Genomic DNA, 115,343 nt, shown 5'->3' on the forward strand with positions numbered 1-115,343 from the left:
CTGTTCAAAAGGCTTTAGAAGACGGAACACCTGTAGAAGCGAGCTTCCCAATTACTAACGTGAATCGTGTAGCTGGTACGATTGTTGGAAGTGAAATCTCGAAACGTTATGGTGAAGTGGGTCTTCCAGAGGATACGATTACCTTAAAGTTTAACGGATCAGCGGGTCAAAGCTTTGGTGCGTTTGTACCAAAGGGAATGACGCTTGAACTTACAGGTGACGCGAATGATTATGTTGGAAAAGGTCTTTCTGGTGGGAAAATCATCGTGAAAGCCGATGAACATACAAAAATCGCTTCAGGCGAAAATGTTATCGCAGGAAATGTTGCCTTTATTGGTTCAACAAGTGGGGAAGCGTATATTAACGGACGTGCGGGAGAACGTTTTGCCGTTCGTAATAGTGGTGTGAATGTCGTGGTGGAAGGTATTGGTGACCATGGCTGTGAATACATGACAGGTGGACGCGTCGTGATTTTAGGAGATGTAGGGAAAAACTTCGGAGCAGGAATGTCCGGTGGAATTGCTTATGTTTATACGAAGGACGAAGAAGCATTTAAAGAGTTATGTAACCAGGAATTGATTGAATTTGAATCGGTAACGTCTCCTGCTGAACAGGATGAACTAAAAGCATTAATACAAAACCATTACCGCTACACAGACAGTGTGAAGGCGAGTTGTATTCTAGAAGACTGGGCAAAACATGTCAGAAAATTTACCAAAGTCATTCCAAAAGACTACAAGCGAATGATCACTTTGATCGAGGAGCAAAAGTTAGAAGGTTTATCGGAAGAAGAAGCCGTCATGAGCGCCTTTTTAGCGAATTCCGGAGCAACATCAAAACCATCAAAACAGCAGGAAGCTGCCATCCGCTAAGAAAGGGGAGTTAAAACATGGGAAAAGCAACAGGATTTATGGAATATGCTCGTGAAAAAGCCGCAGAAAGAGATCCTTTACAAAGATTAAACGATTGGAAAGAACATAAACTTCCTATCTCAGATGAGAAATTAAGTACACAGGGGGCGCGGTGTATGGACTGCGCAACTCCCTTCTGTCATATCGGTATGGATATCCAGGGGGCAACGTCCGGGTGTCCAATTCATAACTTGATTCCAGAGTGGAATGATCTTGTGTATAAAGGCCGTTGGAAAGAAGCGCTAGATCGCCTGTTAAAGACGAATAATTTCCCTGAATTTACAGGAAGAGTGTGTCCGGCTCCATGTGAAGGGTCTTGTACCGTAGCCCTTTACGACCCAGCAGTCACGATCAAAAACATTGAACAAGCGATTATCGACAAAGGCTTTGAAAACGGATGGATCACACCAAGAATTCCTGCTTCTCGCTCTGGGAAGAAAGTAGCAATTATCGGTTCTGGCCCTGCTGGCTTAGCGGCAGCGGACCAGCTGAATCAAGCTGGCCACTCGGTTACTGTATTTGAGCGCGCGGACCGTCCGGGAGGCTTGCTCATGTATGGTATTCCTAACATGAAGCTTGAAAAAGAAGTGGTAGAACGCCGTATTCGATTATTAACGCAAGAAGGAATCGACTTCGTAACGAATACAGAAGTGGGCAAGGATATCCAAGCGACTGAGCTTCAAGCGCAATTCGATGCGGTCATCCTATGTACAGGTGCTCAAAGACAACGTGATTTAGTGATTGAAGGCCGTGAATCAAAGGGCATTCACTTTGCGATGGATTACTTAACTTTAGCAACAAAGAGTCTATTAGATTCAAATTTCGAAGATGGTAACTTTATAGACGTGGAAGGCAAAGATGTAATTGTCATCGGTGGTGGTGACACTGGTGCAGACTGTGTCGCGACAGCTCTTCGTCAAAAATGTCGCAGTGTTGTTCAGTTTGGAAAGCATCCACAATTGCCAGCTGAACGTACCTCTGACAACTTATGGCCCGCATATCCAAATGTGTATACAATGGATTATGCGTATAAGGAAGCAGAAGCAAAATTTGGAGAAGATCCACGTCAATATTCAATTCAAACAACAAAAATTGTTTCTGATGAAAACGGAAATCTGAAAGAGCTTCACACAATCCAAATGGAAAAACTAAAAGATGAGAACGGACGTTTCTACTTTAAAGAAATTCCAGGCACGGAAAAAGTATGGCCAGCTCAGTTTGTATTTATCGCGATTGGCTTTGAAGGGACAGAGATGCCTCTATTAAACCAATTCGGAGTAGAATCGGTTAATCAAAAGATTAAAGCTGCTAAAGGTAATTACAAGACAAACGTAGAAGGCGTGTTTGCTGCTGGTGATGCTAGAAGAGGACAGAGTCTGATCGTTTGGGCAATCAACGAAGGCCGAGAAGTGGCAAGCGAAGTTCACAAATACTTGATGGTGTAACATTGGAACAACGAAAATAGGCTGCATTGGCAGCCTATTTCTTTCTCCGGAACAGGAATCAAGAATTTACTAATAGAGGTACATCGTATGAATAAAACAGATATAATTTACACGCTAGCCAAGACATGTGCGTTTTCCAAAAAAGAATCTAGAAAAGTAGTAGATGTTATCATCGATATTATTTCAACCTCATTAGCAGACGGGGAAAAGGTACAAGTATCCGGCTTTGGAAACTTTGAAACTCGCGAACGAGCAGAGAGACAAGGTAGAAACCCGCAAACGGGGGATGAAATCCATGTTCCAGCAGCCAGATACGCTGTATTTACTCCTTGCAAAGAGTTGAAGGATGCAGTAAATCAGCGAGAGAAATTGAATTTACTAGAAATGAAATAGCTTTCCTATTTATAATCGCTTCGTTTGAGGCGATTATTTTGTTTTTTAAATGGAAACCTCCTAAAAAATATAGGTATATACCTAACAATATAAGCTCAGATTTATTAATTATCAAAAGAAAACCAACCAGTTCTTATTGAATATACTGAGGAAGTTCTGTATATGTACTTTTAAAGAAATCATTAGAAGTCCAATAGGTCATTTTCTCTTAGCCATGAATATACACAATCAATAAATATCTTCGTGGCAGGGGATAGATTAGGTTTTTTGGCGATTCCAATAAATCGATAAGACTCCTCTTCCAAATTTAGAATTCGAATGTTTGCAGGAAGATTCGTAAGAGTCATTTCAGGTCTGATGCTAATACCAAGATTATTTCCTACCATGGAAATAATGGCTTGGTCATCTGAGACCTCAAATTTAATGTTTGGGATGATTTTGTGTTTCTTAAAAATGTTCTTTATCTCATTGTCCCAGCCTTCTTTGGGCATAATTAATGGTTCACACTGGATTTGATGAAAAGATATACTCTCTTGATTGTGGATTGGATGCCTTTCTGAAACAATGCAGAGCATTCGATCCATTTTTAAAGGAAGAAAATCAGGTGCCTGTGGTGTAGGTAAGCTGAGGAAACCACAGTCTATACTTCCATCAGAAATCCATTGGTCAATGGTGTTGTAATCGCCCTCATACAATTTAACAACAATTCCTGGGTGAAGGTCCTCAAATATCTTTATAATATGAGGTAACCATTGGGTAATCACACTAGTAAACGTACCGATTTTTACTTCACCTACCTCTAATCCGTTGATCGCCGCAGCTTCCTGCTTTAACTGATTGTTCAAGGCTAAGATCTCACGAATGTAGACAAGGATACGCTCACCATTATCTGTTAAAGTAATGCCAGAACGACTTCTGGTCAGGATAGAAAAACCAAACTCACTTTCGAGACTAGATATCGCGTGACTAATTCCCGATTGTGTAATCTTCAGTTTTTCCCCTGCTCTTGTAAGGCTCCCTGAATCTGCTACCGTGTGAAAGATTTCGTACCGATTAAGTGTCATTCTTGATCTCCTTTTCATTAGTAACCCTCATGGATTCCATTATAAATATTCATTTTACTCATGTATAGACCTGAAGTATACTAAGCATAGAAACTGTGAATTTACTTAATTTTTCCATAAGTATTGTGAAATAATGAAGTGGAATCACGATAATATTCAGCAAGGGAAAATAACTATTTTAATATATAAAATTAAAAGCGCTTACATTTAAAAAGTCTATCTTATAATGGGTTTTACTCTTGTTTCTAAGTGTATATTGGTGAATAAAATTATATTGTAAGAATATGTAACAGGCTCGTTGATTGTCTATATATGTTTAGAAGTATAATAAACTTACAGCTAGTAGATAAGTCTAGAATTAATTTTCGGAATTATTTGTATATAGACTAAATTTCAAATCATCTTAAGAGAGTGATTTCTTAAAACCTGAACAGGGGGAGTGTCAATGAACTTTTACGTGAATTTATCGGTGCAGGAAATTTTACAAAATAAATTTTTTAACGAGGCAAAGGTAGTAGCGGGGAATAAGGGTCTACTTAGACCCGTTCGATGGGTACATGTTCTTGAAGTCACAGCGATTGAAAATCTTCTAAGCGGGAATGAGCTGATTCTTTCTACAGGAGTCGGCTGGAAAAGTGATCAAGAGGTATTTAGGTCATTGGTTCAACAATCGATCCAGTCTAATGCAGCCGGACTTTGTATAGAATTGGGCACGTACATTTCCTCGATCCCCCAAGAGATCAAGGATTTAGCTGATGCCCATGATTTTCCTATCATCGTATTTTCTAAAGAAGTAAGATTCATAGACATCACACAAGAAGTTCACAGCCTCTTACTTAAAAAACATTACAAAATCCTTTCTAACCTTGAAGAATATTCGAATCGGTTAAATCAATTGCTTCTTTCGCCTAATCCCCAACAGAGAATTTTGCAACTATTACATGATTATTTAAAAGTGAATGTATGTTATATTTCCAATCAAGGGAAAGTTCAAATTATCTCTAAAAAAGAGAAGGATGAACAAAATAAAATTTATCATCTCATTAAAGAGAATCGAATACCAGAGGAAATGGATGTTGCCCACCAATCGGTTCAGGCGTTAAGTCAGACCTATGCCGATCTCTTCATTATATCGGAATTTGAACCCATTACAGATTTTGGCACCCTTATTTTAGAACGTAGTGCGACAGCATTAGCACAATGTGTATTACGGGAATTATATGTGGAAGAACATCGAATGGCAAAGGAGTCCGAGTGGGTCGGGTGTTGGATTGATGGCGAATATAAAAATAGTCAAATTAGTCGATACCTTTCTGAGCTAGAACCTAATCTTAATCCAAATGTTTGCTCGGTGATGATTTGTAAGGCTGACCATTTAGAAAAGCTCATTAGTGAATTCACCTACTTAAAAGTCTATATTCGGTCGATTTTTGAACAGAGAGGTATCTATGTACTCTTTCATATTCAAAAAAATCAAATTGTCTTTATTCTTCTTAACAACTTAAAAGCAGAAGATTTTAAGAGAAGAATACAAGAGAGCATTGATTGTTTAGCAAAGTCTGATTTTATAAAGAAAAAGAAATTTTCACAGCTGAATTTTAGTGTTGGGAAATTTGTACATGATTTAGGTCAGATAAAAAGCAGCTATCTCTCAGCAAAAGAAACACTAAGTATTCGAGAAAAAATGCCAAGTGAACTAAATACTTATTTTTATGAGGATCTGTATATCTTCCGGTTAGTATTAGCTGCTCATGAACAAGGGGTACTCAGTGAATTCATAACCGATTATATTGGACCAATCATTCAGCATGACCAAAAGAATAATGGTGAGCTGCTGCGGACGTTAAAAATCTTTTTAGAATGTAAAGGGGCGAAGAAGGAGACAGCAGAACACCTTCATATCGTTCGACAAACGCTTTATCATCGACTGGATAAAATCTATGAATTAATCGGTAGAGATTTCATGGAATCATATAAACGTCAAGCAATTGAAGTGGCCATTACTGCTTATACATACACTTCTGCAGCCATATCGTCCTTTGGATTAGCGTCTGTTAAGTCATCTTAAGATAAAAATACCCTTGCAAACTCTTAACGAGATTTGTGAGGGTTTTTTGTAGCCATTTTATCAGACAGTGTGTATAACTTTTCGTCTTGTACATCTTCAAATGTAGAAAAAAATGACTAAATATTTTACACAGTGTCCAATGAAGGAGAAATTCCTACCAAATATAATTAGCACAAGAGTTGAAATAGAAGGAAAAAGTAGGAGGTTTTAAAAATGGAAGTCACACAAACGGTACAAACATTAAAGAACTTTATTAATGGACAATGGGTAGATTCCACTAGTAGTCAGATGGAGGAAGTACCAAACCCAGCAACAGGTGAAGTGATCGCACGTGTACCAATTTCGACGAGGGAAGATTTGGATTTTGCTGTTTCAGTAGCAGAAGAAGCCTTTAAAAAGTGGAAGAAAGTCGCTGTTCCGAAACGAGCCCGAATTTTATTCCGCTATCAGCAGCTTTTGGTGGATCATTGGGATGAATTAGCAAAGCTCATCACATTAGAAAATGGAAAAAGCTATAACGAAGCGTACGGGGAAGTTCAGCGCGGGATCGAATGTGTGGAATTTGCTGCAGGAGCACCAACATTAATGATGGGCGACCATCTTCCAGATATTGCAACAGGTGTTGAATCGGGAATGTACCGTTATCCTATCGGAGTTATCGGAGGAATCACTCCTTTTAATTTCCCAATGATGGTTCCTTGTTGGATGTTTCCGCTTGCCATTGCCTGTGGGAATACATTTGTCTTAAAGCCATCAGAAAGAACTCCTTTATTGGCTAACCGTATAGCCGAGTTATTTAAAGAAGCTGGTCTGCCAGATGGGGTATTAAATATTGTGCATGGTGCTCATGATGTCGTGAATGGCATCTTAGAAAATAAGGATGTAAAGGCAGTATCATTCGTTGGTTCACAACCTGTTGCAGAGTATGTGTATAAAACGGCAGCAGCGAACGGAAAACGCGTTCAGGCGCTTGCAGGTGCAAAAAATCATTCCATCGTTATGCCAGATGCTGATTTAGATAATGCCGTAACAAATATAATTGGAGCTGCTTTTGGTTCGGCAGGTGAACGCTGTATGGCTGCTTCTGTCGTAGTTGCTGTTGGTAGTGTGGCGGAAGAGTTAATCTCACGTTTAAAAATAGCAGCTGATGACATTACCATCGGAAACGGAATGGATGAGGGTGTTTTCTTAGGACCAGTTATCCGTGAGTCTCATAAAGATCGTACGATTAAATACATTGAAATTGGTGAAAAAGAAGGAGCAAATCTGATTCGTGATGGTAGAAGTGATAGCAAAAATGAACAAGGGTACTTTGTGGGACCAACGATATTTGACGGTGTTTCTCCTGAGATGACGATTTGGAAGGATGAAATCTTTGCTCCTGTGTTGTCCATTGTTCGAGTGGAGAAATTAGAGGAAGCCATTGAGCTGACTAACCAGTCTGAATTTGCCAACGGTGCGTGTTTGTATACCGATAGTGCGAGCGCGATTCGTGAATTCCGTGAAGATATTGATGCGGGGATGCTTGGTGTGAACCTTGGAGTTCCAGCGCCGATGGCCTTCTTCCCATTCTCTGGTTACAAGAAATCGTTTTATGGAGATCTTCATGCAAATGGGAAAGATGGAGTAGAATTCTATACTCGTAAGAAAATGCTTACTGCCCGTTACTAAAAGAAAAAAATAATAGATGGGGTTGATGAAGGTGCAAGCAGTAGGACAAACACAGGATTTAAAGAAAACAGATGAGAAGTATCTCTGGCATGCGATGAAAGGTTCGTCTCCAAACCCTTCGAATTTAATTATCACCAAAGCTGAGGGAGCATGGGTGACGGATATCGATGGAAATCGTTATTTAGATGGGATGTCAGGTCTTTGGTGTGTCAATGTGGGTTATGGCAGAAAAGAGCTAGCAAAAGCAGCATACAAACAACTGGAGGAAATGCCATATTTTCCTTTAGCGCATAGTCATGTACCTGCTATTAAACTAGCTGAAAAACTGAATGAATGGCTCGGAGACGATTATGTCATTTTCTTCTCTAATAGTGGTTCTGAGGCAAACGAAACCGCCTTTAAAATTGCGCGACAATATCATCAGCAAAAAGGGGATACGAACCGCTTTAAGTTTATTTCACGCTACCGTGCATACCATGGCAATTCGATGGGTGCTCTTGCCGCAACCGGTCAAGCACAGCGGAAATATAAATACGAACCACTAGGACAAGGATTTTTACATGTAGCACCTCCGGATACGTATCGGAACCCAGAAGATGTTCATACGTTGGACTCTGCAAATGAAATCGACCGTGTCATGACGTGGGAGTTAAGTGAGACCATTGCTGGTGTCATCATGGAACCGATTATTACAGGAGGCGGTATTTTAATGCCTCCAGATGGATATATGGCAAAAGTAAAAGAAATTTGTGAAAAGCATGGAGCTCTACTGATTGTTGATGAAGTAATTTGTGGATTTGGGCGAACAGGTAAACCATTCGGATTTATGAACTATGGCGTGAAGCCGGACATTATTACGATGGCTAAGGGGATTACCAGTGCCTATCTCCCTTTGTCAGCCACGGCTGTAAAAAGGGAAATCTATGAAGCTTATACTGGAAGCGAAGACTATGATCGCTTCCGTCATGTGAATACGTTCGGTGGAAATCCGGCTGCTTGTGCCCTGGCATTAAAGAATCTAGAAATCATGGAAAATGAGAAGCTAGTGGAACGCTCGAAGGAATTAGGGGAACGTCTATTAGACGAACTAGAAGAGATTAAGGATCATCCAAATGTCGGAGATGTACGTGGAAAAGGGCTTCTTCTAGGAATCGAATTAGTAGAAAACAAACAAACCAAGGAACCAGCAAGTCTGGATAAACTCAATAAAGTGATCGGTCTCTGTAAAGAGAAAGGGTTGATCATTGGAAAGAATGGAGACACCGTTGCAGGCTACAACAATGTGTTGCAATTATCTCCACCATTGAACATTACAGAAGACGACTATGCTTTTATTATAAAAACCATAAAGGAAAGCATCTATCAATTATAGGGACATGAACGATGGGGAGTTTCCCCATCGTTTTATTATCCATACCTAGATTCGAGCAGTGTTAAATGGTAACGACGATAAGTTTTACACAGTGTCCAATGAAGTACATAAAATCCTGTTGTATCTTTGAAATAGCTACTAGTTATTAGTATTTCATTTTACAACTTGTATATTTTTGAGGAAGAGGTGACTTTAGTGATTTTAGAAAAAGCACATATTGAATCTGTATTAGTAGGTAATGATACTGTTCAAAAAATGTATATCAATGGTGAGTGGGTAGAAAGTGAATCAAAGTATACGAGAGAAATTATTAATCCAGCTAATGGAGAGGTAATTGGGGTCGTTACGGAAGGTTCTGTAGAAGATGCGAAAAAGGCTATTGCCGCAGCGAAACAAGCCTTTTATAAAAATGGATGGATGAATAGCAAAGCAAGAGACCGAGCAGAGCTTCTACTGAAAATCTCCAATAAATTAGAAGAAAGAAAAGAAGAATTTGCCTATTTAGATACATTAAACAATGGAAAGACAGTAAGAGAATCCATTGCTGATGTGGAGGATGCTGTTAATCAACTACGTTACTACGCTGGGATGGCAACCAAACCACATGGTCAAACGTATGATGTTCCTGATGATATCCAGGCAATGGTCGTTCGTGAAGCAATTGGGGTTGTGGGAATCATCGTTCCTTGGAATTACCCGTTAGTGATGGCCAATCAAAAAATCGCTGCTGCTCTTGCTGCCGGTTGTACCGTACTCGTAAAACCCGCACAACAGACACCACTTTCAGTGATTCGATTGTTTGAAATCATTGATGAAGTAGGCTTCCCACCAGGAGTTGTGAACTTGGTACTAGGATCTGGAAGTAAGGTTGGAGCAGAAATTGTAGCTAATCCGGATGTGGATAAAGTCTCTTTTACAGGTGGAACTGATACGGGAATTAAGTTAATGAAATCGGCTGCAGATACAGTGAAAAAAATCAGTCTAGAATTAGGTGGCAAATCTCCTAATATCGTATTTGCAGATGCTGATTTTGAAAGTGCCGTAGATTACGCTTTATTCGCTATTTTTGCCAATCAAGGACAAGTATGTTCGGCCGGGTCACGTTTAGTACTAGAAGAAAACTTATATGAAACATTTGTACCTGAACTAGTAAAACGCGCCAAATTGATCAAGGTTGGTCCAGGATGGGAAAAAGGCGTTGAAATGGGACCGCTTGTATCCGAAGACCATATGAATAACGTGCTGAATTATATTGAAATTGGGAAAAAAGAAGGAGCTACCCTGCTTTGCGGTGGGAATCGAATCGTTGAAGGGGATTTAGAAAAGGGGTACTATGTGGAGCCAACGATTTTTGGAGATACCACGCCTAATATGAGAATTGTTCAGGAAGAAATATTCGGGCCGGTATTAGTGATTCAAACCTTCAAAACAGAGGAAGAAGCCATTGAATTAGCAAATGGAACGGCTTTTGGTTTGGCTGGAGCGGTATTCACACAGGACGGAGCCAAAGCACAGCGAGTGATTCGCCAATTACGTGCAGGAATTACGTGGATCAATACGTATCATCCTACATTTAACGAAGCGCCATGGGGCGGATATAAGCAAAGTGGAATTGGTAGGGACTTGGGAACCTACGGATTTGAAGAGTATCTCGAAATTAAACAAATTAATATTAATCTGAAAGTGGAGCCTTCCGGATTCTTTGAAGGGAAATAGGGAAGAGAAAAGATCCTTAGAGGAGAATACAAATGAGAAGTTTTGACGTGATTGTCATTGGAGCAGGTGTCATCGGGTCGAGCGTAGCCTACCATTTGGTGAAAAAAGGCCTGGAGGTTGCCCTCATTGAAAGTGGGGGAGTGGCATCAGGTACTTCTAGTCGATGTGATGCGGTAGCTCTAATCTGTGATAAAAAGCCTGGGATTGATACCGAGATAGGCTATGCAAGTATTCAGCTTTTCAAGCAATTGGCTAAAGAATTTTCAGTTGATTTCGAATTTTCCTCACGTGGAAGCTTGTATGTTTGTGAAACCGACAAAGAACTGGAAATTGCCCAAGAGTATGTTACCCAGCAAGCTCGAGATGGCTATGATATGCGCATGGTAGATCGTCATCAATTGCAGGCAATAGAACCTTACCTAGCAGATGATTTAGCTGGAGGAATTTGGACGGAAGTAGATTCTTCTATGAACCCTTATAAACTGTGCTATGCGTTTGTAGAAGAAGGAAAAAAGTTCGGATTACAGGTGTATGACTACCATTCAGTACAAGATATTAGCTTAGATGAAAAAGGCAAGGTCGAAAGTGTAGTAACGGATCGGGGCACCTTTAAGACGAAAAGGGTTGTCAATTGTGCTGGCGTTTGGTCACCAAAAATAGCCCAAATGGTCGGAGTTCATATCCCGATTAAGCCACGAAAAGGAATGGTGTTAATTTCCGAGAAGACGCCATTAAAGGTTGCGGGCCAAAAGGTTCATGAATTTGGCTACATGTTATCGAAATTCGAAGACATTACGTTTAAAAGAAATGTTAGTGAATTAGTTGAAAAACATAATGTTGCTTTTACCATTGAACCGACCGATGCAAGGAACTATTTAGTAGGAGGACACCGCGCCTTTAATGGATACGATATTCGCTCGGAAATGGAAGTGATGCGTGCTATTGCGGAACGTGCGATACGTTTCCTACCAGTTTTAAAAGACATTAATTGTATTAGAGCTTACGCAGGAGTGAGACCATGGGTGGAAGATCATCTTCCTATTGTGTCAGAGGTTGAAGAGGTTCCTGGCTTTTACATTGCTAGTGGTCACGAAGGAGATGGCATTAGCATGTCTCCAATCACAGGAAGAATGGTGGCTCAACTGATTACAGGAGAACCAACGGATTTCAACATTGATAAGCTGAATTTTTCTAGATATAAGCAAAAACAACAAGCGGTGATCTAAAAATAATAGGTTAATAGGAGGAAATAATAATGAGTATTGCCCCAAAAGGAATTTTTGTCCCTTTAATTACCCCTTTCCATGAGGATGAAAGCATTGATTTTTCGTCTTATAAGAAAGTAATCGACTTTCAAGTAGAAAATGGAGTCCATGGTCTTCTCGTTGGAGGTACGACAGGAGAATATCATGTGATGTCATTAGAAGAACGTAAAAGCTTGATCAAGGCTGGCTGTGAATATGCCGCTGGTAGAGTACCAGTTATGGCAGGCGTTGGATGTTCTACAGCAAAAGAAACGATTGAACTTGCTAATTATGCAGCCGATTGTGGCGCTACATGGGGACTAGTACTACCTCCTTATTATCATAAGACAAGTGAAGAAGGCATTCGTGATTTCTTTAAAGAAGTAGCCGCAAATTCCAATGTCGGAATCGTCATCTACAATTATCCTGGTGCAACGAGCGTGACCATCTCTCCAGAAATGATTTATGAATTAAGTCAGGAAGACAACATCGTTAGTGTGAAAGAATCGGCAGACTTTGGTCACCTATGTCAGGTATTGACTCTAACGAAGGATGTGGAAAACTTTACGGTGTTTACTGGTGAAGAACATTTCATCCTTCCTACTTTCTCTATCGGAGGACAAGGTGCGTTTGGAATTCTTGTGAATTTGCTTCCTAAGGAACTAGTAGAGCTATATGAGCTAGTAGTTGAGAAGCGTGATCTAGTTGCTGCTCGTGAATTAAATCAAAAATTGTCTGGTATTTATAGTCTAATGGAGGCGGAAGGTAACCCATATCCAGGACCGGTAAAAGCGGGTATGGATTTGATCGGAATCAAAGGTGGAAAAGTGAGAAAGCCTTTAACGCAACCTACCGAAGAATTGATTGCACAGATTAAAGGGGAACTAATCAAGCTAGGATATGAAGTGAAATCACAGGAACAATCGATTGTTTCGGGTGTGTAAATAATAAAGTGATTCATAGATTCAGAGAATACGTTATGTATTCTCTGAATTTATAAGGAGGAGCCGAAATTGATTAGTAAAACCTTACGTGATGACCGGGAATATGGGTATTTGGGAAGAGACCAAGAGAGTTCGATTATTACCATGAAAAAAGGCCAATATGTGGCGGGTTACTCAGTTGGAATCCTTTATTTAGATGAGTGCTGGTACCCGGTATTACCAGGAAACGTAGCCAATCTCTCTACCTATGACTTTCCTGTTCAACTAAAAGTGGTACCAAATTGTAACCAAGACAGAATTCATGTAGGAGATCCTACCTTACTTGACGATATTATCAAAGCTGCACAGCAATTTGAAAAAGAGGGAGCACGTGCGATTTGTGCAGCATGTGGATTTTTTGGGAATTTCCAAGATAAAGTGGCTGCTGCGGTAGATATTCCCGTGTATCTTTCCAGTGTTGTTCAAGTGCCTTGGATTAAAACGGGGTTAAAGCCCTCACAAAAAATTGGGATGTTGACTGCAGACGCCCATGGAATTACACCTAATTTATTCAAAAGCTGTGGCATCGATGATCCGTCTATTTGTGTCGTAAGAGATTTGGGGAGATTACCTGAATTCTCTGCAATCATTGAGAGCCGAGGATCATTTGATAATGAAAAGGTAAGGCAAGAAGTAGTAGCTGCCGCAGTTGATATGGTTAGGGAAAATCCGGATATCGGGGCGATTTTATTAGAATGCAGCGATCTACCGCCGTATGCAGCGGATATTCAAAGAGTAGTGAAACTTCCCGTATTTGATTTTATTACGATGATTAGATGGGCTCATTTTGCTACGAGTCAAAGACCTTATTATGGATTTATTTAAATACATTTTAAAATTGGCATAGAGTAAGTGACAGATAGCGTAAAACACATAGGCACCACGTATTCCTTCAATTTTATGATGTGCTGCTTTACGTGAGAGGCATCAACGTTATCATCTGCGTAAAAATAGTTGGTTGCACATCTATTTTTTCCAGCCGAATGTTGATGTTTTTTTATTAGGAAAATCTGTATGTTATGGGGGAGAATTGGTATGAGTGGGGATCAAACCGTTATATGTAGATGTGAAGAGATCACTTTAAAAGAAATAAAAGAAACGGTCGAGCGTTTTCAATGTTCCTCTCGTGAAGTAAAGCTGCGAACCCGTGCAGGGATGGGTCCTTGCGGGGGAAGAACGTGTCGCTGTATGATCGATCGATTAGTCGAGCAATTGGGTGGGCCAAAAATTTCTAATGATGTATCTCTGAGTTATCGACCTCCTGTCCGTCCCGTTTCATTTGGAATATTAGGAGGGGAACCAAAATGAATTCTATGAGAGTCACTGATCATCCGATATTAGGTACTCTGGAAAATAAAAAGCAAGTGACGATTACTTTCGATGATGTACCATACCCAGCCTTTGAAGGAGATACAATTGCTTCAGCTCTGCTTGCATCCGGAGTTCGAACACTTCGTCACCAGGAGGACAAAGGGACTCCTAGAGGAATTTATTGTAATATTGGTCATTGCTTTGAGTGTCGTGTAAGAGTAAATGGGAAAAATACCGTTCGTGCGTGTTTAACTCCAGTAGAAGGCGATATGCGCATTGAGTCAGGAGGGGAATTATGATTGACCTTGTGATTGTTGGTGCAGGTCCAGCTGGATTAGGTGCTGCGATTTCTGCTGCTGAATATGGATTAGAAGTGTGTGTATTAGATGAGTTTGTCAAGCCAGGGGGCCGTTTATTAGGGCAGCTGCATGAAGAGCCAGATGGGAAATGGGTAAATGGAATTGCAGAAGCACAGAAACTGTATTACCGTGCCCTTCAACTGGGCGTAAAGATCAAGTGCGGGGTATCTGTATATGATATAGCAAAATTGGAAAGTGGTTGGTGTGTCTATACGACCGACCAAATCTATGAAACCGAGTGCTTGTTGCTTGCAACAGGTGCATCGGAAACACCTATTCCTGTTCCAGGATGGACCCTTCCAGGTGTGATGAGCATTGGAGCCGCACAGGTCATGGGGAACGTCCATCGTGTGAAGCCGGGAGAGAAAGGAATTATTATTGGGGTGAATGTCCTTTCTGTAGCGATTGCGAGAGAATTACAGCTATGTGGAGTCCATATTGAAAGCATCTTACTTCCGCAGTCAAGTTTTGTCTCGGGAGATAGTGCCCATCCAGAAAAAATGATGGAATCCCTTCTACGATTAACTCACCTAGCACCTTCCCCTCTTATTAGATTCGGCGGAAAATGGGTCAATCCAAAGATCGGTGCAAGATTGTACCCGAGAAATGGATTTAAAATGTGGGGAATTCCTATTCAACTACGCAAAACAGCTCTTGAAATCCTTGGGGAATATCAAGTTGAAGGGGTGCGTATTGCTGACATTTCAGCAACAGGAGAGGTAGTACCTGGAACGGAAAAAGTATTGTCTGCTGATTTTGTCTGTATTGCTGGTGGACTTACTCCAATGTCTGAACTTGCTTCTGTTGCGGGCTGTTCATTCCGTTACATTCCTGAATTGGGTGGTCATATCCCTATTCACAATGAATGTATGCAGACAAACCTCAAAGGTTTATATGTGGCAGGGAATATTACAGGTGTGGAAAGTGCGAAAGTAGCTAGGGCACAGGGCACAGTGGCGGGTCTGTCGGTTGCACGTGAGCTACATGCGATTAAACAACGGGCCGACGAGATTATTGATATTGCTAAGAAAGAGGTAATCGACACAAGACGTAACGCACTTATTCAATTTCAAGCAGGAATTGAAAGAGAACGTGAAGAACTTTATGATAAAGGGAATAATGTTTTTGAAGAAAAAATTTCAGTCTAAATCCTACCTCCCGTATTAGATAAGCGACTAATACGGGTATTACAATTCTTACGTAATATGGAGGTTTTACAAATGAAGGTGTTAGTAATCGTAGCTCATCCAACGATTGAAAAATCTGTAGTGAACCGAGCATGGCTAGAAGAAATAAGAAAGCATCCAGACATCACGGTTAACGAATTATATAAGGAATATCCAAATGAACAGATTGATATTACAAGAGAACAGAGGCTATGTGAGGAGCATGATCGAATCGTCTGGCAATTTCCGTTTTATTGGTATAGCTCTCCTCCATTGCTAAAAAAATGGCAGGATGAAGTACTTACTCATGGATGGGCATACGGAACAAACGGGAATAAATTACATAAAAAAGAACTGATCTTAGCCGTAACAACGGGTAGTGCAAAAGAAAGATATCAAGCTGGTGGTCGTAACCAATACTCCATGAGTGAACTGTTAAAACCATTCCAAGCAACTAGCAATTTAATTGGAACCAAATTTTTACCTGCTTATCTTTTTAATGGAACCTATACAGCATTGGACGAAGAGATAAAAGAAAGCGCCAAGGAATATGTAAATTACATTCTAGCTAGAGATATCTTTGAATGAGACTAGTATGATTAAAAAAAACGGATGTTTCCTTCCTTCAAAGGGAAATATCCGTTTTCTATGTCTAAAAATGGAGAGACCAAATATATACATCCTAGTCGTGTAAGATGAAAGGTGAACAATTTTTGACACTGTGTCCAGTTAAAAATTTCTGAATATTTATTATATTAAATGAAATGGTACACACTCCTCTTATAAATACGCTAGCAACAATAGTGTATAGGATTTTAAGAGAGAACCATTAGGGAGAATAAAGAACTTCATAGACTTGTAAGCGTTAACATCATGGTTGGATCTAAAGTTAATTCAAAATAAAGAAGGGAGGAGAGGATTCAAAATTCCAAAAAAATAATTTGAACAGGGGGATTCTATTGAATATGAATGAAATGGTAAATTGGTTAAATGGGTATGTCTGGAGTCCGGTATTGGTGTATATGTTCCTAGGTTTAGGATTACTATATACGATTTTGACCCGTTTCGTACAAGTAAGGTTTTTAAAAGATATGATCAAGTTGACCTTTGAAGGACAAGGCTCTAAAGCTGGGGTATCTTCTTTTCAAGCGTTAACCATGTCATTAGGCAGTAGAGTAGGTACCGGTAATATAGCGGGGGTAGCAACCGCTATCGCGTTAGGAGGACCGGGTGCTGTTTTCTGGATGTGGGTAGCCGCATTCCTAGGAAGTGCCACTTCATTCATTGAAATCACCCTCACTCAAGTATATAAAAGCAAAATTAATGGCGAGTACAGAGGGGGGACACCTTATTTTATTGAAAAAGGGTTAAATTTAAAGTGGTTTGCTGTCGTATCTGCTATCATCACCTTACTGGTAATGGGCTGTTTATGGCCGGGAGTACAAGCCAATACCATTGCATTATCAGTGAATAATGCATTTGGAATCTCACCAATTATAACAGGGAGCGTTGTAGTCATCCTGCTTGGCGCTATTATTTTTGGTGGGATCAAGCGTATTGCTAAGACCGCTCAAATCATCGTACCGTTTATGGCCATTGGGTATTTAGCCGTTTGTCTAATCCTTCTTCTTATGAATATATCTCAAATTCCTGCTGTTTTATCTCTTATTTTTTCTAGTGCTTTTAGTTTGAATTCGACGTTTGGGGGATTAATTGGATCCGCCATCGCGTGGGGTGTTCAAAGAGGTGTCTATTCTAACGGTGCAGGTATTGGTAGTGAAACCTTTGAATCTGGGGCAACAGAAGTATCCCACCCAGCGAAACAAGGTTTGGTTCAAGCCTTCTCTGTTTATATTGATACCCTTCTTATTTGTTCCGCGACTGCGTTTATGATTCTGATCACAGGCATGTATGACGTGAAGCCAGATGGTATGGATCCTGTTACGAATAATTTAGGGAACGTTGAACCCTCTCTTTATACACAGCTAGCAGTTGAATCTGTACTTCCTAATTTTGGTGCAGCCTTCCTTGCATTCGCTCTATGTTTCTTCTGTTTTACGACATTAGTTTCCTATTATTATAAAGCAGAAACGAATCTGGCTTTTCTCAAATTAAATCATAGTTGGGTATTTCACGCATTAAGAGTTCTTTTAATGGCGACTGTCTTTTATGGTAGCGTAAAAACGGCAGGTACGATATGGGCTATGGGGGACTTAGGGATGGGTGCAATGGCTTGGGTCAACCTGACAGCAATCTTCTTCCTCACCAAAACAGCCGTAAAAGTATTAAAGGATTATGAAACGCAGAAAAAGGCTGGGCTTGATCCGGTATTTAATCCTACAAAGCTCGGAATCAAAGGTGCGGACTTTTGGGAAAATGAGTATGAAGAAACGAACCCACCTATCCAACAAAAAAATAACACGATATCGCTATAGTCTTAAGCTGGTTAAAGAACAGATGATTTCATAACATCTGTTTTTTTTTATCTTCAAGAATTTTAAAAATGTAAAAAATAAATAGTTTTATATATTACACACTGTCCAATGATGGTGATGACCAATCGATGTATCTTTAAATCAGATCATATACTTACAAATTGGAGGAAGATCAAATGATTATTGGAGTGCCTAAAGAAATTAAAAACAACGAAAACCGTGTAGCTCTTACACCAGCTGGCTTGATTTCTCTTCTTAACGCTGGACATCAGGTGATTATTGAGAAGGATGCCGGGCTTGAAAGTGGTTTTACAAATGAAGAATACGCAAATATGGGTGCAGAGATTATGGAAAATGCTAGTGATGTATGGGCGGCAGCTGAAATGATTATGAAAGTAAAAGAGCCTCTTCCTAGTGAATATAATTATTTTCGCGAAGGGTTAATCCTATTTACTTACTTACACTTAGCAGCAGAGCCATCATTAGCTCAAGCACTAAAGGATAAGGGAGTGATTGCCATCGCTTATGAAACAGTTGAAGCAAACCGTACGCTTCCTCTACTAACTCCAATGAGTGAGGTAGCAGGACGTATGGCCTCCCAAATTGGCGCTCAATTCCTCCAAAAATCTAATGGTGGCAAAGGAATTCTACTATCAGGTGTGCCTGGGGTAAGTCGCGGAAAGGTTACCATCATCGGTGGCGGCGTAGTGGGGACAAACGCGGCGAAAATGGCAATTGGATTAGGCGCAAATGTCACGATTATTGATTTGAGCGCTGATCGGTTACGCCAATTAGACGATATCTTTGGTAAAGAAATTCAAACCTTAATGTCCAACCCATTAAATATTGCCAAAGCAGTTGCAGAAGCTGACCTCCTTATCGGAGCAGTATTAATTCCAGGTGCAAAAGCTCCTAAACTGGTGACGGAAGAAATGGTAAAAGCCATGAAACCTGGTTCTGTGATTGTAGATGTAGCGATCGATCAAGGTGGGATTGTAGAAACCGTTGATCATATTACTACACATGACAACCCAACCTATGAAAAACATGGTGTCGTTCATTATGCAGTGGCAAATATGCCTGGTGCGGTTCCAAGAACATCCACCATCGCCTTAACTAATGTTACCGTACCTTACGCCTTACAGATTGCTAACAAAGGTGTGGTTCAAGCTCTATTTGAAAATCAATCCTTAAAGGCCGGATTGAACGTGGCAAAAGGCGAAATCACCTACGAAGCAGTAGCAAAAGATCTTGGATATCAATTTATTTCACCTGACAAGGTATTTGAAAAGGAAGTTGTGGGTGTTTAATCAGGTTTCTACCTAAAGTGGGGCAGAGGGATTTCCTCTGCTTCTCTATTTTGTAGTAAGAATTAACCATCCAGTAGTACAAACTATTACCATGAAGTAAAATAACTAGTATCGATAGGAGTGAAAAAGATGGAACTAATGCTGCAGCAAATACTTGATAAGCTCCAAGCGGTTGAAAATAATCAATTAGATATGAGAAAAGATATACAGGATATCAAAATAGAGCAAACCGAAATGAAAGTAGAGCAGAGAGAGATGAGAAAAGAGGTAGCTTTTTATTATGGGACAATGATGAAAAAGCTTGACGAAGTAAAGATAGAATTAAGTAGTGAAATCAAACATATATCTTCGGTTCCAAAACAACATTAACATGTACTTGAGATTATTAACGAGCAATAACCCTTTGCCAATAGCCACTTTTTTTAAAACCTCATAGTGATTAAATTCCAACCTTAATAAAGAACCCTCTGAAACTCTGCTGACATTCAAAGGGTTCTATTTTATGCATTCTTATGATGGCTTTTCCTTATTTTCTGGTTAAATCCCGTATCTCTTTTAATACAGGCATTTCCTCTAATTCCTCCTCCGTCACAAGCTCCCACTGAATCCCACTTGGCTTTTTATAAGGGGAATTGGTCTTGATTAATTCCGTCTCAGTAGCGATCCAATCGACGGTTAAGTCAAATGCATCTCTCGGGATCTCATGCTCCGTTAATTGACAACTATGAATGGTTCCAATAATTGGAACATCTGGGTTTCCGAGCTCTCTAATAATAGCATATTCACGGTCCGAGTATCCTTCGCCTTTTCCCACTCTTCTTCCATCCCTATGAAGGGCCACCGAGCCAGTAAAGAACAAATCTATTCTTGGCATCTCAGAAAGTGAGATTTCCTTGCCGTAGGAATTGATATGTGAAAGACTGGCGGCCTTTCGCTCTTCACCGTTCGGTACCCATTCAGGCTTTACCATGATAAATCCAGCTTTGAGTCTAGGGGTAGGGACTAGTAAGGTTTTACCATCCTTTAATATTTGTGTTCGGATAGGCAGTTGCGGAGAGTCTGGATTCACTTTAATGACTTTTGCTTGTTGATACTCAGGCATCGTCGTAACAAAGTGCGCAGCCTTTTCTGCTCCTTTAAAATTAGGAATCCGATTTTGTAACGGGAAGGGAAATCTCCCTAATTTATGTTCCGTTAAATAGCTCCACTTTTCTTCACGAATTTCTTGTTTGGTCTTCATTTCTTACACCTACAATATTTTTCTTTAAGTTTAACAAATTCTAGATAGTATTATAAACTCTAGGTAAGAAACAATCCCAATGGAATGTATTTAGGAGGAGGGTTTATATGGATAAAATGAACGAATACTTCGATACCGCTCTTGAAGCTTGGTCCATGATGCAAAAGACAGAAGGCGATGAAGGAGCAGAGTGGGCTGAGAGATTTGAACGATACTTTTATGAATTTATTGATGAATTAAAGGCATGGTGGAACCGTCTGGAGGAGAAGCCTGAAACGGTGGAAGAGGCAGAGGAATTACCTGTGATTAAAAGCTTCGCAGAACGAATTCCTGGACCTGTATATATTACCTTTTTAACAGAATTAGAAGATATAATGGATGGTTTTGAGACGACTAGGTTTGATTGAAAAATGGGGGATATTATTTGAAATTGAAAAGAGTTTTAAAAAGAGTATTATTTTTCATCCTATTTTTAATCGTATTTATTTTTGTTAATAATAGTTCTTTCACTATGGAGGAGCGTAATGGAGGACCATTTCTTTTAGCTCATCGCGGACTTGCCCAGACATTTGATATGGAGGGTATTACTGCCGAGACTTGTACAGCAGAGCGAATTTACGAACCAGAACATCTATATATAGAAAATACCATTCCTTCAATGAAAGCAGCGTTCGACGCAGGGGCTGATATGGTGGAAATTGATGTCCAACTAACGAAAGATGGAGAGTTTGCGATTTTCCATGATTGGATACTCGATTGTAGAACAAATGGCATAGGAACGACCAGGGATTTTACAATGGAAGAACTGAAGCAACTAGATATAGGGTATGGATATACTGCTGATAACGGTGAATCGTATCCTTTTCGTGGAAAAGGGATCAGGCTAATGCCAACACTAAATGAAGTTCTGTCGTCTTTCCCTGAGAAGTCTTTTCTCATACATATCAAAAGTAACGGTGGGAATGAGGGGGTACAACTAGCAGAATACCTTTCTAAGTACCTTGATAATAGACTATCAAATCTAGCTGTTTATGGAGGGGACGAACCGATTGCCGCTTTAAAAGAAGAAATTCCTAATATGCGTGTAATGTCAAAAAAGACGATGAAAAGTTGTCTATTACCGTATATAATAATTGGTTGGACAGGATATGTCCCGTCTTCTTGTACAAATACGCAATTTCATATTCCAGAAGCATATGCTAACTATTTATGGGGCTTTCCTGGAAAGTTCCTTAATAGAATGGAAGATGTAAATTCAAGGGTTATTCTTGTTGCTGGAAATGGTGGTTGGTCAGAAGGTTTTGATACAGTACAAGATTTGGAGCGTATTCCTAAAAATTATAGTGGAGGGATATGGACGAATCGTATAGATATCATTTCGTCTCTCATAGAAGAAAATGCCGAGAAGATGAAATAAAAGGAGTACGTAAGTTATATGGATAGGGACCTTACTTGGAAATAGTTGAGAAGAAACCATTGTTCTTATATTTATCTTGTTGCTCCATTCTACCGTATAGAGATATGCAAAACAATTTAGAGAATTGATTTCAAATCATCTAAAAACAATGACTCGTACTAAAAACAATCGATAAAAAGAATAAATTCGTCTACTTGTTACAATAATAAAGGAGTACCCTTATTTTCCGAGAATTCTTAATAGATTCGATTTTAATATAAAATTTTTCAATAAATAGGAGGAAATCATGGGGAGACCAATTCATTTCGAGATTCACGTAGAAAACATGGAACGGGCTATAAAGTTTTATGGAGAAGTATTTGGATGGACCTTTCAAGACTGGAGTGAGTATGCAGGAGTTGCTTATTTCGGTGCTGTCACTGGTGAGGAAAAGGAACTTGGAATTAACGGAGCTTTGATGCAACGTCAAGGTCCCCCTCCTGAACCCAATCAAGCTTTAAATGGCTATACTTGTACAATGGGAGTAGAAGATTACGATTCTATTGAAGCAAAAATTCTTACACATGGAGGCAAGGTTGCATTACCGAAGCACGCTCTTCCTGGTATGGCATGGCAGGGATATTATCTAGATACGGAAGGAAATGTGTTCGGTATTCATCAACCAGATGAGAATGCAAAATAAACAGAAAGATAGTTTCTATGTTATATGCGTGAAAATGAAGACTTTATGCGTAAGTTTAAAGATTTATGCGTAACTTTCATTATTATTTGCGTAACAATACATACCTGGGAATACTTTTCATACGTTCGTATAATTTATAGATAAAATAATTTTTTTATGTAACTAATTTTAAACAATAAGGATACGCATTTAAAACTCTTCTATTCTAGGAAGAGTTTTTTTTGACTGTAATGCATTATGTTATTTTAATGGACAAACCACATTTCCAGATAATTTATAGTTGAGAACTTCTCTGTTCAAAATCATAAAAACAAACTTAATTGACATATTTATACTATTGTCCTAGTATAAAGAGGTTGTTATAGGACTAGAGTACTAGTGATGGTTTACTATATTTTATTGGGTCGTATGTCTTGTTCCGTATTTTCTTCTACAAAGAGGCTACATACGAGCTTTTTTTCCAGATCTTCTACAACATTATAGGGCAAACTTTCTTAAAAGAAAGGACGCAAAACTAAAGGGGCTAACGTCTTAAGGGTAGACTATGCCAGCCAGTTGCACCAATTCATGTGCAACACCTGTAGAATTCTACAGGTGTTTTATACGTCTTTACGGGAGACGCAGATTTAAATAAAAAGGGGAAATTCAATCATGAATCTAACAATCAAACAGAAATTAATAGGGAGTTTTCTAATTATCTCCCTAATTTTCGGAGTAGCTTCCTGCATTTCATATTTTAATATGAAGAACTCAAACGAGTCCTATGAATATGTAATAGAGACGGTTACAGAACTTAGAGCCATCACCCAGTCGATTCAAACAGATCAGGCGTTACAAACAGGCTATTATCGTGCATATATGCTGTATGAAGATAATGAAAAATATAAAGAATTAATGAATGATGCCAATACTAGAATAAACCAGTCAATAAAAGTAGCAGAAAAACTATCCACCCTACAGGAAACCCGAGATAGACTAGCATCAATTCAACAGCTTAACACTGAATTTAGTGATACTGTCAACCAAATCATCGATGATAGTGTGACGGATAAAGAAAAGGCACTTGATGACGGGCTAAGGTTAATTGTTCCTATTAGCAATAGTCTTAATGAAGAAACCCTTTCGATGCACGATTGGTTAAAAAATGACATATTAGATGTTAGATATGAAGAAACACAAAAGAATTCAGAACAAGCGATGTTTACTCTTTTATTACTCAGTATTATTGCGACCATGATTTCCATTGGTAGTGGAGTGTTTATCTCACTCTTGATTTCAAGGCCAATCGTCAAATTAGGTACTGTAGCCAAACAAGTTTCCTCAGGGAATTTGCAAGTCGAGCCTCTTACCATTAAGAGTAAGGATGAGATTTACGACTTAAACAAATCATTTGAACAGATGACCATCAACTTACGGGATATGATTCGTTCCATTGCGGAAAATTCCGACCAAGTAGCAGCTTCTGCAGAACAATTAAATGCAAGTGCTGAACAATCTAGCAAAGCAACAGAAACCGTTGCATCCGCTATCCAGGAAATCGCTAGCGGGGCAGAGGAAACAACAACAAAACTATCCAATAACGCTGATTCATTAAAAGAAATTTCACAAGGTGTCTTCCATATTTCAGAAAGCTCGTCTGGCGTATCCGAATTATCAAGAAAAACATCACAAGAAGCGGAAGAAGGCAGTCAGTTTGTTGAAAAGAACTTGAATCAAATGAGATTTATCCATCAATCCATTGATCGTTCGAATCAAGTGATCTCTTCTTTATCTATTCGTTCAAAAGAAATTGGTAGCATTTTAGATGTTATTAGTGGAATTGCCGATCAAACGAATCTTTTAGCCTTAAATGCAACCATTGAGGCAGCAAGAGCTGGTGAACATGGAAAGGGCTTTGCGGTAGTTGCTGAAGAAGTTCGTAAGTTAGCTGAGCAATCGCAAGTATCTGCGAAAAATATTGCAGAATTAATCGCCTTTATTCAAAAAGACACAGAAGAATCTGTTCAAATCATGGATGAAGTCGTAAAGAATGCAGAAGAGGGAGTAAAGGTCTCCGAACAAACAGCAAATAAGTTTTCTCAAATTTTGGATAGCACTAGACATATGACTCCTCAAATTGAGCAAGTAACAGCAACCGTTCAACAAATATCAGCAAGTATTGATGAAGTAACAAATTCAGCTATAGAAATCTCTAAATTAGCAGAAACCAATGCGGCAGTTTCTGAGGAAGTTGCTGCATCAACAGAAGAACAGCTTGCTTCTATTGAGGAAATTGATGCATCCGCTCGGTCTCTGGCACAGATGGCTGAGGATTTAAAAGTAGTGGTAGGTAAGTTTAAAATTTAAGGTATAATTGTTTTATTCTTCTTTGTTAGCCTATAGGGGAGAATTAATACGCTTTAAAAAGATAACCTTTAGGAAGAGTCTATAAAAATTTTATAGGCTCTTTTTACCGTCCAATCTCATAAAAAATATATTTTATATTTGTCAGAATATTTATAATAATATATAATATATTTTATAGTAACATTTCTACTATCTGTATAGTGATTAATCGATAATGAAAATATTCAAGAAGGAGGCTATCACATGATTAGAAATGTCCTTAAAAAATCAATGACAGATCAGATCTACCAATCCTTACGGGAAAGCATTATTACTCTTCAGTTCCCTAAGGACGAAAAGATAAATATTAATTCATTAAAAGAACAGTTTGGTACCAGTCAGACACCCATTCGAGAAGCACTTAATCGATTGCACCAAGAGGGTTTGGTAGAATTTATTTCAAATGTTGGTGTAAAGGTGGTGGAGTTTTCCAAAAAAGATGTACTAGAGATCATTGATTTATGTCACTATCTCGATTTATTCGCTTTAAGAGGTGCAATGGAACATGGAAAGATCAATGAATTGGTGGCAGATCTTGAACATGAACTAGAACAACATAAAAAGTCTTATGAGTCAGGAGATGAAGGTACCTACAGATATCATGTAAGTGAATTTCATCAAATGATTCGGAAACACTCTGATAATAGAAAGCTTCTAGAGCTCTTTTCTCCACTTCAAGCACAGTTAGATATTGTCGTTACGACGTACTACCAAATCGGGGATTTGGTTAATGAAAATGTGAGGGAAAAATCATATCAAGAACATAAGGCAATTACAGAAGCGATTAAGGGGGATAATGCAACTTTAGCTATTGCTTTAATGGATGAACATTATCTGACAACGAAAAATATGATCCTGACCAATTTTGAAAAGTTAAATTTATAAATGAAAGAATGGGGGAAACTAGATGTCTTCTAAACTAGAAAAATTAGGGTCAACGTTTCAGTTAAAATCAAAAACATTGAAAAATCGAATTGTTGTGACTGCCCATGCGCTTGGCTGGGACCAAGATGGAGTGATTACCGATAAGTATGCTGATCATTTTATTCGAAGAGCAAAAGGCGGAGCTGGATTGATTATGTGTTTTGGTGCAGCAAACGTACATAAAGCTGCGGGTACGATACATGGTTCCGTCAGCTTGTGGGATGAACGAAATGAGCCCGTCTTAAAAAGAATGGCAAAAGAGGTCCATGAACATGGAGCCTATATCATTTCACAAGCAAGTCATTTAGGAAGAAGAGGAGACTCTCGAAACTCATTTAGACCACTTATGGCCCCTTCTGATATACCAGAACCTTCACACCGAGAAATTCCACATGTATTAGAAACAGATGAAATCAAGTCCATCATTACCTCATTTGCTGAAGCAGCAAAAAGATTAGAACGATGCGGCTGGGATGGAATTGAAATTACCTCTTTTGGCGATCACCTTATTGAACAATTTTGGAATCCGAAAATTAATAACCGAAAAGATGATTATGGCGGAAGCTGTGAAAATCGGATGCGGTTTTCACTAGAAGTAGTTGAAGCAGTATCTCAAGCAGTCTCTGAGGGTTTTATCATTAGCTTCCGTTTGACCTCCGATCAAAATAGTGCGACCACAGGGCTTAGCCGTGAGGACTTACTTCAAATAGCCAAACGATTAGAGGAAACAGGAAAGATTGACATGTTTAATATTAGTGGCGGTACGGGGATCACGATTGAAACTCAAGCGGGTACTGTACCAGGTGACACTTATGCTAGGGGAACCTATCTACCGTCTATTAAAAAATATAAAGAGGAACTATCCACTCCTATATTAGGTGCTTGCCGAATATTAGACGTTGAGTTGGCAGAGGAAACCCTTAATGCTGGCACATGTGACTTAGTTGCTATGACAAGGGCCACTATAGCAGACCCTGATCTTCCTATTAAAGCCTTTCAAGGCAGAGCCGAAGAAATTCGACCTTGTATCGCTTGTAATGAAGGTTGTATCGGCCGTATGTATCAGGGAACGAAAGCCTTATGTACCGTTAATGCTGAGGTAATGCATCCTGAATTAGTAAAGAGAACGAAGAGTCCGAATCAGCGAAAAATAGTGATTGTTGGGGGAGGCCCAACAGGACTTGAAGCGGCTCGAGTAGCAGCAGAGCGAGGCCTTGAAGTCATTCTTTATGAAGAGAAAACCCAATTAGGTGGGCAAGTATCATTAGCGACCAAGTTACCAGCAAGACCACATATTGGGTTACATATTAACTGGTTACAACGTGAGCTTATCAGACTAGGGGTTACTTTTCATTTAGGAAAAAGAGTGATCGTCGAGACGATAGTCAATGAACAACCGGATGAAGTGGTGATCGCAACGGGTTCAACAAGTGCGATTCCATTCCAGGTTCCCCATTCTTCAGCCATCTTCGCCACAGACCTAGATGTGTTACAGGGAAACGTCACAATAAAAGAAGGATCCAACGTACTTGTGTATGATATTGAAGGACATCATCGTGGAGGCGGGATTGCGAACTATCTAGTGGAAACGACTCAATCCAAAGTAGAGTTGGTCACTCCATTTTTACAGGTAGCAGACACGCTTGATCCTACCCAGCTCCCAGCGATGATGAGAAGGTTGTCAAATAACCAAGTTATATGTACTCCTAACGAAGAAATGGAAATCGATGAGAAGGCAAACCTCTTCTTAAGAGGGGTATGGTCGGATCAAACCAGGAAAGTAGAAGGGTTTGATTATGTATTATTTGTAGGTTTTAGAAAAGCTAACACAGAGTTATATGAAGAATTAAAACAAACGCCATTAAAAGATAATCTGCATGTAGCAGGAGATGCATTAGCACCAAGAAGATACTTTGATGCCGTGACAGAAGGGGTAAGAATTGGAAGCCAGGTAGGGAACAACGTAGCTGTGGTAGTAAGTGAATAATAAATAATAAAAAATGGGGGAATTCAAGTGAAAAAAACGAAAACTTTAGTTTTGAGTATCATATTCATTTTGTCTATTATTCTCGCAGGCTGTGGATCCAACCAAGCATCAAATGAAAACTCTGACTCAGGAGAAAAGACGTATAAGCTGAAAATGGCAGGACATGTTCCTGACAGTCATCCATCCTCACTAGCTATGAAAAAGTTGGTTGACCGAATCAAGGAAGAATCGGATGGTCGTATTGAGATTCAAATGTTTCCGAATAATCAATTAGGGGACTACTCAACCGTTTATGAAGAAGTTAGTAGAGGAACGATTGATATGGCTTTGATTAGTGTTCCAACCCAGCTTGATAAGCTGTTGGGTATTACGTATCTTCCTTATCTAGTATCTAATTATGAGGAAGCGAAAAAAGTATATTCCCCAGATAACTATATTTATAGCTTATTAACAGATGTACACGCAAAACAAAGTGTTAAGTTACTTGGATTCCATATGGAAGGTTTCGGCGGAATCGGAAGCAAAAAAGAGATTCAGAATATTTTTGATTCTAATGCAAACAAAGACATTACCCTACGTGTGCCACAAATGCTCCTCTTTAACCAACCAATGGAGGACCTTGGTTTCCGTACAACGGGCATTCCTTACGCCGACTTATATACGGCTTTACAAACGGGTGTAGCAGATGGATGGACAGGGGGAAGTTCTTCTAGTAACTACGAAGGTTTTAGAGATGCAATCAAGTATTATTACCAAACGAATGACTTTATGGATGCAAGTTCCATCCTAATTAGTGATAGCCTTTGGAAGGAATTAAGTGAAGAGGATCAAAAGCTGATTCAATCCGTTGCAACGGATACGATGAACGAAAGCTTTGAGATTGCTGCTAAGAATGAACAGTCCTATCGTGACAAAATGGCAGAAGAGGGAATCGATGTAACAGAGTTCAGTGCTGAAGAGCTTACAAAATTAGCTGAGCTTGCCCGAACAAACACTTGGCCTAAATTAGAAGAGGAATATGGAAAAGATGTGATTCAAAAAATTAAAGAATCAATCGAACAATAATTTACGGAATTTTCGAACAGGTGGGAATTTTAGGGCATTTTTAAGAAAGTATTGATTATGCCCTACTTTCTACAATCACTACGATCTAATGGAAAGAGGTGTTAATGTGACTATTCTTTCAAGCATTTGGGGTTGGTTAAGCAAAATCCAGAAATTATTAATGATCCTTTCGAGTATCGGGATTGTGCTGCTTTTAGCGGTAATTGTAATATTACGATATGTAATCAAAGAGGATATTCAAGGAATCGAGGAGCTTCTACTTCTTCCAGCCTTTTATCTCTATTTTATGGGGGCTTCGTATGCAAGCTATGAAAATAGTCATATTTCCGCTGATATGTCTAATGATTTTATAAAAAACCAACGAGTGCGTTTTATCGTAAATCTATTAGCCTTAACTATTACTTTTGTTTCCTCTGTATTCTTTTTCGTTTGGAGCTTTAATCAATTCTATTGGAGTTATACCGCAAAAGGTGCAACAGCCATTTGGGGAATCCCTTTGTTTGTTGTTTATTCCTCAGTGTTGGTTTCCTTCGTTTTAATCGTTCTTTATAATCTTATCCATCTTGTTAATCGAGTAAGAGATTGGAAGAAAGAGTGGGTGAAGTAAATGGAGATCGTCATAGCCTTACTACTTTTAGTGCTTTTGTTGATGATCGGGGTTGCGGTACCATTTGCCTTTTTTACCACCATCATCTACCTGATTTTTTCACTTGGATATGATTCAAGTTTCTTGGTTCCTTATGGGTTTAGCCAGATTGGAAATGTCGTGCTGCTCGCGATCCCGCTCTTTATTATGGCCGGAGGCTTAATGGACCGTGGGGGAATTGGGGACAAAATCGTTGATCTTGCCGATGTCCTGGTAGGAAAGACAAAAGGAGGATTAGGTATTGTTGCCATCGTATCCTGTGGGATCTTTGGTGCTATTTCAGGTAGCGGTTCTGCAGCCTTAACCAGTATAGGCTCCATTATTATGCCGCGTTTAGAGAAAAATGGCTATCCACGAGGATTTACTACTTCCTTGATAACAAGTGCTTCCGTATTGGGACTTCTCATTCCTCCGAGCGGATTAATGATTTTATATGCTTGGGCATCGAATCAATCCGTTTTGGCTAGTTTCTTAGCCACCGTAATCCCTGGGATTATCCTCGCCATCTTTTTAAGTATCGTTAATATTGTGTATTTTAGAATAGCAAAAATCACTCCAAAAGGTGACTATACAGATGAGAAATTCACCATCCGTCTAAGAAAGAGTACCATTTCTGCCGTTCCGGGACTAATGCTTCCGGTCATTATATTAGGGGGGATTTATGGTGGTTTCGTAACTCCGACGGAAGCGGCGGGGATTGCCGTTGTTTATACCATTCCTGTTGGTTTTTGGATATATAAAAGATTGAACAGAAAAAACTTCTTCGAGGAGCTGACGAAAACAGCGACAACAACAGGAACGATTATGATCATGCTTTTTTCGATCATGATGTTAAGTCGAATCTTTGTGATGGAAGGCGTACCGGCCAGACTAACGGACTTGTTACTATCAATTACAGAAAATAAGGTTCTATTATTGTTAATCATTAATTTAATTCTTTTAATCATAGGGATGCTGATGGACGATGCAAGTGCCGTATTGCTAGCTACCCCTGTTCTTCTACCAATTGCCATGAATATAGAAGTCGATCCGATTCATTTTGCAGCCATCGTAGGGGTCAACCTTGGTTTAGGCTGTATTACTCCACCAACCGCTCCATTACTATATTTAGGGTCAAGAATTGGAAAAACACCTGTAAAAGAGATGCTTGGGCCTACATTTTTATTAATCATTTTCGCCTGGGTTCCAACCCTAGTCATCACTACTTTTTTCCCTGAAGTAGCTCTATATTTACCTACCCTTCTGTTAAACAGATAGGATACTTGAAAATAGAAAATAGGAGTGGATGAACGATGAAAGAGACTGTGGGTGTGATTGGTGTAGGTACAATGGGGAGCATGCTTATGTGGCAACTAGCGAAAGCGGGAATTTCGGTTATTGGTTTTGAACAATTCGGAATCGGTCACGATCGCTCAGCAGCAGGCGGGGAATCAAGGGTGTTTCGTACGGCTTATTTCGAGGGACCGGAATATGTACCACTATTACTAGAGTCATATAAGCTTTGGAGAGAGCTTGAACAAGAAACAAACACCAATCTACTCATGTTAAATGGTGGCTTGATGATTGGGGAAGAGACGGTTCTTGGGAATGTTTTAAAAAGTGTGGAAGAGTATAAGCTCGATCACGAAATATTAACCAGTCAAGAGGTCATGCGAAGATATCCTCAGCACAAGCTATCCAAAACCGAAATGGCTGTATTAGATAAACAAGCCGGCTTTATTAGACCGGAACTAGCTGTTGTGGCTGCAGCAGAAGCAGCTAAGGAAAAGGGGGCTGAGATCCTTTCATATACAAAAGTAGAAGATATCTATCATTCTGGGGAAGGGGTCATTGTAAAAGCAAATAGTAGAGAATACAAATTTGATAAAGTGTATATTACCGCAGGGCCATGGACCAAACAATTTATGCCACAGGTAGAGCCACACTTTTCTGTCAAACGGATTGTTATGACCTGGTATCCTTCAAAAGATATCAGCCAATACACGAAGGAACGCTTTCCAGTTTTTGCTCGATTAGGAAAAGACCATGACTACTTTGGGATTCCTGTACTGGATGGAAGTATGGTGAAAATTTCACGTGTTGGTTATTATGATGAAGTGTCTAACCCAGATAAGGTAAATAGGGAGGTGACACCCGAGGAACTTCAACAAATCAATTCCTTTGTGAAAGTTCATATGAACGGAATTCTCCCAGCTCCTACTAGAATAGGAGTGTATATGGACGGATATATGTCTGATGAGCACGCCATTATTGGTCAAGTCCCTCATCTGAAACATGTGTATATGTTGGGAGGCTATTCCGGTCACGGGTTCAAAATGGCACCTGTCATGGGGAAAATTGCCTTAGATCTACATAGTAAAGGGGAAACGGAACTCCCTATTGAACATTTAAACCTCTCCAGATTTGCTTTTACGTGAACCAGGTTTTGTGCTGAAAAGATGTAAAGGTGCTCAATGAATACATTGAGCACCCTTCATCGTTAATAGATTATTCATTATAAACCTATTTCCTTATTCTCACTTATTCTAAATGTTCGTTCTCTTCTAATCCCATATAATAAAAGACACGTTCCACCTACTACAAACAATGGCTCCAACCAATTGGCTTCTGGCCCACTGGTAATTCGGTGAAGCTGAAAGATCCAATGAAATACAACAATATCAAAACTTAGGAACAGACCGGTTGCCACGATAAATCCATGGAAAAAGGATTTCGAAAAGAATCGGTAAAACAATGTCATAAGTATAAGAAGGATGAGTATCCCAAATCCAACCGCTCCAATTCGTTCTGGTGCTGTGTTGGCTTTCATCCCAAATGCTAACGCATCTATGATGTGAAAAAGAAAATCCACTGTAAAAAAACCTGCAATTGCTCCTAAAATTCTCATATGAAAACTCCATTTCTATTCAAAAGTCTTATCCATTATACCTTGTAACATATCAAACTGTTAAACGGTTAGAACACGGTAAAAGATAATATACGGAATGTTCCTTGTTAGAAAATATTACTAGCTTATAGATGAAACAAGAGTCATATTTTTATAATAAAGCATAAACCTAGTCCTTTAACATTATGTTAAAAACAACCCTATAAAAATTTAACAATGTGACTAGGGTTAATCACAGCTCCACAGGATATAATTACATCAAGAAATGTCAGATTAATCAAAATATTAACACAAGGTGGGAAGTCTATGAAAATAGCTTTAGTACAAATGAAGCCTGTACTCCATGATAAACCGAAAAACCTCGAAATGATGCATTACCATATCCAGAAAGCATCCCTGCAGAAATGCCAGCTTATCTTGTTTCCTGAACTTGTGTTAACAGGTTATTTTACCCGTGAAAAAACAAAAGAACTAGCGGAAGACATCAATGGAGAGAGCATCCTTCAACTAAAAGACTGGGCCCGTGAATACAACCTAATGATTATTGCAGGTTTTCCAGAGAAAGTAGAGGAGGAGGTGTTTAATTCGGCCGTTATCATTGATCAGAAGGGGGAGATAGTCGGTACATATCAAAAAGTCCATTTATGGGATGAGGAAGAGAAGTATTTTTCTGCAGGACAGAACTTTCCGGTATGGCAAACAGTTTTCGGTACGATTGGGGTCATGATTTGCTATGACACCGAGTTTCCGGAGACTGCTCGAATTCTAGCAGAAAAAGGAGCTAGTATCATATTGGCTCCAACCGCGAATATGACACCACTGGAGCATTTACAAAAGACTTATATACAAAGCCGTGCAGCTGAAAATCAAGTATTTGTCGCTACGACGAACCGGATTGGAGTGGAGGAGACAACCCACTTTTTTGGACAAAGTGCAGCTGCCAATCCATTTGGAGAGTTATTAGTTCTAGGTGGTGGAGAGGAGAATCAATATTATGTCGAAGTAGATTTTTCTGAGATAAAGGCTGCTAGAGATAAGTTCTGTTATCTAGCTGATCGGAGACCAAGTGTGTACCAATCGGCCATAAATCGAAAGGGGGAAACGATCGTATGAACAGTCCAATGATGGGATATTCCGTTATTATTCTATTTGCCATTATCATGACGGTCATTACCCTTTTTATTAATAAAAAGGATGGCAATCAAAATGTGGATGATTTGCTAACGGCGGGACGAAGAGTTCCGTTCGGCCTCGTTGCAGCCAGTGTTTGTGTGGCCTGGATCTGGACGGGCACGATCATGGCTTCAGCAGAAGCGGGGGTATGGTTTGGAATTAACGGCGGCTTTAACTATGCCTGGGGGGCAGTCGTTCCCTTTATGATTTTCATCCCCATCGCGTTACGTTTAAGAAAGATTATGCCAAAGACCACTACATTTATTGAATTTATACGCGAACGATTCGGTACGAAGTTAGCTAATGTGTATTTATTTTTTGGAATTGCCTTGGTTTTATATGTTTGTGTCATGCAGGCAGTAGGAATTGCGTATGCCTTCGAATATACCTTTCAATTAAATTTTAAGATCGTTGCTTTCCTATCAGCGATCCTCTTCTCAAGCTTCATTGCCATGTCTGGGCTAAAAGGCTCCATCTATAATTCGGTCTTCCAATTTTTCATTATTATGATAGTTATTTTCGTGACGATTCCACTTATTATTAAGAGCGTTGGATTAGAAAATATGTACGAAGGTATGCTACGGGCTGCGACGGATACAGGTCATCCACAGCACAATCCGGATGCGTTGAACTTCTTTGGCTCTGCCGGGTGGATGTATGGTTTATCTGCTGTGGTCATTGCCATGGGTCAGGTTGTTCTAAGTCAGGGGTATTATTCAACAGCCGCCGCTGCTTCCAGTTCAAAGGGATTGTTTTGGGCCTATCTAATCGGAACCATCCTTGCTTGGTTACCGATACCAATGATATTTGGTAATGTGATTGGCGGAAGTGTCTATCATTTAGGTGTGTCTTCAGAAGAGCTTGGGGTATCTACGGGAGCAGCGCCGTATATATTTAATTATTTTCTTGGGAGCGGTGGCGCAATCATCTTTGTCATTATGATCTTTATGGCAGGATTAACAACGGGTGGAAATGGTCTTGCAGGACTTCAAGCGATGCTGACAATTGATTTTTATAAAAGGTACGTGAACAAACAAGCGACTGAAAAACAACAACTTGCGTTCGGTCGAGGGATCATTTTTATACTAGGTATCACTATTGGGATTTGTGCTCTATTTTTAGATGGTGTGTCCTTATTAACCATTGATATATTTAGTGGTATCTTATTTGCTGCTCCAACTGCGTCGTTAATTATTGGCTTATGGTCTGGTCGCTTAAACCCTAAAGTTTCGTTGTTGTCGATTGTTGTTGGATTAGGATCGGGATTAGCAGCCTACTTTATGATAGCCAATGATGATTTGAATTGGTTTGTAGGGAATATGCTATCACTCTTTTTACCATTTATTATTATCCTGTTTAGCCTACCATTTACAAATAAGAAATATGACTTTAGAAAGCTGAAAGAATATCAACCGGAACACAAAATTAACATATAAAAAGGAGGCTAACAGATGTCATTTGGTGCCTATCAGTTTTTTAATTGGCTCATTTTTATCTGGTGCGGACTGGGAATGTTGTTTATCGCTATTGCGTCTATTCGGGAAGTATTTTTTCAGTTGAAAAAGTCAGTGAAACCGAAGGATCGGAATTCGGGAACCGATATAAAGATTTAAGGGGCAGAGGGAACACCTCTGCTTTTTTGATGTATATTTACTTATTCTTTTTCAAAAAACACATGCTCCGCATGAAGTCCGTTGTTCACGGAAATGATACCGAACGAAGGTTTCGGCTGTCTTCTTTTGTCCGTACAAGATCCTGGATTGAATAAGAGAACACCATTCACTACTTTTAGAACCGGAATATGAGAATGTCCAAAGATAATACAGTCAACAGGTGTTTCCGAAAAGGCTTCCACCGCACGCCTCTCTGTTGTCCAGCGTTTGCCATGACCATGAACGACTCCAATTTTGAATCCTTCTACTTCTATTATTAGCTTTTCGGGAAGAAGGGAGCTCACCTCATCTGAGTCCACGTTTCCAAACACGCCTTTTACTTCTCCGTATTGTAATAACTTATGATAAACCTCTACGGTCTGCCAATCTCCTGCATGAATGATCAGATCACTTTTCTGTAATTCCGTAACGACCTGGTGAGGAAGTGCTTTTGCTTTCTTTGGCATATGTGTATCAGAAATAACGACTATTTTCATATTGGACCTCCTATCTTCATTATTATGCAGTATACACTTACCGTTTTTATATAGTTATTTTTTAAAAACAAATCCCCCTAAATATATAGAGTATTGCTAAATGTTTTGTAGAAAACTAAAAATAGCAAATACTTATGTTTCTGGAAGGAGAGTGTAGGCATTGAACCAAAAAGACCCTTTTGAATGTCAGGAAGATATGGACCAAGTGCATCACCAGCTTATCGAACAAATTGCCCGTATCAGTGTTGATGAAGAGGAAGAACGGATGAAAGCAGAATTGGAGCTTCAAAATCAGGAAAAAGCTGACTGAGCAGTCAGCTTTTTTCGTACCTATGTTATTCAAAAATCATCCTTGGGACAGATTTTCTATTAGATGAGGAGCTGAAAAAGTAAACCGGTAAAGGTTTTACCGCTACTGTCTTAATGACTTCTAAAGGCTTGTTATCGATAGGCAAAAAAGCAATACCTTGCCCATGAGCAACCAATTCCTTGATAAGAGAATATGAATCAACTTGCTGAAGTTGGTTCTTAGATAATTTTTGTTCCTCCAAAAATTCAATGGTTCGATTTCGATAAGGACACATCGTATCATGATTTACAAAAAAGACCTCTTTTGAAAAATCGATGGTTGTTTTCCCTTTCGTTTTTAAAAGCCCCATGGAGATGGTCGAGCTGAATACGTTATGTAGTTCAGGATCTTGATGATTTAGATAGGTGATGATCATATCCACCTTTTGTGATTGTAAGAGTGGGAGCAATCGGCTACTATTTTCCATATATAGTTGAAAGTCCGTGACATTCTCATTTATTCGTGTGTGCAAATAATTTAAAAGGATGGCTTGGCTCGTCCCGATACGATAGGGTTTGTTCTCCAATTGAATTTCATTTCTAGCCTCTTCTAATAACTTCAAGATCTTATTTGTATAACCTAATAAAATTTCACCAGAAGGCAGTAATGTGACCCCTTTATTTGTTCGATGGAGTAAGGGTGTTTCTAGCTCTTCTTCTAGTCTTTTGATTCTTTCTGTAACATTTGGTTGTACATAACCTAATTCCTTTGCTGCTTTACTAATTGATCCTTCTGTAACTACTGTCTTAAAAATAATTAGATCATTTAATTCCAATGAAATCATCCCCTTATAGGCATAATTGTAAATGATACCATCATAAAAGATAACTATTTTACCAGTACTTATTTCTGCCCTATCATATTTATAGTAAAGGATGAGGATGTGAGAAGATGATAGGAATGCAGTATAAGATCATTTTGCCAAAGGATTATGATATGGGTATTATTAGAGATAGGGTAGAGCAAAATGGCTCAAAGATGGACGGGTTCCGCGGGCTTATTTTCAAAGCCTATCTAATTACGGAAAAGGGCAGACAAGACAACCTATCCAATTCCTATGCACCTCTATATCTTTGGGAGGACCCGGATGGAATGAACCGGTTTTTATTCGAAGGATATTATGACAATATATTAGAATCGTTTGGATGGCAACATATCTCAATTGGTGTTCCTAACTCCATGGTCTTCAATGAAGGGTTCGAGAAAAGCCGATATGTAGTGGAGTATCAAGGGACGATTCAGGAAGCTGGAACTTTAATGAATACGAACTTTTATACATGTGATACGTTTATTCAAAATGTTGAAATAAGTGTGGGGAGTTTACTGATATATAACCCTGATAAATGGAGATATAGTCACTTTCGCTTTTTTCATGAAGAGCCTATAATCGAACCTTCCCCCTCAATCACCCTATATGAAGTACTTCATATTTCACAGTAAGCTCTCAATAAACCAAGATAACCATAAACCCAGATTGGTTCGTAAATCTGGGTTTTTGCTGTTTTCATTTTTATTTTTGGAACCACTAGAAAAATGTCGAATATTGTCGAAATATAGAATAGAAGCTTTATTCATGAGGGGGAGAATACGATGGAAGCCACACTAGGAAAATTAAGAATTATGAATTTATTAACAGGGATTTTTGTTTTACTGCTTATTGGCGTTCATGTCACGCACAGATATTTTGATTTTTTTGATCTCTTACAAGCATCACATACACATGCTGTTCCTAATGGATTTATATTAAATATATTTTTGTTAGTACCAACTCTGCTCTATATTATTTCTTTACTTTTGTATCATAAATGGGTTACTTATCATACATTCCTTCCACTAGTGCATACGGTTACACTAACCTTTATCAGTATATCCATGATTGCCGGAGGAGGTATGGTGGAATATCACTTCTCTATTTTTATGGTTATTGCCGTATTGGCCTATTACGAGTCAATTAAATTAATCGTTATTAGTACTGTCATCTTCGCAGTTCACCATTTATTAGGGTTTTTATTTTCTCCAGAACTACTTAGTGGTACTAGTGTTTTCCCATTCACTATATTCTTGTTACACGCTTTGTTTTTAGTACTAACGAGTGGAGCGACTATTTTACAAATCGTCAATAAACTTCGTTTTGAAGAAGTGACTAACAAGGAACGTGAAGAGAATCGTGTGAAATTTTCGCAAATTTATGTCCAGCTCGAAACAACAGTAAGGACAACATTACAAACGATCAATGATCTAGTGAATAGTATAAACATTACAAAAACATCAGCAGAAGAAATCTCTTCTACTTCCATGGAAATAGCCAATAGGTCCGAAAGACAAGATTCAGCGTCTAAGGAAAATGAACTTGCAATGAGGGAGATGTTGAGAGATGTAAAGAAAGTCTCTGAGAGCTCTTCGGTGGTGTGGAGTAGCTCGCGTGAGACTGTTAAAGAAGCAAAAATGGGAGAACAAGCAATCAATCAAACGATTTCTCAAATGGATTATATTCATGATTCAGTTACAGGGTTAGCAGAGACCATTGGGCAGCTTGATCAAAGGTCTCAAGAGATTGGAAGTATATTGAAAGTAATGACAGATATTACAGAACAAACCAATCTATTAGCACTAAATGCTGCGATTGAAGCTGCACGCGCGGGTGAACATGGGAAAGGATTTGCTGTTGTTGCATCGGAAGTAAGAAAGTTGGCCGAACACTCTAAAAGCTCTGCCTTCCAGATTGAGGGTATCATTGCAGAAATCCAAATGAGGACAATCCAAGCGAAGGAAGCGATGCAAAAAGGGATTAAAGAGGTAGACAGTGGGATTATGTACGTTCGCCAAACGGGTACTTCATTGGTTGGAATCTTAAATTATGCCGAAGAAGTATCCAAACAAATTGACGAAACGAATTCGATAGTGGAAAAAATGACAGAACGGTTTGAAGTATTATCTGCTATCATTCATGACATAGCGGAAATGTCCAAGTTAAATAATATACAAACCTCACATGTCAATACGTATACCAATGAGCAATTCTCTTCTATTCTTCAAATAGAGGGTGTTGCTGAAGGACTACAAAAAATGTCTAGTGAACTTGAAGAGCTAGTTAAGAAAGTGAAAACGGACTAGTTAATAAACAATGAGAGATCTTGGTTAATAGGATCTCTCATTTTATTTCCTAAAAAAGTGAAATATTACATGTAGTCTGGTAAAATGGAAATGCTTTTTATAGAAGGGATTGTTGCTATGCACGATATAATTGATATTTTTATCTCCAATATGGCTTTGATTATTTCTTTTATGTACATAACTCTAAAATTAAAAGAAGTGTATATTTCTAAATACAAAAATGTAAAAATCGTTCTTTGGATTTTACCACTTTTCATTAGCTTATTGAGCGTTTGGGTGATGCATCATCCACTACTAATTGATGGAATGAGAATAGATTTAAGGGGAGTGCCCCTTTTCTTCATCTCCACTCTTATGGGATGGAAGTGGGGAATTCTATCAATTCTTTTACCTATATGGTACAGATATGATTTAGGAGGACCAACCGTTATCCAAGGGATTACTCAGGCAATTATTGCTCCTTATGTAATTGGGGCATTGTTTCATAGAAAAAAACACTTTAATCCCCCTTATACGGTTCTGACCTTCAAGAATATGTTTACAGGTTTTATTTTTTACGAGCTGATCAAATCCTTTCTAATGTTTTGGACAACACCTGCGAACCTAACCAACATTATTCTTATGATTACTTTTGAAGCCATTGCATTATCAGTAATCACATTAATCAATAATGATGTGAATGCAAACTTACTCACTCGTAAAGAGTTGGAATTCCATTCAACGCACGATAATATGACGAGTTTATACAATCTTCGTTATTTTAAAAATAAGGTAAATGCCTATCTTAAAAAAGAGCATCCATTTGTCATTGCAATGTTTGATGTGGACTATTTTAAGGTATACAACGACAATCATGGGCATCCTGCTGGAGATATTGTCCTTCGAACGATTGGACAACTCCTAAAGGATAGTATGCGAAGAGACGATGTGTTTGCGAGGTATGGGGGAGAGGAATTTATTATTTGTTTCTCTAATGTATCCGATAGGAAAACGGCCTTTACGATTGCGGACCGATTTAGAAATTTGGTAGAGACGTACCCTTTTCCGGGTGAAGAACAACAGCCTAACGGAGTATTAACGATTTCGATGGGGCTTAGCACGGTTTCAACTAAGAAAGATCTTGATACACTTATTGAAGAAGCGGACAAGGCATTATATAAAGCAAAGAATGATGGTAGAAACAATGTCCAATCATACGAGCACTAGTAAGAGAAACGTTCCAGTTACCTAAATCACATATTTCTTCTTAAAAGTATCCTTTCTTCATTTGCGTAAATAATAACGGTACATCATGAAGAAAATGGGTGAAATTAGAATGAAGAAAGAAAGAAAAGGGTTGTCTGCCTGGCAGCTGACAATGATGGCGTTAGGAAGTGTCATCGGAGGTTCCTTTTTCCTCGGTTCAGCAGTTGCTATCAATGCGGCGGGACCAGCGATATTAGTATCGTTTATTTTAGGGGGAGCACTTGTTTATTTTATTCTGTATGCCTTGTCAGAGATGACGGTAGGAAGTCCAACGGTTGGTTCCTTTAGTACGTTCGCAGCTCGAGAGCTTGGACAGGGACCGGGTTTTGTTGTGGGCTGGCTTTACTGGACGGGTACGATTCTCTCCATGTCCAGTGAAGCGACGGCCATCTCCATGTTAATCACTAATTGGTACCCCAATGTGTCAATTGCTTTGCTGGGTGGATCGATTATTGTAGGGATTACGCTAATCAATTTACTTGGAGTAGACAAAATAGGAAAACTTACAAGTGGCTTATCAGCAATTAAGGTGTTCGCGATCATCTTTTTTATCTTAACCGCATTAGGGTTAATTTTAGGAGTGTTTCCTGGTACATCGGCGATCGGGTTAGGTGAAGTCACACGACAACCTTTAATGCCAGGAGGAGTTAGTGGAATTGCAGGGAGCATGCTGTTGGTCATCTTTACATATGCAGGCTTTGAAATTATAGCCCTTGCTGCAACCGAGGCCGACAATCCTACAGACACCATTCCAAGAGCTATTCGAAATACGGTGTTGTGTTTGGTAGGTTTGTATCTTTTGTATGTGCTTGTTCTACTACCACTAATTCCGACAGCTCTTCTAAGTGAAAACGTAAGTCCAATGGTTGCCTCACTTACTCGCTGGGGAATCGGTTGGGCAGGAACCGCATTGAACCTTGTATTAATCTCAGCCATACTTTCAGCTATGCTGTCTGCCGTATTTGGGTTAGGAAGAATGATTCGATCACTCGTAATTGAAGGTCATGCACCGCAGAAGTTAAAGGATAAAACTGACGTTCCTTATCGTGGAATATTATTTTCAGGATTAGCTATGCTCGCCGGCTTATTATTCGGCCTTTTGTTTCCAAGAGCTTATCTGGTCTTGATTACATCAAGTGGGTTTGCTTTGATTTTCACCTACGCTGTTATCATGGCCAGTCATATTCGCTATCGCAAAAGGCATGGGTGTCCCCCAGGAGGTATTTGTCAGATGCCTGGATTTCCTTATACTTCGTGGATTGCATTGGTCAGCTTAATTATCGTGCTACTCAGCATGCCGTTAATTCCTGGTCAGACCGCTGGGTTGATTACTGGAGTTAGTATGGTAGTACTGTTCTCGTTGACCTATTTTATCGTGAGTCGAAGAGGCGGAATCGAAGGACAGGAAGATCGAGTTCGAGGAACGCTGCAATCCAATTTTGCTACGGAGTTTTCTCAAGAAATATATGGGGATGACAATAAGGATAAAAAGTAAAAAGAAACTCTTCTTGATCATTCAAGAGGAGTTTCTTTTTTGTATAATGGAAATAATCATCTTCAAAAAGGAGGGCGACTATGACCGAGATAATTTCGTTAGACACACCTTCATTGCTTCTTGATTATCACAAACTCTTATCGAACCTTAACGAAATGACATCCTTCGCAAAAGAACAGGGAATTTCTTATCGACCACATATTAAAACACATAAATCGATAAAAATTGCCCAACTTCAATTACAAGCAGGTGCTGTTGGGATTACGACGGCGAAAATTAGTGAGGCAGAAGTCATGGCAGCTGGCGGAATCAAAGATATTCTAATCGCTTATCCTATTTCTAGTCCAGATAAAATCAAACGATTAGTCAAACTTCTCGAACTAGGCATACAACTAAAAGTGTCGGTTGATAACACCGAATCTTTATCATTTTTACAAAAAGAGTTGGAGCATACTCCGTTTATCCTTGAAGTTTGGATCAAAGTAAATTCAGGATTAAATCGCTGTGGGGTAGATCCGGGGAAGGAAGCTGTCATCTTAGCGAAGGCGGTTATGACTCATTCTAGGTTAAAACTCGGTGGAATCTTTACACACGCAGGTCATTCCTATGCCGCAAAAACAAAGGAAGAAATTGAGACAATCGGACTTCACGAGGGCCATGCGGTTGTAGAAAGTGCAATTGAGTGTGAAAAAGAAGGAATAAGCATTCCTGTTCGTAGTGTCGGTTCCACACCCACCTATAAGACCGCTGGGAGGATTAATGGGGTAACAGAAATTCGACCTGGAAATGCTGTGTTTTTTGATGCTATTCAGGCTGGATTGGGTGTGACTTCTATTGATCGTTGTGCGTTATCACTGCTTGCTTCAGTAGTGGGAGTCTATAAGGACAGAGTCATTTTTGATTCAGGAAGTAAATCACTTTGCTTAGACAAAGGAGCTCATGGAAATCAAACCGTTACTGGTTTCGGGCAGGTGATAGGACATCCGGAAATCGTCATAGAACGTTTGTCGGAGGAACATGGGGTTGGAGTTTTGTTAGAGGCGACAACGTTAAAACTGAATGATAAAGTACAAATCATTCCCAACCATGCATGTACGGTGGTTAACCAGTTTGAAGAATATGTGGTTCATGACAATGGCCGTGTAATGGATGTTTGGAAAGTGGATGCTCGGGGGATGGTTACGTAAATGTAAGGTTGATTCAGACAAAATTGATACCGTTATAACAACAGGAGTCCGAATCAGGACCTCATTCAGATAAGAACGACAGGGATAATCCAATCCAAGTCTGAATAAAGGGTTAAATAAGACAGGAAGCAACTTATAAATTCACACAAACGTCTTCATCAACAGGCATTACATGGCTAAAAGCTATAAGTAACTAAGACAATGAAATACTAAGTTAAAATAAGTTTATGATTAATAATGAGGTGAACCCATTGTCCATAGAAACCATCGTCCAACAACAAATCGATTTTTACAACGCCGGTGATCTTGATGGCTTTGCAAGTACATATTCCGATGATATCACCGTCTATACCTTTCCAGACAATACGGTAACATTACACGGGAAGCAGGCACTAATAGATAGATATACGGAAACCTTCAAAAAGAACATGCACGCAGAAATCAAAAATCGCTCCCTTGTTGGAAACAAGGTAATTGATTGGGAGTTTGCCACGAATGGTGTAACTGGTGAAACGGTCAGTTTAATGGCGATTTACGAGGCGAAAGACAATCTCATTTCCAAGGTGTGGTTCATAAGAGAGTAAGCGCTTTCTAAATAAACTATATTTTCACACAAATAAAAATTTTTCAAAAATACGATTGACTTATCCCATAACTCGTAATAGAATTAAGAAAATTTAAAAAGTTGAAACACAGTGAATGGGAATATTAAGGTTCATTTATTGTATAGAGAGCTGTCGGTTGGTGAAAGACAGTCAATAAATCCCCCAACTCGCCCAGAAGTGGTAAGGCTGAAGTGGTAGTAGGCCTTAACGGATGACAACCGTAATCAAGTCATAAAGTGGGTTTGTTGCATCTAGCATCGAACCAAAAAGAGTGGTACCACGTAGGCAAAGCCTGTCGTCTCTTATGAGATGATGGGCTTTTTATATTTTCTGAAGAAAGGTCGTTGTGACAATGGAAAAATTCGAGAAGTACTCTAGAAGTTATTTTATGCCTCCTGTCAAAAGCATGAAGTGGATGGAGAAGGAATACATTACAGAAGCGCCTTTATGGTGTAGTGTGGATTTAAGGGATGGGAACCAAGCATTGGTGGTTCCATTAACACTTGAAGAAAAGCTAGAGTACTTCCAATTGCTCGTAAAAATTGGGTTCAAAGAAATTGAAGTTGGCTTTCCAGCAGCCTCTGAAACCGAGTACACATTCTTACGGACATTAATTGAACAAAATTTAATTCCAGACGATGTAACGATCCAAGTGTTAACACAATCAAGGGATCATATCATTAAGAAAACGTTCGAATCATTACAAGGGGTAAAGAAAGCGGTTGTACACTTATATAATTCAACGTCTGTTGCTCAAAGAGAACAGGTGTTTAGAAAATCAAAAGAGGAAATCATTGATATTGCGGTAACAGGTGCGAAGCTCCTACAGAAGTATGCGGCGGAAACTGAAGGGGAGTTTGTTTTCCAATATTCGCCTGAAAGCTTTACAGGAACGGAAATGGAATTTGCTCTAGATATTTGTAATCGAGTCCTTGACGTCTGGCAGCCAACAGCTCAGAACAAGGCGATTATCAATCTACCGGCGACGGTCTCTCACTCGATGCCACACGTGTATGCGAGTCAAATCGAGTACGTGAGTGATCATCTAAGCTACCGAGACCATGTCATCCTATCGATACACCCACATAATGACCGAGGTAGCGGCATTGCTGATGCGGAATTGGCGGTGTTAGCAGGCGGACAACGTATTGAGGGAACATTATTTGGTAACGGTGAAAGAACAGGGAATGTCGATATCGTGACACTAGCTCTGAACTTGTATTCTCACGGCGTTGACCCACAGCTACACTTTGAAAATGTCATTGAAATAATGGAAACGTACGAACGTTTAACAAAAATGAAGGTTCATGAAAGACATCCGTACGCTGGCAAGCTAGTATTCACGGCTTTCTCAGGATCACACCAGGATGCAATTACAAAGGGCTTTAAGTGGCGTGAAGAAAAGGACAATACCACTTGGAATGTTCCTTACCTAGTCATTGATCCAAAGGATATCGGAAGAGAATACGAAGGAGATATTATTCGTATCAATAGCCAGTCTGGTAAAGGCGGAATTGGTTATCTATTAGAACAGCAATACGGTTTTGATCTTCCACCGAAAATGCGTGAACACTTTGGTTATGCCGTCAAAAATGTCTCTGACCATGAAAATAAAGAGCTTATGCCTAGTGAAATCTACGACATCTTTATCAATGGTTATGTGAATATTGTTGATCCAATTCAGTTTATTCAATCGAAAACAGCTAAGAATGAAAACTACGATACCATCGTAACGGTTCAATTTGAAGGAAACGAACTTGAGCTTCCGGGTGTTGGAAATGGACGACTGGATGCCGTGAGCAATGCGCTACAAACGAGGTTCGGCATTGAGTTTAGCGATTTAGAGTACAAACAGCATGCGCAAGAAATGGGATCAAAATCAAATGCCGTCTCCTACATTGGTATAAAAGATCAAAATGGAACCGTCCATTGGGGCTGTGGAATCGATACAGATATCATGACTTCCTCTATCCGTGCACTGTTTAGTGCCGTGAACCACTTGGTGAAAAGCAATCAGAAAGCAGAAGTGATTGTTCATAATTAAAAAAAGAACCTAAATCATCTACTGATTTAGGTTTTTTTCTTTTCTGCATATAGGTTTTTGTACTTGACATCTTTTACTGTAATGAATATTATTACAGTAAGCTTTGAAAACAATTCGTAGGAGGCAACCCATTGAATAGTGATTTTACACTTGCGATTCACAGTTTAACTCTTCTGGCGTTGCAGCCGGACCGAATGTCAACTAGTGAGTATATTGCGGAGAGTGCAGGAGTACATCCCGTTCGTATTCGAAAAGTGCTAAGCTTATTAAAGAAAAATGGCTTTATTACATCCAAAGAAGGCACAGGTGGCGGATTTATTTTTGCCTTAGAGTTGGATCAGGTCAATCTTTGGGATATTTATCAAATCACTTCTGAAGGTGCTCTTCAGCCCAAATGTACAGAGTCTAACGGTCAGTGCATTGTTGGAGCGAATATGAAAAGTGTCCTGTTCACTATCTTTATGGGGGCGGAAGAACATTTAGGTCTATATTTAAAAGATTACACAATAAAAGAAGTAGTTGAATTAGTGAAACAAAAAGAAGCATAAATCCCACTTTGCTTTTTCGAATAAATGTAATAAAAATTATTACAGATAAAAAGGAGATCTACCCATGAAAGTAAAAATCAATCGTAACGCAGCAAAGATGTTAAAAAAGATGTTGGAAAGCGAAGAGGCACAAGGCAAGATGATTCGTGTATACGTGACAGAAAACCATGTGAATCACGCGCATTTTGATTTGAAGTTAGACACGCCTACGGAACATGATGAAGTGGTCAAAACAGACAAAGACATTGATATTCTTCTAGATACTCGTGAGGAATTTTTAGATGGTGTATGGATTCAGTACTTCTTTTTACCAAAGGAGGAATTTTTGATTACAAATCCATCAACAGGATTTCATCAACATTAAAGCTTATTTGAAATGTAACATAATAAATTACAGTTAAGGTGGTGCGAAGGGATGAAACCTTTCCAAACAGGAGAATGGGTTAGAGGAAAAACAAACTACGGTGAGTTGTTTCATGGCTATATTCATAGTGATGAACCATTTTCTCAAAACATGAAAGTTAGGGTCGTTAAAAGTGACAACGAAGAAATGGAGGGAAGGGTCATCTCCGCGAACCCTATTAAAATGAGTCCGCTAGAAACATCCGTCACTTATTCAAAGAAAGCAATTCAAGATCTTATTGATGTCGCGCTTATGATAAAAGATAAAGAGTGGTTTATGGAGCTCACCTCGTTACTTCCTAAAGAAACAAAAGAAGCTCAAACTATTAATAAATCAGCCTATAATCGCATAGAAAAAAGACAGAACATCTAAGAAAGAGGGATAATGATGAGCATAATCAATATTACAGATTCAACGTTTAAAAATGAAACAAAGGACGGTTTAGTTCTTGTTGACTTTTGGGCACCTTGGTGTGGACCATGTAAAATGATTGCTCCCGTTCTTGAAGAAATAGATGAAGAAATGGGAGATCAGGTGAAAATTGTGAAATTAAATGTAGATGATAATCAAGTAACCACAGCTGACTTTGGGGTCATGAGCATTCCCACACTCCTACTATTTAAAGACGGTGAAGTAGTGGATAAAGTAATTGGCTTTCAACCAAAGGAAAATTTGGTGGAGATGATTTCTAAGAATCAATAAACTAATAAAGGCTTACAGATTAAAATCTGTGAGCTTTTTTGTGTTGATTCCTTGTTCGAGAAAAATCGCTGGATCAAAAATAAATAGGCAAACAACCATTTCGTAAAAAAATAGGAAATTACCCACTCAAATCGGGTCCTACCGCAATAGTTTGTTATTAATCCTATCAAAAGAAAGGAGAATGAAACATGGGATTTGGTTATGGTAATTATGGATATTGCGGTGCTGGATTTGGTGGTTATGGCTACGGAGCTGGAGTAGGTGGCTTCGGTGGAGGCGGAACATTTGCCTTAATCGTAGTGCTGTTCATTTTATTAATTATTGTTGGGGCGGCTCTTTGTTAATGGTTAGCCCGTAATATAGAAGGCTGCACTTCTTCTAAGAAGTGTGGCCTTTTTATTTCTCCCATTGTTCTCAATCAGCTTTGCTGGAATCCTCCAATTGTAATTCCATAATCGTAGAAATTTTTTTAAACCCAAGCGCTTGATACAAATTCTTAGCCGGGTTTCCGGAGAATACATTCAACTGGATTGTATTTATACCTTCCTTTTGAAGATTTTGGATGGCTGCTTTCATTAGTCTTTTCCCTATACCAAATTTTCTAAAAGAAGGAAACACATATAATTGGACAAGATGTCCGATCTGCTGACCAGTCATCGGATTCCAATCGTTCGTCAATAAAATCCAGCCTTTAATCATCCTACTTTCCTCTTCAATTAAATAATAGCCACCATTTTGAATGACCGGTAGAAACATAGCATACGAATATTCGATATTGTTAGTGGCATATCCCATTGTGCTTTCATTTATTACCAATCCAGAAACCTTAAGAATATAGTCAGTTTCTACTGCATTAGCTCTTCTTATCGCCATACAAGCACCTCCAGATATTACATATCCATACCTTTCGTAATAATATATATACGATTTAGATTGAGGTGCTTGGTTTAATTTTTTAAATTGATAAATATAGAAGTATTCCTAATGAACCATACTAGGTAGAGAATGAAACTGAAATAGATTAGAGAGGGTTTGCTTATGAAAAAAACACCAATAGCAGCATTACTTATTCTTATCCACATTCTTCCATCACCAATATTTGCCCAACAAAAAGTACCTATCTTAATTTATCATTCCATCGATAAATATAATGGTCTCGGTTCTAAGGAATTATATGTCACTCCACAAAATTTCGAGGAACAAATGAGGTATTTGCGAGATCATGGGTTCACATTATTCACATTTGAACGTTGGCAGGACATGAATAAAGTTAATAAGCCGATTTTCATTACCTTCGACGATGGGTACAAAAACAACTGGAATGTGATAGAAATATTTCAAAAGCTTCGAAATGAACGTTTCCAACCGACGGCGACTTTTTTCGTTATTTCTGATTTTATCGGTCGTTCCAACCGATTATCACAATCGGATTTAAAAAGGATAGCTGTAGAAGGGATGATCTCGATCCAATCACATACCGCTACCCATCCAGATTTGACGAAAGTAGAAAATTATCCATATGAACTGAAAGTATCGAAAGATAAAATAGAACAAATAACAAACAAACCAGTGGTTGCACTTGCCTATCCATTTGGGGCTGTGAATAAAAAGGTTATTGAAGAAACAAAGAAATACTATTCATTTGGTGTGACGACCATTCCAGAAAAATTTCAAAAGACAGGCGGGAAAGATGAGCTTTATCTATTGCCACGAATATATATTAAGTATTCGACGAGTCTTGAGGAGTTCGCAAAAATCGTTGAGGTAGAGTAGAAGGGAGTAGATAGTAAAAAAAAATGCATTCTAATGAAAGAATGCATTTTTCCATCCATATTTATTTTGACTGAGCTGCCATCCATTCCATGATCGTGGTTGATTTGCCATTGATTGTAGTGACTGGGTCGTTGTTGTAAACATAAATCCAAGACCAATGTCCAGGGTATTGGTGGGGCGTACCGTCTGCATTTTTATATAATCCGGATGTATCATGAACATCGTCAAATAATGATAAGTGGACATTTGTGGCTCCTGCTGCAAGTAAACGGTTATAGGTTGGTACGGTGTTTTGATCAGGTAGAAGCGTTGTGTCATTCTTAGCGTGTACAAACCAAATCGGTGTTTCTTTCAAGGCTTGGATATCAGCATCCGAAATTAACCAATCTCTTAATCCTTCACAGACAGGGAAGGCAGCTGCAAAGTATTGTGGGTAATCACGAATCATTAACATGGTCATATAGCCACCATTAGAAGCTCCACCAATGTATATGCGATTTGGATCAACATCTTTATGATTGGCAACATAGTCCTCAATTAAAGCTATAAGGGCCTCTTGATAGATCGAAGTGCCATCTGCGTTACCTGTAAAACCTTCCATCCACCTAGTTGGAGTTTGAGGTACTAACACATGAGCACCATCAAAGTATGCTTGAATCTCATCTGACGCAAAAGCAGTGGCTTTATTTGCGGCGAGTGGAATCGTCGCATCTGTTCCACCTTCGCCACCACCGTGTAACCAGATGACTAACGGATTCTTTTCTACCCCTTTCGTCTTTTGAGGTTCATAGTTTGCATAAGTTAGTGTCGTGTCCTCATGTGTAAAGCTTCCTGTTGAAAAATCTTCTATCAACTCACGAATTTCTCCATTCGATTTGCTAATGGTTAAACCGGAAATGGTTCCTGATTCGTACACGATGTCTTTCGTTTGGGTGATCGTATAGTCTGTTTCAATCCACAAATTTCTACCATAATAATTTAGGGGGGAACCAAGTGAAACACTCGGACCAATCTCCATTTCTAATACCACGTATTTCCCTCTTACGGCTGGTTTTCCTTTAGCATCAGAAACATAAGCATCTGTTACTTTACGATACCCCTCCTCTAAAAAGGGATTGGCCAATCTGTTGTCACTTCTTTTTACATGTACTTGAAACGTTTCCTCTAATACAGAACTCTGGGGAATAGGTGTATTGATGTCGACGATCACCTTTGTAACGGCGGCACCCCAATCTTCAATTTCAGTGACGGTTTGAAATGAGGCGGTGGTTGCGCCTAATGGTTTTGCCGATGAATGTCCGCTGAATGAAAATGTCATAGCAGCTGTAATAGAAACTAACATAGCGGATTTTGCATGCTTTTTCAATGTGTTTAGCACGTTCTTTTTCCTCCTTAAATAAGTAGTTCCATTAGGAAAAAAATGATCCCTCCTCTACCATTCTATGTAAGCCCTTACATAACTAAGGTATCACGAATAGGAAATATAATATGGGCTGATAAATAGCACTTTTTTGAGATTAACTGTATTTTTTTATTAACTTTCTGAAAATTTAATAAATTGTTATAAATACAAGAGTCACATTACCTAAAATAGGGGGACTTTAGTTCTGAAAAAAAACGGTGGAGAATCACCGTTTTTTTAAACCTACTTTTTCAAAACTCCTAAGTATTCCTCCCAAGGTCCAACATCTAACCGGTAGCGTTTAGCCATTACACGAACAATTTGTGTAATATGAGTAAGATCATGTACGACCCAGGTGGAAATTAATTCTCTAGCCTTTACCACACCAAAAGCTGCATGGATACCCGTTTGCTCAAGCTTGTTTTCTGAATCCATTAGTACCTTAAGCTTTGTGATATTATCCTCACGTAATCTTTTAAACTCTTTAATCTTTTCAACCAGAGTCTGTTCGGGCTTTTGTTGCAAATGGGCAAAACGGTCAAAAGGAGGAAATGATTTGCTTTCTCCATCCTCGAGAATCATCTGTAACCGAGGAATCCAATTCGTCGTTTCTCCATCTATCAGATGATCGATGATTTGCATAGTATTCCAAGTGCCTTCACCTTCATTGCCATGTAACCAACCTTCTGAGAGACCTAGAAGGAAGGATTCTAATGTTCGAGGAGTTTTTTCTAATACCTCTATAGCTTCGCTTAAGTTGAAATTCATATGAAATCTCCTTTCTTAAATAAATCTGGATTAATTAGGCAATTTTCAGTATACTTCAAGTAATTTATTTCTAATAGGGAGAGAACGACTGTGAGACAAGTTACATTTAAAGATATACATAAAGTAGGTCATATTGTACATGAAACGCAACAGCTTAAGCATATCCATTATCCCGAAATGCTTTCAAGATATAATAGTAATTTTATAGAGTATAAAACATGGGTAGCTGTAGAAGAGTTCCAACAAGATTTACAATACTTACGTGAGTTCCATATGAAAAATGACCAAAAGCATGTGAAATTTTACTTTCCAGCGGACGAAGAAATCCCTGATCAAATAAAGGATGTTTTAACAAAATACCAATTTGAAATAGAAAAATTAGAATTATATACGTTAGAGCCAAACCGGTTTCCACCCGTTGAAGATCACCCAGATATCAGCGTTCACCAGGTCACTGAGGAAAACCTAGAGGACTTTTTATCACTACAGTACCAGCAGGATATTCCATTTGGAACAAATTTTGCTGAGCAAAAAATTGCCTTGTACAAGAGTTTTTTTGAAGATCCAATAATTGTTCAGTTACTTGCGTATTACAAAGGAATACCAGCTGGATCTGTTCACTTAATTCTTTCTGATGCCACTGTTGAAATCGATGATTTCTCGGTAAAGGCAGATTATCAGCGCAAAGGGATTGGAACAAGACTTCAAAAATACGTCATGGAACATTTCTCAGATAAAACGATCATTTTAGTAGCAGAAGGCAGCGATACACCAAGAGAAATGTACCAAAAGCAAAATTATCAATGTGTCGGATTCCGATATGAAGCGACGAAAGTCTATAAATCAGTAAAAACTCCAGCTTTGACATTATTCTGAAATATTTGTAAAAAAATGAACGAATCTCAAGGCCTGTCAACCCCAGACTATAGTATATATGTTGGTAGCCCTTCAAATATTTAGTAGACTTTGGGGAGATGAGAAAAATACTAGAATTTCCTAGTAAGGTAAGTGAAATGAAGCTAAAACGGTAAAACGATGCATGGGGCTATAAAAAGTTGTTAATTCCTTCCTGAAATATGACAAAAAACCTATGATACGATGAATTTGTCATGAACGACCAATTGATTTTAGGAGGAAGAAAACATGATAAAGAAAAAAGTCATTCTTACAGTGGCAGCTGCTGCAGCGTTAGCCGTAGCAAATCCAATGGGAGAAAAAGCTAGTGCTGCTGAAAGTACAACTACTGTTCAACAGAAAGTTTTTGTATATCAAGGCTCTAACGTAAATGAATTAAATAGTTATCTTCAAAAGTATTTTGCTAATCTAGGAATCAAGTTCAATACGAATACAACAGCAAAGCCACAATCACAACAGCCAACTCAACCAACCAATGAAACAACTACAACACAAACACCTGTTCAACAGCCAGCATCATCAACGGAACCGACAGAACCGGCTCAAACAACAATTAGCTCATTAAGTGCCTATGAGCAAAAAGTGGTCGAACTTACTAACCAAGAACGATCAAAATATGGTTTAGCAGCTTTAAAAGCAGATACAGCTTTAAGCAAAGTGGCTCGTGAAAAATCACTTGATATGTCAAATAATGGATATTTCAGCCATGCAAGCCCAACGTACGGTTCACCTTTTGATATGATGAAGCAGTTTGGCATTTCGTATCAATATGCTGGTGAAAACATTGCCATGGGACAACGCTCACCTGAAGAAGTGGTACAAGCATGGATGAATAGTGAAGGCCACCGTAAAAACATCCTAAATGGGAACTTCAACTACATTGGTGTGGGTTATGTAGAATCAGGAAACTACTGGACACAAATGTTTATTGGTAAATAAAAGGGAGCTTATCCAATTGGATACGCCCTTTTTATATTTTTCTAGAAACCCTTCAGTGACATAACATAGATTGTCCCAAACATACAATGAAAGCATTAGAAGCCTATTCAGACGAGTCGTCATTATTAGGAGGGTGATTACATGTTAAAGCATGTATGGAAGAGCTATCGAATAATTCAAGAGTTACTCAAAGAATTTCCGGTAAGTAATACCCCTGTTGAACAACAGATGGCCCCTCTGCTTAATGGAGCAAATACCTTGCTATTTACGACTCTATCGACCTTACAACAATCAACCTTGGCGAAAAAGCAATTAAAATACTCGTTGTCGGCCATTTATCAAAATGCTGAGGAAATGGAGCGCCTAACGCGCACTTGGGTACGAGTATCAACCTGGATGGACAGCGCAGACAGTGATGAAATAGAGCACCGTAAGCAACTACTGTATCAATTACATGACCAATTAAAACAAATCGTCCCCTATATAGAAAATCTCTATGGAATGGAGGAAACCCTCACAATCGTTCCTGCGTTATACCGGACGAAGAAGGGAATGGTATCTAGTTAGGGATGTGGTATAGGTGAAGAACGTTACGAAGCTTCAAAAGCTCCAAAATGATGTTCATGAGCCGGATGAAGGACGTTACGCAGGTTCAAAAGCTTCGAAATGACGTTCATGAGGTGGATGAAGGACGTTACGCAGGTTCAAAAGCTCCAAAATGATGTTCATGAGCCGGATGAAGGACGTTACACAGTTTCAAAAGCTCCGAAATGATGTTCATAACCAAAATAAAGACTTCTAACCTAAATCAGCCACCGTAGATATGGTCTTCATTCCTCCGATGAAGACCTTTTTCTGTAAACAGAACTCTGGTAATGGTCTTCATTCCATTAATGAAGAACGTTTGAAATCATAAAACAAACTAATAGTCTTGATCGCCCGAATGAAGATATCCACTCAGTTACTCGTTAAAACTTCTGGTCGTCAGGAATCCCTATCCCAACAACAACACGATGATTCCTATATAATGATAGGGAATACTGTTTCAATACCAAAAGGAAGTGATCCAATCTATGAATCCCATTCTATACGGATGCCTTGTGATCATCACCACCTTTCTTATGGGCTCCTCTTTTACGGTGGGGAAAATTGGGCTTGACTATGTATCTCCACTCTTGTTAGTAGGTCTCCGGTTTACGATTGCAGGCATCATCATGGCATTAATCGTGATAAAGAAACCACTTCCTCGCAAAGCTCTCGACTGGGGCCGAATGATTCTAGTCGGTCTTTTTCAGACAGCTGGGGTTATGGGGTGTATTTTCCTAAGCTTGCGAACAATCACAGCTGGAGAATCATCCATCCTAACCTTTAGCAATCCGCTAATGGTAGTCCTTTTAAGCACTCTTTTCTTAGGTGCAAGATACCGACTCTTACAGTGGATTGGGGTGATTTTAGGGTTCACCGGTGTGTTCCTTACACTTGGCTTTCATCTTCAACTACAAGAGGGAACCATACTGGGGCTTGGTGCGGCCATTTCGTGGTCAATAGCTACCGTCCTAATCAAAGCCTGGAGGCAACGTTTTAATGTCTGGGTGCTAACTGCCTATCAAATGCTGTTTGGAGGAATTCTCCTTTTAATCATGGGAGTAACAATGGAAACCCCTAAACTAATCCTCCATCCAACATCCGTATTTATCATCCTCTGGTTAGCAATCATGGCATCGATCGTCCAATTTGCAGTCTGGTTTTACCTGTTAAATGAGAGCGATCCAGGCAAGACGAGTGCGTTTCTATTTTTAGCTCCGTTTTTTGGAGTGCTGTCAGGCTGGGTGTTGTTGGACGAAGTGGTGGAATGGTACGTGTACATCGGAGGCTGTTTTATTTTATTAGGAATTTTCTTTGTGAATTGGACCTTTCAGCCGAAGGAATACCCCAGTTCTCAAAATAATTACCAAGGGACTTGACCAATAAAAGGTTAGGTCTTTCTTTTTTACATGTAGAAAGATGCCTCGCATATATATGAAACTGTGAGACTTAGAACGGAACACAGGAGGCGATGGATTTGGGATAATTTCAGTTATGAATTATAAGGGTGGAGTGGGGAAAACAACCGTTACGTCAAATGTTGCAGCGGAATTAGCGAACCAGGGCAAGAAAGTGCTCCTCATTGATTTAGATCCTCAAGCCAATCTTACTCTTTCCTTTGTAAGCTTTGAAGAATGGCGAAATCTAGATCAACAGAAACGAACAATCAAGGACTGGTACGATGAATTTTTAGATCATAACACAAATGCACCCCTAAAAAATTCTATTATTACTCCTTATCAAGTGAATAACCGGCTTCATTCATTATTTAATCCCGATGGAAAAATTGATCTGATTTGTTCTCATTTAGAGTTGATTCATGTGGATATGGAGCTTTCTAGCAGGCTAGGGGGTCCGACAGACCGAGCGATTCGGGGGAATTATTTACGTGTGTTATCTCTTTTAAAAAGAAATTTGGATTCTCTTAGAGAGGAGTATGATGTGATTCTTATCGATTGTCCACCGAATTTTAATATCGTTACTCAAAACGCTATGGTGGCGAGCGATTATTACATAGTCCCTGCCAAGGCAGACTATCTATCCACTCTTGGGATTCATACTCTTATTCGACATATCCATATTTTAAAAGATAAATATAATCATCATCTTCGTCAAGGTGACGCTAACCGGTTGACTGAGATTTCTCCTGAGATGCTCGGGGTGGTTTTTACGATGATATCTACGAATGGGAAAAAGCCAATTACCATTCAACAAGAATACATGAGACAAGTGAGAAATGATTTTCATATTTTCTCCTCCTATCTACGCGAAAATAAAACACTATATGCGGATGCTCCTGAGTCAGGAATTCCAGTAGTTTTAAAAAAGGTAACAAAGCAACAAGAAGAGATTATTAAAGAGATTCAACATCTTGCAGAAGAAATACTGCAGCTGGCACATTTATAGGAGGGGGAACATGTCAAAAAAGAGAGCTGAGGCCATTATACAGGTGATGTTGGATACCTTTAAACATTTGTCAGAAGAACAGGTAGATAAATTACTTACGGGTAGCGCTAGCCTTCAATATAAGGATATATCCCCACAAAGCCATCCGTATGAAGACATTAAAGAAGACATAAATAAGACCAAGGATGTAAAAGGGGTCGAGAAGGTTTTAAAATCACACACAAAAAAATCCCTATTATCACTATGTAACTATTTTCAAATTGAGACGAAATCTAGTGATACAAAAAACATTCTATATGAAAAAATAGCCTGTCATTTTGGGAAAGAAGTCCAAACAGAGACAAATGAATTCGAACAAATTCAACATCAGCTTGAGAAAATGGAAGACGTCCAGATTGGAAAATCATTTATTACAAACCATGAGACACTCAAAACAAAGGTGAACTTAATCAAATTAGCCAGGACTTTAAATGTTTATGTAAACCCAAAACAAAAAAAAGAAGAGATCCAGTCAAGAATTGTAGAATCCATTGTTGGTGCCAGGCTAAGAGGGAAGGGAATCAGAGAAAGATAACATAAAAAGAGCTGGATCATTTAGCTGTCCAGCTCCATACTTGTTTTCATTTGTTCATGAACGACTTCATAATAAAAACGATCCCTACTAACATAAGAATGGTGAGAACTTCACCCCAAAAGACGACACCAATTAAAGCCGTTAAAGCGGTCCCAACACCGGACCAAATCGCATAGGCCAAGCTGAGTGGAATCGTTTTTAAAGACAAGGATAAAAAGTAGAATGCTAGACCGTATCCAACAGCGACGCCAAGGGAAGGGAGTAAGACGGTCATCCCATCTGACAACTTCAACAAGGAGGTAGCTACTAACTCAGAAATAATGGATATGGTTAAAAACAGATAGCCTTTCATGAATGACCACCTCCTATATTTAATAAAATAACCCCACCAATTATGAGCACCAATCCCCATAATTTTTTCATATTAAAATGTTCCTTGTAAATAAAGACTCCAACTAGTGCGGTAAGTGCGGTGCCTAATCCGGCCCAAATGGCGTAAGCAACTCCCAGAGATAAGGTCTGAAGAGAAAGGGATAAGCAATAAAACGCTAATCCATACCCAATGACTAACCCCATCGTTGGGAGGAGTTTTTTAAATCCATTGGTTGCTTTTAGCATAGAGCTACCAAACACTTCACAGACAATGGAGAAGATCAAAAGAACATAAGCATTCATAGAGGTTACTCCTTCTTTTCCGTCATCGCAAATAATTGCTGAAACACTTCATCTTGTCGCTCTTTTTCTAAGGGGGCAATGTTTAACATTTTCGAGTAGTAAAGGCCATCTAATGCCAAGCGCACAATGGTTGCTGTCACCGGATGGATGCCGTCTTTTTCTAATTTCGTAAGAATGGATTGATAACCTTTTGAAATGTCCTTAGATAAATCGGGATCTAGGTAAGAGGCAGCAAAGATCCCGACATTCAACTCTGCATTTTGCTCTAAATCCGTTTTCGATGCTTCGATTAACGCGCGAGTCCATTTCCCAGATTCCTGTGTGTCTTTTTCAGCAATTTGATCAAAATTTACATAAAGCTCCTCGAATATAAATTGGGCCAAACCTTTTATCAAACTATCTTTATTCGGGAAGTGGTATAACAATCCGCCCTTACTAATGCCTGCTTGTTTTGCCACGGCGTCTAACGTTAATGCATGAAAATCATTCTCTAGTATGATTTGTATAGCTGTTTGCAAGATCAATCGGCGTTTCTGACTCGCTTTTGATTCCATGGTTCAATCTCCTTGCTTACATTTGAATATATTTATTGTACCGTCTGGACGGTTTTATTGTCAAAGGGATATTTTTTAGACGGGAAAAACCACCAAACATTTTTGTTTGGTGGTTAATTCAAAATTTTTTCTAATATTTCTATTTTCTTCAGATCTTTATTATTGTTTTTCGTTCTCCGGTAACTGTCCTTGACAGATTGCTTATATACCAGTAAGTACTCTTCCTCTGATAATAATTTATAGCTCACATTCTGGTCTGTGATTATTTCTAATTTATTATAATGAATACGGGCGAAGGGGAGAAGATGCTCTTCAAAGGCGAAGCCAATCTCAATGTCTGACTTTTTGAATTTATGTTCATGTAAATCGATTTGCGTATAACCCAGTTTCTCCATTGTCTCCATTAAAAGAGGCCAATTTTCATCAAGAAACCTCTTAGGAACCAAAATATCTATATCTTGTGGAGAAAAGTCAATCCCAGTTACGATTTCAAGACCTAATGATCCGTACAATACAGGTACGATATTCAAGCCTTTGTTTAATTTTTTACTGACTAGAAGAAACTCTTCGTATTTCCTATTCAATCTAATTTTCCCCCATTAAATAAGAGATAAATGCGGGAACACGTTTTTTAAACGTTGTGTAGTTATGAATAGCACCGTCTAAGGTTTGGAAGATTGTCTGATTATTTTTCTCCTTTAGAATTTCATAGATTTCTAGATTTGATTGTAAAAATTGCTTGCTTAACACCTCATTATTCACAGCTTCATTTGTTCCACAATCTAAATATATTTTTTCCAGTCTAGCAAGATCGGATGCTTGTACAAGCTTTCTTAGTTCTTCTTGATTTCGATAGAAAGCAGAAGACAATCCAGCAACTCTCGTAAAGATGTGGGGATACGCGCAAGCTGTATAGACAGTAATCAAGGCTCCAAGCGAAATCCCAGCCATATAGGTTTGATTGTCTATGGTTCGGAAATTGGTATCAATGTAAGGCTTCAGAGTTTCAACGATAAAGTCTACATACTGTTTCCCTTTGCCACCAGATGGACTTTTTACACCCAATAACTTTTCACTAAAGTCACCATTGGTCCAAGGGCAATATTCATTTATTCGCTCGTCTCCAGTGGTATTTTGATCAATAGCTACAACAATCAGTTCCATTTTTTCTTGTTCCAAATAGGTATGTAAATCAAGGGAAACGCCACCTATCGCCTCGTCATTTCCAAAGACATTCTGGCCATCGTGCATATAAAGAACGGGATATCTCTTCGTTGTCTCAGCATAATTAGAAGGTAAGTACAAACGTATTTTTCTTTCCTGGCCAAATAAGGGGAGTGTAACTATTTTTATCATGAACCACATAATCCTTTTCTGATTTTCTTATATTTTACTAAAAGAAAGATAAAAAGACACCAAAACCTTTTGATCAGGTTTGGTGTCTCTGTGATTACTTCCAAGTAGTAACGGTCTCCACTGGCAAACGATAAGAAGGGCGACCTTCCACGGCTGCTTTTCCGATTGAAATAAGCATTACTGGAACATAGCGCTCTTTATCTAAACCGAATGCTTCCGCAATCAATTCTCTATCGAATCCACCGATTGGGTTTGTATCGTATCCGTGTGCACGGGCAACGAGCATAATTTGCATGGACACAAGGCTCGCATCAATCAAAACCAATTCTTTCATGGACTGGTCTGGCATGTTTTTGTAAAGAGGAGCGTACATAGACAAAAGCTTCTCTTTGACATCTTCCGGCATAAATCCATGTTCCACTTGTTTTCCGTAAATTTCTTCTGCATACTCAATACTATTCATATCCCCGAATACGGCGATTACTGCAGCAGAAGTTGTTACTTGTGAGGAATTAAACTGTGCAAGCTTCAACATTTGTTCTTTTCCCTCAGGAGTATCAACTACCACAAATCTCCATGGTTGCATATTGATTGAAGATGGTGCTGTAGTTGCTGCTGTTAAAATTTCTGTCATTTCTTCACGGCTTATCTTTACGTTAGGGTCATAGGTTTTCACAGAACGGCGGCCGTGTAAAATTTCCTTAAAATCCGTATGTTTCATGATGTGATCACTTTCCTTTTTTGTTTAGTATTCCAAAAACTCCGACGAGTATCATTTTCGTTAGAATTTAACTAGTAATTAATATAATACAAATATAGTTTGAACTCAAGATATATGCTTAAAGAGAGGATTCCATCATTTCATGTGGAAATAAGTATTATCTATAATGTGTAATGACAAATTAGAGGAGTTGAAAAGATGACATATGAGGAAATTATGGGTCAGCTGAGTAAATTAGGCTCGGAACAAACAAAGAAAATCTATATGAATCATGGAGTAAAAGAGCCGTATTTTGGGGTGAAAATCGGCGATTTAAAAAAGCTTGTGAAATACGTGAAAAAAGATCAGGAGTTGGCCCTACAGTTATATGATTCCGGAAACCATGACGCGATGTATTTAGCCGGGCTTTCCATCAATCCCAAGCTGCTCTCAAAGGAAACCTTACAAGAGTGGGTAAAAAAGGCGTACTGGTATTTGATTGCAGAATATACGGTTGCAGGTGTAACAGCCGAAAGCAATTTCGCACTTGAGCTAGCAAGAGAATGGATGCATTCTGAGGATGAAATGGTCGCAGTCTGTGGATGGAGTACGTATTCGAATTATCTATCCATTACGCCAGATGATATTCTAGATATTACTGAGATTAAAGAACTATTACTTCAAGTGAAAATGACGATTCATTCCGAGAAAAATCGAGTTCGTTATGTTATGAATGGATTTGTTATTTCTGTAGGTACGTATGTTCCTGAATTAACAGAGGAAGCGAAAAATGTCGCCAGATACATTGGGAAAGTGCATGTTAATGTTGGAAATACAGCATGCAAGGTACCTGTAGCTCTCGATTATATAGAAAAAGTCGAGTCGAAGAATAGGGTTGGAATGAAGCGGAAGACGTGTATTTGCTAAGGAGGGAATGTATGAAAAAGAACATTTTTGTGGTATCTGCTTTTACGAAAAATGGAACCGGGGGCAATCTGGCTGGAGTTGGGTTGGACTCTTGTAATCTGTCGGAAAGTGATAGGTTATTTATTGCGAGGGAGTTGGGTTTTTCAGAAACAGCGTTTATTATCCCTTCCCATAACGTTCATTATGAAGTAAGGTATTATACTCCTGAATCAGAAGTGGATCTATGTGGACATGCAACCATTGCAACATTCTCTTGTCTTGCTCAAAAAATCTCACTTGAACCAGGAACTTATTCCATTAAAACCAGAGCTGGAATTTTACAGGTATTGATTGAAGAAGACAAGAAGGTATATTTACAACAAACAGAACCAAGATACTTAGACATAGTGGATTCAGAGGAAATCATTGATTCCTTGATGATTAGTAAAGACTCTCTGATGTCTGAACTACCCATTCAAATCGTTTCCACTGGTCTAAAGGATATTATGATTCCCATAAGAAATTACAAGGACTTACAATCTATTCAACCAGATTTTGAAAAAATAAAACAGGTTAGTAGAAAATACGATACAGTCGGTTATCACTTATTTACATTGGAACCGGTCCACCAGGAAGCAATTGCTCACTGCAGAAACTTTGCTCCACTCTATGGGATTAAAGAGGAAAGTGCTACAGGAACCTCTAATGCCGCCTTGGCAGCGTATCTATTTCAGTACAAAAAGATAAAACCAAATGAGAGAAACCTAAAGTTTGAGCAGGGATATGGAATGGGTGAACCTTCAGAGATTTTAGTAAGACTAGATACTAACAAAGACTCCATCACAAACATAATGGTTGGCGGATATGCAAGCATTATCGAGGAAAGGGAGGTAGACCTACATAAGAGCTAATGAAGGATTATCGTTACCAGTGCCGTTGGCTACTGGTTTTTTTGTTATAAAAATGTAAAGATGTCCTTCTATCTTGACAATGATAATCATTTTCAATTATCATATGTATAATCAATGGTAATGATAATCATTTTCATTTATAACTTTATCCTATAACCGGGAGGGAACAGTGCATTATGACAATCCTCACGTGTAAATGGTGCGGTTTTACAGAAAACCTAGTAGAAACAAGTGACCACATGGAGCCTTGTCCATGTTGTGGTTTATTTGAAGAGGAGTTAGAAACCTAAAAAGGAGGACTTCTTTATGACCAAACGCCTTTTAGAGTCGTTTATTCAAAGTCCATACCATGTAAATGATTCAAATGCTAAGCCCTGTTGGAAGCATGAGATTCAACTTATGATTAATCAGGTCGTTCGGCATTATTTTCAACTGCCTAGAAAAATACAAAATTCTATTAGCATTATGAAACTGATTGATACATATCGAAAGGACTTACATATAGAAGTGTTTGATTCTGTCACTCATTACTGTGTGGTTATGGCAAAGATTACCGACCATTTACTCTCATTCCTGACAAATGAGTCTACACAAGTGCCACAGCTCTATTTTTACCATTGCCAAGAAAGGGTATTAGAGGTTAAGGAGTATTCAATTTCCATAAATATAGAGTTGACAGAATATTCGATTAAATCATATAGTATGAAGAAATATTTATTAATGGCAGATGAGCATCTCATTAAACATTTTCAATTATTGATAACCGTTTATTCGGTAGATGCTTTTGGAAAATTGCCTGACAAGGTACTCATAATCACTTTGCTCGATGCCAAGGTGTATGAATACTCACCGACGATAGAGGATGTTATTCTTGGTCAACAGTATATGAAGGATTTGAGGAAAACAAAAATAAAACATAAAAGCTGGGAGAGAAGATCATGAAACCAACACCTAATATTGCAGTGAAAACATTTGACCATCAAGTGGATTGCTTCTGCCCAGATGCAGAGCATAGTGAGGTAGTCACTATCCATAAAGGCGACATTATCGAAATTAGTCCAGAACGGAAATACACGGTGATCAACGGGTGGTATGCGCTTGTAGTCATCAATCAACGCTGTTCGTTTTACATGGCTGTAGAGGATCTAGAGTGGTACTTTTTAAAAGAACAGATTGCCTCCATGTTAGATGTTGACCTACAGATGAACTATTATCATTTCAAAATTAACCAAGCCCTTGATGAAGGTGACGAAGTATCCTTCATGAACTTTACAGAGAAAATGAACGAATCAAATGAACTAAAGGAAAAGCTGGATATGTATTTGCGAAATGTAGCTGTTTAAAAGGTAGGTTTCAAAGTCCTTCATTCAATGGGTGGAGGGCTTTGCTATTAATTGAGTGATAATGACTATTTTTAGTCTGTATGGCTATTAAAAAAGGACGTATGTTTAATGGAAACCACTTTCATCGATATATTCCCAGCTAACGGTCTTCATATGGGTTATGAAGACCATTTCTCAAAGAAAATGCCTAGCTAACGACTTTCATACAGGCATTGAAGGTCATTTCAACAAAGATATTCTAAGCTAATGACGTTCATCACGGCGATGAAGTTCATTTCACCTAGAATATACTAAGCTAATGACGTTCATCAAATAGAAAAATCATCCCCCAAAAAAATCCTATTAACGAAACTCCAACCATCCACCCAAACCTTCACGCTCTAGTAAAAATTTCGTCATATTTTGTTCATAAGTTCACGATATTCTATTTGTATCACTGATAAATTGGGATAAGATTTCCTTTTAATGAAAGGAGTATTTACAAGCTGTTATGAGGGAGAAGAGGAAAAATAAGATACTCTTTGCTCGGATGAATATTCTCTTTTTTATTGTCTTCTTACTGTTTTCGACTTTGATTATTCGACTGGGAAACATACAAATAGTCCAGGGAGAGGAATACGCGAAGGAAAGTGAAAAGACGACGACCACCGTATATTCCTGGACAACTCCTCGCGGGAAAATTTATGACCGAGACGGAAATGTTTTGGTGGAAAATGAAGCTATTTTTACTTTAACGTACATCAATCCTTCGAACGAACACAGCCAGCAAGAACGGCTTGAGTTGGCACGAAAGATTGCAGAGTTAATTGAGGTAAGCATCGAAAATGTAAAAGAACGAGACAAAAAGGATTATTGGATATTTACTAGAAAAGAAGAAGCGTACGCAAAGGTGACTGCAGAAGAACAAGCAAACCTGGATGACACGCAAGAATATCAACTGATTTTAGAGAGAATTACAGAGGAAGAGTTAGCAACCATTACCGAAGAGGAAATGGAAGTCCTTGCAATCAAAAGAGAAATGGACGTTAATAGTTCTTCATTCAAACGTATTAAGATGGGGTTAACGACAGAAGAAATGGCGATAATTAATGAGCGTCTAGAAGAACTTCCTGGTTTCGAGGTAAAAGTGGACTCCACCCGAAAATATGTGTTAGGAAATACACTTCGTCAGCTTTTCGGTAATGTGGGTCAAATTCCAGAAGAAGCAGCCGCTACGTATAAAAGTAACGGGTACCAATTAAGTGACCTTGTTGGTACAAGCTTTATTGAGCAACAATACGAGTCCTGGCTTCGGGGTACGAAGGAAACGCAAACCTATGTTCAAGATAAGACGGGCAACCTCATAGAAGGTGAGGTGATACCAGGGGAATCTGGAAAAGATTTAATTCTCACGATTGACTTAGCTCTTCAACAAGAAACAGAGAAGATCATCGAGGAAGAGTTAAAGAAGGACACTGGTGTTAGTGAAGCCTATGCGGTGGTAACTAATCCTGAAACAGGTGAGATCTTAGCGATTGCTGGAAAAAGGGAAGAAAATGGCACGATATCCGATGAAACTTACGGTGCTTTATACAATGCCTATGCGATGGGTTCGGCTGTTAAAGGAGCAACCGTACTAACCGGTTATGAAACAGGTGTGATAACACCAGGAGATACTTTCCTTGATAGTCCGATAAAAATTGCCGGAACTCCAACGAAAAAGTCTTACGCGAATATGGGTACCATTAATGATCTAACAGCGCTCGAGCGTTCCTCGAATGTGTATATGTTTCATATCGCTATGGAAATAGGAAACTATGATTATACGAAAAAAGAAGGCTTTACTAATCCAGAAGAAGCGTATGCGACGATGAGAAAGTATTTTAATCAATTTGGCCTTGGAGTGGAAACGGAAATTGACCTTCCAAGTGAAGCAACAGGTTACAATGGGGGAGTCCAGCAGTTAGGAAACTTAATGGACTTTGCCATTGGCCAATTTGATACGTACACACCACTTCAGCTTGCTCAATACGTTTCTACCATTGCCAATGATGGAAAACGAGTGCAGCCTCACTTAATGAAGGAGGTTCGCGAGCCTGATCATGAAAGTGGAGAGTCAGGTGAAGTGCTTGAAGAGTTTGAAACGAATGTGTTAAACAAGGTGGATATGGAATTATCCAATATTGAACGCGTTCAGCAAGGATTCCGACGAGTGATGATCGGCTCAAAGGGTACAGCCGCCTCTTATTTTAAAGGAGTTACGTATAATCCAGCTGGAAAAACAGGTACGGCACAGGTATCTGATGGAAAGGGTGGTTACAACTATAACCTAACATTAGTAGGCTATGCGCCATATGATAACCCTGAAATTGCCATCTCCATCGTTGTACCAAATGCAGAGAGTGATACCAGTGGAATTAATAAGTATATCGGAAAGAGAATACTTGATTTCTATTTTGAAAATAAATAAGCCAGCATCCACTAGGGTACTGGTTTTTTTGTATAAATTCATAACAAAAAATATAATTTATAAATATGCTCATTGTAGTGAAAAATTTGTTCACAAGAAAATTCATAACAACCACTCGTTCGGAAAATAATACCTAAGAGGTGATAAAATGGATAAGAATAACTTAAAACTGACATCTTCAGAAATAGGATCACTTTGGGGAGTCCATATCAACGGAACCATGGCAGATACGGTAAATAGGTATATGGTCTCTATTGTTGAAGACGATCAAATAAGAGTTCTATTTGAAGAAGCAATTAATATATTCGAAAAACAGAAAAAACAAATTGTCAGTTTTATGCAGAACGAAGGGTTTCCAGTTCCTATTGGTTTTAATGAAACCGACCTTTTTAAAGGGAAACCAAGATTGTTTACGGATATATTTTGCCTAAACTATTTACATATTATGACTTTACATGGTCTACTAGGACACACGACTTCATTAGCTGTCTCTGTTAGAAAAGACTTAAGGGATTTTTACGATTCATGTGATAACGATGCGAAGAAGATGTATCATAAGACGATCGAGTTATTACTTGAGAAAGGAAACTTTCAAAGAGACCCTTTATTTTATCCAGCTAAAAACCCTGAGTATATTTCCAGTCGAGATTTTACCGATGGATTTTTCGGAAAAGGTAGAAGATTAGCAGCGACAGAAATCATTAGTATCTCCTTTAACATTAAAAAAAGTATCATGGCTAAAACACTATCTATTGCGTTTAGTCAAGTTGCTCAAACAAAAGAAACAAGGGAATTCTTAACAGATTCTGAAAATGCAGCTAATCAACAAATAAAAACCTTTGCAAAAATCATGCAAGCGGATAATTTGCCTGTACCGAGATCTTGGGAAACAGAGGTTACCACATCAACAGAATCTCCTTTTTCCGATAAGTTAATGCTATATCACATGGGATTTTTATTTCAAGCAGCACAACACTATCATGGCGCGGGGCTAGCATCAGCCATGAGAACCGACCTTGTAGCCGCATACGAAGGTACTATTTTAAAAAATCTTATGGTTACAAAAAAATGGTTTAATTTGATGGTAGAAAATAAATGGTTAGAGCAACCTCCTCTTGCTCCTAATAGAAAAGAAATTACAGAGGAAGTTTAGGAATATAATTTCTTAGGAACAAACCGAAGATGAAGCCTTCGATGTCTTCTACAAGGCTGGAAATAAGGAAGCTATTATTCAGTTGGTCGAGGATGTATTACACCCCTATGGTGGACCATTATTCGAAGGGTTTTCTTTAGGGAAGGAGTATAAATGACATAGAAAAAAAGCTTACTCCATTCAAGGGAAGTAAGCTTTTATATTGGCAAACGAATGGAAAAGCAGGTGCCTTTTCGGAGTTGACTTTCGACCTCTATGCTACCTCCATGCTGATGGATGGTATTAAATACTTGTACCAATCCCATACCTGTTCCTTCATCCTTAGTGGAATAAAAAGGGGTACCTAATTTATTTAAATCGTTTGTTGGAATTCCTTTACCCGTATCAGTTATTTTCACCAGTACGTATGTATCAATTACTCTCTGTTCAATTAGAATGTTTCCACTTTCCTCAATCGCTTCAAAGGCATTTTTGATAAGATTAAAGAAAGCTTTCATTAGAATGTTTCGTTTTCCTTGAATGGTTTGATCTGTATGAATAAAGGTTGTTTCTACTTTTACACGGTAGAATTGATCTTGAAATAGTAAAAGTAAACTCTCTAATTCATGGCAAAGATTCAGATCCAGTTTTGCAATCTGGAGCATATTGGTAAGGGTGTTTAATGCGTTATCAAGCTTAGTATCCATAATATCAAGATAAGGGTGAGGGAGATCTTGTCTCAGTAGCTGAATAAATCCTTTAACAGCCGTTAGTGGATTTTTGATTTCATGGGCAATTCCGGTTGAGAATTCCCCAATAGCTGATAGTTTTTCAGCGTGAAGAAGGCGTTTTTCTGTTTCTTTCCGTCGACTAATATCTCGTACAATTAATAGTGCGAATATATTTCCTTGATAAGAGTGGGGGGCAGCCATGACTTCAATATCAATAATGGTTCCATCTTTTCTAATCATTTTCTGCTCCATGACTTCTGCTATCATGAATTCTTCTCTGACTCTTTTTAATCGGGTTTTACAAACCTTGTAAAAATCAGGATGTAAAAATTGTTGGAACTCTCTATGTAATACCTCAGAAAGATGATCAAATCCCAGTAATTGCAATACCGTTTTATTTGCATAAATAATCTCGTTTTCTTTTAACACAAAAATTGCATTTAAAGAGTGATCAATTAAGGATTCAAAATCTAATTTGTATGATAATTCTTTCATGTTCCTACTCCTGAACGGTTTATACCTATAATTTTAATATGCGATCCCCCCTTTGTCACCATTTTTGTAAATAAAATGTAATAATCTTTACAATATTAAAAATAAGTCAGCTTCTTGTAAGAAACTGACTTATTTCCTTGTTAAATGCCATTCTTTTTTCCTAAATGCTTTAGTAGATCGTCAAAGGAAAGTTCAGACATTGATGTGAGTCGATGAACATGACCTTTAAAGTCCAAGTATTGTGTCACTGGGTTAGGGACAATGACACAGTGAAGTCCTGCGCCAACAGCTGCAGTTAGTCCGTTTAATGAATCTTCAAAACAAAGAGCTTCGTTTGCCTCCACTCCAAGGTCCTTAAGTGCCTTTAGATACAGTTCCGGATCGGGTTTCACCTTTTTCACGTCATCGGAGGTTTTAATCACTTGAAAATAATCAAGAATCTTAAATCTTTCTAGATAATCAACGACCCATTTTCTACTCGAGCTAGAGGCGAGGCCTATTTTTAGCCCATGCTGTTTTGCTGCCTGAAGATAATCTAACACTCCCTCGCGAAGAGTAAATTGATCTTTTCTTTTTTGGTATAGATCATTCGTTCGTTCTTGTACTATCTCACGATCAATTGGTTTAGTAGAAAGGGTGTTCAATTCATCGTACAGGCCACCACCTGTTGTTCCTATGTACTTTGCAAAGTTTTCGAGCTTTAAGTCACACCCATAATCAAGCATGACCTCTTTTGTTACGTCATACCAGACAGACTCTGTATCCACAATTAATCCATCAAAATCAAAGATAATCGCCTTATACATAATTTCCTCCATTTAATAATAGGTTATAATACATTATATACATATTCGTATGTGAAAGAAACCTATTACTAAATGAATACCCGTTTGATAACACACAAACTGATTTATGTTTTCGAAAATGGGATACCCTATCTACTAAAAGATGGTTTGGGGTGTACATTATGACAGCTTAAAAAGAATCCTTTCAATTTCGAATGGAAAACGGCTCAGGGATGGTTGAGGTGGAGGGGGAGGTAAATGGCCGGTTTCGGATTCCTGGTCAAGATGATATGAAATTAAGAGCCGTTCTAGCTCTCTTACATTCGGTGGATCAAGAAAATTTTAAAAAGGTAAACGAAGTGGATCTCTTTCTTGAATTAGTGGAACAAATAGAAGGAACTATTGAGAATATGAAAAGGTTTGACTTTTTTCAGGGTGAAAGGCTAGAAAAATAAATGTAAAAAAAGCCAAAATCTCGAAAAGATTTTGGCCTTTTCATTTCATTTATTTGGTTTCCTTAGGATCAGGTAAATCAATTGCTTCTTTTTGTTGGTCATTGGTAAGAGAATGTTTTTCATCCGTACGGGTTTCCCAAATACTATATTTAATGTCATTTGCGCTTTGTTTTTGATCGGACATTCTACAAACACCTCCTTTTTATAGATTTTTACAAATAGGAAATATTATACAAAAATAATAATAAAAGAATATTGCCAATTTTCTTTCGTATGGAAATGTACGGATTGATTGTATATTCTGATAAGATAAACTGTTTTTGAAGGGTGGAGTAATTTGTGGGGAAACATCACGAAAGTGAGAAATTACAGCGCGGCTTAGACAACAGACACATACAGCTAATCGCGTTAGGAGGGGCCATTGGAGTTGGCTTATTCTATGGATCGAGTGCTACTATTCAAATGGCTGGTCCTTCGATTCTTCTTTCCTATTTAATCGGAGGAATCGTCATTTTTACGATCATGAGAGCCTTAGGAGAAATGGCGGTCGATGAGCCTATTTCCGGATCCTTTAGTTCATATGCTCATCGATATTTAGGACCTTTTGCGGGCTACCTAACCGGATGGACGTATTGGTTTATGTGGGTGGTTGTCGGAATGGCCGAAATCACGGTCATCGGCGTTTATGTCAATTACTGGTTTCCAGATATCCCTCAGTGGGTGACGGCGCTTGCTACGTTAATTGTCGTTACTGTAATTAACCTGATGAATGTAAAAGCATTTGGAGAGTTTGAATTCTGGTTAGCACTTATTAAAGTAGTGGCTATAATAGGTATGATTTTAGTCGGTTTAGGCATCATTTTATTTGGGTTTGGAAATGGTGGACAACCTATGGGTCTAGACAATCTCTGGGCTCACGGCGGTTTTATGCCGAATGGAAAAGAGGGGATCTTACTATCATTGGTTTTGGTTATGTTCTCTTTTGGCGGAGTAGAACTAGTAGGGATTACAGCAGGTGAAGCGAAGGATCCACGCAAGTCGATTCCGTCGGCGATTAACAATGTTGTTTGGAGAATTTTAATTTTTTATATTGGTGCTTTAGCAATTATGATGATTTTATATCCTTGGAATGAAGTCGGTTCAAATGGCAGTCCATTTGTTTTAATTTTTGACAAAATTGGCATTCCAGGCGCAGCCCATATTATTAATTTTGTCGTCTTAACAGCGGCTTTGTCTGCTTTTAATAGTGGAATGTTCAGCACAGGTAGAATGCTCTACAATTTATCACTTCAAAATAACGCACCTAAATACTTTGGCCGGTTGAATAAACATCAAACACCAAGACGTGGAATTTTATTCTCAGCTTCATTTTTATTAGTTGCTGTGTTTCTTAATTATATTGTTCCAGAGAAAGTGTTTATGTTTATCTCTTCTGTTGCGACAGTAGCCGTCATTACGAGTTGGACGATTATTCTTCTAACACAAATAAAGTTTAGACAATCGAAAACAAAGGAAGAAGTGGGAAAATTGGCGTTTAAAATGCCTCTTCATCCACTCTCAAACTATGTGGCTCTGGCATTCTTAGCGTTTGTTATCGTATTAATGGCTTTCATGGACGGCATGAGAGAAGCATTATACGTGGCACCTGTATGGTTTCTCATCCTTTATATAGGATATCGATTGAAAACAAAGAAATAACAACAAAGCGGCCTCTACTTTAGAGACCGCTTTGTTTAATTGGCATAATAATTTTGTGTGTAGTAGGGCTGATTTTCCTCATTAAATGCCACTCCAACACCTAGGTACTCAAAACCAGATTTAATGATATTTTTCCGGTGGCCTAAGGAGTTCATTAATCCTTCATGCGCAAAAATACTGCTAAACTGACCATATGCCAAATTTTCTCCAGCCAACGTATACGTTATTCCGTCTTCTTCCATCCGGTCAAAAGGAGACTCTCCTCGAAGATTCGTATGATCAAAGTAATTATTTACGGCCATGTCCGAGCTATGCTTGCGTGCCGTCTGCATCACATGCTCATCCCATGTGACCACTTGGAGTCCATGATTCACTCTTGTTGCATTGACTAAATCAAACATTTGTAACTCAAAGCCTTCTTTTAATGATTCACTAGGCTCTGAATAGATGGATTTCTTCTTGTTTTCTACATCCTCAGTCAAAATTTGAATAGCCGTTACAGTATTTTCTTCATGCACATCATAAAATATCGTTACAAATGTGTCATCTAGTTCATACAAGTCATAATCACTGTCTTCTTCAAGCTGGTAAAACACTAGTCCTTTTTGCAATCGTGACAATGGTTGCCCCAAAGTATCGCGAACCGTCTGTTTGGGACTGTTTAACTTAATACCGTTTGTGGATGAAATCAAGTCTTGATTGGTATATAAGCCAATCACCTGTTGATTGTCATTGTACATGACCTTAACAAAGTTTTGGTAATCCTCATGATACGTATGCCACTCGGTTCCATATTCATTCATCTCGGAGCGCTTGGGAGCCCCTAGCATATTTTCTATGTCTGTTTTTGATTCACCAAGTTCAATATTATAGATGGAAAAAACTTGATTGGTGGGTGATTCGAGATTAGGAGAAGGTATCTCTTTTTTAGAAGATGCCTGGCCCTCCGCTAGTTCCTCCACTTTTTCTTCAAGGATGCCTATGCTACCAGCGATACCTATATATAAGTCGTTCAAAAGCTCTGATAACTCTTTATTATCTAAAAGAGAATCTATGTTTATTTTCAAATCGTCGGCTATAGCTCCGACTCCAAGTTCTTTTCCGTAAGAGTTCCATAAATAATTCAACCCAAACAATAATAAGACTAAGAGAAAAAGTCGTCTCAAATTTTCTCCTCACTTTCTAACAATGATCCCTGTTTCCATTATAGCTAGAAGATTCATTGCTCATACGTTTTTGGTTCCTAGTTATATGATAAACGATACAGCTTTCTTCGTGTTAGTAAAACGAACCACCAGAAAAGTGGAAAAATTTGTTGTATTATAAAAAGGAACCATGAAGGAGGGAAACCGTATGAGTGATTTGCAAATAAGAGTTGCCACCACTGATGATAGTGAACAAATTCAGAGTTTATTAATAACCCTTGCGCATTGGATGAAGGACGAAAACATCAATCAATGGAGATTTTTATTAGAGGGAGAAGACGACGAGCTCAAACAGTGGATCTCCAAAGGACTAACGTATATCGTTGAAAAAGATGGAACATTTATTGCTACATTCACCCTTTTACCAGAGGCAGGAGAATGGGATCAACATATTTGGGGAGACGATCTTCCTGAGAATACTGTCTATTTGCATCGCCTCGCCATTACCCCAGACTTTATGAGACATGGGATTGGCGGGAAAATTATGGAGTGGCTTTCTACAATAGAAAAAGAGATTGTCAGATTGGATTGTGTGGCGGACAATGCAAAGTTGAACCAGTTTTACCAAAGAAATGGGTTTGAATTCATAGGAAGAACAGAGGACCATTGCAAATATCAAAAAAACATAAGGAACGGGAGTTGAATTGAAGGAAACGAAAAAAGACCAAAAAATGAATCCCGGTCTTTTTCTTAGTTATCTTACATGGAAATATTCAATTGCGTCTTTTACGGTGGCCATTGTGTGCGTAGCTGATAAGTTAAATCCTAGTTCAACTGTCAGACGAGCCAATTCGGGTCTCAGTCCAGTAATAACAGTGCGTACACCCAAAAGTGACATGACATGGACGATTTTAAAAAGTGTATCAGCAACTAGTGAATCTAAATAAAAGGTTCCAGAAAAGTCGATAATAAGACATTCAACCTGTTGTTTTTGCACCTTTATAGGTATGTTATCAAGAAGCTGACTTGCTCGGTCCTCATCAATTGATCCGACTAGGGGAAGCACCGATATTCTATTTGAGAAAGGAACAAGGGTGGCAGAAAGTTCGTTAATTTGTTTCTGCATTTGTTTTTGTTTCTTTTCAGTTTCTTTTCTCGCTGTTATATCCCATACGATGGATTGAATGGCTTTTCTCTCTCCGATTGGGGCAGGATGACAATATAAATCAATATCTACCGTTGTTCCATCCATTCGATAGACGGTTTCTTCAATGACTGGCATGGGTGTATCGTAGGCGGATTGAATTCTTTTTTCAATGGCTGCTTTTGAGAAGTCTTGGAAAATATCTAAGGGGCTAAGTCCTATGGCCTCTTCTTTGGTTGTTCTAAAAAACACTTCTGCTGCACGGTTGATATAAATGATTTTTAAATCCGTATGAATAATAACAGGATCCAGCGAATACTCAACAATCTGGCAGTAATTCATTTTTGAAAGTTCTTCACTCACGATGTTCACTCCCTTGTCATTAAGGGTAAAGTATTATTTCATAATTATCAAGGAAATTAAGATAATTGTGAATATTACTAAGTTGTATACATTTGTTTATAATGATATTGATCTTTAATAAAGAGAGGGAAACCTTCCATGTGTGGCAGATTCTCATTAACCGAAGAAATATATAATCTTAAGAGACAATTTGAATTTGAGTTTTTTGATGAACTTGGTCCAAGGTACAATATTGCTCCTAGTCAAATGGTGCTTGCCATTGGCCAAAACAAGGGAGCCAGAAAAGGGGCGTACCTTAAATGGGGGTTAGTTCCTTATTGGGCAGAGGATTCGAAGATAGGATATAAAATGATTAATGCGCGTAGTGAAGGAATTGATGAAAAACCATCCTTTAGGCAGCCTTTTAAACAGAGGAGATGTCTTATCTTAAGTGATGGCTTCTATGAATGGAAAAAGATCGGTAAAGAGAAACAGCCCTATCGATTTGTCATGAAGAATGGACAGCCATTTGCTCTTGCAGGGCTGTATGATATTTGGAAAAAAGCAGGGAAATCACCACTGGTCACATGTACAATTATTACAACTACACCAAATGAAGTAACGAAGGATGTTCACGATCGTATGCCAGTTATCTTAAAGAAGGATGATTACGACACTTGGTTAGATCCAAAAAACCAGGATATCGCCTTATTAAAATCATTGTTGTTGCCTTATCCTGCTGACGAAATGATGAAGTTTGAAGTGTCTTCTTTAGTGAATAGTCCTAAAAATGAAGTGCCAGAAATTCTTCAGCCGATCAATAGTCTATAAAAAATACCTCCCTCATAGTCAGAGGGGAGGTAGTTGGATTTCTAATGGATGGCTTTTTTCTTGAACCTTCCACCTCTAACTTCAGCAATATCAGCGATTGCTAAAAAGGCAGAGGGATCAATTTCTTCAACAATGCTTGTCATTTTTGACTCTTCAAGTCTAGTGATGATACAAAAAATCACTTTCTTGTCATCGCCCGTATAAGCTCCTTCACCATGCAAATAGGTGACACCTCTCCCAAGACGGTCATTAACGGCATCTCCAATTTCATGTGCTAAGTCACTAATGATCCAAACAGATTTAGACTCTTCCATACCAGTAATCACTACATCAATTGCTTTCGAAGCAATGACATACGCTAAAATGGAGTACATAGCACGGTCCCAGGTGTACACAAAGCCTGCGGAACCAAGGATAAATAAATTAATAAACATAACAATTTCACCAACGGAAAAAGGAACCTTTTTTCTAATCACGATAGAAAGGATTTCCGTTCCATCAAGAGCTCCACCATTCCGAATAACTAGTCCAACACCAATTCCTAAAAAAATCCCACCAAATATGGTTGCTAGTAGGATGTCATCAGTAAATGGGTGTACAGGATGAAGAAAGGTAGTAAATAGAGATAACATGATAATTCCATAGATAGTCGAAATCGCAAATGTCTTTCCAAATTGCTTATAACCGAGATAAACAAAAGGTAAGTTGAGTAAGAAAAGAAAGATTCCTAATTTAATTCCTGTAATATGGGATAGCATAATAGATATCCCGGTTACACCTCCATCAATAACCTGGTTAGGAATCAAAAATATTTCTAACCCTACTGCCATTAACAAAGCCCCAAGGGTTATAAATATCCCTCTTTGAAAAATTCTCCGTGTAGATAATCGTCGGTGTTGCCTCTTTTCTAAAACTACATCTGTCAAAATCCTCACGCCTTTTCTATTAAAGTGTAGGAACGATAAAGGACGGTCCGTATAAGCAACATGTTTGTATGTAACATAAGTGTATAATATAATTAGGTTATGTTACCAAGGATATGCTCAAAAGAAGGGAAATAACCACTATGGAATATGTAGAGGCGATTCGTGACACGGGAAAAATAAAAGCCATTAAGAAGTATCTAAAAGACCAATCAGTAAGAGATTACTTACTATTTGTCCTTGGAATAAATACAGGATTAAAAATCAGTGAAATTTTGACCATCAAGTGGAGCGATATCCTTAACGAAAATGGAAGTATTAAGAATTTCTTGGAGCGAGAAGAGCAGAAAATCCCCATTTATGTAAATTCAAAAGTAAAACAGGCTATTTCTCTTTATCTTTCCTCAATTTCCTACCATTATAGTGACTATGTTTTCAAATCCTCTAAAACAAATGAACCCATAACGAGACAACAGGCCTATCGAATTATCAATAAAGCAGCAAAGCATGTGGGGATTGAAGGGAATATTGGAACACACTCCATGAGAAAAACCTTTGGTTATCACGCCTACAAAAAAGGAATCGCCATTGCACTATTACAAAAAATATTTCACCATACATCATCTTCTGAAACATTAAAATATTTAGGAATCAAGAAGGAGGAAGAGATCAAAACAGAAATCGATGTGAATTTATAAGGGGGATAAAACATGATTAATATTGATTATTCGATTTTATTAGGTTCGTTACTTCTTATTATTGGAATCATAACGACCAAATTCTCAAGTCGACTAGGAATGCCAGCCTTGATTCTCTTTTTAGCCGTTGGAATGATCGTTGGAAGTGATGGGTTAGGTATCATCTACTTTGATAATGCCACATACGCTCAGTTAATTGGTGTACTAGCACTGATTATCATTTTATTTGAAGGTGGTTTGCAGACAAGATGGACCACGGTGAAATCCGTCTTGAAACCATCGTTATCCCTCGCCACTTTAGGGGTCTTGATTACTACCTCAGTGGTTGCTATCGTCGTCCATTTTCTGTTTGATGTTCCTTGGTTAGAGGCTTTTTTATTCGGATCCATTGTTGGTTCCACCGATGCTGCTGCTGTATTTGCGGTATTAAAAGGGCAGAATATTAACCCCAAACTCGGAGCTACTTTGGAAGCTGAATCAGGTACCAATGATCCCATGGCCATGTTTTTAACTTTAATGTTTATTGAACTGCTTACGTCAAAAGGAGAAAATGTCCTTCTTCTTATCCTATCTTTCTTTTGGCAGATGGGAATGGGAGTAGGTATTGGATTGATGTTCGGAAAACTAGCAACCATGTCGATTAATCGTATTAACCTAGATTCAAGTGGGCTTTATCCCATTTTTGCTCTTGCTTTTGCTTTACTCACATATAGTGGCACAGCGTTGATTCATGCAAGTGGTTTGTTAGCTGTTTACGTGGCAGCCCTCGTTATTGGGAATTCAGATTTAACCTATAAAACTTCCATTTTCCGTTTCAATGAAGGGTTTGCCTGGATGATGCAAATTTTAATGTTTATCATACTAGGATTGTTAGTTTTTCCTTCTCAACTTTTTACAGCCGAAGTGATTGGAAAAGGCCTACTTATAGCAATTGCTTTGATCTTTATTGCTCGCCCGATCGCTGTGTACGTTTCTACAATAAAAATGGATTTTACTCATAAAGAAAAAATCTTTTTGTCTTGGGCTGGTTTACGTGGCGCCGTACCGATTGTGTTGGCAACTTTCCCTATGCTTGCCGGGATTGCAGATAGTCAAGCCATCTTTAATGTCGTCTTCTTTGTTGTATTTACATCTGCCTTAATCCAAGGCTCAACGATTTTACTATTAGCGGGGAAATTGGGATTAACAGGACCTATAAAGGCGATCTCTGCACACTCATTGGAACTGGTCTCTATTGGAAAAGCAAATGCTGAAATAATTGAATATGAGGTCCATAAAGACGATCTGTTAGTAAATAAAAAACTTGTAGACATTATATTTCCAAGTAATGTTTTAATCAACGCCATTATACGCTCAGAAAAACTAATCATGCCAAGTGGAGATACTTGTTTACAGGAGGGTGATATTCTCTATATTCTAACGGAAAAAACAAGTATCAATAAATTAAAGGAAATGTTTAGAGATCATGAGTTGTAAACGAGGGTAAATCGTAATAAACCAACATGCTAGACCCAAAAGAGGCTATTATGACAAAGTTCATAATAGCCTCACTTTTTTCTTTCATATATGCTATCCTGACTATAATTTTGTCAGTTGGAAAGATTATGAAAGAGGTGATAGATTTGATTACACGCTATATTGGAATTTACCTATTAGTATCACTCTTCGTTAGTTCAAACCATACCTACGCTCAGCCAACAGAATGTCCAGATCCCGATACACTCGAAGCAGTGCCTATAGAGAAAATACATGAAGTAGAAAAAGCGCTACGCATTCTTGTTCCAATTGCCTATGAGGTGGGAGAGTTTCCAGAACTATATTCTGAATGGAAGGTCGTTTCGCTAAAACCATTTCCGCAAACAGTCGGTAAAAAAGAGGATCAAGATTATTACGGGATGGCTAAAAACTTCTGTGGCAAAGAGGTGGCAGACCAGTCTTGGCTGGTACGTTTGCATTTTCCTAAAGTAAAAGCGGCGAGCGGAAGCCAAGGTCAGATTTTTGTTGCCAAAAAGGAAGGCAGAGGCTGGTCCGTTTGGTTTAAATATCATTAAAACCGAATAGAATGGCTGCACATTTGCAAAAATACTTCTATTGGAAACGGAGGTAATACAATGGAAAAACATAATATTCGATTGACTTCCTCGGAGATTGCCAATCTGTGGACTAACTACATGGGAGATAGTATATCTATTTGCGTGTTTACTTATTTTCTAAATCATATAGACGACTTGGAAATAAAAAGGGTATTAGAGCACGCGATCGATTTATCTAGACAGCATATTAGCAAAATTGCTCAAATTTTCAGGGAGGAAGGAATTCCTGTACCCCTTGGTTTTACCAATGAGGATGTATATCCGCAAGCGGAACGATTATTTTCAGACTCCTTTTACCTTCAATATGTAAAGCATATGACAAAGGGAGGATTGGCTACTTACAGTGCGGTATTACCAAACGTATTTCGAAATGATATTCGTGAGTATTATATGTCGTGTCTTTCCTCAACAATGGAATTGTTTAATGAGTCAACCAATTTATTACTTTCAAAAGGACTAGAAGTTAGGTCTCCTTACATAGCCTATCCATCAAGAGTAGAATTTGTAGAGAAACAAAGCTTCTTATCTGGTTGGCTCGGCGAAGAAAGGCCGTTAACAGCTATTGAGATTACTCATTTGTATGCCAATATACAAACCAACAAGCTAGGAGAAGCATTTTGTTTAGGCTTTGCTCAGGTGGCGAAACAAAAAGAAGTGAAGGAATATATGCATAGAGGCGTTGAAATATGTAAAAAGCACATCACGCTCTTTACTGAATATCTTCAGATAAATTCACTACCAATCCCTATGACCTGGGACCAAGAAGTGACAGGATCCACAGACCTTCCATTTTCTGAAAAGCTCATGATGTTTCATGTGGGCCTATTGAGTGCTACAGGAATGGGGAATTATGGAGTGGCGATGTCATTATCACCAAGAAGAGATCTTGCCTCTATGTACGGTCGACTGATCCCAGAGGTAGGAAAGTTTGCAGAGGACGGAACAAATATCAGTATTAATAGAACATCACCATATCAAGGAGCATACAATCCTTCGCGGCTTCCCGCATCCTTCGGGTGGAAATGGTCATCGTCACCGTCAGTTTGCGGAGAATAAAGAAGCGATGAAGAGTTACTTACATACATATTTTCAATCATAAAAAGAAGGTGTTACATTGAAGAAAATCAGCATTTATTTATTACTAGGGATTAACTTATTTTACATCGTCAATTTTTTAGTGAATTTTGAACAAATCTTTCTTGGAGTGTATTGGCTATTCTTTTTTATCATTGGACTCTGTTTATCGATTTTTTATTTATTTCAATCCAAAAAAGAGAACCCATACTTGTCCAATGCACTTTTAGTAACAAGTCTTAGTTCCATAGGATTTTATTGGTTTCAATATTTTTTAGCTCATTTCATGGGGTAGATAAAAGGGGGAAGCATCTATATGAGTAAAACTCCAGAGCCACCGTATTATGCTGTCATTTTCTCGTCACAGAGAACACCTGGAGACAATGGATACGGAGCCATGGCGGATAAAATGGTTGAATTGGCCTCCAAACAAAAAGGATTTTTAGGTGTAGAAAGTGCCCGAGACGAACAATTGGGAATAACCGTTTCTTATTGGGAATCCGTAGACGCAATCCAAGCGTGGAAAGAGCATTCCGCGCACATCATTGCTCAGGAGAAGGGGAAATCCGAATGGTACGAATCCTTCTCTCTAAGAGTATGCAAGGTAGAAAAACAAAGCTTCTTCAAAATGTAAAAAAGACATCCGATTAAGATTGGATGTCTTTCCCATGGATTCTACTTTTTACTTCCTCTGCATCAGTATTACTGTATTGACTAGTGCCTTTGCCGCCTGTTTGAGCTAATAATGCCTTTACCTCATTATAAGACAATCCTGATTCCGCATTCTTCCTTTTAACCTCATTGATATCGGTACCAATCTCAGTATAATCTTTTTGATTCATTCTTTAGCCTCCTATCTACTTTTTTAATACTCTTTCTTATAAATGCAAAAATTATGTAATGGTACCTTCTTAACTTGTAAATAATGTAAAAGGAGAACAAGTACAACCAGTTAGGAGTAATCCAATGGCGAAATTAATCAATTTACCGGCGTTAATGATTTTGGATGTTCAGAAGGGGTTTGACGATCCGTATTGGGGGAAAAGAAATAACCCTCAGGCTGAGGAAAACATGGCAAGCTTACAAGCAGAGTGGAGAAAAAGGAAAGGTACGATTATCTATTCCAAGCATCTATCGATCTTGCCTAAATCACCATTACACCATACGAATAAAGAAGGTACAGAGTTTAAGGATGTAATTAGACCAAATCCGGATGAACCGGTATTTACCAAACAGGTTAATAGTGCCTTTATTGGGACAGAGCTCGAAACATATTTGAGTGAACAGCAAATAAAAACAGTTGTTATTACAGGACTTTCCACACAGCACTGTGTATCAACAACCACAAGAATGAGTGGGAACTTAGGTTATCAAACGTATCTTGTATCGGATGCGATTGCAGCATTTGAAATCACCGACCACAAAGGAAAGACACACTCCGCTGATATGATCCAAGAGCTCGAATTAGCTATGCTACAGAAGGAGTTCGCTACAATTTTAACAACTGATGACATAATCAATCAACTGGATCAACTTTAACAAAATGTAGAGCGCAGGGAGATCTCTGCGCTATTTATCTAACTTGAAAAGCTTTAGAAACCTATGATATGGGCATTTGGATAAAGAGGTATCATCATCCCGTAAGAAATACTGTCTCCATTCGAAATTATCCTCTGAACCATAACTATTTAAATCGGGGTGATTATCAATGGAGTCGTACTTAGCCAACCGTTTACGAATCTGTTTTTTAATATTTTTCGCATGGGACTCATTTTTACCGAATTCTTGTAATACCCATCGTGGGGTTATGGCTAGCATCATCGTGTCAAAATGACGGCTTTGTCGGTTTTCATGTGAGGGTGTGGCACAGTACATAAAATATTTTTCCCCATGAAAGCAAAATTCCCAGACTGGGTCATGGGGGTCAGTTGGAATATCTTCAGGCCACTCCATCCCATCAATAGCAGAAAGACCACCTAATTGCTGCCAGAATAGTTGTTCATATTGTTCGACTGAATATGTTTCTTCACCCTCTACTAGAACCTTATAAAAAACAATAAGTGACGTATACTTACCAAAATCTTTTGATTTGTTTGTAAACTCTTCTAATAGCCTTCCCAATTCGTAAATCGAGGATAGCTCTCTTGGATCATCTACAAACCCGTAGCGGAGTTGGTTCGTGGAAAAGCCAATGGTTGCTGGTATGCAAGGGAATGGTCTTTCTTTATCCGTCATTTTTGCTTCGAATTTTTCTAAAGTCGTTCTTTCCCAATTGTCTAGGTGTTCTCGTAATATCGCTTCATCTTTATATAAACCTTTGATAATTATCACCTCACAAAAGCTTATATACTATATTCCCTTAGCTTTTATTGGTTGAATGTCCTAGATAAAATGGGCGTTATATCAAGAATAGTTAATAATTTCCTCGACCATACTGATCCTAGCTGGTTTTTATTGAGAACAGAAAAACATTTTGAAATAATTGTAAGACTCGGTTTACGTAATGAAACAGGAGGAAGAAGAATGAAAAACATAACAACCAAAAAAGTAAAAGAGCCAAATGATAACACTACCTATTAGTCCGCGGCCTCTTATAAATCCTGATGATGTTTGGGTGCCAGAGGGGTATAAAGTCGAAGTGGTTGCAGTGGGACTCTCGTTCCCGACAGGTATGGGGTTTTCAGACGATGGCACGTTATACATATTAGAAGGTGGCAGTACCTGGCCCACACGCCCAGCTCTTCCTCCACGAATATTACAATTAGATTCATCCGGAAATCTTGAGGTGTTTGCTGTCGAGACATTGGGTGGGCCAAGAGGTGTCACCTATCGAGATGGCTATATTTATGTGAGCTGCAAAGGTGGGTATTTAGTCAGAATTTTTCGCTATGATGTGAAGACAAGAGAAAGAGAAGTGTTAATTGAAAAAATCCCTAGCGGGTGGATGGCATGAGCTGGGAGGGCCGGTGTTCAGTCCACATGATGGATTAATGTATTTTGCTAATGGTTCTGTAACGCAAAATGGCGTGTGCCTGCCAGCCGGATTTACAGTTGATTTGGCCAAGCATCCTCATGCCCATGACATTCCGGGTGAGGATATGATCCTAACAGGAAACAATATTTCTACGAGAAATCCATTGATGCCTTTCCATTTTTAACAGAGACAGGGCCATTTAAGCCTTTTGGTACTCGCGCAAAAAAGGGTGAGAAAATAAAAGGAGAATTATGGTGTACTTCTGGATTATGGCGTTCAAAGCCAGATGGAAGTGATGTTGAGTTATTGGCTTGGGGCTTAAGAAATCCATATGGGCTCGCCTTTAGTGAGGATGGAGAATTATACGCATCAGATAATTGTCTTGAAGAAAAAGGGGAACGCTCAATTGGCGGAGATCCAGACCGGGTATGGCATATTCGTAATGCAAAAACCTCACATGGGAGTGTAAAAAAGCCTGATTGGTATGGATTCCCTGAATTTAGAGCTGACGGTGTGCCTGTATGGGATGAAAAAGCAAAACCAGCCAAAGGACTTCGTGCTGAGCAACTAATTTAGAATTTACCAGTATGGGCAGGACCTCCTGCGTATTTAGAGAAGCCTCATTCTTGTATGACAAAAATGGACTTCTGCCGTTCAGAAGAATTTGGTTTTCGGGGAGAGTTATTCGTAGCAGAGTTTGGCACCTATGCACCTCTTAATTCACCGCACGAAAAAGATATAAACAATGGCTTTCAAATTGTACGTGTTGATGTGAAATCAGGACAATCAAAAGTATTTTTAAAAAATAAGGAGCCTGGTGCCTCTTCCTATAATCAGTCTGGAGGAATTGAAAGACCGGTGGACTGTAAGTTTCACCCTAATGGGAAAAGCTTTTATGTGTTAGATTTTGGGCATTCTCCTGTAAAAGAAGGACTTGTCCAAGCATATGGACATACCGGTGTTCTCTGGAAAATTTCAAAGAGCGAGTAGGAAGGTGTGAGTGGAATGGATCATGAAACAATTTTAATAGAGGTAATGATCAATACTTAGCAAAACAACTTAAGGAAGTTGAAAAGTGGTTTGAACATGTGCTTACTATTCAATATGTACTTGAGAATAAGTTGCAAAAAGCAATTCCAGCCATTCAAGAACCACATATCCAAGAAGCAATTGAGAAAATATTAGATGCGAATAAGCATCATACAAAAGTGATTGACGAGTTATTTGATATTGTTGATAGCAAACCAAATACAACACTTGACTATGTTCTTGGATCGGTTGTTGGAAAATTTGAAGAACTGATGGGTTTTCAGGATATTATGGGTGGGGCGGTTGGGTCATGGCAACAGATTCACCATCTATTAATTTTGAATCAGCAGGCAATGGGAGCATTTGCAGTTGCGGAACAATTAGGACTTTCTCTGGGGATAAAAGAAATCGTAGGGGTCGGCTACTCCATCACTCATGAAAAAACAATGCACCAATTATTGCTTCAGGAATACATGCTGGAAATGGCACCCATTTCGATTTTATATAAGGAAGAAGTGTAATTTGGAATAAACTTTGAGATACCGCACTAACCTTATTAAAAGGAGGGGATGTGTATGAACAATTTCTCACGTATATGGAATAAGCAGCATGGAATGACAACAAGTCAGTTTTCGAATACGAATAAGCTAGTATTAGGAAGTATATTAGGGGCAATCGCTGCTATTCTACAATCGGCGGGACTTCTAGCTGGCGTCGGTTATGTGTTTAGTACATTAGCAACAGGTCCCATTATTTTAGCTACTATTTTATCCGTTCGTATTGGGCTACTTACATACGCACTTACTCCCATGCTACTCATGATTATTCAACCAACAGAAGTGTTTGTTTTCTTATTTACAACCGGACTACTGGCTGTCGGTATTGGCATCGGATTTAAAACCGTTAAAATAAGCACACTCGTTGCGGTTATCGGTGGTCTTTGTTTAACTGCTGGTATAGTAATATTGCTGACATTGTTCAACTTTCCTGTCCTAGGGCCTTCTCTTACAGAGATAAGTGTAAGTGTAGTTGGAGGTGTCCTCGCTTTTTCAATCGCATATAGTTGGATATGGATGAGAATAAGCTTAATCGGGATGAAATACATGAACCGTGTAATAGTAAGGCATATAGCTTATGAAAAATGATAAGAGATCGGGTCTTCATGTTATAGTGAAGACCCCTTTTTCCACCTTACGACTGACTCTCAGAAGTAACTCCCAATCTCTCCATAATCCTTCTTTTCCGATATAGCATAACTCCTGCTTCTGCTAAATCATGAATCATTGACCGATTGGTGAACGCTCCAAATACCATGCCGGCAATCGGGACCATTTGAAAAAGCTTTTTCCATCCAAATTGATCACGATACGTATAAACGACTTCGCGCCAGCCCTGGAGCTGAGACATCATTTCACCCGACTGACTCCCGTTTTGGTAGTACCCGGATAATTCCTTTAGAATGGCTTTTTTCCCAACAATATCGGCTGATGAAAACTGTAGGCATTTAATGATAAAAATACGTTCACTTTTTTCATTCGGATCATACCCATGAATGATCGCAATCTCTTGCAGGGTTTTTAATGAAATCGCTAATAGTGCAGGTACATCAATCGCCAGAGTGAAAATTCCTCCAATCCCTGTTGTTGCGCCTTGGACCGTTGCGACCTTTTTCCTGTTTTCTGTTAATGTTTGACTGATTGTATTCATGGTTGAAAGAGGGATATCTTTGATTTCATCCAAGGTCTCTATCGATTGATTTGCTTCTTTTTTTATCAACTCTAATAACTGTTTTTCTGATACTAGGTATTTCCCGCCATTTTGAATGTAGTTACCGATTTCGTCCAATAAAACTCCTACTTTGTTGTGGATGAACTGTGGGGTGACTTTATCTAGTAATTTAAAAGGGAGTCTACCAAGTCGTTCCCAAATCCAAAGGTTCCCTTGGTCCTTTTCCCATTTTTCGATAATGGCTAGCTCTTTTGTTAACTCTTCTTTGTTTTCCAATGTGATCATCCTTGTTTTTCTCCATTTTTCCTCAGTTTTTCAACTTTCACGTTATTCTAATCATTTGTTACGTAACAATATGTAAAAAGGTTTCAAAAGGATTGTCTAAAAAACATGAATAAGGGTGGAAAGGTCATACTAAGATAGCAGAACCCATTCAATACATAGAGGTGATCGTGATGGATAACGTATTTGATTATGAAGATATACAATTGATTCCAAATAAATCGATTGTAAGTAGCCGAACAGAATGTGATACGAGTGTGACGTTTGGTGGACGTACATTTAGACTTCCTGTGGTTCCAGCTAATATGCAGACCATAGTTGACGAAAAGATTTCTATTTATTTAGCGGAAAATAACTATTTTTACATTATGCACCGGTTCCAACCTGAGAAGCGCTTGGATTTTGTAAAAGACATGCAGAGTCGAGGGTTATACGCTTCGATTAGTGTCGGTGTGAAAGATGAGGAATATCCATTTATTGAACAACTAGCCAAAGAAAATCTTACCCCTGAATATATTACAATTGACATTGCTCACGGTCATTCCAACGCTGTTATTCATATGATTCAACATATTAAAAAACACTTGCCAAATAGCTTTGTAATTGCAGGCAATGTTGGTACTCCTGAGGCGGTAAGGGAGTTAGAGAATGCCGGGGCTGATGCGACGAAAGTTGGTATTGGACCTGGGAAAGTGTGTATTACGAAAATCAAAACAGGGTTTGGTACGGGTGGTTGGCAGTTAGCTGCATTAAGATGGTGTGCAAAGGCTGCCAGCAAGCCCATTATAGCGGACGGCGGTATTCGTACACACGGGGATATTGCCAAATCTGTTCGGTTTGGTGCATCAATGGTAATGATCGGGTCACTCTTTGCTGGACACGAGGAGTCACCAGGGGAAACAGTCGAAAGAGATGGAAAGACGTGTAAAGAATACTTTGGTTCTGCCTCAGAATTCCAAAAGGGAGAACGGAAGAATGTAGAAGGGAAGAAGATGTACGTTGAGTATAAAGGGGCTTTAAAGGATACATTGATCGAAATGGAGCAGGATTTGCAGTCATCGATCTCATACGCAGGAGGAAATAAACTGGCTGCTATTCGAACCGTCGATTATGTCATCGTGAAGAACTCTATTTTTAACGGTGACAAGGTCTATTAAAAGATGAAAGTGAGCATTACCCGGTAGGGATGCTCACTTTCTTTTTTCTTCTATCTTTATATCGCTGAAAAAATCCAATCGCGAGCATTAACCAAAAAGCACTAATGAAATATCCAGCTAGAATGTCACTCGGATAATGGACACCGAGATAAATTCGGCTAACTCCTATTGAAAGAATGACTACCAGACTAATTAGAATATGGATTGTCCGTTTGAATGAAGTATTGATATGGCGCCACAAAATAAAAGTCAGTACCCCATATAAGGCAAATGCCATGGTCGCATGACCACTCGGAAAGCTGTAATTACTCGCTTCAGCTAAACGATGCAAGTCCGGTCTCGCCCGTTGAAAGACCATTTTTAACGTTAGAAAAAGGATATTCGCCCCTAAGATTACCGCTATAAATAGGATAAGCTCCGCACGGTGGTTCAATACCTTGTATAGAAGAAAGAGACTGATTAGTGACAGAATAATCACTGGTATGGTATCGCCAATAAAAGTGAAAAATCTCATGATACCGGTTAACCATGGAGCTTCTACCCCTTGAATAGAAGAGATGATTATGTTGTCAAAAGAGACAATCGTATTTCTCCGCACGAAAAGTGCCATTACACTAAACGCTAGTAATGAGAGTAGACTTATAAAAAATGCAATCAGTAGTTGTGTTTTTAACTTCATGAGAAGGTCTCCATCTTTCTAGAATCTTACATTGTCAGTTTAATAATAGTTTAGCTTTTTCCCGAATCACCCTCAACCTTTTCTTTAGAAAGAAACCAACCCAAAACCCCTATTAATAACAAAACGGACCAAAAGGTAAGTTTCCACTCGAATGACTTTGGAAATCCCTTTGGAAGATAAACTAAATCAGGATGGGCGAGGGTGTATACCGCCAATTTGATACCTACCCAGCCAACGATAAGAAAAGCAGCTGTCTCTAGCCCGGGCTTTCTGTGTAAAATACCTACAAAGAAATTAGCTGCAAATCTCATGATCACTAAACCAATAACCCCACCAGCTAATATTACTAAAAACTGACCTCCGTCTAATCCACCTATAGGAGGGAGTGGTGTTTCCGGAAGTGCAACAGCAAAGGCAACAGCTGCTAAAATGGCATCAACCGCAAAAGCTAAATCAGCTAATTCGACTTTTAATACGGTCATCCAAAACCCAGAACCTTGCTTTTCTTCCCCTGTTTTTTTGTTTTCTCCCTTTCGTAAAACAAACTTTTTAATAATGTGATTGATTGAAATAAATAAAAGGTAAAGAGACCCAATCGCTTGTACCTGCCAAACATCGACTAAAAATGAAATGATAAATAAGGAAGCAAAGCGAAAGACAAAGGCACCGGCTAAGCCGTAAAATAGAGCTTTCTTACGTTTTTCATCTGGTAAATGTTTCACCATAATCGCAATGACTAGGGCGTTATCAGCTGCCAAGATTCCTTCCAAGCCAATTAACACAATTAAAACCCAAAGATATTCAAGTAACAGGGCGGTATCCATAACAAACAACTCCTAGTTAAATAATTTCTCCATTACTTGTTACTGTGGCTTTATTAGAAATTAATATACTTACTATACTAAGAGGGTTATACAGAAAAAAATCCGCAGAAATTTCTGCGGAAAAAATATTATTGTTTTGCTAGTGATTGATATGCTTTTTTAATTTCCTTTACCGTTTCATCAAACTCTTCACCCCAAAGGTCATTGATGGTATGAAAGACAACATTTCCATCTTTGTCTAACATTCCATAGCCTCTATATGCCATGTCACCATTTTTCATTCCAAATAGATCAATCAATTCTAGTTCAGGGTCAGATACAAAGGGGATGCTACTTTCGAACTTGTCCACTAAAGCTTGATATAACTGCAATTGTTGATCAGGAGTATCACCACTTACGATATACATATTCACATCTAAATCCTCTAGTTGTGAGATTTTTTGATGCAGCTGAACTAGCTGCTGTTGACAGTGTGTTCAGGTATAGGTGGTAATAAAAAAGAATACAGCTGGTTTATCCTGTGGGAAAGTGATTTCCTTGTTATTTTGGTCAACCAATTTAAGAGTTCCATCCATTTTCTTCTGTCCGCAAGCGGTTAGAAGAAGGAGGGTGGCTAATAAAATAAATACTAGTTTCGTTTTCATTTAACACCTTTACCTTGTCTTATATTTGAGCTTGGGTTTCCTTCGTAGGAATTTTGGAATCTAAACTGAACATAGAACTACCGTTTATGGCTAAAAAGACAGTGATAGCAAGTATAACTACGTCTAATTCATATCCTCCCATAAAGCCTGCACCAATTTTTACTTTTAAGATGGCACCTAACATGATCAATCCAAGTAGTGCGGATACGATTTTGGTGCCTAACCCAACGATTAAGGCAACGCCACCAATAAGCTCAATTCCTGTAACAACGTAAGCGAGCAATCCTGGCAATCCCATACTTGCAAACCATCCAGCTGTATTTTCTATTCCTCCTTGTATTTTCGCTAATCCATGGACAAAGAAGGTAATTCCTAACACAACCCTTAGTAGTAGGGCCCCCATTTCATGTTTGTTCATTGATCATTCTCCTCTCATATAAGTTAAACTACATAATGTAGTGCGAAACCCCAAAAAATATTAGGCAACAGTGAGCAACACCATGCCTATGAAAAAAAGTAACACATGAATAGATATGAAGATGTTTTTTATTGTTAGTTTGATGGGTATCGATTGACTTGGTTCAACTAATTGCTGAAGCCTGAAGTTAATGGACCCACCAGAAAAATGAACCAAAGTGGGTGAGGCTTTTAACGAAACATGATATTTTATCAGCTTGATTAAAGCCGTGCTAAGCTCTAATTCCGAACCCATTTTTCTTACTGCGTACTCATCAGCAAGTATTTCACTAATGATACTATAGTTTTGTTGACACCACTTCGTTACCGGGATAAACCACAATGAATGAGCGATCAACTCTAGCATAAAAATCTTTAAAGGATCATGGTTATTTTTATGGAAGGTCTCGTGCTCAATAACAGCCCTTAACTCATTTTCTTCAAGGATTTGGATCATAGCTGTTGATAGAACAATAGTGGGTTTAATATATCCCATGGTGAATGCAAGTACGGAGTTACTCTTGATAACAATCAATTTGCCTTCGTGCCCATACTTACTAGTAATAAAAGCCGTTAATTCATCGTCCCTGCCTGCTAACAATCGTTTTGAAAATGTTTGAGTCAGGATCAATTGTTTTACTATCTTTAGTAAGGTTACTAAAAAAATATAGGTAAGAAGTGTGTTAATTAGTAAAATAACTAAAAAATAGTAGAAGGAATCCTCCATAAATAAGCTTAAGCAAAATTTAAAGAAGTTCATTTTTAACTGTGTTCCAAACAGCAAATGGGTAAGAAACATTCCCATCTGAACCCAAATAATCGTTGCTAACCCAAGGCTTAATAAAAGTAAGTAAAGTGATTTCTTTTTCCACCACATTATAACTTATCCTTTTTTAGTTGTTGGATTTTTTGTTCAAGTTTATCTAACAATGTCTCATCCACGTCTGTGAGGGAATCAATCATGTGACTAATCACAACTCCACCAAATTCATCGAGTAAATTTTCAGTTAGTTTTTTTGACTGTTCATCAAAAAACTCCACTTTTGATTGAATAGGACTGAATAGGGACATCCGACCACTAGCTCGTTTTTTAAGTACACCTTTTTCAACGAGCCGATTCATAACAGTCATAACGGTATTAAAGTTGATGCTTTTTTCAGAATCAAGGGCTTTCTGTACTTCTTTAATACTAAATTCCTCTTGCTCACTTTCCCAAAAAAGCTCCATGATTCTTGCTTCTAAAGGACCAAAAAATCGAGAAAGTCCTTCTTCATTGTACTTAAATCGTTTAATCGACAAGCTTATCACCATCCACTACTGATTGTAGTGTGTAATGAAAAGATAATCAAGTGAAAAACCTCCTATTAATAGAAATCTACTTCGAAATTTGATGATATAACTGATTATGATTTTAAATTTTTAATAACTATTGATAAAATAAATAAATATACTTGGTTGAAGGAGCAGGGAGTTAACTATGTCAATCATTGAAAAATTAAAACTTGATAAGTATTCACACATGGCTGTCATTAACCAGCCCAGTGATTATGCTATATTTTCAGGATACCAAACCTCATTAACCAATGACCATGATGCGATATTTATCTTTATTGAAACGCTGAATGAAATGGTCACGCATACACAACAAATCATTAACGACCACTTATTACTTGAAAAAGGCTACCTTTTTTTCGCATACCCGAAAAAGGGGAATAAACGATATAGCACCTATGTACATAGAGACGATATCTTTCCTGCGATGAGTGTAGGGAAGGACGGCTATATTAGCGAAAGTGATATTAAATTCGGGCGAATGGTAAGTATGGACGATGTGTTCACAGTCGTCGGTTTAAAGTGTGAGAAAAAGAAGGTAAAAAAGACACCAGCTGCCAGTCAATGTGTAGCTGATTATGAGGACAATATTAAAGATGTAGAGGCATTATTAGCAGACACACCGAATGAGCTTGCGTTTTACCAAAGCTTAACTCCGGGATATAAAAAAGACTGGGCGAGATACATATTCTCTGCCAAACAGCAACAAACAAAGGATAAACGACGGGGAGAAATGATAGAGGTCCTTTCACAAGGCTATAAAACCATGGATTTATACAAACAACAGAAGAAATAAGAATGACTGACGAATGAGACTGATGCTCATTCTTTTTTTTATACTAGGGAAGTAATTCTTTCTCCACGTATACTTCTATTCTCCTGAAATACCCTCAAAAATGTTTGGGCTTACAGTCATAAGAGAGATTCATTTTGACTCATCTTTTAAAAATAGATAAAAGGTCTATATTACCAATTTTAGTATTTTAGTAGAAAACCATGTTAGTATACCTAACAAGTTGTCTTTATTTTCTGAATTATAAGATTTACAATGGCTCTGTAGTGAAAACCTGAAGGGAGTCGATAATATGACGGGAAAGCTAGACAAGGTAGTGACCAGAAGAGATTTCTTAAACCAAGTAGGTAAAGTTGGTGGAGCTGTTGCCGTCTATGGAGCAATGGATTCCTTAGGTTTACTAGGAGGATCTATGTTTGCTAGTGCCTCATCATTCAACGCTCCAAAAAAGAGTGATTTAGTTATGGCGAACAAAATTGGAAAGAAAGTTGTGATTCTTGGAGCTGGGATTGCAGGACTTGCCTCAGCCTATGAATTAAGTAAGGCGGGCTATGATGTTCATATCCTCGAAGCACGTGACCGAACAGGAGGTAGAAACTGGACGGTACGAGGTGGAACGGAAGAAACAGAAATAAATGGTGTGAAGCAGGTAGCTAAATTTGAGAAGGGACAATATATGAATGCAGGTCCTGCTCGGATTCCTCAGCACCATGTGACCATTGATTATTGTCGTGAACTCGGAGTAGAGTTAGAAGTTTTTACAAATGCGAACGAAGCAGCCTATTATTATCAGGAAAATGCGGGTCCACTTTCAAATACGAAGATAAGAAAAAGAGAAATCAAGGCAGATACTCGTGGATATGTCGCCGAGCTTCTTACAAAGGCTGCGAACCAAACATCACTCGATGAAAACCTAACGTCTCAAGATATTGAAAGATTAACAGCCTATTTAACCCGAGATGGAGCGTTGAATTCTAGTAAAAAATACACAGGATCAAGCTATCGAGGGTACACTGAGCTCCCGGGCGCTGGCCTGAAACCAGGAACAATCGGTGCTCCTCACAAGTTTAACCATATACTCGAATCCGGAATGATGAACTACTTTAGTTCTGAATATTCCTTTGATCAGCAGATGTTAATGTTTCAGCCAGTAGGGGGAATGGATAGTATTCCGAAAGCGCTTGAAGCAAAGTTACCTGGAAAGATTACCTTTGGAGCAGAGATCCAGGAGATAAGACAAACGGCTGATGGTACTCGTGTAGTATATACGATTAAAGGCAAAACAAAAGAAATGACGGGTGATTATTGCATTTGCACAATACCCCTATCGGTATTGAAAAACATCCCAGCAGATTTTACCCCTGAAATGAATAATGCTATCAAGAGCATCAATTATGCAACAACAGGTAAAATCGCATTTCAATTTAAAAACCGTTTCTGGGAAACAGAGGACCGAATCATGGGTGGCATGACTACAACAAATATGGATATTAACCAAATTTGGTATCCATCATACGGATATTTATCTAAAAAAGGAGTGGTCATTGGATACTATAACTTCGGACAAGCAGCAGTGAATCTAGGAAATATGTCTATTGCTCAACGAGAAAAGCACGCCTTAGCTCAAGGGGCAAAAATACATAAGTCGTATACGAGTGAGTTTGAAAACTCCTTCTCTGTCGCGTGGCATAAAATCAAATACAACGAAGGCGGTTGGGCTTCTTATTCGGCTTCCGATTTAAAAAACTACTACCCAACTCTTAACGAACCTCAAGGTCGTATTTATCTTGCTGGAGAACATTTAAGCTATATGACAGGCTGGATGTCAGGAGCTTTTGAGTCTGCTAGAATTGCCGTTACCCAAATACATGAACGTACATTAAAAGAAACTAATACAAAAGTGAAAGTAGGTTGATCAAATGACTAAAGGAGCTGTTACTATGAATAAATCAAAAGCGAAAAAACTAGTGGCCTCTGTTGTATTTGGGACAAGCTTAATGGTGGGTGCTTATGCATTTGCTGGTTCGGAAAAAGCAGATTTGAAAACAGATAACGTCACCTTCTTTGGTACTCCTACTTCATCTATTTCAAGCTCTGTTTCCATACCCAAACAATATAATCAACTATGGATTAGTGGAACCGTCCCGCCTGTATTAAACAAAAATGGAACGACGATTTATGAAAGATATGGAGATACGGAAACACAGGCCATTGGGATTTTTAATAACCTAAAGTCCCAATTAGAAGCAAAAGGTTTATCTCTAAAGGATGTTACCTATTTACGAGTATACATTACGCCCGACGCAAATAAAGGAAATAAACAAGACTATCAAGGTTTCTTTAATGCCTACGCCAAATTCTTTAACACGGAAGAAAATCCTGTAAAAACAGCACGTTCGACCGTTGGAGTAGACAGTCTTGTAAACTCTGATTGGTTAATTGAAATCGAAGCGTTTGTTGCTTATAAATAAGAAGGGGGAAATCCTATGCTACAAAATATCGGAGTACCAGGTTTAATCTTAATTCTGGTGATTGCACTCGTTATATTCGGTCCCTCAAAGCTACCGGAAATTGGGCGTGCTTTTGGTAGAACATTAACAGAATTTAAAAATTCAACAAGAGAATTAGTAACGGGTGATTCGGAAGAAGAAAAAGTGAAAGAATTGAAGAATTAATTACAGGGAGAAGATGTAAACTTTGTTTGCATCTTCTTATCTTTAAAAGGGGTGTAGAATGATGGAAGAATATAAGATGCCTCTAATCGAGCATGCGGAAGAATTTAGAAAAAGACTCATCTATGTACTAGTGTCATTTGTTGTTCTTTTATTTTCAGGTTTTATTTTTGTGGATCGAATCTATGATTGGGTAGTCCACTCGGCTGAACAACAGTTAACTGTTTTAGGGCCGAGTGATATAATGTGGATTTATTTCGTTATAGCAGGTTCATTCGCACTTGTTTTTACCACACCAGTGGCTGTATATCATGGTTGGAGATTTGTTAGTCCTGGACTCCAAGCCACCGAAAAAAAAGCGTTGTTTTTATTTATGCCAGTCTTGATTCTCTTTTTCGTCATGGGACTGTCTTTTGGCTATTTTATTCTATTCCCCAGCGTCCTAACGTTTTTGACCAATTTAGCAGGCGACCATTTACATACGATGTACACAGCCGAAAAATATTTTAAGTTTCTATTAAACTTAACACTACCTATTGGTTTTTTATTTGAGATGCCGATTCTTATCATGCTACTGACTCGTCTTGGCATAATTAATCCTATTATGTTGACAAAAACGAGGAAAGTAGCCTACGTCATCTTAATGATTCTTTCAACACTAGTTACACCGCCAGACTTTATTTCCACGATTATTGTTTTTCTTCCATTAATCTCGCTATTTGAGCTAGGAATAAGCCTATCAAAATTTATTTACCGTAGAAAAGAAAGAATGCTTTATAAAGAGGCAAGTTAACAGAAAAAGATGCCTGGGAATTACCGAATGAGGATCAGGGAAGATAAATGTTAGAAAAGTAACATTCTTCACAGATTTCCTTGTTCCAAACCTTTACAGTAAATAAAAATCAGAACAGTTTGAAAAATAAACTGTAAGGGGGATTTCAAATGAAAAGAACACATTTGCCATTGGTTTACTCATGTTCTGGCTGTTCTTCCGCAGCCCAAACCGCAAATTTAATCGCTATCAAAATGGACCGAGAGGACATTGCTGAAATGTCTTGTATTGCAGGGGTCGGAGGAGATGTAAAACCACTAGTGAAAACGGCTAAATCAGGGAGGGAAATCATTGCTATTGATGGATGTCCGCTAGCCTGTACAAAAAACTGTCTATCAAGACATGATGTAGTACCAACTTATCATTTTGATTTATCTAATTTTAATGTAGTTAAGAAAAAAGGAGTGGATCCAGACGTAGATGTGTTTAGAGAGACATATGAAAGAATAGTAGAGCTAATTTAACCGATAAAAATAGGATCGTCCAAGAAAGGACGTATCCTATTTTTACGCTAAATGGATAGACGAAAGGCTTTCACTATGATTCCATCATTAGCAGGTTCAAAATCAAACTGAGGGAGACGTTCAAAGCCAATGTTTTCGTATAGCTTGATCGCATTAGTCATAAATTCCCCTGTATGTAACCCAACGGCCTGATAGCCCTTAGCTTTAGCTCGTTGAATGCATTCCTTTATTAATGCAAAAGCAATCCCTCTTCCTCTGTATTCTTCCTCAACTGCAAGTACCCGAATTTCAGGATGGTCCATTTCGCCAACCATTCCCTCATACGCATCCATTTTAGCAGGAAAAAGGGCAACGCTTCCTACGATTTTCCCGGCTATTTCTGCAACTAGTAGTTCAACACCTGGCTGACTGTCTGCATCCGAAGAGATTGCACTTTTAAGTGCCTCCCAATGTGCACTTGGTATTTTTTTAGCATGTTCCGCATATGCCTTTACACGTTGTTCACGTATTAAAGGAATTTCTATTTCTTTTGCTTCACGTATCATCATAATTTTTATACCTCCATCTTTCTCAGAAATTTGTCAGATTGATTACTTAGAACATGACGATGGTGCTCACTGTTCCAACCAGATAAATTAGGTCCCTTCGGCAATATTTTGACTGACGTATTGGTTGGATCAATGGTTATGGACGTATGATAATGTTTTTTAATCGCGTCAAAGTCAGTAGTATCACCAAAACCAGGGGTTTGATATAAATCTCTAGCATAGCCCCATAAATGCTTATATTGGCTGATAAGCTGACGATTGGTATTAAATTTGTTGTAGTAAGCAACATCAAACCTGACCAAAGTTGCATAAAGACGTACATCTGAATCGGTAATGTATTCCCCTAATAAAAAACGGTTAGTCGATAAACGCTCTTCAAACTCATCAAGCCGAGCAAATAACGTTTCATAAGCTTCTTCATATGCATCTTGTGATTGTGCAAACCCACACTTGTAAACTCCATTATTGATATCATGGAAAATAGTTTCATTTAACTTGTCGATTTCATTTCGAAGATGTTCAGGATATAGAAGGGGGGCATTATCTTTATGAAAGGGAACCCACTCCTTTTCCAGGTAATTGGTTAGTTTAAAATAATCATTGTTAACGACCAGATCCTACTTCACGTCTATTATGACAGGAACAGTTGGTCGCCCGGTATAATTTGGATCGGTTTTTTTATAGATTTCACTCATGTAGCGGATACCTAGAACCGGATCCACACCATCCTGATCAAGAGAAAATTCCCAATCCACATGAGGGAGCTGGGGGCGCAAAGGACTAACGGTCCCTAAACTGATTACATGTTCCAACCCAAGTACACTACGAACAATGACCGAGCGATGTGCCCATGGACACGCTTGAGACCATAGCAGGCGATATCGGTTGGCCTCGATTGGAAGCTCACCTGGTTCGTTACCAAAAGGAGTGGTAAATCGATTGACTTGCCTTTTAAAGGCACCTTCTTTAGTAAACTCATTTGAAACAGACTGTTCTTTCATTGGTACCATCCCTCTCGCAATGTTAAAAATACTCTGAATTTGAGACTTTAAGAAAATTTAGTCTTTTTTTATCTGGTCCGTCAATTTTTTTAGTAAGTATTCCAGAGAAGTTATCTCTGTCTTGCTGGCTACATGGTAACAATTAGTCCTTCATCCCTTGTGAAATCGCATACAAATTCTTATTGAATAATTACAGTAAAAATTTATATATTTCAAGTGCCGAAACAATTTACTTTACCGATGTGATGTTATAGAATGGTAAAGTTACAAACTTAGGAAATTATGAGTCTTTATTTTTTAGGAAAGGCGAGAGGAACTTGAACAATTTAACAGGTACAAAGCGTTTACAGCTGGCATTGCTTCTAGGATCTCTGGCGATCTTAGGTCCGTTTACCATTGATATGTATTTGCCTTCTTTTCCGACAATTGTAAAAGAGTTTGGTACAACGGCATCCTTCGTACAAATTAGTTTAACGTCGTGTTTATTAGGGTTGGGTGTAGGGCAATTAATTATTGGCCCGATGAGCGATGTGCAGGGTCGAAAAAAACCATTGCTAATCTTTCTAATTATGTATTTAGTGGCCTCTGCCATTTGTGCGTTTGCTCCAAATATATACTTTTTTATAGCTGCTCGTTTCTTACAAGGATTTTCGGCAGCAGGTGGAATCGTTATTTCGAGAGCAGTGGTTCGCGATAAGTTTAGTGGAAGAGAACTAACAAAGTTTTTTGCGTTATTAACATTAGTAAGCAACTTAGGTCCGATTATTGCCCCTGTTGTTGGGGGGACGATCTTGGCATTTACGAACTGGACAGGAGTTTTTATCGTTTTAAGTGTTGTTGGCCTAGTTCTATTTTTTACAGTATTTTCAAAGCTGGAAGAATCGCTACCTACGGAAAAGCGTGTTCCTAGTAATATAGGTCAAACCTTTAGCAACTTCGGGACATTATTAAAAGATCGACAGTTTACTGGATATGCCTTTACACAAGGTTTTATTGTCGCTGGAATTTTTGCTTATGTTTCTGGTACACCATTTGTGTATCAAAATATTTATGGTGTTTCTCCACAAGTATTTAGTTTATTATTTGGATTGAATGGGATTGGCTTAATTCTCGGGAGTCAGGCAGTAGGGAAATTCGTAGATGTAATCTCAGAGAAAACCTTTTTAATAATTGGTCTGACCATGTCCAATCTAGCTGGAGCGGTACTTCTTGTTGCGTTATTATTAAAGGCTCCCCTAATCGCGGTTGTTATTCCTATATTCTTCTTCGTCGCATCTATCGGGATTATTGGAACCACATCGTTTTCACTAGCCATGGAGTCTCAAGGCCATATTGCTGGTAGTGCATCAGCGTTATTAGGCTTATTACCCTTTATTCTAGGCTCCATCTCGTCACCACTTGTTGGGATTGCTGGTGAAAATTCAGCCATTCCGATGGGAGCGATTATTTTTGGAGCTAGCTTTCTAGCTTTTCTCTCTTATTTTCTTTTCGTACGAAAAGCTTCCGTCGTGAAACCAATAGAAGAACCTGGAAAAATTTCAGTCTAACCACTAGACACTATCCTATATGGGTAGTGTTTTTTTGTAAAATATGTAACATATTCCAGTCCTCTCCGTCTATATTGAAATAGACATAAAGGGGATAGAAAAATGGCTACAGTGAAGAGTGTGATTGGCTCAATGTTTTTACTTAGTCTGCTTACTGGGTGTGGAGTAGAGGACACAACATCGAAAACAGGTAATGCATCTTTAAAAACAAAGGATATTTATATACAGAAAAAGGATGTTCATTTAGAACAACAACCGTTAGATCTAGAAGGAAAAGGAACTTATGTAGGTCAAATGGATCCGCATTCCATTGAAATTAGTATCGATGGAGTTCCAACAGCGTTTCAACTGACAGATCAAGCAATCTCTCAACTATCTAGCATCCAAGACGGAACGGACGTCGAGTTTGTATATACAGACACAGATAAAGAACAAAAAACGATAGAGAGATTTGTCAAAGCAGAAGGAGAAATTCATTTAATACATTCCGTGCTTCAACTTGACCAAGAGCTAACTGATTTGGTAATAAAGCTTCATGATACGAAAGAAAGTAGTATTTTAAAAGATATGAGTGCTTTTGAGATATTTGCTATGTATATGTACACAAAAGCGGGTCAAGATTTTGACACTCTTTATTATTTTCATGAACTAGACTCTCATTCTATCTCTGTTGAGCAATTTAAAAAAGAAAACATGACACAAGAGGCCATTTCACAAAATGATTCTTTTATGAAAAAGCTTGATCAAGTAAGAAAATTTAAGGTAATCCAAACAGGAGACAATCGAGCAATGGTATCATTTCAATTACCTAATGAAGAGCATGTGTATGAATTTAAATTAATAAAAACGTCTAATGGTTGGCATGCCATGTGGATTCCGTTTCAATAGGTAATTCTGTCATGTTCAAAATTTAAGTAGTTGAAAAATAAGAAATATTCATCTAATATAGAATCTAGCTTAAATGAATAGTTTTCCAGTAGATTAAGATGCCTTATGAGGCTTAATAGGGAATCTGGTGCAAATCCAGAGCTGTACCCGCAACTGTAAGTGTGGACGAAATAAGAATACCACTGTATGCATTCGTTTGTCGTATGAATACGGGAAGGTCTTAAAGTAGGAAGAAGCATAAGTCAGGAGACCTATCTTAATTTTATACGTTTCAGTTTCTCCGGGGATAGAGAAGGTGTTTCGATGGTAAGAATTGACGTAATTTTCATTTGTCTTTTCCTGCTTTCGTTTCATCCGCTCATTCCTTCGAGCGGATTTTTTTGTGGAATTGCTCATATATACGGACGAACAGAAATACATTTAAGTGTCAACTTCATAGTTTACTTGATGGGTGTAAAAGCAATCATAAGGCTTTTGCTTAAAAGGGAAGCACGGTGAAAAACCGTCGCGGTACCCGCCACTGTAATGGGGAGCTTTGTTACAATTTGTCACTGAGTAAAATCGGGAAGACGTAACGATAGCTATGAACCAAAGCCAGGAGACCTGCCGATTAAGTGTGTCACTTACCTACGGGACTATAGGTAGATGTGTAGAAAAATGTACCTTCCGTATGTTCTTATGCACCTCTATTTGTAGGGGTGCTTTTTTATTTTAAAAAATAAGGGGAGTGGAACAGATGACGACTTGGAATTTACAAGGAACCAAGCAGCACATCTTGATTTGTAACGGAAGCAGTTGTATGAGAAAAGGGGGAGAAGAAGTAACGCAAGCGATTCGTGATGAAATTACACAGTTGGGGTTAGATGATGTTGTTCATACGACAAGAACTAGATGTAATGGGCGATGCAAGGATGCCTGTGTGACCATTGTTTATCCAGAAGGAACCTGGTATAAGGCTCTTACAGAAGAAATGGGACGCGAGATCGTCCGAAGTCATATCGGGCAAGGTAACATACTAGAAGATTCTGTAATCTATACATACGAACAGGAGGGCTTCGTGGCTCCCGAAACCTCAGATAGCATTGAGGGGATTTCAAAAAAGGTAAAAGAAGAGGTATAACCAATGGAACTTATCATGTTTGCCCTGCTTGCTGTTTTTATTGGAATGAGGCATGGAATGGACGGCGATCATGTAGCAGCCATTGCTGACATGGTCGGGAGTGAACAACGAAAGAAGAGACAACTCACTCTAGGAGTGATGTATGCCCTTGGTCATGGAATGATCGTTATGGTCATTGGTGTTCTCTTTATCTATATTGGTTTACAGCTTCCTGACACAACCAAACAAATTCTAGAAATTCTCGTAAGCTTTACCCTTATTGTCCTGGGTATGTTTATTATCTGGTCTATTTTTCAACAAAAGAAAGATTACGAGTATAAGAGTCGAATAAGGATTGTCATTGAATTTTTCACTAACATGGCAAATAGGCTGAAATCTGATACTAAAAACACTCATTTTTCACCTGCAAAACTCGGGGCAATTGGAGCATTAATTATTGGAATTCTTCACGGAATTGGTGTAGAAAGCCCGACGCAAATCGCGATTATTTCAAATGCGGTGGGGCTTGATAATATCACTGTGGCACTCCTGCAACTGACCCTATTCGTCATTGGTTTGCTCATCGCAACAATTGGCATAACGTTTTGTCTGTCTTGGGGATTTATGAAAGCAAGAGTGAAAGACAGGCTGTTCTTACTCTTAGGTTCGGTAACAGGTGCCTATAGCTTAGGATTAGGGATTTTTATGATGGTGGAATTAGTGAAAGGAGGAGCGTAATTGAAAGGAAAACTGTTAGTTATTGGTTTTGGTCCCGGAAGTGAGGAGCATATAACGAAACGTGCAAGAACAGCTCTTCAAGAAAGTGATATGATCATCGGCTACAAAACCTATGTAGACCTGATTGAAGGACTATTAAATGGACAAGAAATTATTAGTACAGGCATGACCGAAGAAGTAAGCCGAGCTCAAGAGGCCGTAAGACAAGCAGAACTCGGAAAAAAAGTGGCTGTCATCTCCAGTGGGGATGCAGGAGTGTACGGAATGGCTGGCCTCGTTTACGAAGTATTGGTTGAAAAGGGCTGGAAGCAAGATACAGGTGTTGAGGTCGAAGTAATTCCAGGGATATCAGCGATTAATTCATGCGCTTCCCTATTAGGTGCCCCTGTCATGCATGATGCCTGTACGATTAGTTTAAGTGATCATCTTACTCCGTGGAGCTTAATTGAACAACGAATTGAAGCAGCCGCACAAGCAGACTTTGTGATTGCCTTATATAACCCAATGAGTGGAAGAAGAACCAGACAAATTGTTGAAGCGCAACGGATTTTACTAAAATACCGCTCGCCGGAAACACCTGTAGGGCTCGTAAAAAGTGCGTATCGTGATCGCCAAAGCATAACGCGTACCACATTAGAAGACATGATGAACCATGAAATAGGGATGTTAACAACCGTCCTGATTGGAAACTCATCTACGTTTTACTATGATGACTTAATGATTACCCCAAGAGGATATCAGCGAAAGTATACATTAAGCCAAAAGGAACAACCATTGAAGCCCCATCAACGCTTGAAAAAAGAAGCAGAGCCATGGGCACTCGAGCAGGTGACGAATACCTCATCTAGAGCCATAGCCGATGAAGCATTACAGCTGATTTTAGGTGAGAATACCAAACAGACAGAGTACATTCAACAACCGATTCAATCCATCTTTGAGGTTTCGGTAAGTCCTGGTGTTGCAAATAAAAAATTCACCCCAAAACAAATGATGACACTGGCGGAAATTGTTGGAGAAGACGGAAGCATGGAATACACACAAGACCATCATATTAAACTTCAAGTCCCAACCACAAATCCAGATCAGGTGGTGGCTGAGCTTGAGAAGGTAGGTTTTCTTCTTGCCCCTGTTGGTGATGTGTTGACTCTAAAGGCATGTGACTTCTGTGAAGGAGAAAAGAAGGATTCCATTCCTTATGCAGAGTCGTTGCAAGCTAGACTTGGAGGAATGGAACTGCCTAAGGAAATGAAAATCGGCTTTAACGGATGCGGGATGGCATGTTTTGGTGCCGTTCGCGAAGATATCGGCATCGTCTTTCGTAAAGGAGCCTTTGATTTATTTTTAGGTGGAAAAACCATTGGCAGAAACGCACACTCCGGACAAATTGTCGCAGAAGGGATTTCTCCAGATGAAATCGTCGAACTCGTGGATAGAATCGTTCAGGAATACAAAGAAAAAGGCCACCCAAATGAGCGTTTCCATAAATTCTTTAAGCGGGTGAAAAACGTTTGCGGCTTTGAATTTCAGGATGTGTCCCCTTCGTTAAAAATAGAGCTTGCACCTTGCGGGGATTAAGGAAGCTGTACTCGGGCTTACTATTTATGAATGACGTTACGGAGCAATTTACTTGAGCAAACGTTCTTCATCCAGCTTATAAAAGACGTTACGGAGCAATTTACTTGAGCAAACGTTCTTCATCCGGCTTATGAAAGACGTTACGGAGCGATTTACTTGGGCAAACGTTCTTCATCCGGGTTATGAAAGACGTTATGAAGCGATTTACTTGAGCAAACGTTCTTCATCCGGCTTATGAAGGACGTTATGGAGAGATTTACCTGAGATAACGTTCTTCATCAAATTACGAAAACAATTAAATGAAAAAAGCCAGCCATAAAAAGTCAAAAAACATACTATTCAAGGGGGAAAATATGAAAGCTATACTTTTTGTTGGACACGGCAGCAGAGACCACGAAGGCAATGATCAAATCCGGGAATTTATTCAGAACTTAAGACCAAATGTAGATGAATCCATCCTCGTTGAAACATGTTTTCTAGAGTTCGAGAGACCAACCGTTGGACAGGGTATTGACTTGTGTGTAGAAAAAGGTGCTACGGATATCGCAGTGATCCCGATTATGCTCCTTCAAGCGGGACACTCCAAAATTCACATCCCTGGTGCGATTGACGAAGCAAAGGAAAAATATCCGCATGTTTCGTTTACATACGGAAGACCGATCGGAATTCATGAAGAGGCTCTAAACATTCTACAAACAAGATTAATAGAGGCAGGAGAAGACCTCGACTTGCCTTCTGACAATACAGCCATCCTCCTCCTAGGACGAGGGGGAAGTGATCCAGACGCCAATAGTGATTTATATAAGATTGGGAGATTGCTATGGGAAAAAACCAAGTATACGATCGTTGAACCAGCTTTTATGGGGGTTACTGATCCTCTAGTGAACGCAGGAATTGAACGATGTATCAAGCTTGGAGCAAAGAAAGTAGTGATTTTACCATATTTTCTTTTCACAGGAATCTTAATTAAAAGACTAGAAGAGCTAGTTAGTGAGTTTCAACAAAGTTACCCAGATATTGAATTCCAACTCGCTGGGTATTTTGGATTTCATCCTAAATTACAAACGATTTTATTAGACCGAGCAGAAGAAGCACTTCAAGGTGATGTGAAAATGAACTGTGATACATGCCAATACCGCATCAATGCAATGGAGTTTATCGATCATCATCACCATCACGAACACGACCATGATCACGGTCATCACCACGACCACCACCATCATCACCATCATGACCATGAGCATCATCACCACCATCACGATGAGGTAAAGGCAGGGAATACTAAGTGATTTTCATGTTAGCAGGAACAAGCGATGCTAGAGCTCTTGCACTCGATATTAAAAATGAAGGCCATCAACTCCTTACAACAGTAGTAACAGAAAATGCCGCAGCGGAAATGACTAAGGCGGGAATTCCCGTCCATGTTGGTCGACTACCTGTTGATGAAATGATCCGACTTATTCAAGAACATAGAGCTACTATAGTGGTCGACGCCAGCCATCCATTTGCTGAGGAAGCTTCAAAAAATGCCATGGAAGCGGCGAAACAACTAGGTCTTCCATATATTCGTTACGAACGAGAGTCACAATCGTTTGATTACGAAAAGTTAACGGTTGTTTCATCCTACAAGGAAGCAGCGAAAATAGCCGCAACCAAACAAGGCGTTGTCATGTTAACGACCGGAAGCAAGACCCTTCAAGTGTTTACAGAGGAATTACTAGACAAACCGGATATTCGTCTTATAGCCCGAATGCTTCCCCGACTAGATAATATGGAGAAATGCGAGCAGCTTGGGTTTCCACAAAAGAACATTATCGCCATCCAAGGACCCTTCTCTAAAGATTTTGATCAAGCACTTTATAAACAATATGGAGTCACCGTCATGATCACAAAAGAAAGTGGTAAGGTGGGATCAGTCGATGAAAAAGTAGAGGCAGCCAAGGAGTTAGGCATCGAAATTATTATGATCGCGAGACCTAAAATGGACTACGGCGTAAGCTTTTCAGAGTTCCCACCAATTATAAATTTATTAAAAAAAGGAGAAGGAATACATGGACTTTAAAACAGAGTTTAAACCATTAACCGTTCAACCAGAAGAAATTGAAGGCATTAGCTTTCAAATGATCGACGATGAAGTTGGAGAGCATCATTACACTCCAGAACAATATCGCGTGGTCCAACGAGTGATTCATGCTTCAGCCGATTTTGAACTAGGAAAAAGTCTCTTATTTCATCCAAAAGCAATGGAAGCAGGAATTAAAGCCATTCGTAGTGGGAAAAAAGTTGTGGCTGACGTACAAATGGTGCAATCAGGGGTAAACAAAACAAGAATTGAAAAATTCGGTGGGGAAGTAAATGTATATATTTCTGACCCTGACGTCATGAAGGAAGCTAAACGCTTAAACACGACTCGAGCGATTATTGCAACGAGAAAAGCAATTAAAGAAGCAGAAGGTGGAATCTTTGCCATCGGAAATGCGCCAACCGCTTTGTTAGAACTGATTCGCCTAATTAAAGAAGAAGATGCTAAGCCTGGTCTCATCATTGGCTTACCAGTTGGGTTCGTATCAGCTGCTGAATCAAAGGAAGAGCTTGCAAAGCTCAATGTCCCATTTATAACAAATATCGGTAGAAAAGGCGGAAGTACTGTTACTGTTGCCGCCTTAAATGCGATATCTATTTTAGCCGAACAGGTATAAAACGATGGCCGAGCAAGTAAAAGAGGAGAAAAAGCTAAGGGAAGGCTACACAACGGGAGCTTGTGCCACAGCTGCAACGAAGGCGGCACTCATCGCATTAATCACCGGGGAGGAACAAACAGAGTCAACCATTTTCCTCCCTGTTGGTCGCTTTGTTACCTTTGCCATTGAGAGCTGCCAAGCTGCCCACACCAAAGGGGAAGCTACTGTTATCAAGGATGGCGGTGACGACCCGGATGCCACCCATGAAGCACAAATCATCTCTACCGTCACATGGTCAAATGAACCGGGAATCGTACTTGATGGAGGGATTGGAGTCGGAAGGGTAACGAAACCTGGTCTACCTGTCCCAGTTGGTGAGGCAGCCATCAATCCTGTCCCTCGAAAAATGATTCACGGTGTGGCCGAGGAAGTATTACAGACTTATGGAGTGAAAAAAGGAATCAAAATTGTTATTTCTGTACCCGCTGGGGAAGAAATTGCAAAAAAAACATTAAATGGCCGATTAGGTATTCTTGGCGGGATTTCGATTTTAGGAACGAGAGGAATTGTCGTTCCCTTTTCTACATCTGCTTATAAAGCTAGTATCGTTCAAGCGATTAGTGTGGCCCGTGCGAGTGGGTGCGAACAAATTGTCATCACTACGGGTGGTCGGAGTGAAAAATATGCAATGAAGCAGTATCCCGAGTTACCGGAAGAAGCATTTGTAGAAATGGGAGACTTCGTCGGATTTTCTCTAAAACAATGCAAAAAGCAAGGGGCAAAAAAGGTTTCAATGGTTGGAATGATGGGCAAGTTTTCCAAAGTGGCGCAAGGAGTCATGATGGTTCACTCGAAAAGTGCTCCCATCAATTTCGGGTTTCTGGCTAAAGTGGCGGAACAAGCTGGGGCACACGGAGAACTTGTGAATGAAATCAAGGGAGCTAATACAGCCTCACAGGTCGGGGATATGATGTCAGAGTCTGGTTATCATCAATTTTTTGACTTACTTTGTGGCTCATGCTGTGAAGAAGCATTAAAGGAAGTAAATGGTGATTTGGAAGTGGATACGACCATTTACACATTAAAAGGTGACTTATTAGGAAAGGCGGTGCGACAAGGATGAAACCTATTAAAATGATTGGAATTGGTGATGACGGGAAGAAAAGTCTTCTTCCGATATACGAAGAGTGGATTTATGAAAGTGAGCTATTAGTTGGGGGAAGTCGGCAGCTAGCTTATTTTCCTGACTACACAGGTGAAACACTTCCCATTGAAGGCGGCCTTTCGCGCTTAGTGGAAAGATTACAGAACGAAACAAAGAAGGTAGTCATTTTGGCATCTGGAGATCCCTTGTTTTTTGGAATCGGAAGCTATCTCTCTAGCAAGCTCGATTTAAAAATTTATCCTTACTTGAGCTCAATTCAATTAGCCTTTGCAAAAATAGGAGAACGCTGGCAGGATGCCCATTTGGAGAGTGTCCATGGGAGAACGATGAAAGGCTTGGCACAACGGATTGATGGAAAGTCAAAGGTTGCGATTCTCACGGATGCGGAAAATTCTCCAAATAAAATAGCCGAATATCTCCTGTCTTTTGGAATGACCGAATACGAGGTATTTGTTGGAGAAAATTTAGGTGGGGAACATGAAAAAACCGCTTGGTATCAGCTCCAAGATATGAGAGATGTGGAGTTTTCCCCTCTAAATGTGGTGATATTGAAAAAAATGAACAAAGGTCCATCCTGGTCCTTTGGAATTGATGACCAAGAATTTATTCAAAGAAAGCCGGATAAAGGACTGATTACGAAAAAAGAAGTCCGCGTCTTAAGCGTTAGTGCCCTGCAACTAAAAACAGATAGTATTGTGTGGGACATTGGGACCTGTACCGGATCAGTAGCCATAGAAGCAGGAAGAATCGCTCGTGAAGGACAAATTTTTGCCATTGAAAAAAACGAAGCGGACTTAGAAAACTGTAGACAAAATTTAGCAAGATTTCGTGTCGATGCCACGGTCGTACATGGAAAAGCTCCAGATCAATTAGAGGAGTTTCCCTCACCAGATGCCGTATTTATAGGGGGAACAGCAGGTGGGATGGAGGAAATCCTAAGAATTTGCTGTGAGAGGCTGAATCAAAACGGTCGAATTGTGTTAAACGCAGTAACCATCGAAAACTTAGCCGAAGCCATGGCTGCTTTTAAAAAGAATGGTTTCAGTACAGATGTGACACTAGCTCAAATTTCTAGAAGCAAACCTATTTTAGATCTAACTCGCTTCGATGCGTTAAATCCCATTTATATCATTACTGCCAAAAGAGAGGAAGAAGAAACATGTTAGGAACATTGTACGGATTAGGAGTTGGACCAGGAGATCCCGAGCTAATTACGGTAAAAGCCTTTCGTCGATTAAAGGAGTCTCCAGTTATTGCTTACCCGAAAAAACAAAGAGGCAGCAAAAGCTACGCACATAAGATCATCGATGTTTATTTTCAACCAGATGAAAAAGAAATGCTCGGTCTTGTATTTCCAATGACCAAGGATCCAGAAATTTTAGATAGAAAGTGGTCGGAAACAGTAGAACTAGTATGGGAAAAGGTTCAGGAAGGAAAGGATGTTGCCTTCGTAACAGAAGGAGATCCCCTTTTATATAGTACATTCATTCATATGATGCGCCTTATGCAGGAGCGACACCCAGAAGTACCCATTGAAGTCGTACCAGGAATTTCATCCTTTAACGGTGCCGCATCCCGGCTAGGAATTGCCTTAGCTGATGGTGACGACCATATTGCCATTGTTCCTGCAAGAGATGACTATGAAACCATGAAAAAAGTGATTCAAGAAAATGATTGTGTCATTTTTATCAAAGTCGCAAAGGTCATTGATGTAATGTTACACGTTCTTCGAGATTTGGATTTATTACATAAAGCTTCTGTTGTTACGAAAGTTACGTCTGACGAGGAAATTATTTGGAACGCAGCTGACCTTGACGGTGCAGAGCTCGAATACTTAACGTTAATGGTGGTGAGAAAATGAAGCTGTATATCATTGGTGCTGGACCAGGAGATCCCGATTTAATTACGGTAAAGGGATTAAAGCTTTTACAAGAGGCAGATGTAGTTTTATACGCGGATTCGCTTGTGAACGAAGAGTTAATTAATAAATCAAAACCAACGGCTGAAGTGATGAAAACAGCTGGAATGCATCTTGATGAAATGGTAGACATCATGGTCGACCGAATTCGTGCTGGTCTTAAGGTGGTTCGTGTTCACACAGGTGATCCGGCTGTATACGGAGCGATTATGGAGCAAATGACTCTATTAAAGAAAGCGGGAATTGAAGTTGAGATTGTTCCTGGAGTCAGCTCCGTGTTTGCTGCGGCAGCTGCGGCCCAGGCAGAACTAACTATCCCGGATTTAACGCAAACTGTCATTTTAACTAGAGCAGAAGGGAGAACACCTGTTCCTGAATTTGAAAAACTTCGTGATCTTGCAAGTCATCATAGTACGATTGCTCTTTTCTTAAGTGCTACGTTAACTAAGAAAGTGATGAAGGAATTTATCGATGCTGGGTGGAGCAAGGATACCCCAGTTATTGTTGTCTACAAAGCCTCCTGGCCAGATGAACAAATTGTTCGAACGACGGTTGAACATTTGGATGATGATATGCGTAAAAACGGGATTCGTAAACAGGCGATGATCCTAGCAGGCTGGGCATTAGACGAAAAAATACATGATAAAAACTACCGCTCAAAGCTGTATGATCAAAGCTTTACACATGGCTTTAGACGTGGGGTGAAGCCGTGATGATTGCTTTAAAAGAAGGAGAATTTGCTTCTATTAATCAAACTGGAGAATACGCGATTGTTGCCATTACAAAGCATGGAGTCGAGATTGCTAGAAAGCTAGCACCTTCTCTACAGAACGCTGATCTGTATTATATGAGTAAATTTGAAAAGGGAGACGAACAGGACTGTGGAATACAGATGTTTTCCGGAAGCGTTCGTCTTCTATTTCCTTCTCTTTTTCAAGCTTATAAAGGTCTGATCATCATTGTCTCCTTAGGGGCAGTTGTTCGAATGATTGCTCCACTTTTAGTAGATAAAAAGGTTGACCCTGCCGTAGTCGTAATAGATGATAAAGCAGAGCACGTGATTAGTGTCTTATCAGGGCATATTGGCGGAGCAAATGAGCTAACAAAGGAAGTAGCTGCGATATTAGGAGCTCGTCCGGTGATTACCACTGCCTCTGATGTACAAAGAACAATTCCTGTTGATTTGTTCGGAAAACGATTTGGTTGGGTGTGGGAGTCTGCTGAGAAGCTAACACCTGTAAGCGCATCGGTGGTAAATGAGGAAACAGTCGCCGTAGTCCAAGAATCAGGGGAAAAGGGCTGGTGGACATATGATCGGCCACTCCCAGAAAATATTAAGGTGTATTCTAGTATCTTAGAAGCCTTGGTTACCAAGCCTCAGGCAGCACTTGTGATTACGCATCGATTCCTAGATAAAGAGGAACAAGCTATCTTAGATAATGGCGTACTGTACCGCCCCAAGGTCATTGCATTAGGCATTGGCTGTAATCGAGGGACATCAAAGGAAGAAATCGAATCAGTGATTCAAGAAACATTGGCTGAGCTTCGTTATTCTATAAAAAGTGTGAAGGCAATCTGCTCCATTGATCTAAAAAAAGACGAGCAAGGGTTACTAGAGATCACTGACCAATACGGATGGGAATACGTAACCTATTCTCCTGAACAGCTAAACAATGTACCTATCGCTAATCCGTCAGATACGGTATTTAAGTTTACAGGAGCGTACGGAGTGAGTGAACCCGCTTGCTTGCTCTACTCTGGAGCACCGAAACCCATACTTGAGAAGAAAAAATCAGGCAATGTCACTATTTCTGTTGCTCTAATTCACTACTAAAAGAAAGGAGGACATAACATGTCTAAAAGAAGATTAGTCATTGCCGGAACAGGGAGCGGTGTCGGGAAAACGACCTTAACCATCGGACTCATGTCAGCTTTTAAGAAAAAAGGGCTGGTGGTTCAAGGGTTTAAGTGTGGACCTGATTACATCGACCCGAGCTATCATACAGCTGTAACCGGAAGGCCATCAAGAAACCTGGATAGCTGGATGCTCAACCACGAACTTGTAAAAGAGATCGCTAATCGAGGCAGTGAAGGAGCCGATATCTCGATTATCGAGGGAGTCATGGGGTTTTATGACGGGAAAAATCCGACTTCCAATGATGGCACGACGGCAGAGATTAGTGTGATTACACAAAGTCCTGTTGTTCTGGTCGTTAACTGTGCGAGTATGGCCCGCAGCGCTGCGGCCATCGTAAAAGGGTTTCAAACCTTTAGTGATGACGTGAATATCGTAGCTGTCATTGCCAACCGAGTGGGAAGCGTTGGACATTACAAACTAGTCAAAGCAGCAGTCGAACAAGAGTGTGGGATTCCTGTGATTGGCTACTTAAAAAGGGAGGATGAGTTATCTATTCCCGAAAGACATCTTGGATTAATTCCCTCCATCGAACGTGGAGAACTCGAACCATTTTTTCAAAAGATAGGAGATTTAGTGCTTGAAACGATTGATGTTGACAAGCTTTATGATTTAGCACAAGCACCTGAGATTGTGGTTCAAGAAGAACAGCTTGGAATAAAAAAGGCCAAAGATATACGCATAGCTATTGCCAGAGATGCAGCTTTTAATTTTTATTATCAAGAAAACCTGGAAATGCTAGAATCATACGGAGCAGAGCTAGTTGAGTTTTCCCCATTAAACGGAGAGTGTCTACCAGAGCATGTGGATGGGCTATACATAGGCGGAGGATTCCCAGAGGAGTTCGTACAAGAATTATCACAGTTCAACGAGGTCAAGTATTCTATAAAAATAGCAATTGAGAACGGTTTGCCAACCCTAGCAGAGTGTGGGGGATTTATGTATTTAACTGATGCAATTGGAACCACAGAGGGTCAAAGTTATCCCATGATTGGACTCATTCCTGGAGTCGTTCAAATGCACAAGAAGCTAGCTGCCCTTGGTTACAGGGAAATCAGCGGAGAAGAAGGAAACATGCTGTTTAAACATAATCTTCACGCAAAAGGACACGAGTTTCATTACTCTACTTTTCAACCTTCAAGTGAGTTACCTTCAGCTTATCAAACCAAAGGCATGCGTGGGTTGAAAAAGGAAGGTTTCTTAACTAGAAATCTAGTTGCAGGCTACACACATCTGCACTTTGGATCCTGCCCAGAAATAGTAGAGAACTGGGTGGAACTTTGTCGGAAGGAAAAAGAAAGTAGATCGAGGGTTTAGTATCTAATTAGAGGACAGGGCAATATTTAGTGCCCTGGGAATCCAGATATTAGGGAAACCAGGGAACTATGTTCAGATTTAGCACCCTTAAAATCCAGATATTAGGAGAATGAGGGCGCTATATTTAGATTTGACGCCCTGGGAATCCAGATATTAGGGAAACCAGGGGACTATGTTCAGATTTAGCGCCCTCAAAGTCCAGATATTAGGAGAACGAGGGCACTAAATTCAGATTTGACACCCTTGAAATCCAGATATTAGGAGAACGAGGGCACTAAATTCAGATTTGACGTCCCTGAAATCCAGATTTTAGTAGAATGAGGTAACTGAATTCAGATTTGACAGCCTTAAAATCCGAATATTAGTAGAATCGGGGGACTACATTCAAATTAGGTTCCCTAACACAAAGGAGGTTACTATATGTCTCAACGTGGGCTAACTCTCGTCTACACAGGAAATGGAAAGGGCAAGACCACGGCTGCCCTCGGACTTGCTATTCGTGCGAAAGGCCGGGGAAAACGCGTCTTGGTTCTTCAATTTATTAAATCACCTACCAGGACGTATGGAGAAAAAATCATGTTTGACCAGATAGGGATCGAGATGCAGCAATTGGGAATTGGCTTTACATGGACCAAAACCCCGGAAGAGCATAGAGAAGCGTTACAAAAAGCGTGGGCTTTGACAAAAAACAAAGTTTACAACGGCGAATATGACCTTGTCATCCTAGACGAGTTAAACAACGCCCTTGCAATCGAAAAGTTTCCCATTGAGGATGTGCTCCCTATAGAAGAAGTCACCAAACTCATAAAAGAGCGACCCGAAGCTATGCATCTTGTAATAACAGGGCGTTCGGCACGACAAGAAATACTTGAGCTTGCCGACCTGGTTACCGAAATGAAAGAGGTCAAACATTACTATGAGGATGGAATACCTGCCGTAAAAGGGATCGAATTTTAAAAAGAAAGCTAACTAGTAGGAAGAGAATCTCAGCTTCTATACCAGTTAGCTTTTAATATTTCCTTTAAGAGTTCCACTTTTTCTGCCCCTAAAGTTTCTACGATTTCCTTTACAATATCCTCTTTAATTGAAGTCATCTCTTTGCAGCAATCTAATCCTTTCGTTGTTAACTGGAGCAATTTTTCGCGTAAATTCTCCTCAGATGCGACTGCGGTAATCAAGTCTTTCTCGATTAATCCCTTTGCACACTTATGGGCCGCCTGTCTAGAGATATTCATTTTTCTGGCTGTTTCGGCAATGGTTAGTTCCTTATTCATTTCAAGGCGAGTCATTAAGTAATACTCTTGCGGTGTCACGTCTTCGTTACCATTCTGTATCCATCTTTGACGAACCTCACCTCTAAGCTGAGCGTGTTTGTCACTGACTAAATCAATCAAGTCACTCATTTTTTTCTCCTAATGCTGTAATTTCTTTCATTGTAACATTTTTTCTAAAACAACGTGTAATTTTAAATGTCAATAAGGTTGACATTTGTGCGATTAACAAGTTAGAATAAACCGTCAACTAAGTTTACGTTTTAAAAAGGAGAGGAAAAGAGTGGGTAAAAACAAAAAAGAACAACTGGTGTTCACAACTCTAACATGTGCATGCATGGTTTTAGGGATGAGCATCTATAACGTATTATTAATGAATGGATTTACATCAAGTGTATTTGTTGATGTGGCGATTGGATTTGTTCCAGCATTTATTGTTGGATTACTATTAGACATTTTTGTAGTAGGAAAAATTTCAAAATCTGTCGTTTCAAAAATCGTGAAACAGGGAGATCCACTAATTAAAAAAATTCTATTTATGTCGTTCTTTATGGTGACGGGAATGGTTTTATTGATGTCCTTTTATGGAGCGGTCATGAATGTAGGTATTACCTCAGAGCTTCCAAGCGCTTATATTAAAGGGGTAGGTTTTAACTTTATTGCCGCCTTACCACTACAGCTTTTGATTGTCGGGCCAATTGTTCGTTTGATTTTTGTAAAAATCTATTCTGAAAAAGGTTCACTATCCCCAGCACAAAACTAACTGGAAAATCTAAACAGTAAATTTACATCCTATTTACAGAACGTTAAAAATGAACAGGTAAAGTTCTTTAGTAGAGGGGAGTCTTAGTTGCTCTCCTTTCTACTAGAAAACGGGGGATGTATATGCGAAGGAAACAAGGAAACACATTTCAGAAGTACTATTCTATTGTACTAAGCACCAGCCTGTTATTAGCAAGTATCGGGACGTCTATCCCAACCAATACTTACGCAGAAGAAACACCGATTTTGGAAGAAAATGAACCCTCTAGCAACACAGAAGGTACTACATTATCTGACCAAAACACCACCACAAAAACAGAACAAAGTAACACCTCTACAACTAGTGAACCAGAAACCACGGTGACAGAAACACCTCAGCAAGAAACGAACTCTACAACAGAAGTGGATTATCAATTGTATCCACCCATTTTAATTACAGAGATTTCCCCAAATTCCAAGGGTTCCGGTACCGATTATTTTGAGTTTATCGAAATCTACAATAATAGTAATCAACCATTACCACTTACAAATTATTCTTTCGTCTATCAGTACACAGATGGAAGTCGAACAGATCTTCCATTCCAGGTTCCTGCTGTAACGGTTGAACCACAGGAAACGGTCGTACTTTGGTTTAATAATGGAGGAAAGACGCTCGAGGAATTTAACACAAATTTTGGGACAAGCCTTCCAAAAGAAGCAGTTGTTGAATTTACGGATGCCTTTCCTGGTTTCGCAAATGGCGGCAATCGGGCAATTACGATTCGCAGTCAAGAAGGAAAGGATTTAATTACCGCTTCGTACCTAGGAAGTGAAAATGATAATAACGGGAACGATATTGCTTTTAAATACCCACTATCTGGTACTTTAATGGATAAGTATAGAACCTTAACAGCACCCACACCTGGTCAGATTGATCCACAACAGGTTCCACCTCAGCCCGTACAATTGCCTGAGGTTCCTAAAGATACGCAAGCCCCAACCATTCAGCACGAACCAATTCCAACTAGCAACACTTTTTCGCCTGTGACGATAGCGGCAAATATTACAGATGATGTAACCGTAGCAAATGCAACCCTCTATTATAAAAATGAAAAAGCGGACATGTACTCCATTGTAACGATGATAAAGGATGGAGAAACCAACGTATTTTCAGCTGACATTCCATTAATTGATGTAGATAGTTCTTTGTCATATTACATAGAAGCATCGGATGGGTTGAACAAGATACAAACAGTGGAATATCGAATCAATGTGGAAACTCCTCCTGTTGATTACAATCAGCTTCCACCATTTTTAGTAACGGAAGTTTTACCAGATTCTACAAATGTTGGCTTGGCGGATGGGTATGAGTTTGTCGAGATTTATAATAACTCATCAAGTCCTGTAAGTCTCAAGGATTATAAGATAAATTACCGGTACTATACGAATGATCCTGGCTCTGATGTTGTATGGGCCTCTGTACCTGACGATGTAGTTATCCCTGCTAAGGAAACACTAGTATTTTGGATCATAAACGAGCAAAACGGTTCAAAAACCGTAGCTGACTTTAACCAGC

General features: G+C 39.0%; 129 protein-coding genes, 1 pseudogene, 3 riboswitches and 1 other annotated feature (2 of these 134 only partly in view). Of the genes and pseudogenes, 96 read left to right on the top strand and 34 right to left on the bottom strand.

Going from position 1 to position 115,343, the window contains the following annotated elements; all coding sequences use genetic code 11:
* The 3 genes from gltB to BKO01S_RS03450 all read left to right on the top strand — a co-directional run.
* Positions 1-872: the end of a glutamate synthase large subunit gene (gene gltB / locus BKO01S_RS03440; protein WP_066048619.1), read on the top strand. The gene continues 3,667 nt to the left of window position 1, outside the view; only the last 872 of its 4,539 coding nucleotides appear in the window; its start codon lies beyond the left edge, outside the window; its stop codon occupies positions 870-872.
* A gap of 17 nt (positions 873-889) precedes the next feature.
* Positions 890-2,356 carry a glutamate synthase small subunit gene (gltD, locus tag BKO01S_RS03445; RefSeq protein ID WP_066048622.1) on the top strand — a complete coding sequence of 489 codons (1,467 nt, stop codon included), beginning with the start codon at positions 890-892 and terminating at the stop codon, positions 2,354-2,356.
* An 87-nt stretch (positions 2,357-2,443) separates the two neighbouring features.
* A complete protein-coding gene (locus BKO01S_RS03450) occupies positions 2,444-2,749 on the top strand; it encodes an HU family DNA-binding protein (protein ID WP_066048625.1) in 306 nt (101 codons plus the stop codon).
* Between the two features lie 182 nt (positions 2,750-2,931).
* On the opposite strand, the gene BKO01S_RS03455 is transcribed toward BKO01S_RS03450, so the two are convergent.
* Positions 2,932-3,813, bottom strand: a complete 882-nt coding sequence (locus BKO01S_RS03455; protein ID WP_066048627.1) for a LysR family transcriptional regulator — start codon at positions 3,811-3,813, stop codon at positions 2,932-2,934.
* Positions 3,814-4,258: 445 nt separating this feature from the next.
* Between BKO01S_RS03455 and BKO01S_RS03460 the strand changes: the two genes are divergently transcribed.
* From BKO01S_RS03460 to BKO01S_RS03525, 14 genes are all read left to right on the top strand, one after another.
* Positions 4,259-5,881: a PucR family transcriptional regulator gene (locus BKO01S_RS03460; protein ID WP_066048630.1), complete on the top strand. Its 1,623-nt coding sequence runs from the start codon at positions 4,259-4,261 to the stop codon at positions 5,879-5,881.
* Positions 5,882-6,094: 213 nt separating this feature from the next.
* Positions 6,095-7,552: a CoA-acylating methylmalonate-semialdehyde dehydrogenase gene (locus BKO01S_RS03465; protein WP_066048639.1), complete on the top strand. Its 1,458-nt coding sequence runs from the start codon at positions 6,095-6,097 to the stop codon at positions 7,550-7,552.
* 31 nt (positions 7,553-7,583) lie between these two features.
* On the top strand, positions 7,584-8,924 hold the full coding sequence (locus BKO01S_RS03470) for an aspartate aminotransferase family protein (protein WP_066049554.1): 1,341 nt from the start codon (positions 7,584-7,586) through the stop codon (positions 8,922-8,924).
* A 255-nt stretch (positions 8,925-9,179) separates the two neighbouring features.
* Positions 9,180-10,640, top strand: coding sequence for an aldehyde dehydrogenase family protein (locus BKO01S_RS03475; protein WP_066049558.1), 1,461 nt, complete (start codon positions 9,180-9,182; stop codon positions 10,638-10,640).
* Between the two features lie 32 nt (positions 10,641-10,672).
* Positions 10,673-11,866: an NAD(P)/FAD-dependent oxidoreductase gene (locus BKO01S_RS03480; protein WP_066048642.1), complete on the top strand. Its 1,194-nt coding sequence runs from the start codon at positions 10,673-10,675 to the stop codon at positions 11,864-11,866.
* 29 nt (positions 11,867-11,895) lie between these two features.
* On the top strand, positions 11,896-12,828 hold the full coding sequence (gene dapA / locus BKO01S_RS03485) for a 4-hydroxy-tetrahydrodipicolinate synthase (protein WP_066048645.1): 933 nt from the start codon (positions 11,896-11,898) through the stop codon (positions 12,826-12,828).
* 69 nt (positions 12,829-12,897) lie between these two features.
* A complete protein-coding gene (locus BKO01S_RS03490) occupies positions 12,898-13,692 on the top strand; it encodes an aspartate/glutamate racemase family protein (RefSeq protein WP_084361928.1) in 795 nt (264 codons plus the stop codon).
* A gap of 210 nt (positions 13,693-13,902) precedes the next feature.
* Positions 13,903-14,175, top strand: coding sequence for a (2Fe-2S)-binding protein (locus tag BKO01S_RS03495; RefSeq protein WP_066048647.1), 273 nt, complete (start codon positions 13,903-13,905; stop codon positions 14,173-14,175).
* Positions 14,172-14,477 carry a (2Fe-2S)-binding protein gene (locus BKO01S_RS03500; RefSeq protein WP_066048649.1) on the top strand — a complete coding sequence of 102 codons (306 nt, stop codon included), beginning with the start codon at positions 14,172-14,174 and terminating at the stop codon, positions 14,475-14,477. Before BKO01S_RS03495 ends, BKO01S_RS03500 begins: the two co-directional genes overlap by 4 nt.
* A complete protein-coding gene (locus tag BKO01S_RS03505; protein WP_066048655.1) occupies positions 14,474-15,685 on the top strand; it encodes an NAD(P)/FAD-dependent oxidoreductase in 1,212 nt (403 codons plus the stop codon). Before BKO01S_RS03500 ends, BKO01S_RS03505 begins: the two co-directional genes overlap by 4 nt.
* A 72-nt stretch (positions 15,686-15,757) precedes the next feature.
* Positions 15,758-16,291, top strand: a complete 534-nt coding sequence (locus BKO01S_RS03510; RefSeq protein WP_066048657.1) for an NAD(P)H-dependent oxidoreductase — start codon at positions 15,758-15,760, stop codon at positions 16,289-16,291.
* A 377-nt stretch (positions 16,292-16,668) separates the two neighbouring features.
* Positions 16,669-18,138 carry an alanine/glycine:cation symporter family protein gene (locus tag BKO01S_RS03515; protein ID WP_066049562.1) on the top strand — a complete coding sequence of 490 codons (1,470 nt, stop codon included), beginning with the start codon at positions 16,669-16,671 and terminating at the stop codon, positions 18,136-18,138.
* A 176-nt stretch (positions 18,139-18,314) separates the two neighbouring features.
* Entirely contained in the window at positions 18,315-19,448 is a 1,134-nt protein-coding gene (gene ald / locus BKO01S_RS03520; protein WP_066048660.1) for an alanine dehydrogenase, read from the top strand.
* A 129-nt stretch (positions 19,449-19,577) separates the two neighbouring features.
* Entirely contained in the window at positions 19,578-19,817 is a 240-nt protein-coding gene (locus tag BKO01S_RS03525; protein WP_066048665.1) for a hypothetical protein, read from the top strand.
* Between the two features lie 157 nt (positions 19,818-19,974).
* On the opposite strand, the gene BKO01S_RS03530 is transcribed toward BKO01S_RS03525, so the two are convergent.
* Entirely contained in the window at positions 19,975-20,688 is a 714-nt protein-coding gene (locus tag BKO01S_RS03530) for a 5-formyltetrahydrofolate cyclo-ligase (protein ID WP_066048668.1), read from the bottom strand.
* A gap of 107 nt (positions 20,689-20,795) precedes the next feature.
* On the opposite strand from BKO01S_RS03530, the gene BKO01S_RS03535 reads away from it, so the two are divergent.
* From BKO01S_RS03535 to solA, 10 genes are all read left to right on the top strand, one after another.
* Positions 20,796-21,095, top strand: a complete 300-nt coding sequence (locus BKO01S_RS03535) for a hypothetical protein (protein ID WP_066048673.1) — start codon at positions 20,796-20,798, stop codon at positions 21,093-21,095.
* Positions 21,096-21,112: 17 nt separating this feature from the next.
* Complete coding sequence (locus BKO01S_RS03540; RefSeq protein ID WP_066048678.1) at positions 21,113-22,105, top strand: glycerophosphodiester phosphodiesterase family protein; 993 nt, start codon at positions 21,113-21,115, stop codon at positions 22,103-22,105.
* A gap of 286 nt (positions 22,106-22,391) precedes the next feature.
* The gene (locus BKO01S_RS03545) at positions 22,392-22,787 is read left to right on the top strand and encodes a VOC family protein (RefSeq protein ID WP_066048680.1); all 396 of its coding nucleotides are present in this window, start codon (positions 22,392-22,394) and stop codon (positions 22,785-22,787) included.
* Positions 22,788-23,260: 473 nt separating this feature from the next.
* A riboswitch (cyclic di-GMP riboswitch) is annotated at positions 23,261-23,350 on the top strand.
* Between the two features lie 88 nt (positions 23,351-23,438).
* Positions 23,439-25,133 (top strand): methyl-accepting chemotaxis protein, encoded by a 1,695-nt coding sequence (locus BKO01S_RS03550; protein ID WP_066048684.1) that lies wholly within the window; start codon positions 23,439-23,441, stop codon positions 25,131-25,133.
* A 243-nt stretch (positions 25,134-25,376) separates the two neighbouring features.
* Positions 25,377-26,057 (top strand): GntR family transcriptional regulator, encoded by a 681-nt coding sequence (locus BKO01S_RS03555; RefSeq protein ID WP_066048689.1) that lies wholly within the window; start codon positions 25,377-25,379, stop codon positions 26,055-26,057.
* 22 nt (positions 26,058-26,079) lie between these two features.
* Entirely contained in the window at positions 26,080-28,083 is a 2,004-nt protein-coding gene (locus tag BKO01S_RS03560; protein ID WP_066048692.1) for an oxidoreductase, read from the top strand.
* A 27-nt stretch (positions 28,084-28,110) separates the two neighbouring features.
* Positions 28,111-29,148: a TRAP transporter substrate-binding protein DctP gene (dctP, locus tag BKO01S_RS03565; RefSeq protein WP_066048694.1), complete on the top strand. Its 1,038-nt coding sequence runs from the start codon at positions 28,111-28,113 to the stop codon at positions 29,146-29,148.
* Between the two features lie 106 nt (positions 29,149-29,254).
* A complete protein-coding gene (locus BKO01S_RS03570) occupies positions 29,255-29,755 on the top strand; it encodes a TRAP transporter small permease (RefSeq protein ID WP_066048697.1) in 501 nt (166 codons plus the stop codon).
* Positions 29,756-31,051 (top strand): TRAP transporter large permease, encoded by a 1,296-nt coding sequence (locus tag BKO01S_RS03575; RefSeq protein WP_066048700.1) that lies wholly within the window; start codon positions 29,756-29,758, stop codon positions 31,049-31,051.
* Positions 31,052-31,086: 35 nt separating this feature from the next.
* Complete coding sequence (solA, locus tag BKO01S_RS03580; protein ID WP_066048703.1) at positions 31,087-32,211, top strand: N-methyl-L-tryptophan oxidase; 1,125 nt, start codon at positions 31,087-31,089, stop codon at positions 32,209-32,211.
* Positions 32,212-32,288: 77 nt separating this feature from the next.
* On the opposite strand, the gene BKO01S_RS03585 is transcribed toward solA, so the two are convergent.
* Complete coding sequence (locus BKO01S_RS03585) at positions 32,289-32,681, bottom strand: DUF2243 domain-containing protein (RefSeq protein ID WP_066048706.1); 393 nt, start codon at positions 32,679-32,681, stop codon at positions 32,289-32,291.
* 306 nt (positions 32,682-32,987) lie between these two features.
* Here BKO01S_RS03585 and BKO01S_RS03590 point away from each other — a divergent pair, with 306 nt between their 5' ends.
* Genes BKO01S_RS03590 through BKO01S_RS24235 form a run of 3 tightly spaced genes read left to right on the top strand, consistent with a single transcriptional unit; the run spans position 32,988 to position 35,467 of the window.
* Positions 32,988-33,794 (top strand): carbon-nitrogen hydrolase family protein, encoded by an 807-nt coding sequence (locus BKO01S_RS03590; protein WP_066048709.1) that lies wholly within the window; start codon positions 32,988-32,990, stop codon positions 33,792-33,794.
* On the top strand, positions 33,791-35,290 hold the full coding sequence (locus tag BKO01S_RS03595; RefSeq protein ID WP_066048712.1) for a sodium:solute symporter family transporter: 1,500 nt from the start codon (positions 33,791-33,793) through the stop codon (positions 35,288-35,290). Before BKO01S_RS03590 ends, BKO01S_RS03595 begins: the two co-directional genes overlap by 4 nt.
* Before the next feature lie 15 nt (positions 35,291-35,305).
* On the top strand, positions 35,306-35,467 hold the full coding sequence (locus tag BKO01S_RS24235) for a hypothetical protein (RefSeq protein ID WP_157077276.1): 162 nt from the start codon (positions 35,306-35,308) through the stop codon (positions 35,465-35,467).
* Positions 35,468-35,508: 41 nt separating this feature from the next.
* On the opposite strand, the gene BKO01S_RS03600 is transcribed toward BKO01S_RS24235, so the two are convergent.
* Positions 35,509-36,003, bottom strand: coding sequence for a metallophosphoesterase family protein (locus tag BKO01S_RS03600; protein ID WP_066048715.1), 495 nt, complete (start codon positions 36,001-36,003; stop codon positions 35,509-35,511).
* Positions 36,004-36,163: 160 nt separating this feature from the next.
* On the opposite strand from BKO01S_RS03600, the gene BKO01S_RS24565 reads away from it, so the two are divergent.
* Positions 36,164-36,313, top strand: a complete 150-nt coding sequence (locus tag BKO01S_RS24565) for a hypothetical protein (protein WP_198158756.1) — start codon at positions 36,164-36,166, stop codon at positions 36,311-36,313.
* A gap of 25 nt (positions 36,314-36,338) precedes the next feature.
* Here the strand turns inward: BKO01S_RS24565 and BKO01S_RS03605 are convergent, their stop codons facing one another.
* Entirely contained in the window at positions 36,339-37,127 is a 789-nt protein-coding gene (locus BKO01S_RS03605; RefSeq protein ID WP_066048718.1) for a LysR family transcriptional regulator, read from the bottom strand.
* Between the two features lie 116 nt (positions 37,128-37,243).
* Here BKO01S_RS03605 and BKO01S_RS03610 point away from each other — a divergent pair, with 116 nt between their 5' ends.
* The 12 genes from BKO01S_RS03610 (at position 37,244) to BKO01S_RS03665 (ending at position 48,039) form a co-directional block, all read left to right on the top strand.
* A complete protein-coding gene (locus BKO01S_RS03610; RefSeq protein WP_066048722.1) occupies positions 37,244-37,792 on the top strand; it encodes a DUF4865 family protein in 549 nt (182 codons plus the stop codon).
* A gap of 150 nt (positions 37,793-37,942) precedes the next feature.
* On the top strand, positions 37,943-39,466 hold the full coding sequence (locus BKO01S_RS03615) for a methyl-accepting chemotaxis protein (protein ID WP_066048725.1): 1,524 nt from the start codon (positions 37,943-37,945) through the stop codon (positions 39,464-39,466).
* An 84-nt stretch (positions 39,467-39,550) separates the two neighbouring features.
* The gene (locus BKO01S_RS03620; RefSeq protein WP_232311146.1) at positions 39,551-40,672 is read left to right on the top strand and encodes a GGDEF domain-containing protein; all 1,122 of its coding nucleotides are present in this window, start codon (positions 39,551-39,553) and stop codon (positions 40,670-40,672) included.
* Positions 40,673-40,781: 109 nt separating this feature from the next.
* Positions 40,782-42,206 carry an amino acid permease gene (locus tag BKO01S_RS03625; RefSeq protein ID WP_066048730.1) on the top strand — a complete coding sequence of 475 codons (1,425 nt, stop codon included), beginning with the start codon at positions 40,782-40,784 and terminating at the stop codon, positions 42,204-42,206.
* An 80-nt stretch (positions 42,207-42,286) separates the two neighbouring features.
* The gene (locus tag BKO01S_RS03630) at positions 42,287-43,393 is read left to right on the top strand and encodes a D-TA family PLP-dependent enzyme (RefSeq protein ID WP_066048733.1); all 1,107 of its coding nucleotides are present in this window, start codon (positions 42,287-42,289) and stop codon (positions 43,391-43,393) included.
* 251 nt (positions 43,394-43,644) lie between these two features.
* Positions 43,645-43,977 (top strand): nuclear transport factor 2 family protein, encoded by a 333-nt coding sequence (locus BKO01S_RS03635; protein ID WP_066048736.1) that lies wholly within the window; start codon positions 43,645-43,647, stop codon positions 43,975-43,977.
* A 102-nt stretch (positions 43,978-44,079) separates the two neighbouring features.
* Positions 44,080-44,304, top strand: a binding site (T-box leader).
* Positions 44,305-44,350: 46 nt separating this feature from the next.
* Entirely contained in the window at positions 44,351-46,042 is a 1,692-nt protein-coding gene (locus tag BKO01S_RS03640) for a 2-isopropylmalate synthase (RefSeq protein ID WP_066048742.1), read from the top strand.
* Positions 46,043-46,173: 131 nt separating this feature from the next.
* The gene (locus BKO01S_RS03645) at positions 46,174-46,590 is read left to right on the top strand and encodes an RrF2 family transcriptional regulator (RefSeq protein WP_066048745.1); all 417 of its coding nucleotides are present in this window, start codon (positions 46,174-46,176) and stop codon (positions 46,588-46,590) included.
* A 64-nt stretch (positions 46,591-46,654) separates the two neighbouring features.
* Positions 46,655-46,954 (top strand): iron-sulfur cluster assembly accessory protein, encoded by a 300-nt coding sequence (locus tag BKO01S_RS03650; RefSeq protein ID WP_066048748.1) that lies wholly within the window; start codon positions 46,655-46,657, stop codon positions 46,952-46,954.
* A gap of 51 nt (positions 46,955-47,005) precedes the next feature.
* The gene (locus tag BKO01S_RS03655) at positions 47,006-47,365 is read left to right on the top strand and encodes an IDEAL domain-containing protein (protein WP_066048749.1); all 360 of its coding nucleotides are present in this window, start codon (positions 47,006-47,008) and stop codon (positions 47,363-47,365) included.
* A gap of 15 nt (positions 47,366-47,380) precedes the next feature.
* A complete protein-coding gene (gene trxA / locus BKO01S_RS03660) occupies positions 47,381-47,695 on the top strand; it encodes a thioredoxin (RefSeq protein ID WP_066048753.1) in 315 nt (104 codons plus the stop codon).
* A gap of 188 nt (positions 47,696-47,883) precedes the next feature.
* Positions 47,884-48,039: a YjcZ family sporulation protein gene (locus BKO01S_RS03665; protein WP_066048756.1), complete on the top strand. Its 156-nt coding sequence runs from the start codon at positions 47,884-47,886 to the stop codon at positions 48,037-48,039.
* Between the two features lie 70 nt (positions 48,040-48,109).
* Here the strand turns inward: BKO01S_RS03665 and BKO01S_RS03670 are convergent, their stop codons facing one another.
* Positions 48,110-48,568 (bottom strand): GNAT family N-acetyltransferase, encoded by a 459-nt coding sequence (locus tag BKO01S_RS03670; protein ID WP_066048761.1) that lies wholly within the window; start codon positions 48,566-48,568, stop codon positions 48,110-48,112.
* A gap of 165 nt (positions 48,569-48,733) precedes the next feature.
* On the opposite strand from BKO01S_RS03670, the gene BKO01S_RS03675 reads away from it, so the two are divergent.
* Entirely contained in the window at positions 48,734-49,468 is a 735-nt protein-coding gene (locus BKO01S_RS03675; protein WP_066048763.1) for a polysaccharide deacetylase family protein, read from the top strand.
* A 61-nt stretch (positions 49,469-49,529) separates the two neighbouring features.
* Here the strand turns inward: BKO01S_RS03675 and BKO01S_RS03680 are convergent, their stop codons facing one another.
* Both BKO01S_RS03680 and BKO01S_RS03685 read right to left on the bottom strand, forming a co-directional pair.
* Positions 49,530-50,846 carry a prolyl oligopeptidase family serine peptidase gene (locus tag BKO01S_RS03680; RefSeq protein WP_066048764.1) on the bottom strand — a complete coding sequence of 439 codons (1,317 nt, stop codon included), beginning with the start codon at positions 50,844-50,846 and terminating at the stop codon, positions 49,530-49,532.
* Between the two features lie 267 nt (positions 50,847-51,113).
* Complete coding sequence (locus BKO01S_RS03685) at positions 51,114-51,638, bottom strand: DinB family protein (RefSeq protein WP_066048768.1); 525 nt, start codon at positions 51,636-51,638, stop codon at positions 51,114-51,116.
* A 90-nt stretch (positions 51,639-51,728) separates the two neighbouring features.
* Between BKO01S_RS03685 and BKO01S_RS03690 the strand changes: the two genes are divergently transcribed.
* The 6 genes from BKO01S_RS03690 to BKO01S_RS03715 all read left to right on the top strand — a co-directional run bounded on the left by BKO01S_RS03690 (position 51,729) and on the right by BKO01S_RS03715 (position 57,057).
* Entirely contained in the window at positions 51,729-52,514 is a 786-nt protein-coding gene (locus BKO01S_RS03690; RefSeq protein ID WP_066048772.1) for a GNAT family N-acetyltransferase, read from the top strand.
* A gap of 270 nt (positions 52,515-52,784) precedes the next feature.
* Positions 52,785-53,492, top strand: coding sequence for a CAP domain-containing protein (locus BKO01S_RS03695; protein ID WP_066049568.1), 708 nt, complete (start codon positions 52,785-52,787; stop codon positions 53,490-53,492).
* 141 nt (positions 53,493-53,633) lie between these two features.
* The gene (locus tag BKO01S_RS03700; RefSeq protein ID WP_066048776.1) at positions 53,634-54,059 is read left to right on the top strand and encodes a hypothetical protein; all 426 of its coding nucleotides are present in this window, start codon (positions 53,634-53,636) and stop codon (positions 54,057-54,059) included.
* A gap of 506 nt (positions 54,060-54,565) precedes the next feature.
* Positions 54,566-55,456, top strand: coding sequence for a DMT family transporter (locus BKO01S_RS03705; protein ID WP_066048779.1), 891 nt, complete (start codon positions 54,566-54,568; stop codon positions 55,454-55,456).
* 115 nt (positions 55,457-55,571) lie between these two features.
* Complete coding sequence (locus BKO01S_RS03710) at positions 55,572-56,483, top strand: ParA family protein (protein WP_066048781.1); 912 nt, start codon at positions 55,572-55,574, stop codon at positions 56,481-56,483.
* 10 nt (positions 56,484-56,493) lie between these two features.
* Positions 56,494-57,057, top strand: a complete 564-nt coding sequence (locus BKO01S_RS03715) for a hypothetical protein (RefSeq protein ID WP_066048783.1) — start codon at positions 56,494-56,496, stop codon at positions 57,055-57,057.
* 46 nt (positions 57,058-57,103) lie between these two features.
* Here BKO01S_RS03715 and BKO01S_RS03720 read toward each other — a convergent pair whose 3' ends face one another.
* The 6 genes from BKO01S_RS03720 to BKO01S_RS03745 form a co-directional block, all read right to left on the bottom strand.
* On the bottom strand, positions 57,104-57,409 hold the full coding sequence (locus BKO01S_RS03720; protein WP_066048786.1) for a DMT family transporter: 306 nt from the start codon (positions 57,407-57,409) through the stop codon (positions 57,104-57,106).
* Positions 57,406-57,732 (bottom strand): DMT family transporter, encoded by a 327-nt coding sequence (locus BKO01S_RS03725; RefSeq protein WP_066048789.1) that lies wholly within the window; start codon positions 57,730-57,732, stop codon positions 57,406-57,408. Before BKO01S_RS03725 ends, BKO01S_RS03720 begins: the two co-directional genes overlap by 4 nt.
* A gap of 5 nt (positions 57,733-57,737) precedes the next feature.
* Positions 57,738-58,286, bottom strand: a complete 549-nt coding sequence (locus BKO01S_RS03730) for a TetR/AcrR family transcriptional regulator (RefSeq protein WP_066048792.1) — start codon at positions 58,284-58,286, stop codon at positions 57,738-57,740.
* A 113-nt stretch (positions 58,287-58,399) separates the two neighbouring features.
* Entirely contained in the window at positions 58,400-58,870 is a 471-nt protein-coding gene (locus BKO01S_RS03735; RefSeq protein WP_066048795.1) for a hypothetical protein, read from the bottom strand.
* Between the two features lies 1 nt (position 58,871).
* Positions 58,872-59,642: an alpha/beta hydrolase gene (locus BKO01S_RS03740; RefSeq protein WP_066048797.1), complete on the bottom strand. Its 771-nt coding sequence runs from the start codon at positions 59,640-59,642 to the stop codon at positions 58,872-58,874.
* Between the two features lie 94 nt (positions 59,643-59,736).
* Complete coding sequence (locus BKO01S_RS03745) at positions 59,737-60,363, bottom strand: nitroreductase family protein (protein WP_066048801.1); 627 nt, start codon at positions 60,361-60,363, stop codon at positions 59,737-59,739.
* Positions 60,364-60,561: 198 nt separating this feature from the next.
* Here BKO01S_RS03745 and BKO01S_RS03750 point away from each other — a divergent pair, with 198 nt between their 5' ends.
* From BKO01S_RS03750 to BKO01S_RS03775, 6 genes are all read left to right on the top strand, one after another.
* Positions 60,562-61,269 carry a DNA alkylation repair protein gene (locus BKO01S_RS03750; RefSeq protein WP_066048804.1) on the top strand — a complete coding sequence of 236 codons (708 nt, stop codon included), beginning with the start codon at positions 60,562-60,564 and terminating at the stop codon, positions 61,267-61,269.
* Between the two features lie 11 nt (positions 61,270-61,280).
* A complete protein-coding gene (locus tag BKO01S_RS03755) occupies positions 61,281-62,159 on the top strand; it encodes a PhzF family phenazine biosynthesis protein (protein ID WP_066048807.1) in 879 nt (292 codons plus the stop codon).
* A 306-nt stretch (positions 62,160-62,465) separates the two neighbouring features.
* Positions 62,466-63,101, top strand: a complete 636-nt coding sequence (locus BKO01S_RS03760) for a hypothetical protein (RefSeq protein WP_066048810.1) — start codon at positions 62,466-62,468, stop codon at positions 63,099-63,101.
* Positions 63,098-63,502, top strand: a complete 405-nt coding sequence (locus BKO01S_RS03765) for a hypothetical protein (protein ID WP_066048815.1) — start codon at positions 63,098-63,100, stop codon at positions 63,500-63,502. The genes BKO01S_RS03760 and BKO01S_RS03765 overlap by 4 nt, the downstream gene beginning before the upstream one ends.
* A 490-nt stretch (positions 63,503-63,992) precedes the next feature.
* Positions 63,993-65,951, top strand: a complete 1,959-nt coding sequence (locus BKO01S_RS03770; RefSeq protein ID WP_066048818.1) for a peptidoglycan D,D-transpeptidase FtsI family protein — start codon at positions 63,993-63,995, stop codon at positions 65,949-65,951.
* 148 nt (positions 65,952-66,099) lie between these two features.
* Entirely contained in the window at positions 66,100-67,104 is a 1,005-nt protein-coding gene (locus BKO01S_RS03775; protein WP_066048821.1) for a DUF3231 family protein, read from the top strand.
* Between the two features lie 197 nt (positions 67,105-67,301).
* Here BKO01S_RS03775 and BKO01S_RS03780 read toward each other — a convergent pair whose 3' ends face one another.
* Together BKO01S_RS03780 and BKO01S_RS03785 are read right to left on the bottom strand one after the other, a co-directional pair.
* Positions 67,302-68,309: an ATP-binding protein gene (locus BKO01S_RS03780; protein ID WP_066048824.1), complete on the bottom strand. Its 1,008-nt coding sequence runs from the start codon at positions 68,307-68,309 to the stop codon at positions 67,302-67,304.
* A gap of 140 nt (positions 68,310-68,449) precedes the next feature.
* Complete coding sequence (locus tag BKO01S_RS03785; RefSeq protein ID WP_066048827.1) at positions 68,450-69,115, bottom strand: HAD family hydrolase; 666 nt, start codon at positions 69,113-69,115, stop codon at positions 68,450-68,452.
* 221 nt (positions 69,116-69,336) lie between these two features.
* Between BKO01S_RS03785 and BKO01S_RS03790 the strand changes: the two genes are divergently transcribed.
* Complete coding sequence (locus tag BKO01S_RS03790) at positions 69,337-69,549, top strand: hypothetical protein (protein WP_157077278.1); 213 nt, start codon at positions 69,337-69,339, stop codon at positions 69,547-69,549.
* A gap of 49 nt (positions 69,550-69,598) precedes the next feature.
* Here BKO01S_RS03790 and BKO01S_RS24955 read toward each other — a convergent pair whose 3' ends face one another.
* Positions 69,599-69,733, bottom strand: a complete 135-nt coding sequence (locus tag BKO01S_RS24955; protein ID WP_269748495.1) for a hypothetical protein — start codon at positions 69,731-69,733, stop codon at positions 69,599-69,601.
* Positions 69,734-69,888: 155 nt separating this feature from the next.
* Between BKO01S_RS24955 and BKO01S_RS03795 the strand changes: the two genes are divergently transcribed.
* On the top strand, positions 69,889-71,247 hold the full coding sequence (locus BKO01S_RS03795) for an amino acid permease (RefSeq protein ID WP_066048833.1): 1,359 nt from the start codon (positions 69,889-69,891) through the stop codon (positions 71,245-71,247).
* A 35-nt stretch (positions 71,248-71,282) separates the two neighbouring features.
* Here the strand turns inward: BKO01S_RS03795 and BKO01S_RS03800 are convergent, their stop codons facing one another.
* On the bottom strand, positions 71,283-72,413 hold the full coding sequence (locus BKO01S_RS03800; RefSeq protein WP_066048839.1) for a CAP domain-containing protein: 1,131 nt from the start codon (positions 72,411-72,413) through the stop codon (positions 71,283-71,285).
* 187 nt (positions 72,414-72,600) lie between these two features.
* Here BKO01S_RS03800 and BKO01S_RS03805 point away from each other — a divergent pair, with 187 nt between their 5' ends.
* On the top strand, positions 72,601-73,095 hold the full coding sequence (locus BKO01S_RS03805; RefSeq protein WP_157077280.1) for a GNAT family N-acetyltransferase: 495 nt from the start codon (positions 72,601-72,603) through the stop codon (positions 73,093-73,095).
* Positions 73,096-73,146: 51 nt separating this feature from the next.
* On the opposite strand, the gene BKO01S_RS03810 is transcribed toward BKO01S_RS03805, so the two are convergent.
* Positions 73,147-73,899, bottom strand: coding sequence for a PAS domain S-box protein (locus BKO01S_RS03810; protein WP_066048848.1), 753 nt, complete (start codon positions 73,897-73,899; stop codon positions 73,147-73,149).
* 138 nt (positions 73,900-74,037) lie between these two features.
* Between BKO01S_RS03810 and BKO01S_RS03815 the strand changes: the two genes are divergently transcribed.
* Entirely contained in the window at positions 74,038-74,709 is a 672-nt protein-coding gene (locus tag BKO01S_RS03815; protein WP_066048852.1) for an SOS response-associated peptidase, read from the top strand.
* A 41-nt stretch (positions 74,710-74,750) separates the two neighbouring features.
* Here the strand turns inward: BKO01S_RS03815 and BKO01S_RS03820 are convergent, their stop codons facing one another.
* Entirely contained in the window at positions 74,751-75,635 is an 885-nt protein-coding gene (locus tag BKO01S_RS03820; protein WP_066048855.1) for a YitT family protein, read from the bottom strand.
* A gap of 140 nt (positions 75,636-75,775) precedes the next feature.
* Here BKO01S_RS03820 and BKO01S_RS03825 point away from each other — a divergent pair, with 140 nt between their 5' ends.
* The 5 genes from BKO01S_RS03825 (at position 75,776) to BKO01S_RS03850 (ending at position 80,131) form a co-directional block, all read left to right on the top strand.
* Positions 75,776-76,330, top strand: a complete 555-nt coding sequence (locus BKO01S_RS03825; RefSeq protein WP_066048858.1) for a tyrosine-type recombinase/integrase — start codon at positions 75,776-75,778, stop codon at positions 76,328-76,330.
* Positions 76,331-76,342: 12 nt separating this feature from the next.
* Positions 76,343-77,806 carry a potassium/proton antiporter gene (locus BKO01S_RS03830; RefSeq protein WP_066048863.1) on the top strand — a complete coding sequence of 488 codons (1,464 nt, stop codon included), beginning with the start codon at positions 76,343-76,345 and terminating at the stop codon, positions 77,804-77,806.
* A gap of 137 nt (positions 77,807-77,943) precedes the next feature.
* Positions 77,944-78,381 carry a hypothetical protein gene (locus BKO01S_RS03835; protein WP_232311169.1) on the top strand — a complete coding sequence of 146 codons (438 nt, stop codon included), beginning with the start codon at positions 77,944-77,946 and terminating at the stop codon, positions 78,379-78,381.
* Between the two features lie 60 nt (positions 78,382-78,441).
* A complete protein-coding gene (locus tag BKO01S_RS03840) occupies positions 78,442-79,479 on the top strand; it encodes a DUF3231 family protein (protein ID WP_084361932.1) in 1,038 nt (345 codons plus the stop codon).
* Between the two features lie 334 nt (positions 79,480-79,813).
* Positions 79,814-80,131 (top strand): antibiotic biosynthesis monooxygenase family protein, encoded by a 318-nt coding sequence (locus tag BKO01S_RS03850; protein WP_066048873.1) that lies wholly within the window; start codon positions 79,814-79,816, stop codon positions 80,129-80,131.
* A gap of 13 nt (positions 80,132-80,144) precedes the next feature.
* Here the strand turns inward: BKO01S_RS03850 and BKO01S_RS03855 are convergent, their stop codons facing one another.
* On the bottom strand, positions 80,145-80,339 hold the full coding sequence (locus BKO01S_RS03855) for a hypothetical protein (RefSeq protein WP_066048875.1): 195 nt from the start codon (positions 80,337-80,339) through the stop codon (positions 80,145-80,147).
* A 124-nt stretch (positions 80,340-80,463) separates the two neighbouring features.
* On the opposite strand from BKO01S_RS03855, the gene BKO01S_RS03860 reads away from it, so the two are divergent.
* Positions 80,464-81,036, top strand: coding sequence for a cysteine hydrolase family protein (locus BKO01S_RS03860; protein ID WP_066048881.1), 573 nt, complete (start codon positions 80,464-80,466; stop codon positions 81,034-81,036).
* A gap of 30 nt (positions 81,037-81,066) precedes the next feature.
* Here BKO01S_RS03860 and BKO01S_RS03865 read toward each other — a convergent pair whose 3' ends face one another.
* Positions 81,067-81,822 (bottom strand): YqcI/YcgG family protein, encoded by a 756-nt coding sequence (locus BKO01S_RS03865; RefSeq protein ID WP_066049575.1) that lies wholly within the window; start codon positions 81,820-81,822, stop codon positions 81,067-81,069.
* A 235-nt stretch (positions 81,823-82,057) separates the two neighbouring features.
* Here BKO01S_RS03865 and BKO01S_RS24780 point away from each other — a divergent pair, with 235 nt between their 5' ends.
* The 6 genes from BKO01S_RS24780 (at position 82,058) to BKO01S_RS03880 (ending at position 84,645) form a co-directional block, all read left to right on the top strand.
* Positions 82,058-82,450, top strand: a complete 393-nt coding sequence (locus BKO01S_RS24780) for a PQQ-dependent sugar dehydrogenase family protein (protein WP_232311148.1) — start codon at positions 82,058-82,060, stop codon at positions 82,448-82,450.
* 13 nt (positions 82,451-82,463) lie between these two features.
* Positions 82,464-82,655, top strand: a complete 192-nt coding sequence (locus BKO01S_RS24785) for a hypothetical protein (RefSeq protein WP_232311149.1) — start codon at positions 82,464-82,466, stop codon at positions 82,653-82,655.
* A 122-nt stretch (positions 82,656-82,777) separates the two neighbouring features.
* The gene (locus tag BKO01S_RS24790; protein ID WP_232311150.1) at positions 82,778-83,047 is read left to right on the top strand and encodes a hypothetical protein; all 270 of its coding nucleotides are present in this window, start codon (positions 82,778-82,780) and stop codon (positions 83,045-83,047) included.
* 54 nt (positions 83,048-83,101) lie between these two features.
* Positions 83,102-83,461 (top strand): hypothetical protein, encoded by a 360-nt coding sequence (locus BKO01S_RS24795; protein WP_232311151.1) that lies wholly within the window; start codon positions 83,102-83,104, stop codon positions 83,459-83,461.
* 98 nt (positions 83,462-83,559) lie between these two features.
* Positions 83,560-84,021, top strand: a complete 462-nt coding sequence (locus BKO01S_RS03875) for a hypothetical protein (RefSeq protein ID WP_198158757.1) — start codon at positions 83,560-83,562, stop codon at positions 84,019-84,021.
* 54 nt (positions 84,022-84,075) lie between these two features.
* On the top strand, positions 84,076-84,645 hold the full coding sequence (locus BKO01S_RS03880) for a hypothetical protein (RefSeq protein WP_066048884.1): 570 nt from the start codon (positions 84,076-84,078) through the stop codon (positions 84,643-84,645).
* Between the two features lie 46 nt (positions 84,646-84,691).
* On the opposite strand, the gene BKO01S_RS03885 is transcribed toward BKO01S_RS03880, so the two are convergent.
* Positions 84,692-85,504, bottom strand: coding sequence for an EcsC family protein (locus BKO01S_RS03885; RefSeq protein WP_084361964.1), 813 nt, complete (start codon positions 85,502-85,504; stop codon positions 84,692-84,694).
* A gap of 179 nt (positions 85,505-85,683) precedes the next feature.
* Between BKO01S_RS03885 and guaC the strand changes: the two genes are divergently transcribed.
* Entirely contained in the window at positions 85,684-86,667 is a 984-nt protein-coding gene (gene guaC / locus BKO01S_RS03890) for a GMP reductase (RefSeq protein WP_066048891.1), read from the top strand.
* A gap of 16 nt (positions 86,668-86,683) precedes the next feature.
* On the opposite strand, the gene BKO01S_RS03895 is transcribed toward guaC, so the two are convergent.
* From BKO01S_RS03895 to BKO01S_RS03920, 7 genes and pseudogenes are all read right to left on the bottom strand, one after another.
* Positions 86,684-87,346 carry a phosphatase PAP2 family protein gene (locus BKO01S_RS03895; RefSeq protein WP_066048894.1) on the bottom strand — a complete coding sequence of 221 codons (663 nt, stop codon included), beginning with the start codon at positions 87,344-87,346 and terminating at the stop codon, positions 86,684-86,686.
* Between the two features lie 50 nt (positions 87,347-87,396).
* On the bottom strand, positions 87,397-88,170 hold the full coding sequence (locus BKO01S_RS03900; RefSeq protein ID WP_066048899.1) for a TerC family protein: 774 nt from the start codon (positions 88,168-88,170) through the stop codon (positions 87,397-87,399).
* Positions 88,171-88,298: 128 nt separating this feature from the next.
* Positions 88,299-88,631: pseudogene (locus tag BKO01S_RS03905) on the bottom strand (redoxin domain-containing protein); the annotation flags it as partial.
* A 15-nt stretch (positions 88,632-88,646) separates the two neighbouring features.
* Positions 88,647-88,814: a lipoprotein gene (locus tag BKO01S_RS24570; protein ID WP_198158758.1), complete on the bottom strand. Its 168-nt coding sequence runs from the start codon at positions 88,812-88,814 to the stop codon at positions 88,647-88,649.
* Positions 88,815-88,833: 19 nt separating this feature from the next.
* Entirely contained in the window at positions 88,834-89,232 is a 399-nt protein-coding gene (locus tag BKO01S_RS03910) for a DoxX family protein (protein WP_066048908.1), read from the bottom strand.
* Between the two features lie 60 nt (positions 89,233-89,292).
* Positions 89,293-90,147 (bottom strand): M56 family metallopeptidase, encoded by an 855-nt coding sequence (locus BKO01S_RS03915; protein WP_066048912.1) that lies wholly within the window; start codon positions 90,145-90,147, stop codon positions 89,293-89,295.
* Positions 90,147-90,569 (bottom strand): BlaI/MecI/CopY family transcriptional regulator, encoded by a 423-nt coding sequence (locus tag BKO01S_RS03920; protein WP_066048915.1) that lies wholly within the window; start codon positions 90,567-90,569, stop codon positions 90,147-90,149. Before BKO01S_RS03920 ends, BKO01S_RS03915 begins: the two co-directional genes overlap by 1 nt.
* Positions 90,570-90,747: 178 nt before the next feature.
* Here BKO01S_RS03920 and BKO01S_RS03925 point away from each other — a divergent pair, with 178 nt between their 5' ends.
* The 6 genes from BKO01S_RS03925 (at position 90,748) to BKO01S_RS03950 (ending at position 95,363) form a co-directional block, all read left to right on the top strand.
* Positions 90,748-91,398 carry a YdeI/OmpD-associated family protein gene (locus BKO01S_RS03925; RefSeq protein ID WP_066048918.1) on the top strand — a complete coding sequence of 217 codons (651 nt, stop codon included), beginning with the start codon at positions 90,748-90,750 and terminating at the stop codon, positions 91,396-91,398.
* Positions 91,399-91,687: 289 nt separating this feature from the next.
* A complete protein-coding gene (locus BKO01S_RS03930) occupies positions 91,688-93,310 on the top strand; it encodes a flavin monoamine oxidase family protein (protein ID WP_157077282.1) in 1,623 nt (540 codons plus the stop codon).
* Between the two features lie 25 nt (positions 93,311-93,335).
* On the top strand, positions 93,336-93,866 hold the full coding sequence (locus BKO01S_RS03935) for a Rid family hydrolase (protein ID WP_066048921.1): 531 nt from the start codon (positions 93,336-93,338) through the stop codon (positions 93,864-93,866).
* Between the two features lie 15 nt (positions 93,867-93,881).
* Positions 93,882-94,070, top strand: coding sequence for a twin-arginine translocase TatA/TatE family subunit (locus BKO01S_RS03940; protein WP_066048924.1), 189 nt, complete (start codon positions 93,882-93,884; stop codon positions 94,068-94,070).
* Positions 94,071-94,131: 61 nt separating this feature from the next.
* Positions 94,132-94,860 carry a twin-arginine translocase subunit TatC gene (gene tatC / locus BKO01S_RS03945; protein WP_066048925.1) on the top strand — a complete coding sequence of 243 codons (729 nt, stop codon included), beginning with the start codon at positions 94,132-94,134 and terminating at the stop codon, positions 94,858-94,860.
* Between the two features lie 149 nt (positions 94,861-95,009).
* Positions 95,010-95,363 (top strand): putative zinc-binding protein, encoded by a 354-nt coding sequence (locus BKO01S_RS03950; RefSeq protein WP_066048926.1) that lies wholly within the window; start codon positions 95,010-95,012, stop codon positions 95,361-95,363.
* Positions 95,364-95,410: 47 nt separating this feature from the next.
* Here BKO01S_RS03950 and BKO01S_RS03955 read toward each other — a convergent pair whose 3' ends face one another.
* The 3 genes from BKO01S_RS03955 to BKO01S_RS25150 are packed head-to-tail and all read right to left on the bottom strand — an operon-like array spanning position 95,411 to position 96,912.
* A complete protein-coding gene (locus BKO01S_RS03955) occupies positions 95,411-95,911 on the bottom strand; it encodes a GNAT family N-acetyltransferase (RefSeq protein WP_066048929.1) in 501 nt (166 codons plus the stop codon).
* 5 nt (positions 95,912-95,916) lie between these two features.
* Positions 95,917-96,525 (bottom strand): glutathione S-transferase C-terminal domain-containing protein, encoded by a 609-nt coding sequence (locus BKO01S_RS25145; protein ID WP_369690984.1) that lies wholly within the window; start codon positions 96,523-96,525, stop codon positions 95,917-95,919.
* A gap of 3 nt (positions 96,526-96,528) precedes the next feature.
* A complete protein-coding gene (locus BKO01S_RS25150) occupies positions 96,529-96,912 on the bottom strand; it encodes a glutathione S-transferase family protein (protein ID WP_369690975.1) in 384 nt (127 codons plus the stop codon).
* Positions 96,913-97,229: 317 nt separating this feature from the next.
* On the opposite strand from BKO01S_RS25150, the gene BKO01S_RS03965 reads away from it, so the two are divergent.
* The 15 genes from BKO01S_RS03965 to cobO all read left to right on the top strand — a co-directional run bounded on the left by BKO01S_RS03965 (position 97,230) and on the right by cobO (position 112,712).
* Positions 97,230-98,459: a multidrug effflux MFS transporter gene (locus tag BKO01S_RS03965; protein ID WP_066048931.1), complete on the top strand. Its 1,230-nt coding sequence runs from the start codon at positions 97,230-97,232 to the stop codon at positions 98,457-98,459.
* A 102-nt stretch (positions 98,460-98,561) separates the two neighbouring features.
* Positions 98,562-99,347: a LytA/YqiH family protein gene (locus BKO01S_RS03970; protein ID WP_066048935.1), complete on the top strand. Its 786-nt coding sequence runs from the start codon at positions 98,562-98,564 to the stop codon at positions 99,345-99,347.
* A gap of 79 nt (positions 99,348-99,426) precedes the next feature.
* Positions 99,427-99,620, top strand: a riboswitch (cobalamin riboswitch).
* Positions 99,621-99,779: 159 nt separating this feature from the next.
* Positions 99,780-99,972, top strand: a riboswitch (cobalamin riboswitch).
* A gap of 111 nt (positions 99,973-100,083) precedes the next feature.
* Entirely contained in the window at positions 100,084-100,467 is a 384-nt protein-coding gene (locus tag BKO01S_RS03975; protein WP_066048938.1) for a (2Fe-2S) ferredoxin domain-containing protein, read from the top strand.
* A 3-nt stretch (positions 100,468-100,470) separates the two neighbouring features.
* Positions 100,471-101,184, top strand: a complete 714-nt coding sequence (locus BKO01S_RS03980) for a HoxN/HupN/NixA family nickel/cobalt transporter (protein ID WP_066048941.1) — start codon at positions 100,471-100,473, stop codon at positions 101,182-101,184.
* Positions 101,185-102,759, top strand: a complete 1,575-nt coding sequence (gene cobJ, locus BKO01S_RS03985) for a precorrin-3B C(17)-methyltransferase (protein ID WP_066048944.1) — start codon at positions 101,185-101,187, stop codon at positions 102,757-102,759. It begins immediately after the preceding gene.
* Between the two features lie 353 nt (positions 102,760-103,112).
* The gene (locus tag BKO01S_RS03990) at positions 103,113-104,048 is read left to right on the top strand and encodes a sirohydrochlorin chelatase (RefSeq protein ID WP_066048947.1); all 936 of its coding nucleotides are present in this window, start codon (positions 103,113-103,115) and stop codon (positions 104,046-104,048) included.
* The gene (gene cobK / locus BKO01S_RS03995) at positions 104,045-104,821 is read left to right on the top strand and encodes a precorrin-6A reductase (protein ID WP_066048951.1); all 777 of its coding nucleotides are present in this window, start codon (positions 104,045-104,047) and stop codon (positions 104,819-104,821) included. The genes BKO01S_RS03990 and cobK overlap by 4 nt, the downstream gene beginning before the upstream one ends.
* On the top strand, positions 104,811-105,458 hold the full coding sequence (locus tag BKO01S_RS04000; RefSeq protein WP_066048952.1) for a precorrin-8X methylmutase: 648 nt from the start codon (positions 104,811-104,813) through the stop codon (positions 105,456-105,458). The genes cobK and BKO01S_RS04000 overlap by 11 nt, the downstream gene beginning before the upstream one ends.
* 4 nt (positions 105,459-105,462) lie before the next feature.
* Positions 105,463-106,563, top strand: coding sequence for a cobalt-precorrin-5B (C(1))-methyltransferase (locus tag BKO01S_RS04005; RefSeq protein ID WP_066048955.1), 1,101 nt, complete (start codon positions 105,463-105,465; stop codon positions 106,561-106,563).
* Positions 106,560-107,771 carry a bifunctional cobalt-precorrin-7 (C(5))-methyltransferase/cobalt-precorrin-6B (C(15))-methyltransferase gene (locus BKO01S_RS04010; protein WP_066048958.1) on the top strand — a complete coding sequence of 404 codons (1,212 nt, stop codon included), beginning with the start codon at positions 106,560-106,562 and terminating at the stop codon, positions 107,769-107,771. The genes BKO01S_RS04005 and BKO01S_RS04010 overlap by 4 nt, the downstream gene beginning before the upstream one ends.
* On the top strand, positions 107,765-108,466 hold the full coding sequence (gene cobI / locus BKO01S_RS04015) for a precorrin-2 C(20)-methyltransferase (protein WP_066048961.1): 702 nt from the start codon (positions 107,765-107,767) through the stop codon (positions 108,464-108,466). The genes BKO01S_RS04010 and cobI overlap by 7 nt, the downstream gene beginning before the upstream one ends.
* Positions 108,463-109,236, top strand: coding sequence for a precorrin-4 C(11)-methyltransferase (gene cobM, locus BKO01S_RS04020; RefSeq protein ID WP_066048963.1), 774 nt, complete (start codon positions 108,463-108,465; stop codon positions 109,234-109,236). The genes cobI and cobM overlap by 4 nt, the downstream gene beginning before the upstream one ends.
* Positions 109,236-110,357, top strand: a complete 1,122-nt coding sequence (locus BKO01S_RS04025; RefSeq protein WP_066048966.1) for a cobalt-precorrin 5A hydrolase — start codon at positions 109,236-109,238, stop codon at positions 110,355-110,357. Before cobM ends, BKO01S_RS04025 begins: the two co-directional genes overlap by 1 nt.
* Before the next feature lie 18 nt (positions 110,358-110,375).
* Complete coding sequence (locus BKO01S_RS04030) at positions 110,376-111,755, top strand: cobyrinic acid a,c-diamide synthase CobB (protein ID WP_066048969.1); 1,380 nt, start codon at positions 110,376-110,378, stop codon at positions 111,753-111,755.
* Between the two features lie 420 nt (positions 111,756-112,175).
* Entirely contained in the window at positions 112,176-112,712 is a 537-nt protein-coding gene (cobO, locus tag BKO01S_RS04035; RefSeq protein ID WP_066048973.1) for a cob(I)yrinic acid a,c-diamide adenosyltransferase, read from the top strand.
* Between the two features lie 29 nt (positions 112,713-112,741).
* Here cobO and BKO01S_RS04040 read toward each other — a convergent pair whose 3' ends face one another.
* Positions 112,742-113,158, bottom strand: a complete 417-nt coding sequence (locus BKO01S_RS04040) for a MarR family winged helix-turn-helix transcriptional regulator (protein WP_066048976.1) — start codon at positions 113,156-113,158, stop codon at positions 112,742-112,744.
* A gap of 151 nt (positions 113,159-113,309) precedes the next feature.
* On the opposite strand from BKO01S_RS04040, the gene BKO01S_RS04045 reads away from it, so the two are divergent.
* Complete coding sequence (locus BKO01S_RS04045; protein WP_066048980.1) at positions 113,310-113,789, top strand: DUF2798 domain-containing protein; 480 nt, start codon at positions 113,310-113,312, stop codon at positions 113,787-113,789.
* Positions 113,790-113,911: 122 nt separating this feature from the next.
* Positions 113,912-115,343, top strand: the start of a protein-coding gene (locus tag BKO01S_RS04050) for a lamin tail domain-containing metallophosphoesterase family protein (protein WP_066048983.1). 3,158 nt of this gene lie beyond the right edge of the window; the window shows 1,432 of its 4,590 coding nt (coding positions 1-1,432); the start codon lies at positions 113,912-113,914; the stop codon falls past the right edge of the window.

Origin of the sequence: Robertmurraya korlensis NBRC 107688, assembly GCF_001591645.1 — a bacterium.
In the GTDB taxonomy this organism is placed as follows: domain Bacteria; phylum Bacillota; class Bacilli; order Bacillales; family Cytobacillaceae; genus Robertmurraya_A.

Excerpts from the sequence above, each read along its gene's own strand:
- gltD (WP_066048622.1), top strand. The coding sequence starts at position 890 with ATGGGAAAAGCAACAGGATTTATGGAATATGCTCGTGAAAAAGCCGCA.
- BKO01S_RS03450 (WP_066048625.1), top strand. The coding sequence starts at position 2,444 with ATGAATAAAACAGATATAATTTACACGCTAGCCAAGACATGTGCGTTT.
- BKO01S_RS03455 (WP_066048627.1), bottom strand. The coding sequence starts at position 3,813 with ATGACACTTAATCGGTACGAAATCTTTCACACGGTAGCAGATTCAGGG.
- BKO01S_RS03460 (WP_066048630.1), top strand. The coding sequence starts at position 4,259 with ATGAACTTTTACGTGAATTTATCGGTGCAGGAAATTTTACAAAATAAA.
- BKO01S_RS03465 (WP_066048639.1), top strand. The coding sequence starts at position 6,095 with ATGGAAGTCACACAAACGGTACAAACATTAAAGAACTTTATTAATGGA.
- BKO01S_RS03475 (WP_066049558.1), top strand. The coding sequence starts at position 9,180 with ATGTATATCAATGGTGAGTGGGTAGAAAGTGAATCAAAGTATACGAGA.
- BKO01S_RS03480 (WP_066048642.1), top strand. The coding sequence starts at position 10,673 with ATGAGAAGTTTTGACGTGATTGTCATTGGAGCAGGTGTCATCGGGTCG.
- dapA (WP_066048645.1), top strand. The coding sequence starts at position 11,896 with ATGAGTATTGCCCCAAAAGGAATTTTTGTCCCTTTAATTACCCCTTTC.
- BKO01S_RS03495 (WP_066048647.1), top strand. The coding sequence starts at position 13,903 with ATGAGTGGGGATCAAACCGTTATATGTAGATGTGAAGAGATCACTTTA.
- BKO01S_RS03500 (WP_066048649.1), top strand. The coding sequence starts at position 14,172 with ATGAATTCTATGAGAGTCACTGATCATCCGATATTAGGTACTCTGGAA.
- BKO01S_RS03505 (WP_066048655.1), top strand. The coding sequence starts at position 14,474 with ATGATTGACCTTGTGATTGTTGGTGCAGGTCCAGCTGGATTAGGTGCT.
- BKO01S_RS03510 (WP_066048657.1), top strand. The coding sequence starts at position 15,758 with ATGAAGGTGTTAGTAATCGTAGCTCATCCAACGATTGAAAAATCTGTA.
- BKO01S_RS03515 (WP_066049562.1), top strand. The coding sequence starts at position 16,669 with ATGAATGAAATGGTAAATTGGTTAAATGGGTATGTCTGGAGTCCGGTA.
- ald (WP_066048660.1), top strand. The coding sequence starts at position 18,315 with ATGATTATTGGAGTGCCTAAAGAAATTAAAAACAACGAAAACCGTGTA.
- BKO01S_RS03525 (WP_066048665.1), top strand. The coding sequence starts at position 19,578 with ATGGAACTAATGCTGCAGCAAATACTTGATAAGCTCCAAGCGGTTGAA.
- BKO01S_RS03530 (WP_066048668.1), bottom strand. The coding sequence starts at position 20,688 with ATGAAGACCAAACAAGAAATTCGTGAAGAAAAGTGGAGCTATTTAACG.
- BKO01S_RS03535 (WP_066048673.1), top strand. The coding sequence starts at position 20,796 with ATGGATAAAATGAACGAATACTTCGATACCGCTCTTGAAGCTTGGTCC.
- BKO01S_RS03545 (WP_066048680.1), top strand. The coding sequence starts at position 22,392 with ATGGGGAGACCAATTCATTTCGAGATTCACGTAGAAAACATGGAACGG.
- BKO01S_RS03550 (WP_066048684.1), top strand. The coding sequence starts at position 23,439 with ATGAATCTAACAATCAAACAGAAATTAATAGGGAGTTTTCTAATTATC.
- BKO01S_RS03555 (WP_066048689.1), top strand. The coding sequence starts at position 25,377 with ATGATTAGAAATGTCCTTAAAAAATCAATGACAGATCAGATCTACCAA.
- BKO01S_RS03560 (WP_066048692.1), top strand. The coding sequence starts at position 26,080 with ATGTCTTCTAAACTAGAAAAATTAGGGTCAACGTTTCAGTTAAAATCA.
- BKO01S_RS03575 (WP_066048700.1), top strand. The coding sequence starts at position 29,756 with ATGGAGATCGTCATAGCCTTACTACTTTTAGTGCTTTTGTTGATGATC.
- solA (WP_066048703.1), top strand. The coding sequence starts at position 31,087 with ATGAAAGAGACTGTGGGTGTGATTGGTGTAGGTACAATGGGGAGCATG.
- BKO01S_RS03585 (WP_066048706.1), bottom strand. The coding sequence starts at position 32,681 with ATGAGAATTTTAGGAGCAATTGCAGGTTTTTTTACAGTGGATTTTCTT.
- BKO01S_RS03590 (WP_066048709.1), top strand. The coding sequence starts at position 32,988 with ATGAAAATAGCTTTAGTACAAATGAAGCCTGTACTCCATGATAAACCG.
- BKO01S_RS03595 (WP_066048712.1), top strand. The coding sequence starts at position 33,791 with ATGAACAGTCCAATGATGGGATATTCCGTTATTATTCTATTTGCCATT.
- BKO01S_RS24235 (WP_157077276.1), top strand. The coding sequence starts at position 35,306 with ATGTCATTTGGTGCCTATCAGTTTTTTAATTGGCTCATTTTTATCTGG.
- BKO01S_RS03600 (WP_066048715.1), bottom strand. The coding sequence starts at position 36,003 with ATGAAAATAGTCGTTATTTCTGATACACATATGCCAAAGAAAGCAAAA.
- BKO01S_RS03610 (WP_066048722.1), top strand. The coding sequence starts at position 37,244 with ATGATAGGAATGCAGTATAAGATCATTTTGCCAAAGGATTATGATATG.
- BKO01S_RS03615 (WP_066048725.1), top strand. The coding sequence starts at position 37,943 with ATGGAAGCCACACTAGGAAAATTAAGAATTATGAATTTATTAACAGGG.
- BKO01S_RS03620 (WP_232311146.1), top strand. The coding sequence starts at position 39,551 with ATGGAAATGCTTTTTATAGAAGGGATTGTTGCTATGCACGATATAATT.
- BKO01S_RS03625 (WP_066048730.1), top strand. The coding sequence starts at position 40,782 with ATGAAGAAAGAAAGAAAAGGGTTGTCTGCCTGGCAGCTGACAATGATG.
- BKO01S_RS03630 (WP_066048733.1), top strand. The coding sequence starts at position 42,287 with ATGACCGAGATAATTTCGTTAGACACACCTTCATTGCTTCTTGATTAT.
- BKO01S_RS03640 (WP_066048742.1), top strand. The coding sequence starts at position 44,351 with ATGGAAAAATTCGAGAAGTACTCTAGAAGTTATTTTATGCCTCCTGTC.
- BKO01S_RS03650 (WP_066048748.1), top strand. The coding sequence starts at position 46,655 with ATGAAAGTAAAAATCAATCGTAACGCAGCAAAGATGTTAAAAAAGATG.
- BKO01S_RS03655 (WP_066048749.1), top strand. The coding sequence starts at position 47,006 with ATGAAACCTTTCCAAACAGGAGAATGGGTTAGAGGAAAAACAAACTAC.
- trxA (WP_066048753.1), top strand. The coding sequence starts at position 47,381 with ATGAGCATAATCAATATTACAGATTCAACGTTTAAAAATGAAACAAAG.
- BKO01S_RS03665 (WP_066048756.1), top strand. The coding sequence starts at position 47,884 with ATGGGATTTGGTTATGGTAATTATGGATATTGCGGTGCTGGATTTGGT.
- BKO01S_RS03670 (WP_066048761.1), bottom strand. The coding sequence starts at position 48,568 with ATGGCGATAAGAAGAGCTAATGCAGTAGAAACTGACTATATTCTTAAG.
- BKO01S_RS03675 (WP_066048763.1), top strand. The coding sequence starts at position 48,734 with ATGAAAAAAACACCAATAGCAGCATTACTTATTCTTATCCACATTCTT.
- BKO01S_RS03685 (WP_066048768.1), bottom strand. The coding sequence starts at position 51,638 with ATGAATTTCAACTTAAGCGAAGCTATAGAGGTATTAGAAAAAACTCCT.
- BKO01S_RS03700 (WP_066048776.1), top strand. The coding sequence starts at position 53,634 with ATGTTAAAGCATGTATGGAAGAGCTATCGAATAATTCAAGAGTTACTC.
- BKO01S_RS03705 (WP_066048779.1), top strand. The coding sequence starts at position 54,566 with ATGAATCCCATTCTATACGGATGCCTTGTGATCATCACCACCTTTCTT.
- BKO01S_RS03710 (WP_066048781.1), top strand. The coding sequence starts at position 55,572 with ATGAATTATAAGGGTGGAGTGGGGAAAACAACCGTTACGTCAAATGTT.
- BKO01S_RS03715 (WP_066048783.1), top strand. The coding sequence starts at position 56,494 with ATGTCAAAAAAGAGAGCTGAGGCCATTATACAGGTGATGTTGGATACC.
- BKO01S_RS03720 (WP_066048786.1), bottom strand. The coding sequence starts at position 57,409 with ATGAAAGGCTATCTGTTTTTAACCATATCCATTATTTCTGAGTTAGTA.
- BKO01S_RS03725 (WP_066048789.1), bottom strand. The coding sequence starts at position 57,732 with ATGAATGCTTATGTTCTTTTGATCTTCTCCATTGTCTGTGAAGTGTTT.
- BKO01S_RS03730 (WP_066048792.1), bottom strand. The coding sequence starts at position 58,286 with ATGGAATCAAAAGCGAGTCAGAAACGCCGATTGATCTTGCAAACAGCT.
- BKO01S_RS03740 (WP_066048797.1), bottom strand. The coding sequence starts at position 59,642 with ATGATAAAAATAGTTACACTCCCCTTATTTGGCCAGGAAAGAAAAATA.
- BKO01S_RS03745 (WP_066048801.1), bottom strand. The coding sequence starts at position 60,363 with ATGAAACATACGGATTTTAAGGAAATTTTACACGGCCGCCGTTCTGTG.
- BKO01S_RS03750 (WP_066048804.1), top strand. The coding sequence starts at position 60,562 with ATGACATATGAGGAAATTATGGGTCAGCTGAGTAAATTAGGCTCGGAA.
- BKO01S_RS03755 (WP_066048807.1), top strand. The coding sequence starts at position 61,281 with ATGAAAAAGAACATTTTTGTGGTATCTGCTTTTACGAAAAATGGAACC.
- BKO01S_RS03760 (WP_066048810.1), top strand. The coding sequence starts at position 62,466 with ATGACCAAACGCCTTTTAGAGTCGTTTATTCAAAGTCCATACCATGTA.
- BKO01S_RS03765 (WP_066048815.1), top strand. The coding sequence starts at position 63,098 with ATGAAACCAACACCTAATATTGCAGTGAAAACATTTGACCATCAAGTG.
- BKO01S_RS03770 (WP_066048818.1), top strand. The coding sequence starts at position 63,993 with ATGAGGGAGAAGAGGAAAAATAAGATACTCTTTGCTCGGATGAATATT.
- BKO01S_RS03775 (WP_066048821.1), top strand. The coding sequence starts at position 66,100 with ATGGATAAGAATAACTTAAAACTGACATCTTCAGAAATAGGATCACTT.
- BKO01S_RS03780 (WP_066048824.1), bottom strand. The coding sequence starts at position 68,309 with ATGAAAGAATTATCATACAAATTAGATTTTGAATCCTTAATTGATCAC.
- BKO01S_RS03785 (WP_066048827.1), bottom strand. The coding sequence starts at position 69,115 with ATGTATAAGGCGATTATCTTTGATTTTGATGGATTAATTGTGGATACA.
- BKO01S_RS24955 (WP_269748495.1), bottom strand. The coding sequence starts at position 69,733 with ATGTCCGATCAAAAACAAAGCGCAAATGACATTAAATATAGTATTTGG.
- BKO01S_RS03805 (WP_157077280.1), top strand. The coding sequence starts at position 72,601 with ATGAGTGATTTGCAAATAAGAGTTGCCACCACTGATGATAGTGAACAA.
- BKO01S_RS03815 (WP_066048852.1), top strand. The coding sequence starts at position 74,038 with ATGTGTGGCAGATTCTCATTAACCGAAGAAATATATAATCTTAAGAGA.
- BKO01S_RS03825 (WP_066048858.1), top strand. The coding sequence starts at position 75,776 with ATGGAATATGTAGAGGCGATTCGTGACACGGGAAAAATAAAAGCCATT.
- BKO01S_RS03830 (WP_066048863.1), top strand. The coding sequence starts at position 76,343 with ATGATTAATATTGATTATTCGATTTTATTAGGTTCGTTACTTCTTATT.
- BKO01S_RS03840 (WP_084361932.1), top strand. The coding sequence starts at position 78,442 with ATGGAAAAACATAATATTCGATTGACTTCCTCGGAGATTGCCAATCTG.
- BKO01S_RS03850 (WP_066048873.1), top strand. The coding sequence starts at position 79,814 with ATGAGTAAAACTCCAGAGCCACCGTATTATGCTGTCATTTTCTCGTCA.
- BKO01S_RS03855 (WP_066048875.1), bottom strand. The coding sequence starts at position 80,339 with ATGAATCAAAAAGATTATACTGAGATTGGTACCGATATCAATGAGGTT.
- BKO01S_RS03860 (WP_066048881.1), top strand. The coding sequence starts at position 80,464 with ATGGCGAAATTAATCAATTTACCGGCGTTAATGATTTTGGATGTTCAG.
- BKO01S_RS24780 (WP_232311148.1), top strand. The coding sequence starts at position 82,058 with ATGATAACACTACCTATTAGTCCGCGGCCTCTTATAAATCCTGATGAT.
- BKO01S_RS24795 (WP_232311151.1), top strand. The coding sequence starts at position 83,102 with ATGACAAAAATGGACTTCTGCCGTTCAGAAGAATTTGGTTTTCGGGGA.
- BKO01S_RS03880 (WP_066048884.1), top strand. The coding sequence starts at position 84,076 with ATGAACAATTTCTCACGTATATGGAATAAGCAGCATGGAATGACAACA.
- guaC (WP_066048891.1), top strand. The coding sequence starts at position 85,684 with ATGGATAACGTATTTGATTATGAAGATATACAATTGATTCCAAATAAA.
- BKO01S_RS03895 (WP_066048894.1), bottom strand. The coding sequence starts at position 87,346 with ATGAAGTTAAAAACACAACTACTGATTGCATTTTTTATAAGTCTACTC.
- BKO01S_RS03900 (WP_066048899.1), bottom strand. The coding sequence starts at position 88,170 with ATGGATACCGCCCTGTTACTTGAATATCTTTGGGTTTTAATTGTGTTA.
- BKO01S_RS24570 (WP_198158758.1), bottom strand. The coding sequence starts at position 88,814 with ATGAAAACGAAACTAGTATTTATTTTATTAGCCACCCTCCTTCTTCTA.
- BKO01S_RS03910 (WP_066048908.1), bottom strand. The coding sequence starts at position 89,232 with ATGAACAAACATGAAATGGGGGCCCTACTACTAAGGGTTGTGTTAGGA.
- BKO01S_RS03915 (WP_066048912.1), bottom strand. The coding sequence starts at position 90,147 with ATGTGGTGGAAAAAGAAATCACTTTACTTACTTTTATTAAGCCTTGGG.
- BKO01S_RS03925 (WP_066048918.1), top strand. The coding sequence starts at position 90,748 with ATGTCAATCATTGAAAAATTAAAACTTGATAAGTATTCACACATGGCT.
- BKO01S_RS03930 (WP_157077282.1), top strand. The coding sequence starts at position 91,688 with ATGACGGGAAAGCTAGACAAGGTAGTGACCAGAAGAGATTTCTTAAAC.
- BKO01S_RS03935 (WP_066048921.1), top strand. The coding sequence starts at position 93,336 with ATGAATAAATCAAAAGCGAAAAAACTAGTGGCCTCTGTTGTATTTGGG.
- BKO01S_RS03940 (WP_066048924.1), top strand. The coding sequence starts at position 93,882 with ATGCTACAAAATATCGGAGTACCAGGTTTAATCTTAATTCTGGTGATT.
- tatC (WP_066048925.1), top strand. The coding sequence starts at position 94,132 with ATGGAAGAATATAAGATGCCTCTAATCGAGCATGCGGAAGAATTTAGA.
- BKO01S_RS03950 (WP_066048926.1), top strand. The coding sequence starts at position 95,010 with ATGAAAAGAACACATTTGCCATTGGTTTACTCATGTTCTGGCTGTTCT.
- BKO01S_RS03955 (WP_066048929.1), bottom strand. The coding sequence starts at position 95,911 with ATGATGATACGTGAAGCAAAAGAAATAGAAATTCCTTTAATACGTGAA.
- BKO01S_RS25150 (WP_369690975.1), bottom strand. The coding sequence starts at position 96,912 with ATGAAAGAACAGTCTGTTTCAAATGAGTTTACTAAAGAAGGTGCCTTT.
- BKO01S_RS03970 (WP_066048935.1), top strand. The coding sequence starts at position 98,562 with ATGGCTACAGTGAAGAGTGTGATTGGCTCAATGTTTTTACTTAGTCTG.
- BKO01S_RS03975 (WP_066048938.1), top strand. The coding sequence starts at position 100,084 with ATGACGACTTGGAATTTACAAGGAACCAAGCAGCACATCTTGATTTGT.
- BKO01S_RS03980 (WP_066048941.1), top strand. The coding sequence starts at position 100,471 with ATGGAACTTATCATGTTTGCCCTGCTTGCTGTTTTTATTGGAATGAGG.
- BKO01S_RS03990 (WP_066048947.1), top strand. The coding sequence starts at position 103,113 with ATGAAAGCTATACTTTTTGTTGGACACGGCAGCAGAGACCACGAAGGC.
- BKO01S_RS04000 (WP_066048952.1), top strand. The coding sequence starts at position 104,811 with ATGGACTTTAAAACAGAGTTTAAACCATTAACCGTTCAACCAGAAGAA.
- BKO01S_RS04005 (WP_066048955.1), top strand. The coding sequence starts at position 105,463 with ATGGCCGAGCAAGTAAAAGAGGAGAAAAAGCTAAGGGAAGGCTACACA.
- BKO01S_RS04010 (WP_066048958.1), top strand. The coding sequence starts at position 106,560 with ATGAAACCTATTAAAATGATTGGAATTGGTGATGACGGGAAGAAAAGT.
- cobI (WP_066048961.1), top strand. The coding sequence starts at position 107,765 with ATGTTAGGAACATTGTACGGATTAGGAGTTGGACCAGGAGATCCCGAG.
- cobM (WP_066048963.1), top strand. The coding sequence starts at position 108,463 with ATGAAGCTGTATATCATTGGTGCTGGACCAGGAGATCCCGATTTAATT.
- BKO01S_RS04025 (WP_066048966.1), top strand. The coding sequence starts at position 109,236 with ATGATTGCTTTAAAAGAAGGAGAATTTGCTTCTATTAATCAAACTGGA.
- BKO01S_RS04030 (WP_066048969.1), top strand. The coding sequence starts at position 110,376 with ATGTCTAAAAGAAGATTAGTCATTGCCGGAACAGGGAGCGGTGTCGGG.
- cobO (WP_066048973.1), top strand. The coding sequence starts at position 112,176 with ATGTCTCAACGTGGGCTAACTCTCGTCTACACAGGAAATGGAAAGGGC.
- BKO01S_RS04040 (WP_066048976.1), bottom strand. The coding sequence starts at position 113,158 with ATGAGTGACTTGATTGATTTAGTCAGTGACAAACACGCTCAGCTTAGA.